The sequence below is a fragment of the Rhodococcus sp. IEGM 27 genome (assembly GCF_033142305.1).
In the GTDB taxonomy this organism is placed as follows: Bacteria; Actinomycetota; Actinomycetes; order Mycobacteriales; family Mycobacteriaceae; genus Rhodococcus_F; species Rhodococcus_F oxybenzonivorans.
Genome location: NZ_JAWLSG010000001.1, coordinates 1,200,877 through 1,316,219 on the forward strand (window position 1 = coordinate 1,200,877; position 115,343 = coordinate 1,316,219).

Annotated in this window: 97 protein-coding genes (2 of these 97 only partly in view); 39 read left to right on the plus strand and 58 right to left on the minus strand. The window is 65.8% G+C overall.

Annotation, left to right across the window (positions count from 1 at the left end):
* Positions 1–496 carry the final stretch of an amidase gene (locus tag R4P95_RS05670; protein WP_317743833.1) on the plus strand. It extends 782 nt beyond the left edge of the window, so only the last 496 of its 1,278 coding nucleotides appear in the window; its start codon lies off the left edge, out of view; it ends in the stop codon at positions 494–496.
* Positions 497–602: 106 nt separating this feature from the next.
* Here R4P95_RS05670 and katG read toward each other — a convergent pair whose 3' ends face one another.
* The 14 genes from katG to R4P95_RS05740 form a co-directional block, all read right to left on the minus strand.
* A complete protein-coding gene (katG, locus tag R4P95_RS05675) occupies positions 603–2,837 on the minus strand; it encodes a catalase/peroxidase HPI (RefSeq protein ID WP_317743954.1) in 2,235 nt (744 codons plus the stop codon).
* 71 nt (positions 2,838–2,908) lie between these two features.
* Positions 2,909–3,337: a Fur family transcriptional regulator gene (locus tag R4P95_RS05680; protein ID WP_317743834.1), complete on the minus strand. Its 429-nt coding sequence runs from the start codon at positions 3,335–3,337 to the stop codon at positions 2,909–2,911.
* A 159-nt stretch (positions 3,338–3,496) separates the two neighbouring features.
* Complete coding sequence (locus R4P95_RS05685; RefSeq protein WP_283254035.1) at positions 3,497–3,625, minus strand: hypothetical protein; 129 nt, start codon at positions 3,623–3,625, stop codon at positions 3,497–3,499.
* A 438-nt stretch (positions 3,626–4,063) separates the two neighbouring features.
* Entirely contained in the window at positions 4,064–5,812 is a 1,749-nt protein-coding gene (locus R4P95_RS05690; protein ID WP_317743835.1) for a sigma-54-dependent Fis family transcriptional regulator, read from the minus strand.
* A gap of 388 nt (positions 5,813–6,200) precedes the next feature.
* Positions 6,201–7,571 carry an FAD-binding oxidoreductase gene (locus R4P95_RS05695; RefSeq protein ID WP_317743836.1) on the minus strand — a complete coding sequence of 457 codons (1,371 nt, stop codon included), beginning with the start codon at positions 7,569–7,571 and terminating at the stop codon, positions 6,201–6,203.
* A gap of 81 nt (positions 7,572–7,652) precedes the next feature.
* Positions 7,653–7,979, minus strand: coding sequence for a putative quinol monooxygenase (locus R4P95_RS05700; protein WP_317743837.1), 327 nt, complete (start codon positions 7,977–7,979; stop codon positions 7,653–7,655).
* Positions 7,980–8,200: 221 nt separating this feature from the next.
* The gene (groL, locus tag R4P95_RS05705; RefSeq protein ID WP_317743838.1) at positions 8,201–9,850 is read right to left on the minus strand and encodes a chaperonin GroEL; all 1,650 of its coding nucleotides are present in this window, start codon (positions 9,848–9,850) and stop codon (positions 8,201–8,203) included.
* 46 nt (positions 9,851–9,896) lie between these two features.
* A complete protein-coding gene (locus R4P95_RS05710; RefSeq protein ID WP_317743839.1) occupies positions 9,897–10,922 on the minus strand; it encodes an NAD(P)-dependent alcohol dehydrogenase in 1,026 nt (341 codons plus the stop codon).
* The gene (locus R4P95_RS05715; protein ID WP_213573932.1) at positions 10,919–11,665 is read right to left on the minus strand and encodes an iron-sulfur cluster assembly protein; all 747 of its coding nucleotides are present in this window, start codon (positions 11,663–11,665) and stop codon (positions 10,919–10,921) included. Before R4P95_RS05715 ends, R4P95_RS05710 begins: the two co-directional genes overlap by 4 nt.
* Positions 11,662–12,708: an amidohydrolase family protein gene (locus tag R4P95_RS05720; RefSeq protein WP_213573934.1), complete on the minus strand. Its 1,047-nt coding sequence runs from the start codon at positions 12,706–12,708 to the stop codon at positions 11,662–11,664. The genes R4P95_RS05715 and R4P95_RS05720 overlap by 4 nt, the downstream gene beginning before the upstream one ends.
* 78 nt (positions 12,709–12,786) lie before the next feature.
* Positions 12,787–13,128 carry a propane 2-monooxygenase effector subunit MimD gene (gene mimD, locus R4P95_RS05725; RefSeq protein ID WP_213573936.1) on the minus strand — a complete coding sequence of 114 codons (342 nt, stop codon included), beginning with the start codon at positions 13,126–13,128 and terminating at the stop codon, positions 12,787–12,789.
* Positions 13,125–14,240, minus strand: coding sequence for an aromatic/alkene monooxygenase hydroxylase subunit beta (locus R4P95_RS05730; protein ID WP_317743840.1), 1,116 nt, complete (start codon positions 14,238–14,240; stop codon positions 13,125–13,127). Before R4P95_RS05730 ends, mimD begins: the two co-directional genes overlap by 4 nt.
* Positions 14,241–14,293: 53 nt before the next feature.
* The gene (locus tag R4P95_RS05735; protein WP_213573940.1) at positions 14,294–15,337 is read right to left on the minus strand and encodes an FAD-binding oxidoreductase; all 1,044 of its coding nucleotides are present in this window, start codon (positions 15,335–15,337) and stop codon (positions 14,294–14,296) included.
* Between the two features lie 85 nt (positions 15,338–15,422).
* On the minus strand, positions 15,423–17,057 hold the full coding sequence (locus R4P95_RS05740; protein ID WP_213573942.1) for a methane monooxygenase: 1,635 nt from the start codon (positions 17,055–17,057) through the stop codon (positions 15,423–15,425).
* A 1,152-nt stretch (positions 17,058–18,209) separates the two neighbouring features.
* Here R4P95_RS05740 and R4P95_RS05745 point away from each other — a divergent pair.
* The gene (locus tag R4P95_RS05745; RefSeq protein ID WP_317743841.1) at positions 18,210–18,731 is read left to right on the plus strand and encodes a hypothetical protein; all 522 of its coding nucleotides are present in this window, start codon (positions 18,210–18,212) and stop codon (positions 18,729–18,731) included.
* A gap of 448 nt (positions 18,732–19,179) precedes the next feature.
* Here the strand turns inward: R4P95_RS05745 and R4P95_RS05750 are convergent, their stop codons facing one another.
* From R4P95_RS05750 to R4P95_RS05765, 4 genes are all read right to left on the minus strand, one after another.
* Positions 19,180–19,773, minus strand: a complete 594-nt coding sequence (locus tag R4P95_RS05750; protein WP_317743842.1) for a DUF2867 domain-containing protein — start codon at positions 19,771–19,773, stop codon at positions 19,180–19,182.
* A gap of 43 nt (positions 19,774–19,816) precedes the next feature.
* The gene (locus tag R4P95_RS05755; protein ID WP_208963358.1) at positions 19,817–20,515 is read right to left on the minus strand and encodes a M23 family metallopeptidase; all 699 of its coding nucleotides are present in this window, start codon (positions 20,513–20,515) and stop codon (positions 19,817–19,819) included.
* Between the two features lie 363 nt (positions 20,516–20,878).
* Positions 20,879–23,299, minus strand: coding sequence for an excinuclease ABC subunit UvrA (locus R4P95_RS05760; RefSeq protein ID WP_317743843.1), 2,421 nt, complete (start codon positions 23,297–23,299; stop codon positions 20,879–20,881).
* A 79-nt stretch (positions 23,300–23,378) separates the two neighbouring features.
* A complete protein-coding gene (locus R4P95_RS05765; RefSeq protein ID WP_317743845.1) occupies positions 23,379–23,828 on the minus strand; it encodes a helix-turn-helix transcriptional regulator in 450 nt (149 codons plus the stop codon).
* A 198-nt stretch (positions 23,829–24,026) separates the two neighbouring features.
* Between R4P95_RS05765 and R4P95_RS05770 the strand changes: the two genes are divergently transcribed.
* The 5 genes from R4P95_RS05770 (at position 24,027) to treS (ending at position 30,095) form a co-directional block, all read left to right on the plus strand.
* On the plus strand, positions 24,027–25,313 hold the full coding sequence (locus R4P95_RS05770; protein ID WP_213573954.1) for a GTP cyclohydrolase II: 1,287 nt from the start codon (positions 24,027–24,029) through the stop codon (positions 25,311–25,313).
* Positions 25,310–26,575: a URC4/urg3 family protein gene (locus R4P95_RS05775; protein ID WP_317743846.1), complete on the plus strand. Its 1,266-nt coding sequence runs from the start codon at positions 25,310–25,312 to the stop codon at positions 26,573–26,575. The genes R4P95_RS05770 and R4P95_RS05775 overlap by 4 nt, the downstream gene beginning before the upstream one ends.
* Before the next feature lie 20 nt (positions 26,576–26,595).
* A complete protein-coding gene (gene upp / locus R4P95_RS05780) occupies positions 26,596–27,225 on the plus strand; it encodes a uracil phosphoribosyltransferase (RefSeq protein ID WP_213573957.1) in 630 nt (209 codons plus the stop codon).
* Positions 27,226–27,464: 239 nt separating this feature from the next.
* Positions 27,465–27,776, plus strand: coding sequence for a hypothetical protein (locus tag R4P95_RS05785; RefSeq protein ID WP_317743848.1), 312 nt, complete (start codon positions 27,465–27,467; stop codon positions 27,774–27,776).
* A gap of 114 nt (positions 27,777–27,890) precedes the next feature.
* Positions 27,891–30,095, plus strand: coding sequence for a maltose alpha-D-glucosyltransferase (gene treS, locus R4P95_RS05790; protein WP_213573959.1), 2,205 nt, complete (start codon positions 27,891–27,893; stop codon positions 30,093–30,095).
* A gap of 18 nt (positions 30,096–30,113) precedes the next feature.
* On the opposite strand, the gene R4P95_RS05795 is transcribed toward treS, so the two are convergent.
* The 15 genes from R4P95_RS05795 to R4P95_RS05860 form a co-directional block, all read right to left on the minus strand.
* On the minus strand, positions 30,114–30,374 hold the full coding sequence (locus R4P95_RS05795) for a HypC/HybG/HupF family hydrogenase formation chaperone (RefSeq protein WP_317743849.1): 261 nt from the start codon (positions 30,372–30,374) through the stop codon (positions 30,114–30,116).
* 3 nt (positions 30,375–30,377) lie between these two features.
* Complete coding sequence (locus tag R4P95_RS05800; protein WP_317743850.1) at positions 30,378–30,884, minus strand: hydrogenase maturation protease; 507 nt, start codon at positions 30,882–30,884, stop codon at positions 30,378–30,380.
* Between the two features lie 7 nt (positions 30,885–30,891).
* Positions 30,892–31,011, minus strand: coding sequence for a DUF6893 family small protein (locus tag R4P95_RS33530; RefSeq protein WP_397517656.1), 120 nt, complete (start codon positions 31,009–31,011; stop codon positions 30,892–30,894).
* A complete protein-coding gene (locus R4P95_RS05805; protein WP_317743851.1) occupies positions 31,008–32,387 on the minus strand; it encodes a hypothetical protein in 1,380 nt (459 codons plus the stop codon). The genes R4P95_RS33530 and R4P95_RS05805 overlap by 4 nt, the downstream gene beginning before the upstream one ends.
* Complete coding sequence (locus R4P95_RS05810) at positions 32,384–33,031, minus strand: DUF6084 family protein (protein ID WP_317743852.1); 648 nt, start codon at positions 33,029–33,031, stop codon at positions 32,384–32,386. The genes R4P95_RS05805 and R4P95_RS05810 overlap by 4 nt, the downstream gene beginning before the upstream one ends.
* Positions 33,028–33,669: a DUF5947 family protein gene (locus R4P95_RS05815; protein WP_317743853.1), complete on the minus strand. Its 642-nt coding sequence runs from the start codon at positions 33,667–33,669 to the stop codon at positions 33,028–33,030. The genes R4P95_RS05810 and R4P95_RS05815 overlap by 4 nt, the downstream gene beginning before the upstream one ends.
* Positions 33,669–34,586, minus strand: a complete 918-nt coding sequence (locus R4P95_RS05820; RefSeq protein WP_250772983.1) for a NifU family protein — start codon at positions 34,584–34,586, stop codon at positions 33,669–33,671. The genes R4P95_RS05815 and R4P95_RS05820 overlap by 1 nt, the downstream gene beginning before the upstream one ends.
* 10 nt (positions 34,587–34,596) lie before the next feature.
* Complete coding sequence (locus tag R4P95_RS05825; protein ID WP_317743854.1) at positions 34,597–36,390, minus strand: nickel-dependent hydrogenase large subunit; 1,794 nt, start codon at positions 36,388–36,390, stop codon at positions 34,597–34,599.
* Positions 36,391–36,419: 29 nt separating this feature from the next.
* Complete coding sequence (locus tag R4P95_RS05830; protein ID WP_109326709.1) at positions 36,420–37,475, minus strand: hydrogenase expression protein HypE; 1,056 nt, start codon at positions 37,473–37,475, stop codon at positions 36,420–36,422.
* 150 nt (positions 37,476–37,625) lie between these two features.
* Positions 37,626–38,381 (minus strand): hydrogenase nickel incorporation protein HypB, encoded by a 756-nt coding sequence (gene hypB, locus R4P95_RS05835; protein ID WP_317743855.1) that lies wholly within the window; start codon positions 38,379–38,381, stop codon positions 37,626–37,628.
* Between the two features lie 5 nt (positions 38,382–38,386).
* Complete coding sequence (gene hypA, locus R4P95_RS05840) at positions 38,387–38,716, minus strand: hydrogenase maturation nickel metallochaperone HypA (RefSeq protein ID WP_317743856.1); 330 nt, start codon at positions 38,714–38,716, stop codon at positions 38,387–38,389.
* A 91-nt stretch (positions 38,717–38,807) separates the two neighbouring features.
* A complete protein-coding gene (locus tag R4P95_RS05845; RefSeq protein WP_317743857.1) occupies positions 38,808–39,956 on the minus strand; it encodes an acetyl-CoA C-acetyltransferase in 1,149 nt (382 codons plus the stop codon).
* Positions 39,957–39,969: 13 nt separating this feature from the next.
* On the minus strand, positions 39,970–40,584 hold the full coding sequence (locus R4P95_RS05850) for a TetR/AcrR family transcriptional regulator (RefSeq protein WP_317743858.1): 615 nt from the start codon (positions 40,582–40,584) through the stop codon (positions 39,970–39,972).
* 99 nt (positions 40,585–40,683) lie between these two features.
* Positions 40,684–41,484, minus strand: a complete 801-nt coding sequence (locus R4P95_RS05855; RefSeq protein ID WP_317743859.1) for an SDR family oxidoreductase — start codon at positions 41,482–41,484, stop codon at positions 40,684–40,686.
* Positions 41,481–42,701 (minus strand): acyl-CoA dehydrogenase family protein, encoded by a 1,221-nt coding sequence (locus R4P95_RS05860; RefSeq protein WP_317743860.1) that lies wholly within the window; start codon positions 42,699–42,701, stop codon positions 41,481–41,483. The genes R4P95_RS05855 and R4P95_RS05860 overlap by 4 nt, the downstream gene beginning before the upstream one ends.
* Before the next feature lie 48 nt (positions 42,702–42,749).
* On the opposite strand from R4P95_RS05860, the gene fadD3 reads away from it, so the two are divergent.
* From fadD3 to R4P95_RS05885, 5 genes are read left to right on the plus strand one after another with little or no spacing between them, the layout of a single operon-like run.
* A complete protein-coding gene (fadD3, locus tag R4P95_RS05865) occupies positions 42,750–44,300 on the plus strand; it encodes a 3-[(3aS,4S,7aS)-7a-methyl-1,5-dioxo-octahydro-1H-inden-4-yl]propanoyl:CoA ligase (protein WP_317743861.1) in 1,551 nt (516 codons plus the stop codon).
* A complete protein-coding gene (locus R4P95_RS05870) occupies positions 44,297–45,169 on the plus strand; it encodes an enoyl-CoA hydratase (protein ID WP_317743862.1) in 873 nt (290 codons plus the stop codon). The genes fadD3 and R4P95_RS05870 overlap by 4 nt, the downstream gene beginning before the upstream one ends.
* Positions 45,170–46,330, plus strand: a complete 1,161-nt coding sequence (locus tag R4P95_RS05875; RefSeq protein ID WP_317743863.1) for an acyl-CoA dehydrogenase family protein — start codon at positions 45,170–45,172, stop codon at positions 46,328–46,330.
* Positions 46,327–47,295 (plus strand): acyl-CoA dehydrogenase family protein, encoded by a 969-nt coding sequence (locus tag R4P95_RS05880; RefSeq protein WP_317743865.1) that lies wholly within the window; start codon positions 46,327–46,329, stop codon positions 47,293–47,295. Before R4P95_RS05875 ends, R4P95_RS05880 begins: the two co-directional genes overlap by 4 nt.
* Positions 47,292–48,335 (plus strand): acyl-CoA dehydrogenase family protein, encoded by a 1,044-nt coding sequence (locus R4P95_RS05885; protein ID WP_317743866.1) that lies wholly within the window; start codon positions 47,292–47,294, stop codon positions 48,333–48,335. Before R4P95_RS05880 ends, R4P95_RS05885 begins: the two co-directional genes overlap by 4 nt.
* A gap of 24 nt (positions 48,336–48,359) precedes the next feature.
* Here R4P95_RS05885 and R4P95_RS05890 read toward each other — a convergent pair whose 3' ends face one another.
* Positions 48,360–48,938, minus strand: coding sequence for a cold-shock protein (locus tag R4P95_RS05890; protein ID WP_317743868.1), 579 nt, complete (start codon positions 48,936–48,938; stop codon positions 48,360–48,362).
* 87 nt (positions 48,939–49,025) lie between these two features.
* On the opposite strand from R4P95_RS05890, the gene R4P95_RS05895 reads away from it, so the two are divergent.
* Complete coding sequence (locus tag R4P95_RS05895) at positions 49,026–50,351, plus strand: HNH endonuclease signature motif containing protein (protein WP_317743869.1); 1,326 nt, start codon at positions 49,026–49,028, stop codon at positions 50,349–50,351.
* A 336-nt stretch (positions 50,352–50,687) separates the two neighbouring features.
* Here the strand turns inward: R4P95_RS05895 and R4P95_RS05900 are convergent, their stop codons facing one another.
* Entirely contained in the window at positions 50,688–51,512 is an 825-nt protein-coding gene (locus tag R4P95_RS05900) for an HAD-IIB family hydrolase (protein ID WP_317743870.1), read from the minus strand.
* Positions 51,513–51,578: 66 nt separating this feature from the next.
* Between R4P95_RS05900 and R4P95_RS05905 the strand changes: the two genes are divergently transcribed.
* Complete coding sequence (locus R4P95_RS05905; RefSeq protein WP_213573998.1) at positions 51,579–52,460, plus strand: aldo/keto reductase; 882 nt, start codon at positions 51,579–51,581, stop codon at positions 52,458–52,460.
* Between the two features lie 69 nt (positions 52,461–52,529).
* Here R4P95_RS05905 and R4P95_RS05910 read toward each other — a convergent pair whose 3' ends face one another.
* Positions 52,530–53,705, minus strand: a complete 1,176-nt coding sequence (locus R4P95_RS05910) for a cytochrome P450 (RefSeq protein ID WP_317743871.1) — start codon at positions 53,703–53,705, stop codon at positions 52,530–52,532.
* Between the two features lie 181 nt (positions 53,706–53,886).
* On the opposite strand from R4P95_RS05910, the gene R4P95_RS05915 reads away from it, so the two are divergent.
* The 3 genes from R4P95_RS05915 to R4P95_RS05925 all read left to right on the plus strand — a co-directional run bounded on the left by R4P95_RS05915 (position 53,887) and on the right by R4P95_RS05925 (position 56,418).
* Positions 53,887–54,702 (plus strand): SDR family oxidoreductase, encoded by an 816-nt coding sequence (locus tag R4P95_RS05915; protein ID WP_397517668.1) that lies wholly within the window; start codon positions 53,887–53,889, stop codon positions 54,700–54,702.
* Positions 54,699–55,427, plus strand: coding sequence for an acetoacetate decarboxylase family protein (locus tag R4P95_RS05920; protein ID WP_317743873.1), 729 nt, complete (start codon positions 54,699–54,701; stop codon positions 55,425–55,427). The genes R4P95_RS05915 and R4P95_RS05920 overlap by 4 nt, the downstream gene beginning before the upstream one ends.
* Before the next feature lie 148 nt (positions 55,428–55,575).
* Positions 55,576–56,418 (plus strand): amino acid-binding protein, encoded by an 843-nt coding sequence (locus tag R4P95_RS05925; protein WP_317743875.1) that lies wholly within the window; start codon positions 55,576–55,578, stop codon positions 56,416–56,418.
* Positions 56,419–56,431: 13 nt separating this feature from the next.
* Here R4P95_RS05925 and R4P95_RS05930 read toward each other — a convergent pair whose 3' ends face one another.
* Positions 56,432–57,625, minus strand: a complete 1,194-nt coding sequence (locus R4P95_RS05930; RefSeq protein ID WP_317743876.1) for an MFS transporter — start codon at positions 57,623–57,625, stop codon at positions 56,432–56,434.
* Between the two features lie 156 nt (positions 57,626–57,781).
* On the opposite strand from R4P95_RS05930, the gene R4P95_RS05935 reads away from it, so the two are divergent.
* Positions 57,782–58,225: a MarR family winged helix-turn-helix transcriptional regulator gene (locus R4P95_RS05935; RefSeq protein ID WP_109326680.1), complete on the plus strand. Its 444-nt coding sequence runs from the start codon at positions 57,782–57,784 to the stop codon at positions 58,223–58,225.
* A 42-nt stretch (positions 58,226–58,267) separates the two neighbouring features.
* Here the strand turns inward: R4P95_RS05935 and thpD are convergent, their stop codons facing one another.
* From thpD to R4P95_RS05955, 4 genes are read right to left on the minus strand one after another with little or no spacing between them, the layout of a single operon-like run.
* Positions 58,268–59,182 carry an ectoine hydroxylase gene (gene thpD, locus R4P95_RS05940; RefSeq protein ID WP_317743877.1) on the minus strand — a complete coding sequence of 305 codons (915 nt, stop codon included), beginning with the start codon at positions 59,180–59,182 and terminating at the stop codon, positions 58,268–58,270.
* 35 nt (positions 59,183–59,217) lie between these two features.
* Positions 59,218–59,895, minus strand: coding sequence for a GntR family transcriptional regulator (locus tag R4P95_RS05945; protein ID WP_317743878.1), 678 nt, complete (start codon positions 59,893–59,895; stop codon positions 59,218–59,220).
* On the minus strand, positions 59,882–60,622 hold the full coding sequence (locus R4P95_RS05950) for a maleate cis-trans isomerase (RefSeq protein ID WP_109326678.1): 741 nt from the start codon (positions 60,620–60,622) through the stop codon (positions 59,882–59,884). Before R4P95_RS05950 ends, R4P95_RS05945 begins: the two co-directional genes overlap by 14 nt.
* Positions 60,623–60,653: 31 nt before the next feature.
* Positions 60,654–61,394 (minus strand): Asp/Glu/hydantoin racemase, encoded by a 741-nt coding sequence (locus tag R4P95_RS05955; protein WP_159919109.1) that lies wholly within the window; start codon positions 61,392–61,394, stop codon positions 60,654–60,656.
* A gap of 83 nt (positions 61,395–61,477) precedes the next feature.
* Here R4P95_RS05955 and R4P95_RS05960 point away from each other — a divergent pair, with 83 nt between their 5' ends.
* Positions 61,478–62,452 (plus strand): D-2-hydroxyacid dehydrogenase, encoded by a 975-nt coding sequence (locus R4P95_RS05960; RefSeq protein ID WP_317743879.1) that lies wholly within the window; start codon positions 61,478–61,480, stop codon positions 62,450–62,452.
* A gap of 35 nt (positions 62,453–62,487) precedes the next feature.
* A complete protein-coding gene (locus tag R4P95_RS05965) occupies positions 62,488–63,858 on the plus strand; it encodes an amidase (RefSeq protein ID WP_317743880.1) in 1,371 nt (456 codons plus the stop codon).
* 88 nt (positions 63,859–63,946) lie between these two features.
* Here R4P95_RS05965 and R4P95_RS05970 read toward each other — a convergent pair whose 3' ends face one another.
* Both R4P95_RS05970 and R4P95_RS05975 read right to left on the minus strand, forming a co-directional pair.
* Positions 63,947–64,441 carry a DUF3830 family protein gene (locus tag R4P95_RS05970; RefSeq protein ID WP_109326674.1) on the minus strand — a complete coding sequence of 165 codons (495 nt, stop codon included), beginning with the start codon at positions 64,439–64,441 and terminating at the stop codon, positions 63,947–63,949.
* Positions 64,442–64,508: 67 nt separating this feature from the next.
* Entirely contained in the window at positions 64,509–65,750 is a 1,242-nt protein-coding gene (locus R4P95_RS05975; RefSeq protein ID WP_213574017.1) for an aspartate aminotransferase family protein, read from the minus strand.
* A gap of 117 nt (positions 65,751–65,867) precedes the next feature.
* On the opposite strand from R4P95_RS05975, the gene R4P95_RS05980 reads away from it, so the two are divergent.
* Positions 65,868–67,316, plus strand: coding sequence for an NAD-dependent succinate-semialdehyde dehydrogenase (locus R4P95_RS05980; RefSeq protein ID WP_317743881.1), 1,449 nt, complete (start codon positions 65,868–65,870; stop codon positions 67,314–67,316).
* Positions 67,317–67,340: 24 nt separating this feature from the next.
* On the opposite strand, the gene hsaB is transcribed toward R4P95_RS05980, so the two are convergent.
* Genes hsaB through hsaA form a run of 4 tightly spaced genes read right to left on the minus strand, consistent with a single transcriptional unit; the run spans position 67,341 to position 70,862 of the window.
* Entirely contained in the window at positions 67,341–67,928 is a 588-nt protein-coding gene (gene hsaB, locus R4P95_RS05985) for a 3-hydroxy-9,10-secoandrosta-1,3,5(10)-triene-9,17-dione monooxygenase reductase subunit (protein WP_317743882.1), read from the minus strand.
* The gene (hsaC, locus tag R4P95_RS05990; RefSeq protein ID WP_317743883.1) at positions 67,925–68,827 is read right to left on the minus strand and encodes an iron-dependent extradiol dioxygenase HsaC; all 903 of its coding nucleotides are present in this window, start codon (positions 68,825–68,827) and stop codon (positions 67,925–67,927) included. Before hsaC ends, hsaB begins: the two co-directional genes overlap by 4 nt.
* A complete protein-coding gene (hsaD, locus tag R4P95_RS05995; RefSeq protein WP_213574023.1) occupies positions 68,827–69,705 on the minus strand; it encodes a 4,5:9,10-diseco-3-hydroxy-5,9,17-trioxoandrosta-1(10),2-diene-4-oate hydrolase in 879 nt (292 codons plus the stop codon). The genes hsaC and hsaD overlap by 1 nt, the downstream gene beginning before the upstream one ends.
* Before the next feature lie 8 nt (positions 69,706–69,713).
* A complete protein-coding gene (gene hsaA, locus R4P95_RS06000; protein ID WP_201453588.1) occupies positions 69,714–70,862 on the minus strand; it encodes a 3-hydroxy-9,10-secoandrosta-1,3,5(10)-triene-9,17-dione monooxygenase oxygenase subunit in 1,149 nt (382 codons plus the stop codon).
* 216 nt (positions 70,863–71,078) lie between these two features.
* On the opposite strand from hsaA, the gene R4P95_RS06005 reads away from it, so the two are divergent.
* The 3 genes from R4P95_RS06005 to R4P95_RS06015 all read left to right on the plus strand — a co-directional run bounded on the left by R4P95_RS06005 (position 71,079) and on the right by R4P95_RS06015 (position 73,151).
* Positions 71,079–72,254 (plus strand): Rieske 2Fe-2S domain-containing protein, encoded by a 1,176-nt coding sequence (locus R4P95_RS06005; protein ID WP_317743885.1) that lies wholly within the window; start codon positions 71,079–71,081, stop codon positions 72,252–72,254.
* 2 nt (positions 72,255–72,256) lie between these two features.
* Complete coding sequence (locus tag R4P95_RS06010) at positions 72,257–72,604, plus strand: hypothetical protein (protein ID WP_159919100.1); 348 nt, start codon at positions 72,257–72,259, stop codon at positions 72,602–72,604.
* Positions 72,605–72,773: 169 nt separating this feature from the next.
* Positions 72,774–73,151, plus strand: coding sequence for a VOC family protein (locus R4P95_RS06015; protein WP_213574027.1), 378 nt, complete (start codon positions 72,774–72,776; stop codon positions 73,149–73,151).
* 60 nt (positions 73,152–73,211) lie between these two features.
* Here the strand turns inward: R4P95_RS06015 and dmpG are convergent, their stop codons facing one another.
* The 3 genes from dmpG to R4P95_RS06030 are packed head-to-tail and all read right to left on the minus strand — an operon-like array spanning position 73,212 to position 75,945.
* A complete protein-coding gene (gene dmpG / locus R4P95_RS06020; RefSeq protein WP_159926855.1) occupies positions 73,212–74,240 on the minus strand; it encodes a 4-hydroxy-2-oxovalerate aldolase in 1,029 nt (342 codons plus the stop codon).
* 5 nt (positions 74,241–74,245) lie between these two features.
* On the minus strand, positions 74,246–75,148 hold the full coding sequence (locus R4P95_RS06025) for an acetaldehyde dehydrogenase (acetylating) (protein ID WP_213574029.1): 903 nt from the start codon (positions 75,146–75,148) through the stop codon (positions 74,246–74,248).
* A gap of 11 nt (positions 75,149–75,159) precedes the next feature.
* Entirely contained in the window at positions 75,160–75,945 is a 786-nt protein-coding gene (locus R4P95_RS06030; RefSeq protein WP_213574031.1) for a 2-keto-4-pentenoate hydratase, read from the minus strand.
* A gap of 214 nt (positions 75,946–76,159) precedes the next feature.
* Here R4P95_RS06030 and R4P95_RS06035 point away from each other — a divergent pair, with 214 nt between their 5' ends.
* A complete protein-coding gene (locus tag R4P95_RS06035) occupies positions 76,160–77,026 on the plus strand; it encodes a MaoC/PaaZ C-terminal domain-containing protein (RefSeq protein WP_213574033.1) in 867 nt (288 codons plus the stop codon).
* 162 nt (positions 77,027–77,188) lie between these two features.
* Positions 77,189–77,713: a C40 family peptidase gene (locus R4P95_RS06040; RefSeq protein WP_109326649.1), complete on the plus strand. Its 525-nt coding sequence runs from the start codon at positions 77,189–77,191 to the stop codon at positions 77,711–77,713.
* On the opposite strand, the gene R4P95_RS06045 is transcribed toward R4P95_RS06040, so the two are convergent.
* Genes R4P95_RS06045 through R4P95_RS06065 form a run of 5 tightly spaced genes read right to left on the minus strand, consistent with a single transcriptional unit; the run spans position 77,692 to position 81,656 of the window.
* Entirely contained in the window at positions 77,692–78,015 is a 324-nt protein-coding gene (locus R4P95_RS06045; RefSeq protein ID WP_213574035.1) for a hypothetical protein, read from the minus strand. The two genes, R4P95_RS06040 and R4P95_RS06045, sit on opposite strands and share 22 nt — an antisense overlap.
* Complete coding sequence (locus R4P95_RS06050) at positions 78,012–79,244, minus strand: DUF58 domain-containing protein (protein ID WP_213574037.1); 1,233 nt, start codon at positions 79,242–79,244, stop codon at positions 78,012–78,014. Before R4P95_RS06050 ends, R4P95_RS06045 begins: the two co-directional genes overlap by 4 nt.
* The gene (locus R4P95_RS06055; protein WP_317743887.1) at positions 79,241–80,197 is read right to left on the minus strand and encodes a MoxR family ATPase; all 957 of its coding nucleotides are present in this window, start codon (positions 80,195–80,197) and stop codon (positions 79,241–79,243) included. Before R4P95_RS06055 ends, R4P95_RS06050 begins: the two co-directional genes overlap by 4 nt.
* A complete protein-coding gene (locus R4P95_RS06060; protein WP_109326645.1) occupies positions 80,194–80,676 on the minus strand; it encodes a hypothetical protein in 483 nt (160 codons plus the stop codon). The genes R4P95_RS06055 and R4P95_RS06060 overlap by 4 nt, the downstream gene beginning before the upstream one ends.
* Entirely contained in the window at positions 80,658–81,656 is a 999-nt protein-coding gene (locus tag R4P95_RS06065) for a DUF4129 domain-containing protein (protein WP_317743888.1), read from the minus strand. The genes R4P95_RS06060 and R4P95_RS06065 overlap by 19 nt, the downstream gene beginning before the upstream one ends.
* Positions 81,657–81,920: 264 nt before the next feature.
* Between R4P95_RS06065 and R4P95_RS06070 the strand changes: the two genes are divergently transcribed.
* The 7 genes from R4P95_RS06070 to puuE all read left to right on the plus strand — a co-directional run bounded on the left by R4P95_RS06070 (position 81,921) and on the right by puuE (position 88,796).
* On the plus strand, positions 81,921–82,304 hold the full coding sequence (locus R4P95_RS06070) for a phage holin family protein (RefSeq protein WP_213574044.1): 384 nt from the start codon (positions 81,921–81,923) through the stop codon (positions 82,302–82,304).
* Positions 82,305–82,343: 39 nt separating this feature from the next.
* Positions 82,344–82,628 (plus strand): DUF1490 family protein, encoded by a 285-nt coding sequence (locus R4P95_RS06075; RefSeq protein ID WP_159919087.1) that lies wholly within the window; start codon positions 82,344–82,346, stop codon positions 82,626–82,628.
* Between the two features lies 1 nt (position 82,629).
* On the plus strand, positions 82,630–84,831 hold the full coding sequence (locus tag R4P95_RS06080; RefSeq protein WP_317743889.1) for a cation-translocating P-type ATPase: 2,202 nt from the start codon (positions 82,630–82,632) through the stop codon (positions 84,829–84,831).
* A gap of 139 nt (positions 84,832–84,970) precedes the next feature.
* Positions 84,971–85,207 carry a hypothetical protein gene (locus R4P95_RS06085; RefSeq protein WP_317743890.1) on the plus strand — a complete coding sequence of 79 codons (237 nt, stop codon included), beginning with the start codon at positions 84,971–84,973 and terminating at the stop codon, positions 85,205–85,207.
* A 321-nt stretch (positions 85,208–85,528) separates the two neighbouring features.
* A complete protein-coding gene (locus R4P95_RS06090) occupies positions 85,529–86,776 on the plus strand; it encodes a DUF6986 family protein (RefSeq protein WP_317743891.1) in 1,248 nt (415 codons plus the stop codon).
* 83 nt (positions 86,777–86,859) lie between these two features.
* Positions 86,860–87,855: an allantoicase gene (alc, locus tag R4P95_RS06095; RefSeq protein WP_213574234.1), complete on the plus strand. Its 996-nt coding sequence runs from the start codon at positions 86,860–86,862 to the stop codon at positions 87,853–87,855.
* Positions 87,852–88,796, plus strand: coding sequence for an allantoinase PuuE (gene puuE / locus R4P95_RS06100; protein ID WP_317743892.1), 945 nt, complete (start codon positions 87,852–87,854; stop codon positions 88,794–88,796). Before alc ends, puuE begins: the two co-directional genes overlap by 4 nt.
* 41 nt (positions 88,797–88,837) lie before the next feature.
* Here the strand turns inward: puuE and R4P95_RS06105 are convergent, their stop codons facing one another.
* Positions 88,838–89,239 (minus strand): serine recombinase, encoded by a 402-nt coding sequence (locus R4P95_RS06105; RefSeq protein WP_317743893.1) that lies wholly within the window; start codon positions 89,237–89,239, stop codon positions 88,838–88,840.
* A 377-nt stretch (positions 89,240–89,616) separates the two neighbouring features.
* Positions 89,617–107,556 (minus strand): non-ribosomal peptide synthetase, encoded by a 17,940-nt coding sequence (locus tag R4P95_RS06110; protein ID WP_317743894.1) that lies wholly within the window; start codon positions 107,554–107,556, stop codon positions 89,617–89,619.
* A 225-nt stretch (positions 107,557–107,781) separates the two neighbouring features.
* Here R4P95_RS06110 and uraD point away from each other — a divergent pair, with 225 nt between their 5' ends.
* From uraD to R4P95_RS06140, 6 genes are all read left to right on the plus strand, one after another.
* Entirely contained in the window at positions 107,782–108,294 is a 513-nt protein-coding gene (gene uraD / locus R4P95_RS06115) for a 2-oxo-4-hydroxy-4-carboxy-5-ureidoimidazoline decarboxylase (protein ID WP_317743895.1), read from the plus strand.
* Positions 108,294–108,623, plus strand: coding sequence for a hydroxyisourate hydrolase (gene uraH, locus R4P95_RS06120; protein ID WP_159919078.1), 330 nt, complete (start codon positions 108,294–108,296; stop codon positions 108,621–108,623). The genes uraD and uraH overlap by 1 nt, the downstream gene beginning before the upstream one ends.
* A 2-nt stretch (positions 108,624–108,625) precedes the next feature.
* Positions 108,626–109,555: a factor-independent urate hydroxylase gene (pucL, locus tag R4P95_RS06125; RefSeq protein ID WP_213574244.1), complete on the plus strand. Its 930-nt coding sequence runs from the start codon at positions 108,626–108,628 to the stop codon at positions 109,553–109,555.
* Positions 109,556–109,624: 69 nt separating this feature from the next.
* Positions 109,625–110,434, plus strand: a complete 810-nt coding sequence (locus tag R4P95_RS06130; RefSeq protein WP_317743896.1) for an FAD binding domain-containing protein — start codon at positions 109,625–109,627, stop codon at positions 110,432–110,434.
* Positions 110,431–113,166: a molybdopterin-dependent oxidoreductase gene (locus tag R4P95_RS06135; RefSeq protein ID WP_317743898.1), complete on the plus strand. Its 2,736-nt coding sequence runs from the start codon at positions 110,431–110,433 to the stop codon at positions 113,164–113,166. The genes R4P95_RS06130 and R4P95_RS06135 overlap by 4 nt, the downstream gene beginning before the upstream one ends.
* A 121-nt stretch (positions 113,167–113,287) precedes the next feature.
* On the plus strand, positions 113,288–114,694 hold the full coding sequence (locus R4P95_RS06140) for a guanine deaminase (RefSeq protein WP_317743901.1): 1,407 nt from the start codon (positions 113,288–113,290) through the stop codon (positions 114,692–114,694).
* A 3-nt stretch (positions 114,695–114,697) separates the two neighbouring features.
* Here R4P95_RS06140 and R4P95_RS06145 read toward each other — a convergent pair whose 3' ends face one another.
* Positions 114,698–115,343, minus strand: partial view of an NAD(P)/FAD-dependent oxidoreductase gene (locus R4P95_RS06145; RefSeq protein ID WP_213574252.1) — the end only. Its footprint extends 653 nt past the window's final position; only the last 646 of its 1,299 coding nucleotides appear in the window; the start codon falls outside the window, past its right edge — the gene reads right to left on this strand; the stop codon is at positions 114,698–114,700.

Consider the following 115,343-nt stretch of genomic DNA (forward strand, 5'->3'; position numbering starts at 1 on the left):
GACCGCTGATTCCGCCGCGTCGGCGGGGATCCAATGCCGTGAGTTAGATTCCGCCGCAACGGTTGTGGCACTGACGGAACACCACCACACGGTGATGGCGTACGAAGCAGCCCGCGAACGCGCCGCCGAGGCCGCGCAGACCGACAAGATCAGCACACCCCTCGCCGAACTGTTCGCCGCGGGGGCGGCGACCGCAGAAGCCGACTACCGTGCCGCCCTCGCCGGAATCCGCGAGACCCGACAGCTGCTGCTCTCGGCGTTGGACGAGGACGAAACAATCCTCGGGCCCGCGGCTCTCGGCGCCGCGCCGCACGGCCACGACGCGACAGGGACGCCCATCATGAGCCGACCGTGGCAGGCCATGGGTCTGCCGGTGGTCACGATCCCTGGCAGGCGTGACAGTGCGGGCCTTCCCCTCGGATTGCAGTTGATCGGGCGTCCCGGTGCCGAACAACGACTCTTCGAGACAGCCGCCTGGCTCGAATCTGTGCTCTGACCGGGAAGCGTCAGTCGACAAAATCTGACAGTGGCACAACCGCGTGCCGGGTGTGGGCCACCCCGGAGCGGTGAGCTCGCGGGGTGGCACACCCGGGTGCCACGGGTCAGCGGAGGTCGAACCGATCGAGGTTCATCACCTTGTCCCATGCGGAGACGAAGTCGTGCACAAACTTCGTCTTCGCGTCGTCGGCGGCGTAGACCTCGGCCAGTGCGCGAAGTTCCGAGTTCGACCCGAACAGCAGGTCGACACGGCTGCCGGTCCACTTCACCTCACCGGTGGTGAGGTCCCGACCCTCGTAAATACCCGAGTTCGCAGACGTGGGCGCCCACACCGTTTCCAGATCGAGCAGGTTCACGAAGAAGTCGTTGGTCAACGACCCGGGGTGTGCGGTGAACACGCCCAGCGACGACTGGTTGTGGTTCGCGCCCAGCACCCGCAAGCCACCGATCAGCACCGTCAACTCGGGAGCGCTGAGGTTCAACAGATTCGCCTTGTCGATCAGCAAATACTCGGCGGGCAGCCGGTGTGCCGTCCCGAGGTAATTGCGGAACCCGTCCGCGCTCGGCTCGAGAGCGGCGAAGGATTCCACGTCGGTCTGATCCTGCGTTGCATCGGCCCGTCCCGGAATGAAGGGCACCTCGATGTCGTGTCCGGCGTTCTTGGCGGCCTGCTCTACAGCCACAGTTCCGCCCAGCACGACCAGATCGGCGAACGACACCCGGGTATTCCCCTTTTGGGCGGAGTTGAACGACTCCATGATGCCCTCGAGAGTGCGTACCACGTGCGCGAGCTCGTCGGGGTTGTTGACCTCCCAGCTCGCCTGCGGCTCGAGACGGATACGGCCACCGTTGGCGCCGCCGCGCATGTCGCTTCCGCGGAACGACGACGCTGCCGCCCACGCAGTCGAGATCAGCTGTGGGACAGTCAGTCCTGACGACAAGATCTGCCCCTCGAGAAGGGCGATGTCATCGGCGCCGATGAGGTCGTGGGTCACGGCGGGGATGGGGTCCTGCCACAGCAGCGTCTCCTGCGGGACCAGCGGTCCGAGGTAACGGGCGACCGGGCCCATGTCGCGGTGGGTCAGCTTGTACCAGGCCTTGGCAAATTCGTCCGCGAGCTCCTCGGGGTGGTCGAGCCAGCGACGGGTGATCTTCTCGTAAGCCGGGTCGATCCGCAGGGAGAGGTCGGTGGTCAGCATAGTGGGGGCGTGCCGCACCGAGGGGTCGAAGGCGTCGGGCACGGTGCCGGCACCGGCGCCGTCCTTTGCGACCCACTGGTTGGCTCCGGCGGGGCTTTTGCTCAGCTCCCATTCGTAGCCGTACAGGGTTTCCAGGAAGCTGTTGTCCCAGGTGGTCGGGGTGGGTGTCCACGTCACCTCGAGGCCACTGGTGATGGTGTCCTTGCCCTTACCGGTGCCGAAGGTACTTTTCCAGCCCAGGCCCTGCTCCTCGAGCGGTGCGGCCTCGGGTTCCGGGCCGACGTGGTCGGCGGGGCCGGCGCCGTGGGCCTTGCCGAAGGTGTGGCCACCGACGATCAGCGCGGCCGTTTCGACATCGTTCATCGCCATCCGGGCGAACGTCTCCCGGATGTCCGTTGCCGCGGCGAGCGGGTCCGGGTTGCCGTTCGGGCCTTCCGGGTTGACGTAGATCAAACCCATCTGAACTGCCCCGAGCGGCTTTTCGAGGTCTCGGTCACCGGTGTAGCGATCGTCGCCGAGCCAGGTCAGCTCAGGACCCCAATACACGTCCTCTTCCGGTTCCCACCGGTCCACCCGGCCTCCGCCGAATCCGAAGGTTGCGAAGCCCATCGACTCGAGTGCGACGTTGCCGGCGAAGACCATGAGGTCGGCCCACGACACCGTCTTGCCGTACTTCTTCTTCACCGGCCACAGGAGTCGGCGCGCCTTGTCGAGGTTCGCGTTGTCGGGCCAGCTGTTCAGGGGCGCGAACCGCTGCATCCCGGCGCCGGCGCCGCCGCGACCGTCTGTGATGCGGTAGGTGCCCGCCGCGTGCCATGCCATGCGGACGAAGAGGGGGCCGTAGTGCCCGAAGTCGGCGGGCCACAACTCGTGTGAGGTGGTCATGACCTCCTCGATGTCACGCTTCAGAGCGTCGAGGTCGACGGCCGCAAATTCCTTGGCGTAGTCGAAGTCCTCGTCCATGGGATTGCGCACGGCGGGGTTCTTCTGCAGGATCTTCAGGTTGAGCTGGTTCGGCCACCAGTCACGGTTTCCCCCACCTTCAGTGGGGTGCTTCAGCCGACCGTGGGCAACGGGGCAGCCGCCGCTCTGCGCGGGTTCCGTTTGGGCCTCGGCGATCGGAGGGTGTTCCTCTGCGATGGTCTGGATGTCAGTCACTGCTTTCCTTCCAAAAAGGGAGTAATCCGGGCTGTGTTGGGTGGATCGGGTTGTCAGCGGTGTGATGGGGAACAGTCGGGGCACGTGCCCCAGAAGATGACCTCCGCCTCGTCGACACGAAATCCGTTGTCGTGCGAAGCAGTCAGGCACGGAGCGTCACCGACGGCGCAGTCGACGTCAGCGATGGCCCCACAGGACCGGCAGACCACGTGGTGGTGATTGTCACCGACCCGAGACTCGTAGCGCGCCAGAGAGCCTGACGGTCGGATCCGCCGCACCAACCCTGCCGCGGTCATCGCGTGAAGCACGTCGTACACCGCTTGCTGAGATACTCGGGGCAGAACACCGCGCACCGCCGCGAGGATCCTCTCCGTGTCGGCGTGGGGATTCGCCTGCACCGCCTCCAATACCGCAAGCCGCGGCTGGGTCACACGCAGATCGGCGAGCCGCAACTGTCGTGCGAAATCCGTTGTCGAAGACACGGGCAGACTATGCCCCGGCTTTCTGTAACTGATCAAGATAATGAGTCATATTGAGACGCTTGTAGCTCCGAGGGCCCGGGAAGAAGCTAGCGCAATGCACAGCCGGGTTCACGCCGGCTTACGTGCTCGCTGTTTCGAGGTGGCGAGACTTGAGGTTCGTCATGACGTCACCTCCACCAGATCGAACTGTGCATGCAGTTGTGCCCAGGTGGTCTTGCGGCGGCCGTCGGGGCTGCGGTAGGTAGCGTCGCCGTCCGGCAACCAGGTCCGCATCAGGTCATCACGCACGGGAGGACGGTCGGTGGGGGCGGCCGTCGTGCACAGTGGAGCCACCAGCCAGACCCGGCCACTACCGGAGCGCTCTCGCCCAGTCGTTGTGTGCAGAGTATGCGGGTTTGTCGTCATCAGAATCGCCTTCTCGGTTGCCGCGCTAGATTTCGGGTTTCGTACCGAGTGCACTATCTCGGTATTCCCCATGGTCCGGCGGAACTGGTGTGACGGCCGTCTCATTTCCGGACACAGGAAGATTGCTCCCCCGAACTGGCGACGACCACAGAGGACGTTCGGCACCTGATTCGCCGCGATTCGCGCGGCTTCCCGGTCCGTATCGGGTTTGCGCACTGAGCAATCCGGACCCGAGGCGGGAAGCCACGACGCGGGTGTGTCCGCGATAGCCGAGTAGCTCCGCGTGGCCGCGGGGCGGCCAATTCATGCTTGGGAGACGACTTACAAGCCGATTCCGAACTCCTTGATTTTCCGGTAGATCGTCGCGCGTGAGATGCCGAGCGCAGTTGCCGCCGCCTTCTTGTTTCCGTGGTTTTCTTCGAGGCTGCGGACGATGGCGTCTCGTTCCAGGGCCTCTATCTGTGTGAGTGTGTGCCTGCTCAGCGCCCGGCACACCGGTGGCAACCGATCGACTCCGGCGATGCCGGAGCGTTGCCGCTGCACCACTTCCTGGAGGACCTGCCGGAGCTCGCTCACGTTTCCGGGCCAGCTGTATTTACACAGTTGACGCATTGCCGCAGGGTCGAGCGATAGCTCTGCCCCGTGGCCCAGCTGACGGAGTAGGAGCGGTACCAGGTCGTGGAGATCCTCGATGCGGTGGCGCAACGCGGGCACGGGCACGGTGTGGCTGAAATAGGGCAGGATCAGCGTGTCGAGATCGGTGTTGTGCGCTGCAGCGCCGATGGTTACACCGATCCAGCCGGCGTGCTCGCGTCCGGAGATGAGGTCGGCGACAGATCTCTGATGCTCCTCGTCGAGCAGATCGATGTCGCGGAGGATGATGCTGAAGCGGTCCTGTTCGAGTTCTTGCCGAAGCGCCTGCATGGCGCTACTGTCCCCCGACAGATCCGCCCCACCGAAGATTCGCGTTCGAACCGGAATATGGACCATAGCAGCCGCTTTGAGCGCTGCAGTGCGACCGCTTCCAGGCTCTCCGGAAACCGTGACCCACTGTTGTTCGCGAGCGCAGCGGGCGATCTGCTGGCAGCTACGGCGCCAGGAAGCGCTGCTGCCGGTGATACCGGGCAGGGATTCATGTTTCTCTGTTGCCGGGATCGCGGAGTTGGGGGTGTCGACGAGGTGTACGTAGAACAAAGCCATCTGCCGTCGCGATCCGAATCCAAAATCCTCGGTGGACGACAGACGCGCCGACAGTCCGCTGGGTAGGGCGACGATATGCCGATGTGTGGCAGGCATTCCTGTGAGGTCGACAGCGTGCTCGAGCAGCGCAGCTTGGTCTTGGGCATCCAGTGCCAGGCGCAGGCGACGGTTGAGGAGCACCAGATCGTCACCCAGAGCGAGAACCCCTGCTTGCGGTGCCCGCCGACCAGCCTTCAGGTAGGCGTTCAGGAGCGCTGTCTGCTCGGCACTGGCCTGTGCGAGGAGCCGCCCTTCGATCTGGGCGGTTGCGGATTTGGCCAGGGTGGCCAGCAGTGGTCCCCCGTCCTCGACCCAGCCGGTCAGGTCGAGCGCGCCGACGAGAGCTCCGGAAATCGGGTGGGTGATCGGGACACCGGCACAGGCAAGTTGCCCGAGACATTCGACGTAGTGTTCGGCGCCGGTAACCAGGGTTGGTTGCCGGGTCTCGAGGGCAGTGCCGATACCGTTGGTACCTGCGAATTCTTCCGAGTAGCTGAAACCTGGCGCCAGGCTGACAGCGTCGAGCGTGCGATTGAGCCGCTGGCTGGCGGCGATCCTTGTCAAGATCACTCCGTCGGCGGATGTCAGAATCACACTGACCGGCTCGTCCACCAGCCCGTCCGCGAGCTGTTTCAAGACCGGTCCGGCTGCCGTGACGAGGGGAGAGTCCAGGTCCGGCTCCCGGACATACGGGAGGTCGAGCTGATCAGGTACCACTTTCAGTGACTTCGACCGCTGCCAGGAAGAGTAGATGTCCTGCCGAATGGAGCTGTCGAGATGATGCTCGGAGAGAAAACGCTCACGTGCTACCCGTAGATCCTTAGCGGTCATGATTCCTACACGCCCCGTTCTTCCGCCGGTTACATGCATGAGCGTACGGCGTCTCAATGTGATACGAGTCTCAGTATGAGACACACGCCGAGCCACCCGGGGGTGGTGAGCACTGGCAGATTCAGCACGCTTCCGCCCGGTGGGGCGGGTTGTCCGACGGCTGGGTGTCCTGGGTGACGTACGGCGGGCGAACCCCGGTGAGCGCTTCCAGCGTGCACAGGAGGTCGGTCATGGTGAGCGTGCTCGACCCCGGGGGCCCCGCAGGTTCGTGGGCCGGACGGTGTTGTGGCCGCGGGAGGGGGTTCACTGGCTTCATCGTGGCCTTTCGTCGTCGGGGATGGGTACCGTTCGAGGCAGGACTCGGGATCGATATCTGCGGGGATGGCGGTCATATCGCGCGTCCCGGATTGAGAATCCCGGTAGGGTCGAACACCGCCTTGATCTGACCCATGAGCACTCGCTCGCGTGTGCCCACCATCGTCTCGAGGTAGTTGCGTTTGAGATCACCGACGCCGTGCTCCCCCGTGATCGATCCGCCCAGCGCCAAGCACCGGGTGACCATCTCGTCGAAGGCGCGGTAGGCACGGTCGGATGCGTCGGGGTCAGCCGCGTCGAACACGATCGTGGGATGGAGGTTTCCGTCCGCGGCGTGCCCGAAGGTGCCGACAAAAAGGTGGTGGCGGTCCGCGATACGGCTGATGGCATCGAGCATGTGCGGTAGCCGGGGCACCGGCACTGCCAGGTCGTCGAGCAGCGTACTGCCGCAGCGTTCGAGGGCGGTCAACGCGACACGCCGAGCCTGCATGAGCCCGTCGCTTTCGACCGGGTCGGTGGTCACGAAGAGTTCGGTCGCCGCACAACTACGGCATGCTTCGGCGATGCGATCGGTTTCCGCCTCCGCGGCCTCGCCGTCGCACTGGATGAGTAGCAGCGCACCGGCGCTCTCGTCGAGGCCCATCTGGGTCATGTCGTTGACCGCGGTGATCGTGTTGTGGTCCATGAGTTCGACCAGGCTCGGGTCGGCCACGTTCTGAATCGCCATCACCGCGTCGACGGCTTGGACGGGGTCGGCGAACGCCGCCACCACAGTGGATGCGTGCGCCGGTTTTCGGCGCAACCGCATGGACGCCTCGACGATGACGGCAAGAGTGCCCTCGGACCCGACCAGCAGTTGCGTGAGATTCAGGCCGGCGACGTTCTTGCGGGTGGCGGCACCAGTGTGGATGATCCGGCCGTCGGCGAGCACCGCTTTTATCCGGGCGACGTGATCACCGGTCACCCCGTACTTGGCGCAACAGGGCCCACCGGCGTTTGTCGCGAGGTTCCCACCAATCGTGGAGATGGCACGACTGCCCGGGTCGGGCACGTACCAGAGTCCTCGCTCTGCTGCTGCAGTAGCGAGGTCGCCGTTGATGACACCGGGTTCGACCGTCGCAGTACGGGACTGCCCGTCGATCTCGAGAATGCGGTTCATCTTCTCGGTACTCAAGACAATGCACCCCTCGAGCGCATTGGCACCGCCTGCCAGGCCGGTCCCCGCACCTCTCGTGACAACCGGAATCTTGTACCGGTAGGCAGTCTGCAGCGTCGTGACGACGTCGTCGACCGTCCTGGCACGAACCACTGCTATCGGTTGACCGGATGGCGAGAGCAGCGCCTGATCGCGGGTGTAGGCGATCATGGTGTCGCCGTCGGTCACCACAGCATCGCCGAGACCCGCAACCAGATCCGCTACGGGGCCGGTCGTCACCACGGTCATGCCTTGTCCTTCCGCACTGTTGTGTGTCCGTCACGGGTGCACCACGCCGGGGTTTGCCTGGCCGGTGTGGTGCGTGGCGCATTACGAAGCGAATTCGAGCTCGCCCATACGGGACCAGTCGTCGCCGGGAAGTTCGGTGTGGAGGATGCGCGGTGTCTCGCTCAGTGCCGGGCGCATCGCGTCCAATCCCTTCCGGAAGTGGTCCGCATTGACATGGTCGGAACCGGCCTGCCCGTCGGCGAATGCCTCGATCAGCACGAACTCGGCGGGATTGTCGGCGCTACGGTGCCATTCGAACCAGAGATTGCCCGGTTCCGATCGGGTCGCCTCGGTGAACTCCTTGGTGATGAGCAGCCAGTCGTTCTGGTGTTCGTCGAGGACCTTGAACTTCACGACAATAAAAATCACGACGCCTCCACTGATCTGTGTCGGAAAGCCTTTCACCGGGCGGAGCAAGGCTGACGGATATGACCTGCCATAGGGATCCTGAGGGGTGCGCCGGGGCGCGCGGGTTACCGGCGGTCAGGTGCGCACCCACCTGACCGCCGGTGATGACCCTCTCCTGTTCGGATCGGGTCAGTGGGTCACCGCCTCGCAGGACCAACGAGGCGGTGACCCACTGGTCTTTGTCAATAGATATTCGACGGGCGGACCATGCCTTCGGCGAGATCGCCGAAACCGGGTGCCATGATGGCACCGGGATTACCGATCACCTCCTCCACGACAGCGGTCTCGGTCGTGATCAGCAGTGCCGCGATCGAGGCGGCACTCTCGAGCGCGGCGCGGGTGACCTTGAACGGGTCGATCACCCCGTCGTCGAACATGTCCCCGTATTCACCGGTGAGCGCATTGAAACCGTGGCCGAGCGGTAGACCGGCGACCACCTCGACGACCTCGTCGCCTTCGAAACCGGCGTTGATCGCGATCCAGCGCAGCGGTTCCGGAAGAGCGCGGCGCACGACGTCAACCCCGATCGCCTCGTCGCCGGCCAGGTCGAGATCGGCCAATGCCCGATGCGACTGCGCCAGCGCGGTGCCACCGCCGGAGACGATCCCGGCCTCGAGCGCGGCGCGGGTGGCGGCCAGGGCGTCCTCGACGCGCAGCATCCGCTCCTTGAGCTCGACACTGGTCGCGCCGCCGACGCGGATGACGGCAACCCGCCCGGTGAGCCGGGCGATGCGCAGCTCGAGGCTTTCCTGATCCGCCTCGATCTTGGCGCGCTCGAGCTGCGCCTCGAGCTGCGCGATGCGGGCGTCGAGCAGACGCTGGTCCCCGTGGCCGCCGACGATCGTGGTCTCGTTCTCGGTCACGGTGATGCGGTCACACGAACCGAGATGCTCGACACTGATTTCGGACAGTTCGATGCCGGTGTCCTTGGCGATCACGTGCCCACCCAATGCCACCGCGAGATCTTCGAGCTCGGCGACGCGGCGATGACCGAACCCTGGAGCCCGAACGACCACCGACTGCATCGTCTTGTGCATGTTGCCGCCGACGAGTAGTTGCAGGGCCGGACCGTCGACGTCCTCGGCCAGTACGACCAGGGACCGGTCGGCTCGCTTGGCCACCTCGATGGCCGGCATGATGTCCTGGACCTGGCTGATCTTCTTGTTGGTCAGCAAAATCAGCGGATTGGTGTGCACCGCTTCCATCCGCTCCGGGTCGGTGACCATGTAGCCGGAGATGTAGCCGTGGTCGAACTCGATGCCGTCGACGATGTTGACCGACAGCCCGAGGGTGTCGCTTTCCTCGGTGGTGACGACCCCGGACTTGCCGACGTAATCGACCGCCGTCGAGATGGCGTGCCCGATCACTTCGTCGTCGCTGGCGGCGAGGGTCGCGATCCGGTGCAGATCGCTCTGCCCCACGATCTGGGAGGCCTGCTCACGGAGGGAGTCGACGACCACGGACACGGCCCGTTCGATGCCGCGCCGCACCCGCATGGGGTTGGCGCCGGCATCGACCGAGCGCAGACCTTCGCGGACCATGGCCTGGGCGAGCACGGTGGCGGTGGTGGTGCCGTCGCCGACCACACCGTTGGTCTTCATCGCCACCTCCTTGACCAACTGGGCACCCATGTTGGCGAAGGGCTCGCGGAGCTGGATCTCGCGGGCAATGGTCACGCCGTCGTTGGTGATCGTCGGTGGCCCGGTGAGCTTTTCGAGTACCGCGTTGCGCCCCTTGGGGCCGAGGGTCACCTTGACCGCGTCGGCGAGGGCGTTGACGCCCTGCTCGAGCCGCGCTCGGGCGTCCGTGTTGTACCGCAACTCTTTTGCCATGACTGATGGTCCTTTCGTACTTTTCTTGTGCGGAGTTTGCAGCGCGTCAGGGGACGAGAATCGCCCGGCCGCGGACCCGACCGGCATCGAGATCGTCGAGGGCTTGCTGGAAATCCTCGAGCCGGTACCGGGTGGTGTGCAAAGTGACCTTGCCCTGGGCGGCGAGGATCATGAGCTCCTGCAGGTCGTTGTAGGAGCCGACGAGATTTCCGATGAAGTTGATCTCGGTGGAGATCACGTCGATGGTCGGGACGTCGAGGTTCTCGCCGTATCCGACTACGTAGTAGTTCCCGGCGCGGCGCAGCATCGCAACCCCTTCGGCGGTGGCGCCGCCTTCACCGACGAAGTCGACGACGGCTTCGGCGCCGTGCCCGCCGGTCAGGTCGAGCACCTGCTGGATATGGGTGCCGTCGGCGACGATGCCGTGGTCGGCGCCGATCTTCACGGCGAGGTCGACGGCCGCGGGGTTACGGTCGAGCACGACCACGGTGACACCGGAAATCGCCTTCAGGACCTGGATGCCGATGTGGCCGAGTCCGCCGGCCCCGATCACCACGCACACGTCTCCGGGGCGAGTGGTCCTGGCGACCTTGGCGACGGCGTGGTACGCCGTCAGGCCCGCGTCGGCGAGGGCGGCGACGTCGGCGGGTTCGAGCGAGTCGTCGATCCGGACCACGCTGCGGGCGGTGGTGCGCAAATACTCGGCGTACCCGCCGTTGGTGTCGATGCCGGGGAACTTGCTGTTCTGGCAGTGGACGTCGTCACCGAAACGGCACGCCCGGCACAACCCGCACGTGATCAGCGGGTGCAGGATCACCTTGTCGCCGACCACCACGTTGGTGACGGCGTCACCCACCGCGTGGACCCAACCGGCGTTCTCGTGACCGATCGTGTACGGCAGTGCGACACCGGACTTCTCCTCCCACTGCCCCTCGAGAACATGCAGGTCGGTACGGCACACGCCCGCGCCGCCGATCCGCACGATGACATCGAACGGACCCTCGATCGTGGGTTCGGGAATGTCGGTAAGCTGCAGCTTGGTGTGGTATCCCACCACTTGCACGGCCTTCATCGCGGGCTCCTGGTTCTGAGATCGGTGATTCGCGGAGTGCTGCCGACGGATTCGCTGTCGGCGTAGCGGGTGGCGAGCAGGCCGCGGCAGAAGTGGGCGTTGCCTTCCATCGAAATGCGCACCGACTTGGCGAACCGCAGCCGCATCGGCACCGACTCCGCGGGGATGCGTTTGCCGGCGTCGTCGACGAACACCGGGCTGGCCGGGCAGATGCTCAACCCGAGGCCGATTCGGCGTCGCAGCAACGCGGCCTTCGCTTTTCCGGGGGCGAGGTCGCTGAGAACGAGTCGGTAAATCTCGTTCACACCCATGTCGGTGGTCTTCAGGTGCGCCTCCACACAGCGTTCCATCGCCGCGGCATGTGCCTTGGACCGGAACGTTCGGCGCAGTTCGTGCAGACTCTCTTCCGCCTCGGAGCCGAACGTTCCGACGTATCCGGCGTCGGCCGCGAGGCCGGTGTTGATCTTGTCGCTGTCGTGGTGGTCGTCAAGCATTACCCGCACCTCGCCGATATCCCCGATCAGGCGCAGGGCGTCGAGCGCGTCGGAAGCCATGAGGTAGGCGAAGTTCGGCGAGCAGAACGCGGTGGGCAGCCGCAGGTGAACGGTGGCCCCGTCGTCGTCGAGGGTGACCGACCGGACGAAACCGAGATCGGTGATCGGCTCGTCCAGTTCCGGGTCGGTGACCGTCGACAGGGCCATCAGAACGTCCTCTTCGGTGCAGACGACGGCAGCGGTGGTCATGACGGCACGGTTTCCCGCGCCCCGGCAGCGACCTCCACACCTTCCTGCCCGGCCGGCTCGGCCAGTTGCAGGTCCGCGGGAACGTCGATGTCGTACAGCGCTGCGGCGTTGAGGCCGAGGATCTTCTGCTTCTGCAGGGCAGTAATCGGGGCGTACTCGCCCTGCATGTCCTCGGGGATCTGGAAGTCGACGAACTTCTCGATCAGCCATTTCGGGGTCCACAGTGCGTAGTCGCTGCCGAACAGGATCTTGTCCTCGCCGATCCAGTAGAGCAATTCGCCGATGATCTGGGCGAAGTAGCGGGGCCGGGTGTGGATGAACGGCAGAGCCACTGCCAATCCGCCGTAGACGTTCGATTCCTGGGTGGCGATCCAGCAGAAGTCCTCGAGCCGCGGCAGACCCACATGCTCGACGACGAATCGCAGGTCCAAGTAGTCGGTGGCGACCTTGTCGACGTCGGAGACATCGAAGGCGTCGCGGTCGAGGGGACGGATCGTCGGGCCCTTGTGGACGTGAATATTCCTGATCCCCAGCTTGATGCACTCTTCGAGGTAGCGCCGCGACCACTTGTCGTCGAGCTTGTAGCCGCGGGAGTCGCCGTGCCATTCGGCGGTGTAGAGCTTGACGCCCTGCAGGTTCATCTCGGCCGCGTCCCTGCGGAGCTGCTCGAGGCCGGCCTCTTCGTAGCGGGGGTCGTAGGCGTGGTTGTAGGTGAGCTTGCCGGGGTGCTTGGCGACCAGGGCGCGCGCTTCGTCGGTCTGCCCGAACCCGGTGTGATAGAAGTCGCTGAGCAAGGTGGCCTGAAAGATCGCGTGGTCGACGTATCCGTCCACGAAGATGTCGCGCTCGAAACGTTCGCTGCCGTAGTACTTGTAGGTTTCGTAGTCCCACACGACCTCCTCGGGGCTGAGGTTCTTGTGGTAGTCGTAGAAGCACTCGATGAACTGCTCGCCGTGCACATTCTTCTGGTTCGACTCGCGGGCGTCCCAAATGTGCACATGCCCATCGACGATGAAGTACTTCTGACCGTCTTTCTGATACATCGCGTCCTCGCTTGGTCCTGGTTTTCGGGTGGGCTGGGGGTGTCCGGGGCCACCCTGCGTGGCCCCGGACAGCTGCGGTCAGTGCTCGGTGAGGTCGAATCCGATGTACTCGGCTGCGTCTTCGGGGCTGGCGAACAGCAGAGTCTTGTCGTCGAGGTGAACCATGCGCCCGTAATGGGTGGAGCTGATCTCCTCGAAAATGGAGCCGTCGAACTCCTCACCGAGAGCGTCGGTGAGTTCCTCGTAGTCGAAATTCAGCAGCTTCTGGCCGTCGACGCGGATCATCGACGGGTACTCGGTCAGCTCCACACCGTCCTTGGCGCCCATCACGTCCGCGACGACGCGGCCGATGGGGGTGTTCATCAAGGTGACGCCACACATGTTGGAGAACTCGGTGGTCGATCCGAATTGCATGGTCACTGGTCCAACTCCTTGGGGATGTCGAGCCCGAGGTCCTCGAGCAGGGAACGGAACTTCGCGGTGGCGGCGTCGAGGCTGGTGGCGAAGGTGACCGCCTTGTCGGCCGGCTGCGACCAGATCGGCTGCAGCGCCCGGGCGGCGTCCAGGCACCGGGGCACCCAGGTGGCCAGCCAGGTGCCGAACAGCTCCTTGTTCGCCTCCCCGACCTCGGGATCGCGGGTGAGCAACCGGAACAGGTTGCGGGTGTAGTTGAGGTCGCGGTCGTAATCGTGTTCCCCCGTGCCGACGATGGTGGGGGTGATGTAGTCACCATTCCCGGCGGCGATCTGCATGACCAGTTCGCTGCGGAACAGCGATCCCACCAGCTGCTCGAAGACGATGTTCGAGGCGAACAGCAGCTCACACCAATCGGGAACCGCGGTGAGCCGCTCGACGACCTCCCGGGTGGGCTGCCACTCAGGGGCGGACTGCCACACGTCCTTGTGGGCGGCGCCGTCGAAGTTCTCGGTGGCCTCGGACAGGTCCAGGTTGAACAGGGCCAGGTCCTGGGCGAAGCGCATCTTGTGGGCGGCGTTCACCGCGACGGCGGTGTTGATCATATTCGTCGGGCAGGACCGCTGGATGGAGGTGAACACGTGCAGCGCCAACCCGTTCTCGGCGTGCATCCACGCCCCCAGGTTGCGGGAGATGAACGTCAGCCACGGTGTGTTCCAGCCGTCGTAGACCCGGGCGCGTTTGGCGTTGGACAGGCACAATTCGACCTGGTGGACGACCTTGGAGTTGTTCCGGAAGATCGTCTGGTCCCACTCCTCGTTCGGGTCGAGGAAGGCGTGCCAGTTCGACGACTTCGCCGCCGTCCACTCCTTCGGATAGCCGCCGGGGCCGTTCCCGAACCCGTAGATCCAGCCCTGGGAGAGGTGACGGTCAGGGTCGGGCTGGACGTCGACCGTGACATCCTCGTACATCGTCGCCCGCTTCTTGGCCGGCGTGAAGTAGCTGTAGGTTCTGCTCTTCGAGCTCGGGAACTCCAGCGCACCGGCCTCGGAGTCGGTGAACTCGATCCTCGGAAAGCTGCGCTGCTTGCTCCCGGTGTTCTCGGTGGTTGCGGTCATCTCGTTTCTCAGTTCCTGTCTGTGAAAGAGGGCGGTGAAATTCCCTGCTGTCGCTACTCGAACGCGGGGCTGGTGAACTTGTCGTAGAAGATTTGGTCGTGAGGGGTGTTACTCACCTCGAGCAGTTCCAGAGCGGCATCGACCATCGGCGGCGGCCCGCACAGGTACACCTCTGCCCGGCCGAGTTCAGGTTCGGAGCGGCTGACGACATCGGTGACATTGCCGTCCTCGACGGTGATCGCACCCACCGGTGCAGGGTCCATCGATTCCGACAGGCAGGCCACGAACGTGAAATCCGTCAGGTTCTTACCGAGTTCGAGGATCTCGTCGAGATAGAACAGGTCCTGCGGGGTGCGGGCACCGTAGTAGAAATGCACCTGCCGGGTGTTGCTTGTCTCGTTCATGTGCCGCAGCAGCGACAGCAGCGGAGCCATCCCCGCGCCGCCGCCGATGAAGACCATCGGCAGAACATGGCCGTCCTTGATGGTGAACGACCCGTACGGGCCCGTCAGCGCGATCTCGTCACCCACCGAGATCCCGTCCTCGAGCAGGCCGGCGAACTTGCCGCCGGGATATTTTTTGATCAGGAACTCGACCTGCCCCGGCGTCGATTGGGTTGTCGCCATGGAGAAGGAGCGATGCTCGTCGGTGCCCGGGATGTGCAAATCCGAGTACTGACCGGGTTTGAATTCGTACGCGGCGGGTTCGATCGGCGCCAGCCGCAGCGACACGATGTCCTTGGTCATCGACTCGATTGCGGTCACCTGGGTGCGCACATCCTGGATGGGGACACCGCCGAGGAGTTCGTCCTCGTCGAAATTGAGCAGTTCGATGGTGCAGTCGCTGTATGCCGTGGAACGGCACAGCAGGACGTTGCCCTCGTCGACCTCGGCGTCGTTGCACGCAAACGTCGAGTAGTTCTCCATCTGGATGTCGCCGTCGAGGACGAAGGATTTGCAGGCCGAGCACCGGCCCTCACGGCAGCCGTGCATCAGATGGATGCCCTGCCGGAATGCTGCATCGAGGATGTACTCGTCCTCGCCGACTTCCATCTCGATGTTGACGGGCTCGAAGTTGATTACGTGCTTGTCGGCCACGGGGTCTCTCCTGGGCTTGTGAAAGTGAATTAGTGGAGCGGTGGGTGGCGCCGGAGTGGCCGCGGCGCCACCCACCGGGCCTGGATCAGGCCGGAACTGCGCCGCCGGCGCGGTACGCGGCGATGTGGGCGTTGCGTTCGGCGTCCGACATCTGGTTCAGCAGCACGTTCGGACTCTGGAAGGTGTTGCCCCGCACGTCATCGAGGGTCCACATCTTCTTCGGATCGTCCAGGTGCAGGTGCGGCTGACCGATGAGGGTCTTACCGTCGTCGCGGACATAACCCAGGTCCTGCACGATGTCGGCCAGATCCTTGCCGTGATGCAACGTCTCCCACTCGCGGAATCCGGTGAGACGTCCCATGTTCGGGGTTTCCCGGCCCTCGTACTCACCGCGGAAGGCGACTGCGTCGGTCCAGTAGCAGGTCTCCGAGCAGTAGGTCCGCCACTGGTTGTCCACCTTCTCGACCACCATGTCCTCGCGGATCAGGGCCGGAACCATGCACGTCCAGCACCGGTGCGGGTACTGGTACCCGACCTCCTCGAACGCAATCGGCTTGTTGCGGCCCGGGTAGGCGAGACGGTTGTACTCCTCCCACCACTTGCCGTACTTCGAGTACCAGCCCGGGTACTTGTGCTCGAACCACTCGAAGTCCTTGTCGGTCATCGTGTCGATCCGCCAGTAGTTCACCGGCCACCCGGTCGCGAAGAACCGGGCTACCTCGTGGACGTAACCCTTCTCGGTGATGCGCTTCCACGACTCCTCGACCAGGTCGTGCGGAATCGTCAGCCCGTACTTCTCGAGGGGGATGAGGTAGCTGCGGTAGTAATCGTCGTAGATCCACCGCCGCCACATCTCGGCGTAACTTTCCCGGTCCTTGCGGCGGTCCTTGGTGCCGTACTCGATGAAGGTGCCGATCGCGGCGTCGACGACACAGTGGTTGTTCCACCACGCGTACCGCAGGTCTCGTTCGAGCAGCGGCCGGTTGCGCTCGTCGGCGAGGGCCATCAGCAGGATCGAATAGCCGTTGGAGATGTGCCGGGACTCGTCGGACTGCACCGAGTGGAACACCGTCGGCAGCAGGTAGTCACCATTGGCGGCGGCCTCGTCGGGCATCGCGACGAACAGGGTGTTCGTGAACGCGGTCTCGGCGACCACGGTCAGGTAGATGTTCGCGGCGGTGATCGCGTCACCGGTGATGAAGCCTTCACCGAACTGTCGGCCGATGGTGCCGGCGTAGTTGTTCGAGAACGCCTTCTCGGTGATGTCGAACCCGGCCGGGTCGATGTAGTTGTTCATGTACAGCTTCTTGAGGTTCATCTGGATCGTCGAGTGACGAACCTCGTCGATCATCTGCACCGCGAGGCCGTTGTGAATTTCCGGGTTGGGCACGGCGTCAATAGCCATCGGCATCGCACGGGCCGCTGAGATCTCCGGGAACGGGATGATCGACAGGAACAGCTTCTGCCATTCGAGCCACCGCTGCTGCACCTGGCGGAACATGTTGCCGCGGATGGCACCGTCCATGGCGCCGTACACGCGGTTGTCCTTCTCTTCCTCCATCGGGAAGTAGGACCGCATGATCTGCTTGAGAGGGTCCTTCTTCGGAGCCTTCTCGAAGGTGTAGTCGGTGCCGAACCGGGTGGCCGGGGTCGCGAAGGTCGGATCCCATGACAGTTCGGTGATCTTCGCGTGGGCCTTTGTCAGGCTTTGCCTACTCAATGTGCGCCTCCTGTATCGGGTGCCGGCCTAGTGCCGGCGGTGGGGACGTTGTGCGATTGATTCAACCGCGTAATCCAGCTCACGAGCGTCTCAGTGTGAGACGGGCGTCACATAGAGATGGTGTGTCGGGCGTCCACACTCAGCTCTTCGACATGACGGGCCTGTGAGGGTTTGCGTTTCGGCGAAGGATGGCGGTCATCGGGGTGGCCCATCCCTTGAGCGTTCGTTTCACAGCAAGCAGTTGTCATCCCCCATCGCTACCCTCGGCGGATTAGCTGCCCACTCCCGCGTAGATCGCGGAACGCAAAACTCGGGGCTCGGAGGTGAGATATTTCGACGCACTTTCGCATTTTCCGCCGAGACTTACTCTGGTGCAGCGGGACTGGGGTGTCCATGCGGATGAACTTTCCTCGAGATCCACGCGCTCGGCCTCGTGATGTGAACGCACTGGAACCTCGGCGCCTCACATTGAGACGCCCCGGACCCTCCGTGTGCGGCAGGCTCGGGAACGCCTCCGACTAGCTCAGGGTGGAGAAAATATACTACCCATGACCAATCCTTAACTGATGCCATCATTCTCGACGATGCACCGGGAATATGCCGACTGTGGCGCCGCGGGCGATTCAGCCCGAGCGGTGGCCGCGGCCTGCGAATCATGCAGACCGGACATCGATGCAGATGCCCGGCGGTGTGCACTGGACGACCCCTGAACTGGGTACAGGGTTTCGGCGCGCCGTCCCGCGGGCGTGCCGTCCGCCATGCCGCGGAGATGGCGGGCGGCGAGCAAGCTTCGTAATGTAATCCTCTGCGGCCCAGACGAAACATCGCCAACCCGAGACATCGGCCCCACCAAATAGGACCGGTTCACCAATGACTTTCCTTCCGTTCCATGCTGCCCCCGCAATCATGCCGATCGCTTCTGCTGCGCCGGCACAGATGTACTAGACCGAACGGTGAATCACCGCCGATATGCTCGGCCTCGAGGACATGACCGCCGCGACATGCCGCGCGGTTTCTCCCCATGAACTCAGGAGTTCTGTCGGTCGCCGTCTATTCCGGTCGCGCGTTCAACGAACACAAGGCTGAGGATTGCTGGGACAGCGCTTTGCTTGACCTCTTGACTTGACCTGCTTGACCGAGGGCCATGGTGGCATGAGTACACCACTCAAGAAGGTCGTCGACGATCAGCTCAACGCCAGCGGGATGGCCTCCGAGCAGCTCGACGACGTCGACGCCAGGTACGTTGCCGCCGGCGTGAAGAACGTGCTCTCGAACCTCGAGGCACGTCGCGCATGGGAGAACCACATCGGCGCGATCTTGACCCACAAGCAGGCAGTCGACGCCACCGGCTGGACGAAGCAGGCCCTCAGCCAAGCAGTCAAGGAATCGCGCGTGCTACGTCTGACCGCCGCCGACGGGACGATCGGCTACTGGTCAGGCGGATTGACCGACACCGCACCCCACGTCCCGATCCGAGGAATCAAAGACGTCCTGAAGGCTTGGGCCTCCGCCGATGTCCAGGCCTGGACCATCGCTTCGTGGATGTCGAGCCCACAACCAGAACTCGACGACCGCACTCCTAGACGGGCACTCCTCGACGGCGACACAGCCGATGTCGTCAAGCTCGCACGGCAGGCATCCGCTAGTGTCATGGACATCCCCGGCAGCATTTGAGAAGACCGCTCGGAGACACCGGTTACGTCAGTTCGTTCCTGAACCCGGCGAAACCCACGGCGCTGGTGGACTCGTCGCCCTTTACCGCCGACTGCTATGTCCATCATTTCTCGTTCCGCGCATGGGGGCACCGCCGCGCCGACCACAGGCGAACAGGAGAAGCTCTGTCCGGCAGTGAAGGAGGCACGCGCCTCTCCTCCCGAGTGAACCGTCGCAGGCGGCGACCAACATCTACTACCTGTTGTGGGACTACCGGTTCCACGGCTTCGACGCGCGCCTCGGCGCGCCGCCGGAGTGCTATTGTTCGTCGGATCCAGTCTCATCGCGGGTGTCCCCGTGTGGCTCTCGAGAAGCTGACCATCCGCCGTGCGCATGCGCACTGAGCAAGGGCCGGTTGAGATGCAAGCGCGGTGCGGCTCGTCCGAAATGTAATTCCTCGGCGATTGGGTTAGTTGTTTCGGCGCTCAGTGCTTGCCCGCCAGGCCCGTCCGAACTCCCGCATCATCAGGGGGTAGACGATCAGATGCCGGAAAGGTTTGATCGCTGACATGTAGGCGGCCCCGAGCTTCCCGTTCCGTTTCACGAGAATGGCCATTTGGCCGCGGTAACCGCCCGCCTCATCGGGCACCCAGCCGACATGGAGAATTCCGTGCACGGTCCGATTGACAGCTTCGAGCGCCCACTCGTCGTCGAGTTGGTACAGCGAGGTGAACGGCAGCGTGTCGGAGCCGCCGCCACCCGAGCTCGCACGCAGGTCGTCCGGCAGCCGATCGACGAGAGTGGGAGCGGGCACACGTGAACCGGCGTCCTGATCGTCAATCCCGAACACCTTGCCGAGCTCGAACCGAATCGCGAACAACAGGCGCATCGGCCACGGCCCGCGCCTCATCGGGTCGAACGCTGTGATTACCTGCACCAGCCGGGGAAAGTCGTCCGGGCCACCGGGTGTCGGTAGAGCCCACACGTCCTCTAGCCGGAAGTCACGGGTGAATTCGTGGATTCGCCAGGGCCGAGATGTGTGCGCGCTCTTCGGCAGTCTCATCTACGCATCGTAGGGTGCGCGACAAGGTCCGTATATGCGTGTCTCAGCCGCCGTGTCCGGGAACGGACACTCCGCGCGAGCTGAACCAGCCGACGGGATCGATCTTGGCGCCGTTGGCCGTCCAGACCTCGTAGTGCAGGTGAGGTCCGGTCGACTGACCACGGTTGCCCATGGTGGCGATGTGATCGCCCGCGCGGACCTGCTGCCCGACCGATACGAGGGACCTGTCGATGTGGCCGTACACGCCGATGGTGCCGTCGTCCTGCTGCAGACGAACCCACTGCCCGAACCCTGACGCCGGACCCGACTCGATCACCGTGCCGTTGGTGACGGCCTTGATCGGGGTGCCGATGGAGTTGGCGATATCGATGCCGTTGTGGTTCGTGCCCCACCGCGGGCCGAAGCCCGACGTGAAAGTACCGTCGGTCGGGAAGACGACACCCGGTCGACGCGCGGCTTCCTCAGCGGCAGCTCGTTCGGCAGCCTCGCGGGCAAGCCGCTCGGCCTCGGCCCTCGCCCGCTCGATCCGTTCGACCTCACGCTGGGTTGCCTGCTGCAGCTCGTCGGTGAAGTCGGTGAGATCCGTACGCGGGAACTGCAAGACCTGGGGGGCCATCGAGAGCGACACGCCTGCCTCCGCCGCGGTAGGCGCGATGCCGACGGCCACATCGCCGGTGGTCGCGGACGCGATCGTGCTCCCGGCCACGAGCAGTGCACTGGCGGCAAGCGGGACTGCTATCAGTCGGCCGCGAACGGTCTTCAGGTGGCGGCGCCGTAGGGCGCGCGGTGCTGGGTCGATTTTCCGGTGTCGAGACAAACCAGATTCCTCTGTCGAGCTGGGTAACCGGTAACGAATTGATCACGGTTTCGTCACAGGCTACTACGCGTTCGACAGATTTCGGCGCGTCGATTTGACAAGCATGTCCTGGCCAACGCTGTTTTGTGGATTTTTGTCGGCACACCAGTCCCGCAGGTAGCAGCTGGCACCAGCTGTCACGCGAAAGCGGTGACCGACCTCACAGTTAGGTCACAGGATCGACGTCGGATACGGCTCCGACCGGCGGGAACGGAGACATCCCCGCCGTCGGTGTTCCGCATAACTCGGTCAGGCGCCGACGTAGGCCGCGAGGTGCTCGCCGGTGAGTGTGGAGCGGGCGGCGACCAGATCGGTCGGCGTGCCTTCGAAAACGATCGTGCCGCCGTCGTGACCGGCGCCGGGGCCGAGGTCGATGATCCAGTCGGCGTGCGCCATGACCGCTTGGTGGTGCTCGATGACGATGACCGACTTGCCGGAGTCGACCAGCCGGTCGAGCAGGCCGAGTAACTGCTCGACGTCCGCGAGGTGGAGGCCGGCGGTCGGCTCGTCGAGGACGTACACACCACCCTTCTCGGCCAGGTGGGTAGCCAACTTGAGTCGTTGCCGCTCGCCGCCCGACAGCGTCGTGAGCGGCTGGCCGAGCGCCAGGTACCCGAGCCCGACGTCGGCGAGCCGGACGAGGATTTTGTGGGCGGCCGGGTTCTTCGCCTCCCCGTCGCCGAAGAATTCCTCGGCCTCGGCCACGGACATCGCGAGCACTTCGCTGATGTCGCGGCCACCGAGGTGGTAGTCGAGCACCGCTGCCTGGAACCGCTTCCCCTCGCACTCCTCGCAGGTGGTGGCGACACCGGCCATCATCGCCAGGTCGGTGAAGATGACACCTGCGCCGTTGCAGGTGGGACAGGCGCCCTCGGAGTTGGCGCTGAACAATGCAGGCTTGACTCCGTTGGCCTTCGCGAAGGCCTTGCGGATCGGATCGAGCAGTCCGGTGTACGTCGCCGGGTTGCTGCGCCTCGAGCCCCGGATGGCGCCCTGGTCCACCGACACCACGCCGTCCCGCTTGGCCAGCGAGCCGTGGATCAGTGAGCTCTTCCCCGACCCGGCCACACCGGTCACCACGACCAGCACGCCGAGCGGTACGTCGACGTCGACGTTCTGCAGATTGTGGGCGTTCGCACCGCGAATTTCGAGCGAGTCGGTGGAGGTGCGCACCGATTCCTTCAGCACGGCCCGGTCGTCGAAATGACGGCCGGTGATGGTGTCGCTGGCTCGCAGGCCCTCGACGGTGCCCTCGAAGCAGACGTGCCCACCGGCGGTACCGGCGCCAGGGCCGAGGTCGACGATGTGATCGGCGATCACGATCGTCTCCGGCTTGTGCTCCACGACGAGCACCGTGTTGCCCTTGTCCCGCAGACGCAGCAGCAGGTCGTTCATTCGGGCGATGTCGTGCGGGTGCAGGCCTGTGGTGGGCTCGTCGAAGACGTAGGTGACGTCGGTCAGCGAGGACCCGAGGTGGCGAATCATCTTGGTGCGCTGCGCTTCACCGCCCGACAACGTGCCGGACGGCCGGTCGAGGCTCAGGTAGCCCAGCCCGATCTCGACGAACGAGTCGAGGGTTGCGCCCAACTTCTCCAACAGGGGCGCCATCGACGGTTCCTTCAAACCGCGCACCCACACCGCGAGGTCACTGATCTGCATCGCGCACGCGTCGGCGATGTTGATGCCCTTGATCTTCGACGATCGCGCGGCCGCACTGAGGCGGGTGCCGTCGCAGTCGGGGCAGGTGGTGAACGTGATCGCCCGCTCGACGAATGCGCGGATGTGTGGCTGCATCGCGTCGACGTCCTTGGACAGGAACGACTTCTGTATCTGCGGGATAAGCCCCGTGTACGTCAGGTTGATGCCCTCGACCTTGATTTTGGTCGGCTCCCGGTGGAGCAGGTCGTGCAGTTCCTTTTTGGTGTACTTGCGGATCGGCTTGTCGGGGTCGAAATACCCGCAGCCGCGGTAGATGCGGCCGTACCAGCCCTCCATGCTGTAGCCGGGGATCGTGAGCGCACCCTCGTTGAGTGACTTGCTGTCGTCGTAGAGAGCGGACAGGTCGAAGTCGGTGACCGAGCCCCTGCCCTCGCAGCGCGGACACATGCCGCCGGTGATGCTGAAACTGCGCCGTTCCTTCGTCTGCTGGCCGCCGCGCTCGATGGTGACCGCGCCCGCGCCCGAGATCGAGGCGACGTTGAACGAGTACGCCTGTGGCGAGCCGATGTGCGGCTTTCCGAGCCGGCTGAACAGGATTCGGAGCATCGCATTGGCGTCGGTGGCGGTGCCGACGGTGGAGCGGGGGTCGACGCCCATCCGCTGCTGGTCGACGATGATCGCGGTCGTCAGCCCGTCGAGTACGTCGACGTCGGGCCGGGCCAGCGTCGGCATGAAGCCCTGAACGAAGGCGCTGTAGGTCTCGTTGATCATCCGCTGCGACTCCGCGGCGATCGTACTGAACACCAGGGAACTCTTGCCGGAGCCGGACACACCGGTGAACACCGTCAGCCTGCGTTTCGGGATTTCGACGCTGATGTTCTGAAGGTTGTTCACCCGCGCACCCTGCACGCGGATCAAATCGTGGCTGTCGGCACGATGCTGCGCCGGCGACTCCGAGTTGTCCCCTCGCTGCGCTCGCCCCGCCCTGTCCGTCCTCGTCGCCGTGCTCATCGTGTCTCCCCTCGGTTCCGCGGGCCGCCCCTCGCGGTCTCCGTCAGCGTCGTGCGCGGGCATCTACTCGATGCCGCAGTCACGTTAGCTGTGGCTCGGGTGCCGACGCTTCTCGATTCCTGATCGGTCTGGTCACCTGTTTCACCACGCAGGACGGCATCCCCGCCGTCGCGTGCTCCGCCTCGCGGCGATAGATGCTCGGCGGAACACCGACCAGCTCGGCGAAGCGGGTGCTGAAGGTACCCAGCGAGGAACAGCCGACCGCGAAACACACCTCGGTGACACTGAGGTCGCCACGACGCAGCAGCGCCATCGCGCGTTCGATACGCCGCGTCATCAGATACGAATACGGCGCCTCGCCATAGGCCAGCCGGAACTGGCGGCTGAGGTGCCCCGCCGACATGTTCACGCCGCGGGCGAGCGCCTCGACGTCCAGCGGCTGCGCGTACTCCCTGTCGATTCGGTCGCGAACGCGGCGCAGACGTGCAAGGTCCTGCAGGTGCTGCGCTGAGGCGGGTCTGCTGGTCACCTGCTCGATCGTGCCACGCCGCACCGCAGTTGCCCAGTGTCCACCAAGTCGGAACGGCAGACCCGGCGGACGTGCACGCCACGCGATAGTCGCTGCAAATAGCTATGCTTGCGTCTCCGGTGGCCGGCAGCGTCCGGGCGCGGGAGATACGTTCCGGAGGCGTGCCTCGTCGCCGGGCCGTCGTTACGGAGGAACGCCATGTCCGCTGAAGTCGTCCCCACCACACCGTCGCCTGCCACGCCCGAAACCGCCAGCGGTCACATCCGATTGACGTCGCACAGTGGCGGCGTCGGGTCCCTGCCGATTCGATGGGGCGCTCCCACGGCTGCCGAGCGCGGACCGGTGGTCGGCACCACCACCAATCGCGCCCACCGCAACGTGGTCGGCACGCACAGCGGCTCCTACAGCATCTACCGGGCGCTGGCGGTCGCGGCCGGCGCGCTGTCGCGCCACCACAAGGCCGACCTCACGAACACCGCGCCTACCAACATCATCGGCCCGTACCCGCAGTGGAGCGAGCCCGGCAAAATCGTGAGTCTCGACCCGTGGGGCGCCATGGTGGCGGAGGTATTCGCGGCCGAGTTGGCCGCCGGCCACGACATCCGCCCCAGCATCGCCGTGACCAAGGCACACGTCATGCTGCCGGAGATCACGGATGCCATACAGAAAGGCCGCCTGCGCCCGGACGGCCGTTTCCTGATGTCCAACGGTGCTGCGCTGGTCAGCAAGGTGGCGATCGAACCTGTCTGGCACTTGCCGGGTGTGGCGGAGCGCTTCCACTGCAGCGAGTCGGATCTGCGCCGCGTGCTGTTCGAGGAGACCGGGGGCATGTATCCCGAACTCGTGACCCGCTCGGATCTCGAGGTGTTCCTGCCGCCGATCGGTGGGCAGACGGTGTACATCTTCGGCGACCCACGCGATCTGGCCGATCCTGCCGTGGAGTTGACGGCGCGCGTGCACGACGAATGCAACGGCTCCGACGTCTTCGGCTCCGACATCTGTACCTGCCGCCCGTACCTGACGCATGCGATCGAGGAATGCATCCAGGGTGCGCAACACGGCGGGGTCGGCTTGGTGTCCTATTCCCGCAAGGAGGGCCGCGCGCTGGGTGAGGTGACCAAGTTCCTGGTCTACAACGCCCGCAAGCGTCAGGTGGGCGGCGACACCGCGGACCAGTACTTCGCCCGCACCGAATGTGTCGCCGGCGTGCAGGACATGCGCTTCCAGGAGATGATGCCCGACGTGCTGCACTGGCTGGGGGTGCGCAAGATTCACCGCCTGGTTTCCATGAGCAACATGAAGTACGACGCCATCACGGGCTCGGGCATCGAGGTCGGGGAACGGGTGGACCTGCCCGACGAGCTGATCCCGGCCGACGCGCGGGTAGAAATCGACGCCAAGATGGCGGCCGGTTACTTCACGCCGGGCGTGGTGCCGAGCGCCGACGAACTGGCGAAGGTCAAGGGCCGGGAGCTGGACGAATGAGCATGCTCGGCGTCGGTCCCGACGTCGACACCGGGCGGGCCGAGGGCGCGGCCGCGGCGCTGCGCACCACGACGGCTGTGCGGGAACGCTCAGGGCAACTGCTGAGCCGCGCGCGCGAAGGCGGCTCGCGCTGGTTCAGCGTTCACGACGACGCCTTGCAGACTGCCGCGGCCGAGGTGGTCGACGTGACCCGTGCGCGCTATCCGGACCTCGCGATTCCCTACCACAGTCGCTGGCGGCATTTCGAGGCCGGCGGCGTCGACCGCAAGGCCGACCTCGATGCCCGGCTGGCCGGGCTGGACGTGCAGGCCCGCGCCCGCGCGATGATCGATCTGGCCGTGGTCAGCGTGCTGCTCGATGCCGGGGCGGGTCCCGACTGGCATTACGACGAGAAAGCCGGCGGGCAGCGGTTCGCCCGATCCGAGGGACTGGGTGTCGCCAGCTGGCACGCGTTCGTCGGCGGCCTGTTCTCGAGCGACGCCGAACACCCGCTGCAGGTCGATGCGGCCGCGCTACGGAGCCTGGACACCAACCGGCTGGCCGAGTTCTTCCAGGTCGGCCCGTCCAATCCCCTGGTAGGGCTCGAAGGCCGGGTGCTTCTGCTGCGCCGGCTGGGCGACGCACTCGCCGCACAACCCGCGGTGTTCGGCCCGCACGGGCGGCCGGGTGGCCTGTTCGACCAGCTGACAGAGCCGCACGGCTCGGCCACGTCGTCAGTGGCCGCCCACGACATCCTTTCCCACGTTCTGACGTCGCTGTCGGGCATCTGGCCGACAGACAACGCCATCGGCACACAGCCCCTGGGCGACTGCTGGCGCCACGAGGCGGTGGTCGGGCCGGGCCTGACCCGAGGCTGGATTCCGTTCCACAAGCTGTCGCAGTGGCTGACCTACTCGCTGCTGGAGCCCTTCGAGTGGGCAGGCGTGCGGGTCGTCGGGCTGGACGCCCTGACCGGCCTGCCCGAATACCGCAACGGCGGTCTCCTGCTGGACACCGGGGTACTACGCCTGCAGGACCCGACCTGGGCCGCACGCCGCTGGACGGCCGGTGACGAAGTGGTGGTCGAGTGGCGTGCGCTGACGGTCGCGCTCCTCGACGAACTGGCGCCGCTGGTGCGCGGACGGCTCGGCGTGGACGCCACACAGCTTCCGCTGGCCTGCGTCCTGGAGGGCGGCACCTGGGCCGCAGGCCGCGCCCTGTCTCAGCGGGCGAGAGGTGGGCTGCCACCGCTGTCCATCGTCAGCGACGGCACGGTCTTCTAGAGCGAAACGGGGACGGATACATGGGAACAGTGCACGTGATCGATCACCCTCTGGTACAGCACAAGCTCACGATGATGCGCCGTAAGGATGCCTCCACCAACAGCTTTCGTCGACTGGCCAACGAGATCTCCGCGTTGATGACCTACGAGGTCCTGCGCGACATTCCGATGCAGGACATCGACATCGAGACGCCGATGGAAGTCACCACCGGCAAGGTCATCGACGGCAAGAAGCTGGTGTTCGTCTCCATCCTCCGCGCAGGCACCGGAATTCTGGACGGGATGCTGACGATTGTGCCGGGCGCGCGCGTCGGCCATATCGGTCTGTACCGCGATCCCAAGACACTCGTCGCAGTGGAGTACTACTTCAAGATGCCCGGCGATCTGCACGAGCGCGACGTGGTGATCGTCGACCCGTTGCTGGCCACCGGCAACTCCGCCGTGGCGGCGGTCGAGCGGTTAAAGGAATGCAGCCCCAAGAGCATCAAGTTCGTCTGCCTGGTGACCTGTCCCGAAGGCATCGCCGTCCTGCAGAATGCCCATCCCGACGTCCCGATCTACACCGCCGCCGTCGACCGGCAGCTCGACGAGCACGGCTACATCCTGCCCGGCATCGGCGACGCGGGCGACCGGATCTTCGGCACCAAGTAACCGACTTTTGCCACCACTCGATGACGTGACCCGTTACGTCGAGGTGTGCCGATCGGCCGTGCAGCTTGCACAGACGAGTTCGAATCCAGCCTCAGCTTTCGTGCTGATGGGCGGATGATTCCGGGCGCGTTTCGGATGATGATTGTTCTATCGGAACCGGAACACAGAGCGGGGGAGCCCGGCATCGTCGGACCGGTCAGGGGAAGCCGGCCACAATTGGACCAGAGGTGAAGCTAGAGATGAACGGTTTTGTACTGCGCACGGTTATTGCGGCGGCGGCGACCACGGTCGCGCTCGGCACCGGCGTCGCATCGGCGGGACCTACCCTTCACGGAGACCCCGCCACTCCCGGCACCCAACTGAATGTCCGCTCGAACGATCAGCACAGTTACTCCTGCGGGACCATCGGGGTCACCGGCGGTGGAGTCGGAACGGCTCCCCCGAACAGCATCGGCCAGTCCAACAGTGTCTTCTTCGGCAGCGGCCCGGTCCAGGGAGGTTGCGTAGGTAGTGACGGATCGGTGCACTTCCCCTCCGGACACGCCCACTGATATCGAGGCAATACCGGGTCAGGGCTTCCGTCCTCATTCGTGACTCGGACCGCGAACGTCGATTGTGCGTCACTATCGACGGGTACCCGGTTACCGAGAAGCAGACGGAGGAACATGAACCCTGAGGTCCATCACGAGCCCAGTGAAGTCAGTTACGACGAGCAGTTCTATCCAGCACGACCACGACCTCTACGTCCGTCCGTCCGGCGTAGCCCACGGGTGGACACCCAGTCCGGTGACGCGCACCCGTCGAATCCCGCCTATGTGGATTGGCTCATCAAGCAGTCCATCCTCCATGACGCAACCCAGATCGCCGAGCAGCTGTCCGGCAAGGGGAGCATGTGGCAGAACCCGTACGCGGACCCGAACCCGCGCGCGGCTGTCGAGCGTGCGCCCGTCTGGTTCACCGCATACCCCATATCGATCATTACAGCCCCCGGCGCGAGTTTCCTGGCCTCACTCGGCGACGAGGCCCTGTGGCAGGCCTTTTCACAGATCGGCGTGACCGCAGTGCATACCGGGCCAGTCAAGCAGGCCGGCGGCATCAACGGCTGGCAGTCCACCCCGTCGGTGGACGGTCACTTCGACAGAATCAGTATGCAGATCGACGCCGCCTTCGGCACCGAGGAAGAGTTCCGTCGCCTCTGCGTCGTCGCCGCAGCATATGACGGCACCGTCATCGACGACATCGTCCCGGGCCACACCGGAAAGGGTGCGGATTTCCGTCTGGCGGAGATGGCGTATGCGGACTATCCGGGGATCTACCACATGATCGAGATCGAACCCCCGGACTGGCACCTACTCCCCCGCGTGCCGGAGGGCCGGGACTCGGTCAACATCGATGCCGAGACCGAGGCCCAGTTGGCACGTGCCGGCTACATCATCGGCCAACTCCAGCGCGTGATCTTCTACGAACTCGGTGTCAAGGAGACCAACTGGAGCGTCACCCCCGTCGTCACGGGAGTAGACGGCGTCGACCGGCGCTGGGTCTACCTGCACTATTTCAAGGCGGGTCAGCCGTCCATCAACTGGCTCGATCCATCCTTCGCGGGTATGCGCCTGGTCATCGGAGACGCCTGCCATTCACTTGCCGACCTCGGGGCAGGGGCCCTGCGACTCGACGCCAACGGCTTTCTCGGTGTCGAACGGCGAACGGAAGGACCGGGGTGGTCGGAAGGACATCCACTGTCGGAAGCGGCCAACCATCTGATCGCGAGCATCGTCCGCAAGATGGGCGGCTTCACCTTCCAGGAGTTGAACCTCACCATCGACGACATCAAGGAGATGGGCACCAGCGGTGCGGACCTGTCCTACGACTTCATCAACCGGCCCGCTTATCACCATGCCCTGGTCATGGGCAACACCGAATTTCTTCGCTTGACCATGAATCTGGCGCGCGATCACGGCGTCGATACCGCATCCCTCGTCCATGCTCTGCAGAACCACGACGAATTGACGTTCGAGCTGGTGCACTTCGCCACCCTCCACAAGGACGATGAATTCGTCTACGGCGGTGAGCCGATCAAGGGTTCCCACCTCGGTGACCGCATCCGTAAAGACTTGTGCGAACGTCTCACCGGGCGTTGGGCGCCGTACAATCGTACTTTCACGACCAACGGAATCGCTTGCACCACAGCCAGTGTCATCACGGCCACGCTCGGAATCCGGGACCTCGACCGGATGACGGCCGACGACGTCGCCATGGTCGAACGCGCGCATCTCCTCCTTGCGATGTACAACGCCCTTCAGCCCGGGGTGTTCGCGTTGTCCGGCTGGGATCTGTGCGGGCTCCTTCCGGTACCCGTCGACGACGTAGCCGACCTCGTCCGCGAGGGCGACACGAGATGGATCAACCGCGGCGCCCACGACCTCATGGGCGTCAACCCGGAGGCCACTCGATCGGAGTCCGGGATTCCGCGGGCCACCAGCCTCTACGGCACCCTGCCCGAGCAGTTACGGAACCCGGAGTCGTTCGCCTGCAAGCTGTCCCGGATCATCGAGGTTCGAAATCGCTTCGGAATTGCGACAGCCGTTCAGATCGATGTACCGACGGTTTCACACAAGGGACTGCTGGTCATGGTGCACCAACTCGCTGACATGAGCACCCAGGTGACGGTCTTGAATTTCACCTCCGAGGAAATCACCGCAACGGTCCAATCGCAGCATCTACCCGCCGGTGCGTCCGCGTACAACCTCTTCACCGATGAACTCGTCGGGACCGTCGACGAACTCCACAGCTTCCCGGTGACACTGCACGCGTACGAGGGAGTCCCGGTCATCCTGAAGGGCCCGCGCAGCGACGAGACACTGATCATGTGACCGAACCAGAGGACCTGTTCACATCTGGTCGTCGTCCGCCGTCCGCGATCGCCCCATCATCTCCAGTCCGGCCATCGCCCTCTCGGCACCGGCTTCGTCTACCTTCTCCATGGCGAACCCCATGTGGATCACGATCCAGTCGCCGGGTTCCAGATGCACGTCGTCGTCGAGCATGCCGATGTTGACACGCCGCTCCTCGCCGACCACATCGACGAGGGCCAACTGGTTGCCGTAACCCTCGAGCATGCGCACCACGCGGCCGGGAATACCGAGACACATGATTCAGCTCTCCTTCCCCTCCGCTTGCAGAGCGGCACCGGCGTCGAGCAGCTGCTGCACCACGTCCAGCACCGCCTCGACGGCCGGCTCCACTGCGGCCTGCACAGGTACCGACAGTCCGATGCCCTCCTCAGTGTTCTCCACCTGACACCCGAGCACCACGGTCCGCGGCAGGGTGCCGCCCAACGCCTGCAGGCTGGCGAAGACAGCACCGGGGTCCATGCTGTGCGCGTCGAGGGGGGCGTCCGGAATCGAGTCGGGCTGCACTTCGACGGCACTCAGTGCGCCGGGGGCACCTCGGTTCGGAACCGCGTCGACAAGGAGTAGCGCACCCCACCCATCGAGCAGTTCATAGGCCAAATGGGTTCCCCGGATGCCGAAATCGACAGCGCGGACACCCGCCGGCAGCCGCCTGGAAGCGACTGCGCGCAGCACTTCGGGGCCGAACCCGTCGTCTCCGAAAAAGATATTGCCCACCCCGGCAACAAGAACTCGCCTGTCCACCGTCATGGAGCACTCACATCTGCCGGATACGCATATACCGCTTGATGTCGGGTAGCGAGACGACCGCTGCCACCACTCCGGCAACCGCCAGGATCGCCAACGCCGCCGTGGTGACCTCTCCGAGAACCTTCATGACTGTTCATCCTTTCCGGTGTCCGTCGATATGGGCTCCACCTCATCGGGGGCGAAGTACAGATACCGTCCGTACCACTCATGCATGTCCGACGCCGGGTCGTCCTGCAGCACGACGCCGATGTGCGTCTCACCGTCCACGTCGGCGTGGACGGTGACGACCCGGGCGAGTTGCCCGGCGAAGAACAAATCCTGGGCGTCCGCGCGACGCGACGGGTGGAGCCGCACCACGCTGCCGTTGGCGACCCGCACGCCGTCGACGAGCACACCGTCGACGTCGGGCCGGACCGCGTTGTCTGCCTCCGGGTCCCACCACGGGACGTCGTCGGTCAGTTCCGGGACGAGTCCCATGTCCGGAAGGTGTGGATCCCGCAGGATGCCGTGCATCTGCGCGAGCGTCGACGGCGACATCTCGTCGCAGCGGTCGATGATCCGCGCCGCGAGCGGGTCGGTGGCCCGAGCCTGACGCTTCTCGTCCTCGGTGAGAGTCATGACGCGGAGAGTGAGGATTTCGTCGATCTCGGTGGCATCGAACAGGGCACCGTCGCTCTGCTCCGCAATCTCCGGGTGGTCGTACAAGATGATCGGCGACGCCAGCACGAGGTCGGTTTCCCCGGGCAGCCCGGCGAGGACGGGATAGCACCGGTGTTGTGTGCACGCGGACGCCAGGTGTTCGGCCTCGGCCGGTGGCTCGAGTAGCGACACGAAGTCCGTGCCCTCTGCCGCGAGGATCAGATGAGCACCGATCAACGACTGCCGGATGGCCCGGTCCCGGTCCATACCGGAGTCGCCGGCAGTGACGTTCTCCACCTCGAGCCAAAGCCTGGTGAACCCGTCACTGTTCTCGCAGTCCACCGTCACGACGGCGTCTGCAGGCCACCGGGTACGCACCACCCGACCGGCGAGAGACCCATCCGCTCTCCGCAGCTCCTCCACCTCGGAACCCCCGTCGATGTGGACGTCGAGACGTCGACCACCACCGCATTCGGCGAGACTCGGTGCACCTAAGTCGAACTCACGCTCCACCGCCTCGTCCCAGCTGAGCCAGCTGGTCCCGTCGACGGTCAATTCGTCGACGCCGGCGAATTCGGTGCCCGCCTCATCGGTTGCCCGCTCGACACACCGCACCTGCAGCTGCAGGAATCGGAGGGTGATGCCGACCGCCGCGTCGTCGCCCGCGCGCAGCAACGTCGAGCAGGACATCGTCGATTCCTCGCCGACACCTGCATCCGCTGCACCCGGTGGCCCCACGACACCGAACTGCCATCGTGACTGGTTCTTCGACGAACTCGCACGATACGGATAGAGCAAATAACCCTCGTAGAGCACCGCGTCGGCGACGGCGCGCACGCGCTGCAGGGACGCCGGGGAGATCATGCGATCACCTCCCCGGCTCCCTGCAGCAGATCCGAGACGGCAACATCCAACCCGATCAGGCCGTGCGACGATTTGTACCGCGCGAGTGCCGCCAGAGTGTCCTGGTCGAGGCGCAGCCAGCCCGTGTTCGGATAATGCGCCTGGACGAGGTCCCGCCAGACGGTCACCGGTAGTTCGTAGGTGGCCTCCCGGTCCCAGGGAATTCGCTCGACACCGAACCCGGCAACGCCCCGGGTGAAGACGGTGCCGCTGAACAGGAACATCAACGGGATCGGTGAATCTGCGGCTTCGAGGGCGTGCAGGTACTTCGACGCCGTCACCTCGAAGTCGTAGGTACACGGGAGCGGAAGGTCCACCACGGTCGACCCGGTGAAACCCTGGGCGACAGTGCTGGTCTCCATCCACTGGAAAGGCTTCAACGTTGCTGTCCACCGCGCGCGCGGACCGAACAGGTCGAGCAGCCCTTCGGCCTCCTGGTCGGTGTATCGACGGCGCTGCGGATCGAGCCGCACTTGACACCGGAGGGCCATGGCATGCACCACGGCACCCGTCGTCTCCGCCACCCGAAGGCGGGCAGTGAGATTGGGGACGACGGCATACGGTTCGGGAAACACCTCCACGACGTCGAACGACAGCTCCGTCACGACGGCTCCTTCGCGACTCGGCTCCGGGACCGTACCGTGTCGAAAAACGTATCGATGGCGCGGCGGGCATCCTGGCCGCCGTCGAATCCTCGCCACAGCCGGCGAAGCTCACCCACCAATTGGTAGCAGGCGTCGATCGGGACGAGAAAACACTCGGCCTCGCCGCCGTGCTCGGGGACTCGCAACAGCAACGCTTCGGTATCGTCCGACAGCTGGGTGAGCGCCGGGTTGGCGGCGAGCACGTCGTCCCAGGCGGCGAGTGGAAGTTCCGACTCGGTGGCGCCGGCCGGCCCGGGATAGAACGCGATCGTCCTGTCCAGGGCGGAGTTCCGGAACACGAACGCGAGCCCTACGGGAATCTCGAGTTCGTCCCAGCGCCCCGGTGCCAGCGAGAAGTTCGGGAACGACAGGTAGCGGTCGGGTACCGCGCGGAAACGCAGCTCCGCCGTATCGTCGGTGAACAGCAGATAACATCCGCGACACACGCACATCAGGTGTCTCTCCGACACGTTCACTACGTGCTGGTGGGCGTCGGCGATCGGGACGGCACACATGTCGCACCGTTCGCCTTCCACGGTCTGCGGACGTTGAGAGGCGATTCGCTGCAGAATCCTCAATCCTCTTCCGGACGCACCCATCACGCCACCTCCGCGGCCGGTACCGCCACGGAGATCACGCCGTCACGAACCAGAACCGGCAGTGGAGCCAGCGGTTCGGCCTCGGGATCACCGTCGAGCCGTTTCCCTGCGCCTCGGGGATCGAAATGCGCCCGGCACGTGGGACACCGGAGCACAGCGTCGCCGACCTTGCCGCCTGCTCGCCGCTGCAGGGTAGCCCCGGCCAGCGAGTTGGTGCACGCCGCGCAGCGGTCACGGAATGCGAACAGCTGCTCCCCGATCCGGCACACCAGCACCGGCAACCCCGCGAGCGAGAAACCGCCGACCTCCCCCGACGCGAGGTCCGCGATGTCGGGCGCCGATACCCACGTTCCGGTTCCCGACTCGTGAGCATGAACGTGCGAGAACAACGACTCCGTGGCGATCAACCCGGACCCAGCCTCCGGTTTCGCGCCGACCACTTCGATGTCGACCGTCTCGGGTGCGGCGGAATACACGGCGTCCTTGACAGCGAGTTCCAAGGTCACCGCCGAAGACGGGCAGCTCTGACAACTGCCCGTGAGACGAAGTTGCACCACTCCGTCTGTGACACCGAGCAATTCGACGTCACCGCCGTGTGAACCCAGATACGGACGCACACTGTCCAGCGCGGTGGCCACCCTCGTCTCGACGTCGTGGGGATGCAGCCCGTTGACCAACAGCAAACTGGCGACAAGTTCGTCGGCGGCGAGCCGGTCGACCAATGCGCCATCCTGCTCACCGACGATCTCGAGCATCCGCTCCAGGCCCGCGCCGTACAGTTCGACGACCTCCCGGACAAGTTGCTCGGCGCGCTCACGGGCAACCGCGCCGCCCGCCGAACTGGCGTCCAGGAGGGCGTCGATCCTTTCGCCGGCGGTCCGCCAGCGATCGGGGCCGTCTACTCCAGCCTCCTCCATGCCTGCCTCGTCACTCGCCGGTCACGGACTGGGTGGGCGAATGCAGCTTCTCCAGTGTCTTTCCCTCTCCCAGATACATGTGGACACCACAGGGCAGGCACGGATCGAAACTGCGGACGGTCCGCATGATGTCGATACCTTTGAAGTGGTCCCGGTCATTCTCCTCGAAGATGGGCGACTTCTGCACCGCATCCTCGTAGGGGCCCGGTGTTCCGTAACTGTCCCGAGGATTCGCGTTCCACGGTGTCGGGGGGTACGGATGGTAGTTCGCAATCTTACCGTCCCGAATTACCATGTGGTGCGACAGAACTCCGCGCACAGCCTCCGTGAAGCCACATCCGATTCCCTCGTCGGGGACGTCGAACTTCTCCCACGTCTTGGTGTGCCCGGCCCGGATCTCGGCCAGCGCCTTCTCGGCGAAATGCAGCGCACACGCCGCCGCGTACGCCTGGAAGTAGGTCCTCGCACGATTGCGTTCGAGGGTGTTACTGCCGTGCCGCGGAATGTTCCACTCCAGCTCGACCGGACCCTTCAGCGCCGTCTTCGGCAGGTTGATCTTCACGCTGTGGCCCGTCGACTGCACGTAACCGATATCCACCAACTGCGCGAGAGCCGTACTCCAGAGTCGGGCGAGCGGACCACCACCGGTGTCGAGGGCGAGATAGTCCTTGCCGTCGTACCAACGCGGCGACATCACCCAGCTGTACTTCTCGTCCATGTCCCGCTTCTGCGGATGCGGGTTGGTGTGCTGGTTCCAGGGATGCCGGCGATCGACCGTGTTACCCAGCGGGTCCTTCTCGACGAACATCTCCTGGTCGGTCCAGTCGTCGTAGTACGAGCTGCCCAGAAGGATGCGAATACCGAGGTTGATGTCCACGAGGGAGGTCGTCACCAGTTTGCCGTCCACCACGACACCCGGAGTGACGAACATGGACCGGCCCCAGTTCTCCATGTCCTTGTACTCGAAGTTGCACACAGCCGGATCCTGGAACGAGCCCCAGCAGCCGAGCAGAGTGCGACGGAGTCCGACGTTCTCATATCCCGGGATGGCCTCGTAGAAGAAGTCGAACAGATCGTCGTGCATGGGGACGACCTTCTTCATGAATTCGACGTAGCGCATCAGGCGGGACATGTAGTCGGTCATCAACTGGACGGTCGCCGACGTGCCCACACCTCCCGGATACAGCGTCGACGGGTGGACGTGCCGTCCTTCCATGAGGCAGAACATTTCCCGCGTCCAACGGCTGACCTGCAGCGCCTCGCGGTAGAACTCGCCGGTGAACGGGTTGAGCGATCGCATGATGTCGGCGATGGTCCGGTAACCGTGGTCGCCGGCGTGCGGCGCCGGAGTGTTCTCCGCCTGCGCGAGCACCCCGGGGTTCGTCTCCGAGACCATCTTCTCGCAGAAGTCCACACCGACCAGATTTTCCTGGAAGATGTTGTGGTCGAACATGTATTCCGCGGCTTCACCGAGATTGACGATCCATTCGCCGATATGCGGCGGCTGCACGCCGTACGCCATGTTCTGGCAATAACACGAACACGTGGCGTGGTTGTCACCGCAGATACCGCAGATGCGGCTCGTGATGAAGTGGGCGTCGCGCGGATCCTTTCCTTTCATGAAGATCGAGTAACCGCGGAAAATCGAGGACGTGCTGTGGCACTCCACGACTTCCTTCTGCTTGAAGTCGATCTTCGTGTAGATACCCAGGCTGCCGACGATGCGTGTGATCGGATCCCACGCCATCTCCACCAAGCCATCGGTTTCCGTCTTGTGCGAAGGATCCGGAATGATCGTTGTCATCGACGTACCTCTCAGAGGCCCGAGCTGGGCTACCAGGTGCGAGTGGCGCCTGTGGTCAGTTTCGTGCCGCGGCTACGCCACTGCGGCTCTTTGTCCAAGGTGTTCTTGGTGATTCTGCGCAGACTGCGGATCGCGGAGCCGTACAGACCGGATGCGGTCGTGGACAGCCTTCCGCCGGGCGGCTCGTCCATGAATGGCATGAACTTGTCCGGGAATCCCGGCATCGTGCAACCGATGCAGATTCCGCCCACATTCGGGCAACCGCCCACACCGTTGATCCATCCGCGCTTGGGGACGTTGCATTTGACGACGGGACCCCAGCAGCCGAGCTTGACGATGCACTTGGGTGAGCCGTACTCGGTGGCGAAGTCACCCTGCTCGTAGTACCCGGCCCGGTCACAGCCCTCATGGACCGTGCTCCCGAACAGCCACTGCGGACGCAGCGCGTCGTCGAGCGGAATCATCGGCGCCTGTTCGGTGGCCATGTACAGCAGATAGGTCAACGTCTCGGACAGATTGTCCGGCTGGATCGGGCAACCCGGTACACACACGATCGGAATGCCCGCCTTCGATTTCCAATCCCAGCCGAGGTAATCGGGGACGCCCATCGCTCCCGTCGGGTTGCCGGCCATCGCGTGGATACCGCCGTACGTCGCGCACGTACCGGCAGCCACGATCGCCGTCGCTTTGGGAGCCAGCTTGTCGAGCCACTCACTCGTCGTGACGGGCTGACCGGTCTCCGGGTTGTTGCCGAAACCGCACCAGTACCCCTCGTCGTGAAGTTGCTCATTGGGGATCGACCCCTCGACGACCAGTACAAAAGGTTCCAATTCGCCGCGGTCGGCCTTCCAGAACCACTCGATGAAGTCGTCGGCGCCACCCTCGGGCCCACATTCGAAGTCGATCAGCGGCCAGTGCACGGCCACCTTCGGCAGGCCCGGCAGAGCGCCGAGAGCGATTTCCTCGACACTGGGCTGAGTGGCAGCGGTCAAGGCCACCGAATCCCCGTCGCAGCTGAGCCCCGCGTTGATCCACAGCACGTGGATCAGGGTTTCCTCGGCTTTGATTGCTTCCTGTGTCGGCATAGCAGGTCGCTTTCCGGAACCGAACACGGCTCCTGTCGCCACCGGGGTCGACCGTCGGCCCACCTGTGTGACGCTATTCCCTATTTAGCTCCTTACGGCGTTCGCGTGTCAACGGCCCTCAGGCACATCGGGCCAGTTCAGCCATGACCGTTACTGCGCCGCGATCCAGTCGTACCACTGCTGCATGCCCTGCCCCGTGGTCGCGGACAGGGTGATCGCCTCGAGATGGGGGTTGACCGACCGGGCGTACTTCGTGCAGAGATCCACGTCGAAGTCGACGTACGGCAACAGGTCCGACTTGTTGACCAGCACCAGATTCGCCGCAGCGAACATGTGCGGATACTTCAGCGGCTTGTCGGTGCCCTCGGTCACGGAGATCACCACCACCCGGGACCGCTCCCCGAGGTCGAACAGCGCCGGGCACACCAGGTTTCCCACGTTCTCGATGAACAACAACGAGTTCGGGCCGGGATCGAGCGCCGTCAGCGCATCGCGCATCATCTCCGCGTCCAGGTGACACCCCGCCCCCGTGTTCACCTGCACGACAGCGCAACCCGTCGCCTCGATCCGGTTGGCGTCGAGCATCGTCTCCTGATCTCCCTCGATCACCGAGACCGGACGGTGTCCGCCGATGTCGGCGATGGTCCGCTCGAGCAAGGTGGTCTTCCCGGACCCGGGGGAACTCATCATGTTCAGCGCGAGCACGCCCCGTTCCGCCAGCCAGGCCCGGTTACGCTCCGCCGTCAGGTCGTTCTTGGCCAGCACCTTCTGCTCGAGGGTGACCGTCTGGTGCTCGTGCTCGTGGTCGTGCGGGTGCTCGTGGTCGTGGTCGTGCGGATGCTGATGGGTGTGGGGGCGGCTGACCCTGGTACCGGTGTCGTCGCCGCATCCGCAGGTGGCACACATACGCCTCAGCTCACTTCCATCGAGAGAATTCGTAATTCCCGGCCCGAGGTGACGTCGACATCGGCACTCCCACACGGACACAGCAACACCAGGTCGGTGAGCGAGAACGTGGTGCCGCACTCGCGGCACTGCGCGCTGCCCGGGGAGTGGTCGATGTCGAGTCGGGCACCATGCGCCACAGTCCCTTCCGTGACCAACTCGAAACAGAACTGCATCGAATCGGCGACCACCGCGGTCAGGGCGCCCACCTGAACCCGGACACTGTGAACGGTCCGTCCGGCGGCTTTCTCGCAGACGGCATCGACGACGCTCTGGGTGATTGCCAGTTCGTGCATCACGACCCCGCTTACGGACTCGTCACCTCTCCATCGAGCGTAGCGCTTCGCGCCCGTGAGTACTTCTTAACCATGGGAGGTTAATAAGTACTCACAGTCGTTCGATGATGGTGGCGTTGGCGGTGCCGCCGCCCTCGCAGATGGTCTGCAGACCGTACCGGCCGCCGGTGCGCTCGAGTTCGTTGAGCAGTGTTGCCATCAGTTTGGTGCCGGTCGCGCCCAGCGGATGTCCCAGGGCGATCGCGCCGCCGTTCACGTTGACCTTCGCCGGGTCGGCACCAATTTCCTTGATCCACGCGAGCACCACCGGGGCGAAGGCCTCGTTGATTTCGACGAGGTCGATGTCGTCAATACTCAGGCCGGTCTTCTCCAACGCGTAGCGCGTAGCCGGAATCGGCGCACTCAACATGAAGATCGGGTCCGCGCCGCGGGCACTGAGGTGGTGGATGCGCGCACGTGGGGTCAATCCGTATCGCTCGACGGCCTCAGCGGACGCGAGGAGCACCGCGCTCGCGCCGTCGGAGATCTGGCTCGCGACTGCGGCCGTCAACCGGCCACGCTCGGTGAGCGTCTTCAACGACGCCATCTTCTCGAGGCTCGTCTCACGCGGACCCTCGTCCGTCGTCACCTCCCCGAACGGGACGATCTCGCGGTCGAAGCGGCCCTCCGCAATCGCCGTCCGCGCGCGCTCGTGGCTCTGCAACGCCCAGCGCTCGAGTTCCTCCCGGCTGATGTCCCACTTGTCCGCAATCAACTCCGCGCCGCGGAACTGCGACACCTCCTGGTCGCCGTAGCGCTCCACCCACCCCGTCGACCCACCGAACGGGGTGTCGAATCCGTACTGCTGCCCCACCATCATCGCCGACGCGATCGGGATCTGGCTCATGTTCTGCACGCCGCCGGCGAGAATGAGGTCGGCGGTGCCGCTGAGGATCGCCTGTGCGCCGAAGTGCACGGCCTGCTGACTCGACCCGCACTGACGGTCGACGGTCACACCCGGAACCTCCTCCGGATATCCGGCCGCCAGCCACGCTGTCCGTGCGATGTTGCCCGCCTGGCCGCCGATCGCGTCAACGCACCCGAAGACGACGTCGTCGACGCCGGCAGGGTCGATGCCGGTGCGGTTGACGATCGCCTTGATGACGTGTGCACCCAGGTCTGCGGGGTGCACGCCGGACAGGCCACCGTTCTTCTTGCCGATCGGGGTCCGGACGGCGTCGACGATGTATGCCTCGGTCATGGAGAACTCCTAGTCAGATGGTTCTGGGGCTCGCGAGTCCGTCGAGGACGATCGAGAGGTACTGCTTGGCGACCGTGTCGACAGTCAGGGAGCCGCCGGGCCGGTACCAGCGCACGGCGACCCAGGCGGTGTCGCGCATGAAGCGGAAGGCGAGCTCGACGTCGATGTCGGGGCGGAAGCTGCCGTCCCGCACACCGGCCTCGAGCACACCGACCCACAGCTCGCGGAATTCGGTGTTCAGCTCCGCCAGATAGGCGAAGCGTTCGTTGGCGACGAGGTGCTTGACCTCGTCCTGGTAAATCGCCACCGCGGAATGCGACGTGTCGATCGCCTCGTACGAGGTGGTGACCAAGGCTTCGAGGGTCGCGCGGCTACTGCGCCCGGACGCCACGATCTCGCGGTACTTGCCGAACAGGTCGTCGAGGAAGCCTCGTAGTATTTCGTCGACCATCGACTCCTTGGAGTCGAAGTGGTGGTAGAGGCTGCCCGACAAGATGCCGGCTGCGTCGGCGATGTCACGGACGGTGGTGGCCCGCAGACCACGCTCCGCGAACAGCTGGGCCGCGATCTCGAGCAGCTCGGCCCGGCGTCCGGTCTTGGACGTCTCGTCGATTCGGGGTGCAGTCATCATTCCATCCTATCAACCAAGCGCTTGCTAGGGCCTTCGGCCCTGTGAGTGGTTAACGAGTCCAGGCACTCGTCAACCACTCACAGGCGGCGGAGCCGCCTACGCCCTCTGCGACGACACCGACACGACCTCACCGGTGAGATATGTGGTGTAGTCGCTGGCGAGCATCGCGATGGTCGCGGCGATCTCCCACACCTCGGCGGCGCGTCCGAACGCCTCCCCCGACGCCAGCCTGTCGAGAAGTTCCTCGTTGGTGACCTTGGCGAGGAAGGCATGACGGGCGATGGACGGCGCGACAGCGTTGATCCGCACCCCGTACTCGGCGGCCTCGATGGCGCTGCACCGGGTCAGGGCCATGACCCCTGCCTTCGCGGCCGCATAGTGCGCCTGCGAGTGCTGCGCCCGCCAGCCGAGGACGGAGGCGTTGTTGACGAGCACTCCGTTGTGTTCGACTCCCTTGAAATAGCGCAGCGCCGCGCGGGTGGCCCGGAATGTTCCGTTCAGAGTGATGTCGAGGACGCGGTCCCACTCCTCGTCCGTCATGTCGACGAGAGGCGTCTCACCGCCGAGCCCGGCGTTGTTGACGAGGACATCGATCCGACCCAGAGCGTCGGCGGCCCCGGAGATCAGCGCGTCCACCTGTTCCGTGCTCGACACGTCACAGGCCAGCGCCTTCACCGTGCGTTCGGGAAATTCGGCGGCAAGCTTCTCCTGTGTCTCGCCCAGCCGGCGTTCGTGCCAGTCGGACACCAGCACGTCGGCGCCCTCGAGGAGGGCGCGGCGGGCGGATGCGAACCCGATGCCGGTGCCGGCCGCGGCGGTCACGACGACCTTCTTGCCCTTCAGCAGGTCGTGTCCCGGCGTCTCGACGGGCGCGGTGGCGAGTGGAGCAGTAGTCACGGTCGTGCCTCTCGGGGAAGTCCGAGCACGCGCTCGGAGATGATGTTGCGCTGGATCTCGTTGGATCCGCCGTAGATCGTGTCGGCGCGGGTGAACAGGAACAGCCGCTGCCATTCGTCCAGTTCGAGATGTTCGGGGTCGGTGATGTCCGACGACGGTCCCGCGGGCGCCAGCAGCGATGCCGCACCCTGCACGTCCATCGCCAACTGGCCGAGGTCGCGATGCCAATTGGCCCACAACAACTTTGCGACCGACGCTTCGGGACCGGACGTGCCGGCGTCCACCGCGTCGAGGGTTCGCATCGCGTGCGCCCGCATGACCCGGAGCCCGACCCACGCCCGCGCAATCTTCTCCCGGATATTCGGATCGGAGGCTGCGCCGTTGGCACGCGCGAGGTCGACGATTCCCTGCAGTTCGCGGGCGAAGCCGATCTGCTGGCCGAGGGTGGAGACCCCGCGTTCGAAGGTGAGCAACCCCATCGCGACCCGCCAGCCGTCACCCGGTTCGCCCACCACGAGATCCGCGTCGGTCACGGCGTCGTCGAAGAACACCTCGTTGAACTCGGACGTGCCGGTGAGCTGCTGAATCGGGCGCACGGTGACGCCTGGCTGATCGAGGGGGACGAGGAGGAAGCTGAGTCCGTGGTGGCGCTTCGACCCCGGCTCGGTGCGGCACAGCACGAACGCCCACTGCGCCACGTGAGCGAGCGAGGTCCACACCTTCTGCCCGTTGATCACCCACCTGCCGCCCTCGAGCCGGGCCGTCGTCGCGACGTTGGCGAGGTCGGATCCGGCGCCCGGCTCCGAGTATCCCTGCGCCCACAGTTCGGTGACCGTCTTGATCCCGGGGAGGAAACGACGCTTCTGCTCCTCGGTGCCGAACGCGATCAGCGTCGGCCCGAGCAGTTCCTCGCCCACATGACTGACCCTGGCCGGGGCCCCCGACTTCGCGTACTCCTGGTGGAACGTCACCTGCTGGGCCAGGGTGGCCCCGCGGCCCCCGTACTCCGCAGGCCAGCCGAGGCAGGTCCACCCCGCGGCCGCGAGGTGGCGGTCCCAGGCGAGTCGTTCTTCGAAGAACTCGTGCTCGCTGCCGGGCCCACCCTTGCCCTCGAGGCGTGTGAAGTCGCCGGTCAGGTTCTCCGCCAGCCAGGTTCTCACGGTCTGGGCGAAGTCGTCGTCGGTGATCAGCCCGTCCGGGCTCTCGCTCTGGTCCACGTCTGTAAGATAACCTACCAAGCACTTGCTAGGTAGGTAGGGAGCGAAGTGACCGCACAACCGACAACCACTCCGGCCGCCGTGATCGCGGCCGCACACGACTTCGGCGAACGCGAAGCCGTGGCGGACGGCGACGTCCGTCTGACCTTCACACAGCTCCACGACCGTGTCCGCGATTTCGCCGCAGCGCTCTGCGCCCGCGGCGTACAGCCAGGTGAGCACGTCGCGATCTGGTCTCCCAATACGTTTCACTGGGTGATCGCGGCACTGGGGGTGCACTACGCGGGGGCGACGCTGGTCCCGATCAACACCCGCTACACCGCGACCGAGGCCCTCGACATCGTGGAGCGCACGAAGTCCGCCGCGCTGGTGGTCGCAGGCATGTTCCTCGGCACCGACCGGTACGCGACCCTGCGAGACGAGTCGAGCACCCTCGACCTGCCGACCGTGGTCCGCGTGCCCGTCGACGGAGGCGACCTCGAAAGACCCGGAGTCCTCGACTTCGACGACTTCCTCGCCCTCGCCACGGACGACACCCGGGCGGCGGCAGACAGGCGGGCCCGGGCCGTCGACGCCGAGGACATCGCGGATGTGATGTTCACGTCCGGGACCACGGGACGGAGCAAAGGTGTGCTGAGTGCACACCGGCAGGTGGTGGGCATCGCGCGGGCCTGGGCCGACTGTGCCGAGGTGACCGCCGACGACAACTACCTCGTCATCAACCCGTTCTTCCACACGTTCGGGTACAAGGCGGGCATGCTCGTCTGCCTCCTCACCGGGGCGACCGTCGTGCCGATGGCCGTGTTCGACGTGCCCAAGGTGATGGCAACCGTGCACGACGAACACATCACCGTGTTGCCCGGTGCCCCCACGATCTTCCAGTCGATCCTCGATCACCCCGACCGCTCCCGCTACGACCTGTCGAGTCTGCGCATCGCGGTGACGGGCGCGGCAGCGGTCCCGGTGGCGCTCGTCGAACGCATGCAATCCGAGTTGAGCTTCGAAGCAGTCCTCACGGCGTACGGCCAGACCGAGGCGGTGGTGATCACCATGTGCCGCACCGACGACGATCCCGTGACCGTCTCGACCACGTCCGGTCGGGCCATTCCCGGTATGGAGGTGCGGATCGGCGAGCGGGGCGAAATTCTCGTGCGCGGGGAGAACGTCATGCTCGGCTATCTCGACGACCCCGAGGCAACGGCCCGCACCATCGAGCCGGACGGCTGGTTGCACACCGGTGACGTCGGGGTTCTCGACGAACGCGGGTACCTGGACATCACCGACCGCCTGAAGGACATGTACATCTCGGGCGGCTTCAACGTGTACCCGGCCGAGGTGGAGAACGCTCTGGCGCGCCTGGACGGCGTGGCCGAATCCGCCGTCATCGGTGTACCGGACGAGCGCATGGGCGAGGTCGGCCGGGCGTACGTCGTGACGAAACCGGGCACCTCCCTGACCGAGGACGACGTGATCGCCTTCGGCAAGAAGCACCTCGCGGGATTCAAGGTCCCCCGCACCGTGCGATTCGTCGACTCCCTGCCCCGGAACCCGTCCGGGAAAGTAATGAAGAACATCTTGCGTGAGGAGAAATCATCATGACGGTCCCCGACGAGGGTGACGTCGTCACCTACGACGTGCGCGACGGTGTGGCATTCGTGACGCTCAACCGTCCCGATTACCGGAACGCCCAGAACTCGGTGATGACGTACGCACTCGATGCCGCGTTCGAGCGGGCAGTCGAGGACGACGAGGTGAAGGTGATCGTCCTCGCCGGCAACGGAAAACACTTCAGCGCCGGACACGACATCGGCACACCGGGTCGCGACCATCACGTCCACTACGACAACAAGGCCGTGATGTGGTGGGACCACGTCGACAAGCCTGGTGGCGACCAGCGGTTCGCCCGGGAGATGGAGGTCTATCTCGGGATGTGCCGCCGTTGGCGCGAGATCCCGAAACCGACCATCGCGATGGTGCAGGGGGCCTGCATCGCGGGAGGTCTGATGCTGGCGTGGGTGTGTGACTTGATCGTGGCGTCCGAAGACGCGTTCTTCTCCGATCCGGTCGTACGTATGGGCATTCCCGGTGTCGAGTACTTCGCCCATCCGTGGATGATGAATCCGCGGTTCGCGAAGGAAATCCTCTACACCGGTGACCGATTCCCCGCACAACGCGCCTACGAGGTCGGCATGATCAACCGCGTGGTTCCGCGAGAGGACCTCGAGAAGGAAACCCTCGCGATCGCCGGACGGATCGCTGCCATGCCGCGATTCGGGCTCGCGCTCACGAAGAAGGCCGTCAACCAGTGCGAGGACCAGATGGGCATGCGGAACGGCATGGACTCCGTCTTCGGATTGCACCATTTCGCGCACGCGCACAATGCCGAGATCGACACGGATCCGCTCGGCGGAATGAACGCCAAGTCGATGGCGGAAAGCGCACGTAACTCGGAGAACGGGGCCAAGTAAGTGGATCTGGAGTACGACGACACCACTCTCGCGTTCCGCGACGAGGTACGAGCGTTCCTGAAGGACAACGTGCCGTCGCGCCCCCTGCCGTCGATGGACACGGCCGAGGGATTCGAGGCTCATCGGCAGTGGGAACGCACGCTCGCCGACGCCCGCCTGTCTGTGGTGTCGTGGCCGGAAGAGCTCGGCGGCCGCGACGCCTCACTGCTGGAGTGGGTGGTCTTCGAGGAGGAGTACTACCGCTCCGGCGCGCCCGGGCGGGTCAGCCAGAACGGCATCTTCCTGTTGGCGCCCACGCTGTTCGAGCATGCCAACGCGGAGCAGCTGGCACGCATCATGCCGCGCATGGCCCGGGCCGACGACATCTGGGCCCAGGCCTGGTCGGAACCGGAGTCGGGCAGTGACCTCGCCTCACTGCGTTCCACCGCTCGCCGCGTCGACGGCGGCTGGGTGCTGAACGGGCAGAAGACGTGGAGTTCCCGAGCCACCTTCGCGGACTGGGGGTTCGGTCTGTTCCGGTCCGACCCCGACGCACAGCGGCACAAGGGCATCACCTACTGCATGTTCGACCTCCGCTCCCCGGGTGTCACCGTGCGCCCGATCGACCAGCTCGACGGCGAACCCGGTTTCGCCGAGATCTTCCTCGAGGACGTCTTCGTCCCCGACGACCCCGCCCACCCGGGCGAGTCGGGCGTGATCGGCGGCGTCAACGAGGGCTGGCGCGTCGCGATGAGCACCGCGTCCAACGAGCGCGGTCTGTCCCTGCGCAGCCCCGGCCGGTTCCTTGCCACCGTCGACCGGCTGATCGAGCTGTTCGAGTCGACGGGCCGCACCGACGACACAGCGTTGCGTAACCGCGTCGCGGACGCCTGGATCGGGGCCCGCGCCTATCAGCTCAACACCTTCGGCACGGTGACTCGTCTCGCCGAAGGCGGGCAACTGGGCGCCGAGTCGTCGATCAACAAGGTGTTCTGGTCGGAGTGGGACATCGCCACCCACGAGACCGCCCTCGAACTGCAGGGGGCCTCGGCCGAGCTCGCCGACAACTGGATGGACGGTTACCTGTTCTCCCTGTCGGGCCCGATCTACGCCGGCACCAACGAGATTCAGAAGAACGTGATCGCCGAGCGGCTGCTCGGCCTACCCAAGGCGGATAAATGAGATTCGCACTCGACTCCTCCCAGCAGGACTTCGCATCCAGTATCGATGCGCTGCTGTCGAAGTCAGATATGCCGGCGGTGATCCGGTCCTGGAACCGCGGTGACACAGAACCCGGCCGGAAGGTGTGGCAGCGTCTGGCCGAGACCGGGATCAACGGGTTGCTGATCGGTGAGGAGCACGACGGTCTGGGCGCAGACGCCGTCGATCTCGTCGTCGCCGTGGAGCAGCTGGGGCGCCACGCTGTGCCCGGCCCGGTGGCCGAGACCATCGCTGCGGCACCGCAATTACTTGCACAGGCCGCACCGGGGCGCCTGTCCGCCCTCGCCGAAGGCTCTCTGGCTACCGTGGTCTCTCCCCCACACGTGCCGTTCGCCGTCGATGCGGACACCGCGGATCTCGTGCTCCTCGTCGAGGACGCGTCACTTCACCTCGGTGATCCGGGAGTGGTGCAGGACTCTGTCGACCAGTCCCGCCGCCTCTTTCCCGTGACCGCCGGACAACGCCTGGGCGCGGTCGAGTTTGTGCCCGCCTTCGATCTGGGCGCGCTCGCAACCGCGGCGCAGCTGCAGGGACTCGGACACACTCTGCTCGAGATGACCACCGATTACGCCAAACAGCGCAAGCAGTTCGGCAAGGTGATCGGGCAGTTCCAGGCCATCAAACATCACCTCGCGGAAGTGGCCGTCGGGCTCGCGATGTCCCGGCCGTTGCTGCACGGCGCGGCGCTGTCGGTTCGGGACGGCTCCCTCGACGCCCCTCGCGACGTCTCCGCCGCCAAGGTGGCCTGCGGCGACGCCGCCTACCGGGCGGCGCGCGTGGCGCTGCAGGTGCACGGCGCCATCGGCTATACCCAGGAACACGATCTGTCGCTGTGGCTTACCAAAGTCCGGGCACTCGTCACCGCTTGGGGCACACCATCGTTCCACCGCGGTCGCGTGGTCGATTCCCTCGTGGGTGCGTCATGAGCTTCGACAACGACGAGCGGGCCGACCTCCGGGCCTCCCTACGCAACCTGCTGTCCAAGCATTCCGACTCAGCCGCCGTCCGCCGCGCTATCACTACCGAGCACGGCTACGACGAGGCCCTCTGGGCACGGCTGTGCGAGCAGATCGGCGTTGCGGCACTGGCCATCCCGGAGAAGTACGACGGCGTCGGCGCCTCCCTACTCGAAGTGCATGTGGTGCAGGAAGAACTGGGGCGGACGCTCACACCGTCACCGATGCTGGGCAGTGCCGTCCTCGCCGCGCAGACCCTACTGCTGTCGGGCGACGACGACGCCTGCGGCCGGCTACTCCCGGCTGTTGCCGCGGGTTCGGTGGCTGCATTGTGCTGGGCAGGTTCCGAAGGCTGGTTCCGTTTCGGGGTCACCGCGGCGGGCGAGACCCTCTCGGGTACGGCGCAGTACGTCCTCGGCGGCGACGTCGCCGACGTGCTGCTCGTCCTCACGGACGACGGCCTGTTCGAAGTTACGGCGACGGCGGACGGTGTGACCCGACGACGGGTACCCACGATGGATCCGACGCGGACGCTGGCCGAGGTGACCTTCGACGACGTGGCCGCACGCCGGCTGGTGTCGTCACCCGACCTCGTCGACAGCATCCGTACCGTCGCGTTGATCGCCCTGTCGGCGGAACAGGTCGGCGCGGCGTCCGCAGTGTTGGAACAGACGGTCGAATACACGAAGTCGCGCAAGCAGTTCGGGCGGGCCATCGGGTCGTTCCAGGCGCTCAAGCACCGCATGGCCGACATGTACGCGTTGGTCGAGACGGCCCGGTCGATGTCGTACGCCGCGGCGCTGTCGGGCACGCACGAGGACGCCGTCATCGCCAAGGTGTACTGCTCCGAGGCGCTGCAGTCGGTGGCAGCCGAGGCCATCCAACTCCACGGGGGCATCGCGATCACCTGGGAGCACGACGCCCAGCTCTACTTCAAACGCGCCCACGGCAGCGCCCAGCTCTTCGGGCAGCCTCGGGACTATCTGCGGCAGTTGAATTCTGAGGATTGACGACGAGGGAAGTAGCGAGCAGATCTATTCTGCTTTCCGAACGTCCAGAGCGCGGTGGTGGTAGCCGTCCTGCGGCCCGCCGACCACTCTCTCGGGCTCGAAGGTGACGTGCTGTCCTGGCGTCAGCGAACGGAAGCCTGGGCCCGCGACGTTGCTGAAATGCGTCCACGCGCCACCGGGGGTTGCGTCGGAATCGATCACACCCCAGCCCTCTTCGTCGTTCCAGGTGCGCACGATACCGGTGGTTCTCTCGGCATGTACGCGTGGCGGCACGGGAGGGAAGTCCGCTTCGGTCATCTCCCTCCCCGTGCCATCGGGAAAGGTGATCCACGCCCTGGTCGAGAACGGGCTGTCCGATCGCGGCGCGACGTACGGTTCGCAGCCCACGGGCCACGCGCGAATCGTGTAGAAGTCACACCCCAGCATGGGGCTGTCGAGTACGTCCCACTCGAACTCCACCTGCTGGCCCTCGCGAAGGGCGGGCAAGCCCTCGACCGCCACGCTTCGGAACAACGTCCAGCATCCACCCGGCGTCTCGTCGGAATCGATGATGCCCTGCATCCTCCCGATGTCCCAGCTACGCACGACCCCGGTAGTTGCCATGCCGCCATTGTCCGCTTGACGACGATGCGGTCGGGTGGGATTGACAAGCCATTGACTCGAACACGCGTTCGAAGTAGGATTTCGAACATGGGGATCGGGGAGGATATCCAGGGGGCGTTGCCGGGCGAGATTCTGGCGACTGCGGTCGGTGATGCGTGGCGTCTGGCCGAGGCCGAGTTGCTCGAATCGGTTGTTGCTGTGTCGGAAGAGATTCAGCGACTCGAGGCTTTGCGGGTCAGGCTCGTCGGTGCCGTCGACCACCGCTGCAAGGTTGATGTGCTGGGATTTCCGAACACCAAGATGTGGCTGGCCTCCAAAACGTTGCTCGAGGTCGGTGCGGCGGGACGAATCGTAATGTTGGGACGAGGTTTACGTTCCCAACCGGAAATCGCAGACGCATACTTCGACACCACGATGTCGGCGGAGCACGCCGCACTGATCATGAAATTCTGCGAGAGGCCGCCCAAAGGCATGCCACTCGAAGCGATGGGCGACTGCCGAAACGCGTTGCTGTACGCGGCGAGCGGTCCTACCGCCAACACCGACGCCGTGCGTGCCGTCATCGCTCGACTCGAACGCGCCTTCGAATCCGACGACCCGCCGCCCGCCGAAGACACCGAACTCAACGAATTCCACGCCTCCAGAACACTCAACGGACGCATCGCCGTCAAAGGCGACCTCGACGCCGTCACCGGCGAAATGCTGCTCTCCGCGCTCTCCGGACTCTCCACACCGCGACCCGCGCAGGACGGAACCACCGACAACCGCACCCCCGGACAGCGCAGGGCCGACGGATTCACCGAACTGCTGCGCCGGTACCTCAACTCCGCAATCGCCGGCGAAGAAGGCGGAGAACGACCCCACGTCTCCCTCCACATCAACGTCAAAGACCTCACCGACCACGCCAACCACGCCGGCGCCAGCGCAGAAGATCAGCGCAGCGCCTGCGCGACCGACGCGTCGCTGTTCGCTGTCGACGGGGTCGCGTGGACCGAGTGGATGGGACCGCTGAGCCTGCGAGCGGCTCGGCTCCTCAGCTGCGACTCGATCTACACGCCGATCGTCCTCGACGACAACGGCGCGCCACTCGACCTCGGCACCACCACCCGGACAGTGACCAAACGACAACGAAAAGCCCTGGTCGCGAGAGACCGAGGATGCGCATTCCCCGGATGCGGTGCACCACCCTCATGGTGCGAAGGCCACCACATCGTCCACTGGTCCAAAGGTGGACCCTCCGACATGGACAACCTCGTACTGCTCTGCGGGTTCCATCACCGACTCCTGCACCACAGCGACTGGGAAATCGAAATGGGAGCAGACCGGCACCCCGCCTTCATCCCACCCCGGCAAGTCGACTGGGAACGCACACCCATACCCGCGCACAACCAGGCCCGACCCCGAGCGGCCTGACCCCGAAGCGCCACACACACTTGCCGACTCTGCAACAGGACCACTCCTGTTGCAGAGCCGGCATGCCGTCGTGCCAAGCGCCAAGCGCCAAGGCCAGACGTCAGCGAACCGCGTTGTGGTTCTCTTCGATACAGCCGATTTACCAAGTGGAATCCGGTGCGGTTTCGACCAGGAGTCCAACCACGATCTACGGGTCGGCTACTCACGCTCACTCGAGTAGCCGACCTTGCGCAGATCGTCTTCTTCTCGGCTTCGAACTAGAAGGTGTTGACGTCGTAGAGCCCGAGGAAACAAACAGCCAGTCCGTCCATCGAAGACGGTGGACTCGTTAACCACTCACGGGCGCGAAGCGCCTACCAGCTCCTCCAGGTACGTGGCGACGGCGTCCTCGTCGTTGCTCGGCAGCACACGGTCGGCCAGCGCCTGGACTTCGGCTATGGCGTTCGACGGGCACAGTGCCGTCCCTGCCCAGGCCAGCATGGGCAGGTCGTTGATCGCATCACCCACGACGGCCACCTCGGACGCTCCGATTCCGTCGACGGCGCACAGTTCGGCGAGTGCACTGGCCTTTGACACACCCGATGCGGCCATTTCGACGTACGGCGCGCCGGAATGTGTCAGCTCGACACCGTCGACGCCGGCGGACAGCGCCGTCCGGTACAGGTCCGAACTCGACACCTCCGGGTGTCGGGCGACGATCTTCACCATCGGCTCGTCCAGGTCGGGCAGCAGCTCGGACAGCGACATGTCGTGGGGGTGCCGGTGGTGGTCGGCGAAGTCGCACAGCGCGGCGTACGCCGGCTCGGCGACGAAGCGGGTGGGTCCGACGTTCGCGAACACGACCCCCGGCAGCAGCGTCCGCACCCTGCTCATCGCGGCCGACGCGGAGGCCATCGCGATCGACGTCGTGGCCGTCACCACGGGGGTGCCGTCGGCGAGGTCGAGGACCACGGCGCCGTTGGCACAGATAGCCCGGCCACGAAACCCGCACGACTGCGCCAATTCGTGCACCGAGTGGCGGGCCCGGGCGGTTGCCCAGACGATCTCGATTCCGGACTGCTGCGCCTTCGCCATCGCGTGTGCGGTGCGGGACGAGATCACGCGGTCCGAGCGCAACAGGGTGCCGTCGAGGTCGGTCGCGAGGAGCCGGATTTGCGTCACCCCCGCATGATGCCAGGCCGGGCTTGTTGCGCGCCGGACACCATCACAGTCGATAGCCTGGACACCATGAGTCCTCGAGTACCGCACATCGTGCTGAATTCCGGAACCACCATCCCGCAGCTCGGCCTGGGAGTATGGCAGGCCACCAACGACGAGACCGAACACGCTGTCCGGTTCGCCATCGACGAGGCGGGCTACCGACACATCGACACTGCCGCCGCATACGGCAACGAGGAGGGGGTCGGGCGCGGAATCTCCGGCTCGGGCGTCGACCGGGAGGATATTTTCCTCACCACCAAGCTGTGGAATTCCGACCAGGGCTACGAGCCGGCGCTGAAGGCTTTCGACGCCAGCCTCGGCCGGCTCGGCCTCGACTACGTCGACCTCTACCTCATCCACTGGCCGCTCCAGGACGACGACCGCATCCTGCGCACCTGGGATGCGATGGAGAAGATCGCCGAATCGGGGAAGGCCAAGGCAATCGGGGTGTGCAACTTCGAGCCGCGACATCTGCAGCTGCTGGTCGATCGGGGTGGTGTCGTACCCGCCGTCGACCAGGTGGAGCTGCACCCCCATCTCGCGCAGCTGGACATCCGCAAGTACGGCGCCGAGCACGGCATCGCGGTGGAGTCGTGGAGCCCGCTGGGTGGCACCAGCAATTCCGGTTGGGGCAGCGACTCGAAGCCCAACACGCTCCTCACCGACCCGATCATCACCCGGATCGGCGACCGGCACAGCAAGACTGCGGCGCAAGTCCTGATCCGCTGGCATCTGCAGAACGGGCTGATTGTCATCCCGAAGTCGGTGCACGACGCACGCATCGCCGAGAACATCGACGTCTTCGATTTCGAGCTCACCGATCAGGACCTCAGCGAGATCGAGACGATGGACGACGGCACACGCGTCGGCGCCCACCCGGACGAGCTCAACATCGGCGCCCCGGAGTAGGCGGCTCCGCCGCCCGTGAGTGGTTAACGAGTCCAGAGACTCGCTAACCACTCACGGGCGCGAAGCGCCTCACCACTTCACCGGCATCTCCTCCAGCCCGGACACGAAGTTGGCGGGGCGGCGGCGCAGCGGGCCGTCGTCGACGAGCGTCATGTCCGGCAACCTCGACAGCAGCTGTTCGAACATGATCCTGGCCTCGAGGCGGGCCAACTGGTTGCCGAGGCAGAAGTGGGTGCCGAAACCGAAGGCGACGTGCGGGTTCGGTGACCGTGCGATGTCGAAGCGGTTAGGGTCGTCGAACACGGTGTCGTCGAAGTTTGCCGATTCGAACAGCAACATCATCTTCTCGCCGCGTCGCAACTGTGTGCCGAAGAAGTCGACGTCGCGGGTCACCGTGCGGCACATGTTCTTGATGGGCGAGGACCAGCGGAGCATTTCTTCGATGGCCGCCGGAATACCGTCCGGGTCGCGCACCAGACTCGCCTGCTGATCGGGGTGACGCATCAACTGTTCCATCCCGCCGCTCAGGACGTGCCGCGTGGTTTCGTCGCCGCCGATCAAAATGAGCAGGGTCTCTCCGACGATGTCCTCGTCGCTGAGGCGGTGTCCGTCGATTTCGCTGTGCACCAGGATGCTGGTGAGATCGTCCGTCGGATTCTTCCGGCGGTCGGCGATCGTGCGGTGCGTGAATTCGGTGAATGCCAGGTAGGCGTTCAGCTGGGCCTGCAGGCTATCTTCGGTGACGTTGCTGCCGAGTGCATTCATGAGATCGTCGGACCATTGCAGGAAGGTGTCGCGTTCTTCGGGGCGCACACCGAGCATGTCACCGACCACGGCCATGGGTAGCGGTGCCGCCAGATCACGGACGAAGTCCCCCTCACCCTTGTCGCACACCGCATCGATCAACTGGTCGCAGATGTCGCGAATCCGGTCGATCTTGGCTTCTACCTTCTTGCGGGTGAAGCCCGCGTTGACCAGGCGACGATGTTGCAGATGCTGTGGGTCGTCCATGTCGATCATTTGTGGCAGCGGACCAACTCCGGGCCTGATCCCGCCCGCGTTGGAGAACAACTCCGGATCACGCTCCGCGGTGAGCACCGCTTCGTAACTGGCCGCCCCGAGGATGCCATCTGCGCGGTACACCGGTTCGTGGGCGCGCATCCAGGCGTAAGCCTCGCGCGGATCTCCGAGTTCGCCCGAGTAGAACCGCCCGTCGATCAGATCGAATTCCGGCCTGTTCCCCATCGACGTGCTCCTCAGCATTGAATCCTGCGAACCGTGCCCCGATAATAGAACGTGTTCTTAATACGACACAGGGGTATAGCGGCAAGTTTTCGCTGATTGGCGCCTCAGAATTGACACGAGTTCTCACACAACCGGAGGTCAGCACGTGGGTAACAACGACGGCGACAGCGGACTCGCCAAGATGTCGGTGCTCGTCACCGGCGGCGGAAGCGGCATCGGGTTGGGCATCGCCACGGCGTTGGTGGCGGCAGGAGCGCACATCACGATTTGTGGGCGCAATGAGGAAAAGCTGTCCTCCGCGGCGGCCGGGATCGAGGCCGACAACCCGCCCGGGACCGTCGACACGGTCGTCGCCGACGTCACCGCCGAGGATGATGTCGTCCGCGCGGTCGCGAAGGCGAGCGAGCGCACCGGACAGCTGGACGGGGTCGTTGCCTGCGCCGGCGGAAACGAAACCGTGGGACCGGTGACGCAGCTCGACGTCGATGCGTGGCGACGGACGGTGGATCTGAACGTCACCGGCACGATGCTGACGATCAAGCATTCCGCACGTGCCCTCGTCGCCGCGGGTGGTGGATCCATCGTGACCATCTCCTCGATCGCCAGCAGCAACACGCACCGATGGTTCGGCGCCTACGGCCCGTCCAAGGCCGGCGTCGACCACCTCACCCGACTCGCCGCTGACGAACTGGGTGCGTCCCACGTGCGCGTCAACTGCATCCGGCCCGGACTGACCCGCACCGATCTCGTCGCGCTCATCACCGACGGCGGCCCGGTCCTCGACGACTACATGTCCAACACACCCATTGCCCGAGTCGGTGAAGTGACCGATATCGCCGCCCTCGCCAAGTTCCTCCTCGGACCCGAATCAACGTGGATCACCGGCCAGATCATCAACGTCGATGGTGGTCAGATGTTGCGGCGTGGACCCGATTTCCGCTCGATGTTCGAGCCCATGTTCGGTGCGGACGCACTGCGCGGAGTGGTCGCGCCGTGAACTCACATCAGGTGCTGGGCAAGCAAGTCGACATGCCGGTGGAGATTCGTCAGGCGTCGGCATTCACGGCGATGTACTCGGTGCCGACCGGGGCCGCGCAGTCGCTGATCGACTACACCGGTCTCGAGATACTGCAGTTCCGGCCCGGACGCGGCATTTGCGCGCTGGTGTTCGTCGACTATGTGGACGGAGATTTGGGCCCCTACAACGAATTCGGCGTGACCTTCCTGGTCCGCGACCACCGAACCGACAGCACCTCGGTCGCACAGGATGTGAAGGCTCTGGCCAAGGGCCGGGCAGGTGCCTTGATCCATCGGCTGCCCGTCGACGGCGAGTTCACCCTCGTCGCCGGTAGGGGAATTTGGGGTTTCCCCAAAGTGCTGGCCGATTTCGACGTCGATCACGTCAGCTCCGTCAAGCGGGCGTCGGTCAGCCAGGATGGCCGGCTGATCGCTCAGCTGAGCGTTGCCAAAGGCATATCGCTTCCCGGTTCCGGTGCCGGTGCCTCCCTTGCGGCGTACTCACACCTCGATGGGATCACCCGGTTCACCACTTGGGACATGAACCCGAGTGGTGTCCGGTCCCGGCCAGGTGGCGCGGAGCTCAAACTGGGCAGCCACCCGATTGCCGAAGAACTGCGGTCGCTCGGCCTCCCGAAACGGGCGTTGGTCACGTCGTCCATTCCCAACCTCCGAATGACCTTCGGCGACGCGCAACCCGTCTGACCGGGAACCCGTGCTCCAACTCACAACCAACGGAGTTCTGTATCGACAGCCACGTCGGCCCTGTGACCCAACGTATTTCACGCTCCTCTGTCACATCACTGACGTGCGGTGAAACGACGTCGCAACACGGTGCGCCGACAGTGTGTGTATGAACGATGCCGCGAGAGAACCCGGAGTTCATGTCAACGCGTGCGAGGCGTGCGGTCGGCTCCCGCACCCCCGCCGCGTCCGCCTGGCGCTTGCAAAGCTGTGCGCCGTCTTTCCCGTCGAACTAGTGCTCCATGCCTTGGTCATCCATGTCCACGTGTCCTACCTCGTCACCGTCGCAGTGCTCACCGTCAGCACGACGGTGTTGGTGATCTGGGTCGTCGAGCCGTCCGCGATGAGACTGTTCAGCGGGTGGTTGCACGGCCCGCCCGAGGGGAAGCACAGCCATTTCGCGACCGGACAGTCGCTCTGGCGCATCCGCGTCCGGGTGAGCGACCGCCCGGGACAGCTCGAATCGCTTGCCCACAACCTTGCGAAGCTCGACGCGAACATCCTCACCGTGCATGTCCATCACCTCGAAGGCGGGTCGCTCGACGAGTTGATTGTCGGCGCGTGCCGGGACACGTCACCGGACGCACTGTCGACTGCCGTCGAGTCCGCGGGCGGCCTCGGTGTCGGCGTCTGGCCCGCTTCGGCGCTCGCGTTGATCGACGGCCAGACCAAGGCGTTGACGTTGGCGGCGCGGGTGGCGGCCGATCCGTCCGAACTCCCCCTGTCTATCGCAGAACTTCTCGGCGCGCAGTATGTCGACACGTTCAGCGACCGGACCCGGTCGAACGAGGACCCCGCCAACACGGCGTTCCTCGAAATCCCGGCCCGTGACGGTGACATGCTCGTCTTCACACGGGCTGTCGACGAGCCGTTTACGCCAGCCGAGGTTGCCCGTGCGCAGCGCCTGAGTGAGCTTGCGCGACAGACGAATTCTGTTCCACCGCTCGGCTGACCGATGCGTGTCGTTATACCGACACCGTCGACACTGTCTCATCTTCCGACCGCACCGGACGCCGATCGAGCACGGTGGCAAGACCGAGAACAGCGAGGGCACCCACCGTGAGTGCGGCACCCATCCAGATCGGCGAGGTGAATCCGAGTCCCGCTGCGATGGTCATGCCACCGAGCCACGCGCCGAGTGCGTTCCCCACGTTGAAGGCCGCGATATTCGCGCCGGACGCCATAGTGGGAGCTTCCTTCGCATAGTTCATGATGCGCATCTGCAGTCCCGGCACGGTCGCAAATCCGAATGCACCCATCAGAAACAGTGCGGCGACGGTCATGGGCTTGTTGTGGGCGGTGAGAGCGAAAACGACGAGGACCACGGTGAGCACCGCAAGAATGGTGATCAGCGTGCGGGTCAGTGCCTTGTCCGCGGCACGCCCACCGAGGAAGTTGCCGACGAACAAGCCGCCACCGAAGAGGACGAGTAGCCACGGAACACTGGTGGAGGCGAATCCACCTACCTCGGTGAGAGTGAAGGCGATGTAGGTGAAGGCACCGAACATGCCACCGAACCCGAGGATCGTGACCGCGATCGAAAACCACACCTGGGGTGAGCGGAAGGCGCGCAGTTCGCCGCGAAGTCCGGCTGAGGCAGGATCGCTCGGACGATCCACCGCCGGCACCAGGGTCGCGATCCCGATCAGCGCGATCACACCGATGACGGTGATGGCCCAGAAGGTCGAACGCCATCCGAACTGCTGACCGAGAAAGGTACCGAAGGGGACTCCGAGAACGTTGGCAATGGTGAGTCCGGCGAACATCGTCGCAATAGCGCCCGCCTTCTTGCTCGCGGGCACCAGATCTGCCGCGAGCACGGAGCCGATGCCGAAGAACGCGCCGTGACACAGGGCGGCGAGAACCCGCCCCGCCATCATGACCTCGTAGGTCGGGGCCAGCGCCGACAGCAGATTTCCACCGATGAACAGCACCATCAGTAGTTGGAGGACACGCTTGCGGTCGAAGCGTGTGACGGCCGCGGTGATGACGATGGCTCCGACTGCCACCGACATGGCATAGCCGGAGATGAGGTAACCGGCCACCGATTCGCTGACCTGAAAGTCAGCCGACACTTCCGGCAGCAGTCCCATGATGACGAACTCGGTGAGTCCGATACCGAAACCGCCCATGGCGAGGGCGAGTAGGCCCAGTGGCATCGCAGCCACCCCTTTCGTACAGACTCGGAAAATACGAGCGAGCGCTCTAATCACGCGCCTGCAGTAGTTGCAGACGCGTGATAAATAGTTGCACACGCGCTCTATGTGCGCAAGCTGGTAATCTCGCTCTGGAGCCGCACAACAGGAGGTTGGTCAGTGGCAGTCGCCGATGATGCCGTCGAGATCCGGTCGCAAGGCTGGCGCACACTCGCCGCCCTGCACGGACTGCTCGAGTCGGAGCTCGAACGTGCACTGCAGCGCGACCACGACCTCTCCGTGGTCGAATACACGGTGCTCGACGCGCTGAACCGTCAGGACGGCTGGCATATGCGGATGGCGCAGCTCGCGCGGGCCGCGGCGCTCAGCAGCAGTGCCACCACCAGGTTGGTGAATCGATTGGAGAACCGGGGCCTACTCACCCGCATTCTGTGCGACGACGACCGTCGCGGTATCTATACCGAGCTCACACCTGCGGGCCGAGCCGCCTTGGACGCGGCGCGCCCCACACACGATGCCACGCTGGAAGCGGCGCTCGATCAGGCTGCCGAGGTTCCCGAGCTCGCCCACCTCGCCCGTGTCCTGCACGAGCTGCCCGGGTGAGCGGCGACGCGCGCACCGGCACGCGTCGCCGCCCACCCGAGGTCAGCCGAGCGGCGTGAAGTCGCGCGACGCGATGTAGTCGGGCCGGGGACGCGCAGCGGCGAACGGCTCGACGAGAGTGTTCTCGACGCTGTTGAACACGAGGAAGATGTTCGACCGCGGGAACGGCGTGATGTTGTTGCCCGACCCGTGCATCACGTTCGAGTCGAACCACAGCGCGGTGCCCGCAGCGCCGGTGAACTGTTCGATCCCGTACTCCGCGGCCATGTCGGTCACATCCTCCCGCCGAGGAACCCCGACTTCCTGCGAGACCAGCGAGGACGCGTAGTTGTTCTCAGGTGTGGCGCCTACACACTGGACGAAACTCTTGTGCGATCCGGGCATCACCATCAGCGAGCCGTTGAACGGGAAGTTCTCGGTGAGCGTGATCGAACAGCTGACCGTCCGGGGAATCGGGAGGCCGTCCTCGGCGTGCCAGGTCTCGAAGTCGGAATGCCAGTAGAAACCCGCGCCCTTGAAACCGGGCATCGAGTTGATCCGGCTCTGGTGGATGTAGACGTCGGAGCCGAGGAGTTGCCGCGCGCGATCGAGGATTCTGCCGTCGCGAACGAGTTCGGCGACCATCGCACTGCACCGGTGGACGTCGAAGACGGAACGGACCTCATCCGTGCCGCGTTCGGTGATGACCCGCCCGCTCTCGCGCATCTGCGGGTCATGGGACAGCCGGTCGAGCTCCTCACGGTAGACGGCGACCTCCTCCGCACCCAGCAGGTTCTCGACGATGGTGAAACCTCGGGCCTCGTGACGCTCGAGCGCGGCGGAGTCGAAGGGGCCGTCGGAGGGCGTTCCCCACACAGCAGGTTCACTGCGCGCGATCATGGACGGCTCGGTGCTGATCCGGGTCGGGTATTGGTCGCGGCTGTTCGTCTGTTCCTGGATCTCAGCTACCTGAGTCATATGCCCTCCTCGGCGCGTTCCTCTACTTCGGTGTTCTACGAGGACAAAGTCCTCTGATCGGCGCGCAGTCGCTGAACGGCATCGTCGAGATGCTCGGCCAGTAATTCCTGCACCTCTTCACGTGTACCCGTTCTGATCGCTTCTCGCAGCTCGTCGTGTTCTTGGGCCTGCTCCCGAATGTCCTCATAGGTGGTCTGCAGGGCGCCCAGACACATCCGCGTCTCGATCAGCAAGGTCCGGGCCGCACGAACCAGCCGGGGACTCGACGCACCTTCCACCAGAACCTGATGAAACAGCTGGTCGGCGTCCGATACGGCGGCTGCGTCACCCCGCTCGGCGGCGGCCTTCATCGCGATGACAGGTGCTTCGAGAGCGCGATAGACGTCCTCCCTCAGCCCGTCGTCGAAAATCATCTCGAGCGCACCTCGCTCGATCACCGATCGGCTCCGATAGACGTCGACGACGTCGTCGAGGGTCAGCTCCGTCACGAAGATGCCCCGGTGACGGATGCTGTGGAGGATTCCCTCGGACACCAGCCTCTGCATGGCCTCGCGTAGCGGCCCGCGCGACACCTGGAAGTGCGCGGCCAGATCCGCCTCCCCCAGCTGCGTGCCGGGCTCGAGTGCGCCCTTCATGATGGCGTCACGCAGTCGATCCGCGATGAACTCGGCAGTCGATTGACGACTGACGGGTTCCAAGTCAGTCAGAGCCATGACTGTGGCCTTTCTCGAACAAGGTTCCTAACGACGGATGCACCGCCGTGTGGCCCGCGAGGCGCAGGCCTTCCCAGATGGTCACCTGGTTTGCCGTGAGGACCGGCTTGCCGAGGCGCTGCTCGAGAGTACTCAGCGCGCCCAGCGTCCTCATCGCCGTATCGGGGATGAGGAGTGCTTCCGAATCCGGGTGATCGTTTCCGACCGCGAGCTCGACCACTTCCTCCGGGCTCAACAATCCGACTTCGGCGGCGGTATCGATGCCGGCGCTCGACATGGACAGCACCTCGACGCCGGCAGCGGCGAGGAAGTCGACGAACAACTTCGCAACGTCCTCCGGGTAGCTCGCGGCCACCGCGACGCGGGTGATCCCGAGGGCAGCCAGCGCGTGGACGAACGCGAAACTGGTGCTGGACGTCGGCACACCGGTGGCCGCGGCGAGGGCATCGGCCTGCTGCTTCGCGCCGTCGGGTCCGTAGACGAAGCTGCCCGAGGTGCACGCCCACACGACGGCGTCCGGCTTCTGCTCCGCAAGGAGGGCGGCGCCGCCGGCGAGCTTCTCGGGACTGCCGAGGTCCAGCAGTTCGGGCACGGCGTGCAGGTCGGTGCCGTAGATGTGCACGACCGGCAGGTCCACCCCGAGCATGTCCGCGGCGAACGGGTAGTCGTCCTCGGCCGCGTGGTCGGGGTAGATGAAACCCACGGTGGGGGCCTGGGAGCGGGTCATGCGTTCTCCTCTGTGGGGGTCTGGGGTCGGATCAGAAGACGTTGCGGAGCCACTTGCCGGGTCCGGACATCGGGAGCTTCATCCGGCCGAGGCATGCCCAGATCGTGAGCTGATTGGCGGTGAGGACGGGTTTACCGAGCTCCGCCTCGAGCGGGGCGATCACGTCGTAGGTGGGAAGATTGGTGCAGCTGACGAAGATGGCTTCCGATTTCGGGTCGTCGGCGGCGATGATGCGTTCGGCGATCGTCCGGTAGTTGACCTTCCAGATTCCGCCGCCGAGTCCGAGGTGATCGGACCGCACCACGTCGGTTCCCGCCTCGTGCAGAAAACTGTGCAGCCGTTCGGTCAGCGCCGCGTCGTAGGGGGTGATCACCGAGACCTTGCTCAGCTCCAGATGTTCGATCGCCTCGAGGAGGGCGCCCGACGTCGTGATCGCGTGCTGGGCGCCTGCCTCACAGATGGCGTCGCACAGCTTCCGTTCGTGCGCAATGCCCTTGATGAAACTGCCAGACGTGCAGAGGTAGGCGACGACTTCGGGTTCCACATGCATCACGTCACGGGTTGCCGTCATGAGATGCCGACGCTCGGACACCAGTTCTGCCATCTCCAGGCTTACCGGAACCGGTTCGTAAGGGGTGCGCGCGAGGTGCAGGCTCACCTCGAGCGGCGCCCATCGCCACAGCTCCCGTTCGAGCGCCAGGTCGAACGGGGCGATGATGCCGATTCCTCGCTGCGCAATTGGCCCTTCGAATTCGGGAATGTTCAGTTCCAATACCGGGCCTCACCTTCGCTTCGGCAACGCCTGAGCCTTTTCGGATTGTTGACAATCATACGAGCTACTCTTACGGTGTCAACGTGAGTCGAAAACCGATCGTCGCGGTGCTCCATGCGCAGGTCCTGCCGCGGAACGACCTCATGGCGCCGGTCGACTCGCGCGCCGAGGTTCGCTACACGGACGAGGCCGGGTTGGCTCGTGCGCTCGACGGTGCCGACGTCTTGTTCCTCTACGACTTCCTGAGCGGCGCCGTCCCGGCAGCATGGCACGCGGCCGACTCGCTGCAATGGCTCCACATCGCCGCCGCCGGGGTAGACCCGGTGATGTTTCCCGAGGCCCGCGACAGCGACGTCACCATCACCAATTCACGGGGCGTGTTCGACGGCGCCATCGCCGAGTACGTGCTGGCGCAGATCCTTTCGTTCGCCAAGGACCTTCCGGGATCCTTACGGTTGCAGCAGTCCCACACCTGGAAACACCGGGAGTCCGAACGGATCGCGGGGCGCACCGCGTTGATCGTCGGCACCGGTCCCATCGGACGTGCGGTGGCCCGACTGCTCCGTGCTGCCGGAATGACAGTCCGCGGATCGGGGCGCCGGGGGCACGAATCCGATCCCGACTTCGGCGTCGTTCTGCCGGCGGACGACCTGCCCGCACAGCTCGCCGACGCCGACTACGTCGTCGCAGTGGCGCCGCTCACCGAACAGACGCGGCACATGTTCTGCTCCGAGACTTTCGCGGCGATGAAGCCAGGGGCACGGTTCGTCAACGTCGGCCGCGGCGAGCTCGTCCGCACCGATGACCTGGTCGAGGCGCTGCGGTCGGGGACGATTGCCGGCGCCGCACTCGACGTGTTCGACTCCGAACCGTTGCCGGCGGACCACCCGTTGTGGGACATGCCGAATGTCTCGATCACGCCACACAATTCGGGTGATTTCGCCGGGTGGCGCGATGCGCTGGTTACCGTGTTCACCGACAACTTCGAACGATGGGTCGCGGGGCACCCCCTCGAGAACGTCGTAGACAAGCAGCTCGGGTACGTCCCGAGCCGCTGAAGCAGGGGCCGACCGTCCAGGATGAAGGAGTCTCCATGAATCCCACCGACATGACCGCCGTCGAACTGGTCACGGCCTACTCGTCCGGAGAGCTGTCGCCCGTAGAGGCAACGCAGGCGATTCTCGACGCCATCACCGAGCGTGACCGTGACATCAACTCGTACTGCCTCGTCGACGCGGAACGAGCTCTCGCCCAGGCGAAGAAGTCGGAGGAGCGCTGGAACACCGGCTACTCCAAGGGCCTGCTCGACGGCGTTCCGATCTCGATCAAGGACATCTTCCTCACCGACGGATGGCCGACGCTCCGCGGTTCCCAGGCGATCGACGAGGATCAGCCGTGGAATGTGGACAGTCCTGTCGCGGCCCGGCTCCGCGAAGACGGGATGGTCTTTCTCGGCAAGACCACCACTCCCGAGATCGCGTGGAAAGCTGTCACCGACAGCGCCCTGTGCGGTATCACCCGCAACCCCGCCGATCCGACCAAGACGGCCGGTGGCTCCTCCGGGGGCAGCGCGGCAGCAGTGGCAGCCGGTCTCGGCCCCTGCTCGGTGGGCACCGACGGCGGCGGGAGCGTGCGCATTCCGGCGTCGTTCTGCGGGGTCGTCGGCTTCAAACCCACGCACGGGCGGATTCCACTGTTCCCGGCGAGCCCGTTCGGCCCGCTGGCACACGCCGGTCCCCTCACCCGCACCGTGGAGGACGCCGCCCTCCTGATGGACATCATGTCGCTGCCCGACCCCCGCGATCCCACGTCACTCGCACCCTTCCCCACCACTTTTCGCGGTGAGATCGGCCGCGACGTCGTCGGACTCGGTGTCGCCTACTCGCCGACACTCGGCTACGTCACCGTCGATCCGGAAGTGCGGGCGATCGTCGATCGGGCGGTCCGGTATCTCGACTCGGCCGGTCTTCCGGTCACAGCAGCCGATCCGGGATTCACCGACCCCCTCGACGCTTTCGAACTCCTCTGGGCGGCCGGCGCGGCCGCCATGTTGAAGAACTTCCCCGAAGGCGCGCGCGACAAGGTCGATCCCGGGCTGGCACGGGTGTGGGAGCGCGGCGAGACGTTCAGCGCCGTCGACTATCTCGACGCACGGGCGGTTGCCGCGGACGTCGGCATCACGATGGGCAAGTTCCACTTAAACCACAACGTGTTGCTCACGCCCACCGTCCCCATTCCCGCATTCGAGGCCGGTTACGACGTTCCTCCGGGCAGCGACCTCACCAGTTGGCCCCAATGGACCCCGTTCTCCTACCCGTTCAACCTGACGCAGCAGCCGGCGATCAGCATCCCCGTGGGCAAGACCGCCGCGGGACTACCTGTCGGGCTGCAGATCGTCGGACCGCGGCATTCGGACGACCTGGTACTCGCAGTCGCGCGGTTCGCCGAGCACGTACTGGGCTGAATTCGATCCGCGGACCTTCGCAGCGCGCCGCACCTTCCTCAACCGGCGCGATGCGTACGGAAGGTCCGCGGATCGAGTTCCCGCGACCTCAGGCCCGGGCAAAGCTCATTGTTTCGCCCTCGACTCCGCGCATCCACAGGTCGTTACACGCCGCCGCCAATTCGGGGAGGCCGTCCTCGATGGCGGCGAATACGTTGCCCGGCACCCATCCGACGTCACCGTTGAGCAGTAGGTTGTTGCGGCCGTAGAAGATCGCCAGGTCGGTGGCACCCTGTTCGGCGTGTGCCTCCGAGCCGGGTTCGTACCCGTAGGCGGAGTTCCCGATCTCCCAGGGTTCGAAGTCGAAAAGGCACACGTCGCCAGGAATCGGTGTGACGGTCGGGTTCTCGCGGTGCGGCGCCGCGGTGATGCGCGGGATCAGGGTGTACACCTCGTTCCGGGCGTACTTGGCATGGTAGGCGTCCCCGCTCTGCGGAAGCGCGTTCCACACCGCGTCGCAGGTGCGCGGGGCGTCGTCGTCGAGAAGTCGGGCGCGGCACGTCACGCCGCGCTTGTCCAGAGTGATGGTGATGTAGCGAGCCACGTTTCCTCCTTCGTAGCCCCTGTGAGTACTTATTAACAGCGGGCGGTTGATAAGTACTCACAGGGGGTTACACCTCGTCGAGCACCTCGGACCAGATCGCGAGCGCGTCTTCGACCTGCTGCTCGGACACGATGAGCGGTGGGACCATGCGTACCACGTTCATGTGGGCGCCGCAGGTCAGCAGGAGCAGGCCCTTCCGAGCGGCCAATTGCTGGGCTGCGGTCGCCGTCGCACGGTCCGGTGTTCCGTCGGGCGCGGTGAATTCACTACCGACGAGCAGTCCCAGTCCCCGAACGTCCCCGACGCCCGCACCGGCGGTGCGGCGAGCACCCTCGAGGAGCTGCGCCCCTCGCTCCGCAGCGTTGGTGACAAGCCCCTCCTTCTCGATCACCTCGAGCGTCGCGATCGCGGCAGCGCAGGACACGGCGTTGCCGCCGTACGTTCCGCCCTGCGAACCCGGCCATCCCTTGGCCATGAGTTCGGCCGACGCCGCGATTCCCGACAACGGGAACCCGCTGGCGAGGCCCTTGGCGATGGTGATGATGTCGGGCCGGACGTCGAAATGCTGATGCCCGAAGAACTTGCCGGTGCGGCCGAATCCGGTCTGAATTTCGTCGATGACGAGGAGGATTCCGTACCGGTCGGCGCGCTCGCGCAGTCCGTGGAAGAACGTCGTGTTGCCGGGCACGTAGCCGCCCTCGCCGAGTACCGGCTCGACCACGAATGCCGCCGTCTCGTTCGGCGCGGTGAGCGTGGCGAAGATGTAGTCCAGTTCCTTCAGCGCGAAGGCCGTGGCTTCTTCCTCCGACCAGCCGTAGCGGTAGGCGTTGGGGAACGGGGCAACGTGCACACCGCCCATCAGTGGGCTGAACCCGGCCGAGAACCGGGTGCCCGAGGTGGTCATCGTCGCCGTCGCCACGGTGCGGCCGTGGAAGCCACCGTGAAAGACGATCACGTTCGGCCGGCCGGTCGACTGACGGGCGAGGCGCAGCGACGCTTCCACTGCCTCACTTCCCGAGTTCGCGAAGAACAGCGAGTCGAGGTTCTCGGGCAGCACCGCGCCGAGCCGCTCCGTGAGTTCGAGCAACGGCTGGTGCATGACCGTCGTGTACTGGCCGTGGATGAGCGAGCCGACCTGCCGGCGGGCAGCCTCGACGACGTGGGGGTGGCAGTGGCCGGTGCTGGTTACCCCGATTCCCGCGGTGAAGTCGAGGTAACGGCGGCCGTCCGTGCCGTAGAGGTAGCACCCTTCACCGTGATCGACCGTCACGGGTGTGGCTTGTGCGAGCAGCGGAGATAACCGAGTCACGAGAACCCTCCCACGCGTAGATGCCGCCGTCGTGCCGCAGCATTTGCATTGTCAGATTGTTGACAATCTGTATATCATGGGCGGCATCACTTCGGCAACGGAGAATGGGGAAGAAACATGCTCGAGGAAGCAGCAATTCGTTCGGTCCAGACCGGTCTCTTCATCGGCGGGAAATGGCGTGACAGCGCCCGCACCATGCCGGTCCACGACCCGTCGACCGGACAGATCCTGTGCACGGTCGCCGATGCCGACGCCGCGGAGGCCCGCGAGGCGCTCGACGCGGCGGTGGCGGCGCAGCCGTCGTGGGCCGCAACCACTCCCCGCGAACGCAGCACCATCCTCATGAACGCGCACCGCCTGCTGCTCGACAACACCGATCGGCTCGCCCTCGTCATGACCCTCGAGATGGGCAAGCCGCTGGCCGAGGCGCGCGGCGAAATCGCCTACGCCGCCGAGTTCTTCCGGTGGTTCGCCGAGGAAGCAGTCCGTATCGACGGCGGTTACATGACCGCACCCGGAGGTGGGTCGCGATTCGTGGTGACCCGGCAGCCCGTCGGACCGAGCCTGCTCATCACTCCGTGGAACTTCCCCATGGCGATGGGGACCCGCAAGATCGGGCCGGCCATTGCTGCCGGATGCACGTCGGTGATCAAGCCCGCCGCGCAGACTCCACTCTCCATCCTCGCCCTCGCCGACATCCTCACCGAAGCCGGACTGCCCGACGGTGTGGTCAACGTGGTGACCACCTCTCGACCGGACGAGGTGATCAGTCCCCTCATCCTCGACGGCCGCGCCCGCAAGCTGTCGTTCACGGGATCGACCGCGGTGGGCAAGCACCTCCTCGAACTGTGCGCGCGCACGGTGATGCGCACTTCGATGGAACTCGGCGGGAACGCGCCGTTCCTCGTCTTCGACGACGCGAATCTCGACGACGCCGTCGACGGAGCCATGGCGGCGAAGATGCGCAACATCGGCCAAGCCTGCACGGCCGCGAACCGAATTCTCGTGCACAGTTCGGTCGCCGAGGAGTTCACGCGCAAGCTCACACAGCGGATGGAGGCACTGCCCGTCGGGCGCGGTACCGAGGACGGCGTCGTGGTCGGACCGCTGATCGACGAGGCCGCTGTGGCGAAGGTGAGCGCTCTCGTCGCAGACGCGGTCGGGCGCGGCGCCTCCGTTCTGACCGGTGGCGAACCACTCGACCGCCCAGGCAACTTCTACCCGGCGACCGTGTTGACGGGCGTGCCGGACGACGCCGAGATGTGCCACAACGAAATCTTCGGGCCCGTGGCGGCGATCAGCACCTTCGACACCGAGGCGGAGGCGATCGAGCGGGCCAACGACACCCCGTACGGGCTGGTGGCCTACGTCTACACCGAGAACCTGAAACGCGGGTTGCGAGTAGGGGAAGCTCTCGAAACGGGGATGGTGGGCCTCAACCAGGGAGTCGTGTCCAACCCGGCGGCACCGTTCGGCGGGGTGAAGGAATCCGGGCTGGGCCGCGAGGGTGGGCTCACCGGCATCGACGAGTTCCTCGAAACCAAGTACATCGGAGTCGCGATGTGAGTGCGACTCCGGCCGGCAGGTGCCCTACAGCCAGGTGTCTTCCGACGACGTCGTGAGAAAAGCCTCGAGGTCGTCACGCCACGGCGCAGGCACGGTCTTGTCGGGTTCGATGCCCGTGTACTGCCCGCGGTAGAACAGCAGGGGTCGCTCCTCGCGGATCTCGCTGAGCGAAGACACGCGGCCGAACACCACCCAGTGATCGCCGCCGTCGTGCACGGTCTCGAGTGTGCAGTCGATGTGGGCGAGGGAACCGGTGAGAATGGGTGAGCCCAGCGGCGACTCCGTCCAGTCGATCCCGGCGAACTTGTCCGGGTCGCGGGACCCGAATCGCGCACACGTCGACTGCTGCTCCTCGGCGAGCACGTTCACACAGAAGACACCACTGCGTTCGATGGCCGCCCACGACCTCGACGTCTTGGTGGGACAGAACAACACGAGCGGAGGCTGGAGGGACAGCGCGGCGAAGGACTGGCACGCGAAACCTACCGGTGTGCCGTCATCGGTCGTGGTGATGATGGTGACGCCCGTACAGAACTGACCCAGCACCGTGCGGAACCGGCGCGGGTCGATCGCCTGCTCCGCGAGGTCCGCACTGTCCGCCCTCTCGCTCACGACTGCATCCCGACACCGAAGTCGTGACCCCACAGACTGACCGCCGTGCTCTCTCTCGCTACCCAGCTCTCGTCTTCGACCTGTCTTCCCTCGCAGCCGAACTCGATGTCGAAGCCGCCTGGGGTCTTCATGTAGAACGAGAGCATGAGGTCGTTGACGTGGCGGCCGAGGGTCGCCGACATCTTCACCTTCTTCCGCAGTGCGCGGTCGAGGCACAGCCCGACATCGTCGGAGTTCTCCACCTCGATCATGAGGTGCACGATCCCGCTGGGCGTGGGCATCGGCAGAAACGCGAGGCTGTGGTGGCGCGGATTGCAGCCGAAGAACCGCAGCCACGCCGGTTTCCCGTCGGCCGGCCGCCCGACCATCTGCGGCGGCAATCGCATGGAGTCGCGCAGACGGAACCCGAGGACGTCGCGATAGAAGCGCAGCGAAGCGTCGTCGTCGGTGGTGGAAAGGACGACGTGGCCGAGCCCCTGTTCGCCGGTGACGAATTTGTGCCCGTAGGGGCTGACCACGCGGCGGTGTTCAAGGGCCGCACCGTGGAATGCCTCCAGTGTGTTGCCCGACGGGTCCTCGAAGGTGATCAACTCGTCGACCCTGCGGTCCTGCATTTGCTCGGCCGTTCCCTCCTTGAAGGGCACGCCTGCCGTCGAGAGGTTGTTCCGGACCTGTTCGAGCTCTGCGGCATTCGCAGTTTCCCATCCCGACACCGACAGTCGGTCGTGGTCGCCGGGGAAGATGACGAGCCGAGCCGGGAAGTCGTCCATTCGTAGATACAGGGCATCGGTGTTGCTGCCTTTCCCCTCGACCATGCCCAGAACTTTGAGTCCGTACTCACGCCACGCGGCCATGTCGGTGGCTTCGATACGCATGTATGCCAGTGACCGAATACCCATCACTTGCCCCCGTCCAGGAGGAAATCGGCTGCCAATCGGTTGAATTCGTCGAACTTCTCGAGCTGCGCCCAGTGCCCGCACCCACCGAAGACGTGCAGTTGCGCGCGCGGGATCAGCTTGAGTGCCACCAGCGCCCCGTCGAGCGGATTGACCCGGTCCTCTCGTCCCCAGATCAACAGGACCCGCTGACGGAGCTTGTACGCGTCCCGCCACAGCATGCCCTGCTCGAAGTCCGCGGAGGAGAACGACTTCCCCATCGCCTTCGCCGCCGCGAGCGACTCCGGGGTACTCGCTGCGGCGAAGCGTTCCTCGACCAATTCGGGGGTGATCAATTTCTGGTCGAACACCATGATGCGCAGAAACGCCTCGAGGTTTTCCCGGGTGGGCTCGTAGCTGAACTTGCCGAGGTTTTTGACGCCCTCGGTCGGGTCGGGGGCGAACAGGTTGACGCTCAACCCACCCGGGCCCATCAGGACGAGACGTCCTGCGCGATCGGGATAGTCGAGAGCGAACCGCACTGCGGCACCGCCACCGAGGGAATTGCCGAGCAGGTGGACGCGTCCGCTGATGTCGAGGGTGTCGAGCAGATCGTTCAGCGCCGAGGCGCTGTGCACGAAGTACTGCGGGTGCTCGGTGGGCTTGTCAGACAACCCGTAACCCGGTTGATCGACCGCCAAGACGTGGAACTTCTCGGCAAGAACCGGAATGTTCCTCGCAAAGTTCGACCATGACGACGCGCCGGGCCCACCGCCGTGCAGCAGCACGATCGTGGGGCCGTTCCCGACGCCGGCCTCGTGATAGTGCAGTCTCAGGTCGGGCCGTACCTGCGCGAACTTCGACGTGGATTCGAACGTGAGGGCTTCCTCGGTCGTCGTCACGTGTTCTCCTAAACCATCGTGTCCGTGATCGGCAAACCGAATTCACCGGTGCCGTACATGACGTAGGCCCGCTCGGGATCATTCGCCGCGTGCACGCGTCCGGCATGAGCATCCCGCCAGAAGCGTTGCAACGGTGTGCCGTTGGCCAGCGCCGTGGCACCGGAACTCTCGAACAGCTTGTCGATCGACGAAATGGCCCGGCCCGTGGCGCGTACCTGGTCACGTCGCGCGCGGAGACGGAGCTCGAAAGGCACGTCGCGCCCCGCGAGAAGACACGCGTACTCGTCGGCCACATTGCCCGACAGCTGCCGCCAGGCGGCGTCGATGTCGCTGGACGCCTCGGCGATCCGGACCTTGGCGAACGGATCGTCCTTTGCCTTCTCACCGGCGAATGCTGCGCGGACACGCTTGCCCTGATGCTCGACGTGTGCGTCGTACGCGCCGTAGGCCATACCGACGATCGGAGCGGAAATCGTGGTCGGATGAATCGTCCCCCACGGCATTTTGTACACCGGGGCGGTGTTCTGCTCGAGCCCGGGAGCTGTCAGGTTGCTCATCGCCTTGAAACTCAGGAAGCGGTGGCGGGGAACGAACACGTCCTTCACCACCACCGTGTTGCTGCCGGTTCCCCTCAGTCCCACCACGTTCCACACGTCGTCGATGCGGTAGTCCTCGCGGGGAATGAGGAAGCTGCCGAAGTCGACCGGCCGCCCGTCCTTGATGACCGGACCACCGAGCACTGCCCAGCTGGCGTGATCACACCCGGACGACCATGCCCAGGCACCGTTCACCGTGTAACCACCGTCGACCACCTGGCCGGCGCCCATCGGGGCGTAGGAGGACGAGATGCGCACATCGGTGTCCTTGCCCCACACGTCTTCCTGCGCCTGCTGGGTGAAGAGGCCGAGATGCCAGTTGTGAACTCCGATGATCGACGAGACCCATCCGGTGGAGCCGCAGGCACTCGCGATCTTCCGCACCGCGGAGTAGAACAGCACCGGATCGGCCTGGAAGCCGCCCCACTGCTCCGGCTGAAGCAGTTTGAAGAAGCCGGACTCCTGGAGTGCCTTGATCGATTCGTCGGGGATGCGACGTAGATCCTCGGTTTCCTGCGCACGCTCGCGCAGTGTCGGCAGTAGCGCCTCGAGCCGCTGCATCACCTCGTGACTGTCATGGTCACCCACAGGACGCTCCTGTCTCGTCGATGGTTCACTCACTCTCTGAGACTAGAACACGTTCCCATTTCTGTCGAGACTCGGGCAAAGACGCAGTTCGACGGCTCAGCGCTCGAAGAAAGCCACTCGAAATCTGGCAAATCGTGGGGAACTTCTATAACGTGTTCTACTGACAGCATGAAGGGATGTGAGGGCACAATGGCGCAGATTCGCGAGATCGATGTAGGCACTGTCCAGACCCGCTTCGCGCGTGGTTGGCACTGCCTCGGCTTGACCAAGACATTCAAGGACGGCAATCCGCATTCGGTCCTGGCTTTCGGCACCAAGCTCGTAGTCTTCGCCGACAGCAAAGGCGAACTGAAAGTTCTGGACGCCTACTGCCGCCACATGGGCGGCGACCTCTCCCAGGGCTCGGTCAAGGGCGATTCCGTCGCGTGCCCGTTCCACGACTGGCGCTGGGGTGGCAACGGCAAGTGCACGAGCATTCCCTACGCACGCCGGGTGCCGCCGATAGCGCGCACGCGGTCGTGGACCACGCTGGAGCGGAACGGGCAGCTCTTCGTCTGGAACGACCCCGAGGGCAATCCGCCGCCAGACGAGGTGACCATCCCCCGGATCGACGGCGCATACAGCGACGAATGGACCGACTGGACCTGGAACTCGATGCTGATCGAAGGCGCCAACTGCCGCGAGATCATCGACAACGTGGTCGACATGGCGCACTTCTTCTACATCCACTACGCATTTCCGACGTACTTCAAGAACGTCTTCGAAGGCCACATCGCGACCCAGTACCTCAACACGAAGGGTCGCCCCGACGTGGGGATGGCGACGCAGTACGGCATGGAGTCGCTGCTGCGCTCCGAGGCCGCGTACTACGGGCCGTCCTACATGATCAATCCGCTGTGGAACAGCTACGGCGGGTACGAGGTCGAGAGCGTCCTCATCAACTGCCACTATCCGGTGACGAACAATTCGTTCATGCTCCAGTACGGCGTCACCGTCAGGAAGCCGACCGGCATCGACGACGACACCGCCGACAAGCTGGCGGCCAAGTTCACCGAGGGCATCGCCGAGGGCTTCCTACAGGACGTCGAAATCTGGAAGAACAAGACGAAGATCGACAACCCCCTGCTGTGCGAAGAGGACGGCCCGGTCTACCAGCTGCGACGGTGGTACGACCAGTTCTACGTCGATGTCGCCGACGTCACCGAGAAGATGACGCAGCGTTTCGAGTTCGAGGTCGACACCACCAAGGCTAACGAAGCCTGGCAGCACGAGGTGGAGGAGAACCTGGCCCGGCAGAAGGCCGAGCGAGAGGCCGCGGAACAGACCGTGAGCGCCGGCTCCGAGAACAAGGAAGCGCAGGTCTGATCATGAGTGCCTCGACCGAATGGGCCAAAGCTCCCGACTACGCCGGGCAACCCGCTCGGCTCGAGGCCATTCATGCGCAGACGATGGCCGACAAGGCCAACTACCTCGACGACGGAATGAACGAGGTCGAGTGCCGCACCTGCGGCACCTGCGTCCTGGTGCGCAAGAACAGTCTCAAACACACCAGCGTCCAATGGACGAGCGACCCGGCGAAGACGTGTCCGACGTTTCGCGACCGGGCCGCGGAGGGGCAGCCCACCGCCCTTCAGGACGGCTGCCCGCGGCTGTGGGACAGCATCAACCACGCGGTGATGGAGGGGTTCATCGACGTGCGCGATCACCTCGAGTAGCCGTCCGCTTCCCACCCTGCTCTCGCCCGATGTGACAGGGGTGCAGTTCGACTGCGCCCGACGGCACATCGGGCGAAGCTGTGTGGACCCCTTTCGCCTGCGAACCCGGCGACTTACGCTGAAACGTGCCGTCGGACACGGCGGTTTTCCGCCGAACCGGAGGCAACCCATGACAGGCCGAATCGTGCATTTCGAACTTCCATTCGACGACGGTGAGCGCGCCCGCGCGTTCTACCGTGACGCGTTCGACTGGGCAATCGCCGAGATCCCGGAGATGGACTACAGCATGGTCACCACGGGACCGGTGGGCGAGAGCGGAATGCCCACCGAGCCCGGGTTCATCAACGGCGGCATGATGCAGCGCGACGAGGTGAAATCCCCCGTCGTCGTCGTCGACGTCGAGAGCATCGACGCCGCACTGGAGAAGGTCGAATCCCTCGGCGGGAAGACGGTCACCGGCAGGACACCCGTCGGCACGATGGGGTTCGCCGCCTACTTCACCGATACCGAGGGCAACGTCGTCGGACTCTGGGAAACGGCCCACTGACCTGTGAGTACTTATTAACCTGCGGCGGTTAATAAGTACTCACAGGCGGCGTAGCCGCACTCACAGGCGCTCTTTTTGCAGCTCCAGCGCGATGTCGATGAGCTGATCTTCCTGCCCACCGACGAGCTTGCGCTTGCCTGCGCGGACGAGGAGTTCGGCGGACGAGACGCCGTACCGCTCGGCTTGCCGTTCGGCATGCTTGAGGAAGCTCGAGTACACGCCTGCGTACCCCATCATCAGCGCCTGGCGGTCGAGGAGACACTCGGCAGGCATCGCCGGCCGGACCACGTCCTCGGCGGCGTCGGCGATCGCGAAGAAGTCGATCCCGGTCTTGACGCCGATCTTGTCGCACACTCCCACGAACGCCTCGACGGGGGCGTTGCCGGCACCGGCGCCGAACCGTCTTGTGCTGCCGTCGATTTGCTTAGCTCCCGCGCGCACCGCGGCGATCGAGTTGGCCACTCCGAGACCGAGGTTCTCGTGGCCGTGGAACCCCACCTGCGCGTCCGACCCCAGTTCCTGCACCAGCGCTTCGACCCGGTCGGACACCTGCTCGAGGACGAGGGCACCGGCCGAGTCGACGACGTAGACGCACTGACATCCGGCGTCCGCCATGATCCGCGCCTGCTTGGCGAGCTTCTCCGGCGCAATGGAGTGGGCCATCATGAGGAAGCCGACGGTTTCGAGGCCGCGCTCGCGGGCCAGTCCGAAGTGCTGGATCGAGACGTCCGCCTCGGTGCAATGGGTCGCGATCCGGCAGATCGACGCGCCGTTGTCCTGGGCGACGATGATGTCGTCCTTGATCCCCAGACCAGGCAGCATCAGAAAGGCGATTTTCGCGTTCTTCGCCGTGTCGACGGCGATGGAGATGAGTTCCTGCTCGGGCACCTTGGAGAAGCCGTAGTTGAACGACGAACCGCCCAATCCGTCACCGTGAGTGACCTCGATGACGGGCACTCCCGCATTGTCGAGGGCACCGACGATCGCCCGCACCTCGTCACCGGTGAACTGATGACGCTTGTGGTGCGAGCCGTCCCGCAACGACGTGTCGGTGACGCGAATGTCCCAGCTGGGATCGAAATGGACCATCGTGCTCACGCCTCCACGCTCAGGAGCTTCTGGGCGATCTCTTCGCCCACCTTGGTTGCCGCTGCGGTCATGATGTCGAGGTTGCCCGCGTACGGGGGCAGGAAGTCGCCTGCGCCCTCGACCTCGACGAACGTGGTGACCGTGGCCTGTCCGCCGGACACGACGCTGGGGTCGTCGAATTGCGGTTCGTTGAGCAGCCGGTAACCGGGGACGTACTGCTGGATGTCCGCGACGACGCGGTGGATGGAATCGGTGATGGCGGCCCGGTCGGCATCCTCGGGGATCGCGCAGAAGATCGTGTCGCGCATGATCATCGGCGGGTCGGCCGGGTTCAGGATGATGATGGCCTTGCCGCGCTGCGCTCCGCCGATGGTCTCGATGCCACGGCTGGTGGTCTTGGTGAACTCGTCGATGTTGGCGCGGGTGCCGGGGCCGGCGGAAACCGACGCGACCGAGGCGACGATCTCGGCGTAGGGCACGGACACCACCCGGGACACCGCGTACACGATCGGGATGGTTGCCTGCCCCCCGCAGGTGATCATGTTGACGTTGGGGGCACCGAGGTGTTCACGCAGGTTGGCCGGCGGAACGACGGCGGGCCCGACCGCGGCCGGTGTCAGGTCGATCGCCCGGATGCCTGCTGCCTCGTATCGGGGCGCTGCCTCGCGGTGCACGTAGGCGGAGGTCGCCTCGAACACCAGGTCGGGCTTCTCCGGCTGGTTCAGCAACCAGTCGACGCCCTCGGCGGACGTCTCCAGACCCAGCTTGCGCGCGCGGGCGAGGCCCTCGCTGTCGGGATCGATGCCGATCATCCATCGCGGCTCGAGCCACTCGGATCGCTGCAATTTGTAGAGCAGATCGGTGCTGATGTTGCCCGACCCGACGATCGCCACACTTGCCTTGGTCATGAATACAACTCCTACTTGAACTGCAGAGAGACGGTTCCGAGTCCACTGAACTCGGCTCGAAAGTGATCGCCGGGACGAGCGTCGATGGCGCGGGTGCACGAACCGGGAAGCACGATGTCGCCGGCTTTCAACCGGACGCCGAAACTGTCGACCTTCCGCGCCAGCCAGGCGACGGCCGTCACCGGGTTGCCGAGCACCGCGTCGCTGCGGCCCTCGGCGATCAGCTCACCGTTGCGGGTCAGGACGGCGTCGATGGCCTTGATGTCGATGTCGGACGGGCGCACCCGGTCGGTGCCGAGCACGAACCCTGCGGAAGACGCATTGTCGGCGATGGTGTCGGCCAGGCCGATCTTCCAGTCCTTGATGCGGCTGTCGATCAACTCGATGGACGGCGCGTACGCCACTGTGGCATCGACTACGTCCTGCTCGGTGCAGTCCACTCCCGGAAGATCGGCGCCTAGGACGAAAGCCACCTCCACCTCGACCCTCGGGTAGCAGAACCGAGCCGTGTCGACGGGTTGGTCCTCGAACACCTCCATGTCGGCGAGCAGATGTCCGTAGTCGGGTTCGTCGACACCCATCATCTGCTGCATGGCGAGAGACGACAGACCTACCTTGTGCCCGACAACCTTCGCGCCGTGCTGTTTCCGACGGCGGATGTTGATCAACGCGATCTCGTAAGCGTCGACGACGTCGATGTCCGGATGGGCGGCAGTCAGGGGCCCGACGGGAACGCGACTGCGCTCTGCGGCGTCGAGCTGATCGGCCAACTCGGTGCGTAGTTGGTTCGAGAGCATGTTCTGTGTGCCTTCCCTGAAAACTGACGTGAGTGCGCACGCCCGGAACCTCGAGGCCACGTGTTCTCGTTCGGTGCGCTGTCGTCCCCGACACTTCCTGGCAGTGAGAATGGACCGACAACCCCATCATTCTATAACGTGTTCTACATGAGCAAGCACGAATCCGACACGGTGGTCGCAGCCATCCCCCTCACACAGAAGAGGGACGCCTCCCATGCCCATTGACCCGAATATCGCCATCGGCGCCGAACTGCCCACGCTCGAGTTCGCCTGGACCGCGTCCGACGTGCAGCACTACCATCTCGCCCTCGGTGCGGGTTCCCGTCCGCTGGATGAGAAAGAGTTGCGCTACCTCACGGACCGCACCCCTCAGGTGCTACCTACTTTCGCGACGGTCGCGGCCAATTTTCATGCCGTCGACGCTCCGCAGGTGTCCTTCCCCGGTGTCGACATCGATCTCGCGAAAGTGGTCCACGGCAGCCAAGAGGTGACCGTGCACCGGCCGCTTCCACCGGAGGGTAAGGCTCGCACGACAACCCGCATCGCGGAGGTGTGGGACAAGGGAAAGGCCGCGGTCATCGTCCAGGAGTCGGCCACCACCGACGTCGACGGTGTGCCCCTCTGGACCAGCCGCTCGTCCATCTTCGCCCGCGGCGAGGGTGGATTCGGCGGCGAGCGCGGGCCGTCGCAGTCCGTCGGGTTGCCGGACCGCCCGTCCGACGCCGACGTCGACATTCCTGTGCTGCCGCAACAGGCGTTGATGTATCGAATGTGTGGTGACCGCAATCCCTTGCATTCCGATCCGCAGTTCGCGGCCGCCGCCGGTTTTCCGGCGCCGATTCTTCATGGGCTGTGCACCTACGGGATGGTGTGCAAGGCGGTGGTCGACACGATGCTGGACTCCGACGCGTCGCTGGTCGCGGGCTTCCGAGCACGATTCGCAGGTGTGGTGTTTCCCGGCGAGACGTTGCACGCCCGCATCTGGAAAGAGGCCGGGCTCCTGCTGATCTCGGCCACCGTTCCCGAGCGTGATCACGCCCATGCCCTGGCCGACGTGGTGCTGACCATCACCGAGCGGTGACGGGCCGGGACCGTGCCAGCGCTTCGGCGCGGATATCAGCAAATGCCAAGCACACTCGCGCGACACTTTGTACGCTTCCCGTGACGCAACATGGGCGTATACCGCCGGGGGAACAGGTGGTACACGCCTTCCACGGAGCAGGAGCAAACGAAGGGGGACTCCGTGTCTCAGCGCAGGCATCTTCCCGTACGACGCGCAGTGGTAGCGGGAGCACTGACCTTCTGCGCGGCCGCCCTGACGGCGTTCCCCTCCCATGCGGCACCGGTCGCCGGCAGCGCCGACAGTGGAAGCACAGCGGGCAGTTCCAGCGGATCCGCGATTCTTCCCACGCCGATTCCGACGCCCACCGGTCTCGCCGCGCTGGCGGCAGCCGTCACCCAGACCGGTAAGCCCTACCTCTGGGGCGGAACGGGCCCGGATGCCTGGGACTGTTCGGGACTCGTGCAGTGGGCATTCCGGCAAGCGGGAGTCAGGCTTCCGCGCACCACATGGGAGCAGGCCGAGGTCGGCGCCCGGATTCCGTTGTGGGCTCTGGCCCCCGGCGACATCGTGGTTCTCAATCCGGATGCGTCGCACATCGGTATCTATGCCGGCTTCGGCCAGGTCTTCAACGCCTACGGACGCGGAGTGCCTGTGGGCCTTGCCCCGCTGTCACAGTTCCACATCTACAGCATCCGCCGATTCTGAGCGGTGCTGCGTTTCCGAACGTAGGGAGCCGCGGCGATGCAGAACAACACCACTACGGCAACCGGTCCGAGCAACGACCACCATCGCGGACCCACCGGGACCGTGGTGACGAGGTAAGCAGTAGCACCCGCCACTGCCGCACACGCCATCAGCGTCCGGAATCCGGGTGCCGGTCCCGCGAACGCGACGAGAAGCAGCGCGGTTGCCGCGATACCCGCCGTCGCGGCTGCCAGAACGGACGCATCGCCCAGGACGAGTGCGACCATCGCTCCCTGCACTGCCAGAACTGCGGCCCACTTCACCTGGCCACCCCCTGAGGGCGCTGGGCTCGATCCGCAAGAGTAAGGGCGAGATCTAATGCCGAGTCGTCTTCCCACGCGACCACGGGGACACCCAGAACGCTCATGTTCCGGTACATGTTCCGTCGTTCGAGCTTCCACATCCGGGCGGACATCTGATCGAGTTCGACCTCGAACGGCGGACCTCGCAGTACGTCGACGGCGACGACGACGTGGCCCCGGCGGCGCAGCTCGAGCAGCGACAGCGCGAAGTTGGTGTCGAGCATGGTGGAGAAGGCGATCACCACGGCAGTGGGTGGTAGCGCTGCCCGCGGAACAAGGGTGCCACCGGACGTGCCGCCGGCGTCCAGAACAGTGTCGAGGATGCGGTAGAACTGGCGACGCCCGATGTCGGCACCGAGCCATCGCAGGCGCGAGCCACTGACCACCACCCCGGCCCGATCTCCCCGTTGCAGTGCCGATTGCACCACCTGGGTGGCACCACGGACGGTGCGCTGCAGACTGTCCGCTGCGGGGCCGGGCGCCTGCGGCGTGGTGTCGAGCACTGCGACGACGTCGGCTGCGCGGTCCATGATGCGCTCCGTCACGTGCAGTCGCCCACGTCGGGCACTGACCCGCCAATTGATGCTTCGCAGTGGATCTCCCGGTGCATGCGGCCGGATGTCACCGAATTCGACGCCGGACCCGTACCGGCGGGTGCGGTGCGCTCCGATCCGGTCGGGAAGCGCGCGATGGGGCAGCGGGGTCGGCAGCGGCGGCGCCAGCGGAAATACCCGGAGTTCGGTCACGGGTACCTCGAGTGCTGCGCTGAGCAGACCTCCGCACGCCTGCGCGGTGATGTGCAGTGCAGGTTCGTAGCGACCCCACCGGTGGGCGGTGATCCGATACCCGTCGCCGACGTCGTCGACCGTGTAGCCGTCGGAGCACGCCGGCGACACGTCGAGCCGCGCGCCGCCGCCGACCGTCGTCACCTCGGCTGCGCACTGCACCGATTCCGATTCGAAGCACCGCAACGCGGGAGTGTCCGATCGGACGCGGATTCCGGTGGCCCGCGGCGGCAACCACACCACCGCGCCGAGAGCGCCGAGCATCGGTGCCGCGAAGGCGATCAGCTCCCACCAGCGGCCCACCACGGCGACCGTGAGCGCGACGGCCGCACAGGTCGCGAGGGTGCGGGCTGCGGGCGACGCCCGCCACGTCAGGTCGTGGCGAGTGAGAACGTGCTCGGTCATCGTGCCCTCGGCACGGGCAGCCGTCGGAGCAATTCGCTTAGGACATCCTCGCTGCGGACACGCCGCACCCACATTTCCGGTCGCAGACTGATCCGATGGGCGACCGCGGGGACTGCCAGCGCTTTTATGTCCTCCGGAATCACGAAATCGCGCCCCGCGAGGAGCGCCCGGGCCCGGGCCAACTGCACCAGGTCCAATTCGGCACGTGGGCTGGCCCCCACTTCTACCTGCGGGTGCTGCCGGGTGGCGTTCGCGAGAGCTACGACGTAGCCGAGGACGTCACGATGGACGCTGACCTCCTCGAGCGATTCGCGCATCGCCTGCAGATCCGCAGCGTCGACCACCTGCTGGACCACCACCGGAGCCGATCCCCGGTCGAGACGGCGTTGCAGCATCTCCTGCTCGTCCTTCTCGGTCAGGTACCCGAGCCGCAATCGCAGGGCGAAGCGATCGAGCTGGGCCTCGGGCAACGGATACGTGCCCTCGTATTCGATGGGATTGTCGGTGGCCAGCACGATGAACGGTCGCGGCAGGATCCGCGTCGTGCCGTCGACACTCACCTGCCCCTCTGCCATCGCCTCGAGCAGGGCAGCCTGGGTTTTCGGCGGGGTGCGGTTGATCTCGTCGGCCAGGAGAAGGTTGGTGAAGATGGGACCGGGACGGAACTCGAAGCGCCCTGACGGCATGTCGTAGATGGTGGCGCCGAGCAGGTCGGCAGGCAGCAGGTCCGGGGTGAACTGCACGCGGGTGAAGTCCAGCCCGAGTGCGGCCGCGAACGACCGGGCAACCAGAGTTTTTCCCAACCCCGGCAGATCCTCGATCAGTACGTGACCACCCGCGAGGACCGCGAGCAGTATCGACGTCAGTTCGTCGTGTTTCCCCACCACGGCCCGTTCGACTTCCGCCAGAACGGCCTGAGCGCGGGCGGTGGTCATCTGGGCGGGGAGGGTCATAGCAACTCCAGCCGTTGAAGTATCCGGTCGAGCACGTCGCGACCGGGGCCGGGTTCGGTCCGGTCGGAGCGGCGGACGTCGTCGGGGTCCACCCACTGCCACAGGTCACCGAAGAACACTCGCCCGGCGGCGGTAGTCGCGGCCGGGTCGACGCCCTTTCGCTGCCCGGTGGACTGTTGAAATTCGCGGGCAAGCAGTGGACGCAGATGGTGGTCCCAGTCTCCGCGGGTGCCGTCCGCCCAGCTGATCAGCGATTCCGTGCGCGTCAGCCAGCGGCTCATCGCCTCGGCCCGATCGGCTTCCGGACCCGCCACCACATCGTCGTCGTCCTCCTGCGACATCCGCCGCCGAACCTCGAAGAGCACGAGGGCGGTCACGGCCCCCGCCACCACGACCGCAACGTTGTCCCGGCCGGATACGACGAGTGGAATCTCCACGGCCAGTACTGCCGCGATCCCGATCACGGCAATGGCGAGCACGTGTTGCTCCCGAGGTCATTCGCACGGCGCTGCGCCCCGACATCGTCCAGCACGCGCCTGAGCAGGTCGACCGCCTCGGCGCGGTGACGTTCGCCCATCGGATGCCGGCTGAACCGGGCCTCGGCGAACAGACGAACCAACGGCGCTGCCGCCTCCGAGCGCAGCACACCGAGTTGCACTGCCCGGGCAAGCACTTCCGACGGCGTATCCGAATCTCGGGGTTCGGCGCCCGGCGCCCGCCGAAGGGCGTCTTCCATGGCGGCGTAGCTGGCGATGATGGCCTCCCGTGGCGGCATCTCCGTCGTGACGACCGCCGCGAGACCCTCCTCCGCCGCACGCACCAGCGACTCCGCCGCGGCCGAGGCGGTGTCGATATCGACCGGAGTCGGTACCTCACGGCCCACGACCACAGGGCGTCGGGCCGCCGCACCGAGTATGAGCAAGGTGACCAGCACGGGTCCGACTATGGCTGCGGCAGTCCATAGTTCGGCTCGATCGCTGCGGGCTTGCGCGCTGTCGGACGTGGGACGCAACTCCTCTGGCGGAGTGGCGTCGGACGGTGATTCGGAGTTGCCCCCGGACTCGGTGGCGGCCGGAACTTCCCGGGCCGGGGGCTCGTCGCCACCGGCGGAGCCGAGGAGATATGCGGCGATCACGAGGACACAGGCACCCGCCGTCCACGTGAGGATCTGTCTGCCCGACTTCGCAGAGAGTCCGCGCTCGACCGCATCGGCCGCCGACTCGTCGGGAGCCACCCGTGGGCGCCCACCTTGCAGAGCAGCCGCCAGCGCGATCGCCGCGATCACGACTGCGACGACAGCAATCACGATCAGTGCCCGAGTGGCACCCGGTCCCGGCTCGGGAGCGCTTCTCCCGGCATCCGAGTCGGGCACCACTCGGACGGCAAGCGTGACCGTCGCTACGGCCGCCAGCAGCGCGGCCGTGTAGATCGCTGCACCCGTCACACGGCGGTTCGACATGCCCCATCACTCCCGAAGTACCTCCCATCGTCGCACGTAGGCACCGGAACGGCAGGCATTCCTCCCGGATTCCGGCGGGGGCCGCGCGGCCGCTGGTCGGTTTCGCAGAGATCGTCAACTTGCCGCGAGACGTTCACGTGGGAGAGACAATGACGTATGTCAGAAACGGGCGGCCCTCGACCCCCGGCCGAACTGCTGATCCTTCACCGCGAGGACGTATTCCTGACCGTGATCCGTTGACCCTGCGACGCAAAGGATCGACTCATGATTCGATTTCTCCTCCGGGCCGTCGTCTTCCTCGGCTCGGCAGCGATCGGCCTTCTCGCGGCGGTGTGGCTGTTGCCCGAGGTATCGATCACCGCCGCAGGCTTCATCGGCACTGTGGTGCTTTTTGCGCTGGCGCAAAGCATCCTCGCGCCATTCATCACTAAATTGACCGAACGAAACGCTCCTGTGTTCCTCGGGGGAATCGGTTTGGTATCCACCTTCGTCTCGCTGGTGTTGGTCAACCTGTTCGGTGCCATGTCCATCACCGGGTGGCAGTCGTGGGTTTTCGCCACATTGATCGTGTGGCTCGTCACCGCTGTCGCCACCCTCGTCCTCCCGCTCATCTTCTTGCGCAACAGAGTCAAGGAACCGAAACACTAGTCTTCGTGCGATTTCGAGCTGTGAGTGCGACGATGGGTCATGGCCCTCCACATTCTGCTCGCCAAAGCTGCCTCAACCGTGGTCACCGGCGCTGTCGGTGTCGCCGCGTACAACGCGGCCCGCAAAGCGGTCGCGAAGGCGCCCTTCCACGAGACTGCGGTCACCGTGACCGCGTGGGGACTGCGTGGGACCCGGAAGGCGGAGGAGGGCGCGGAGTCGGCAAGGCTGAAGGTGGCCGACGTCATCGCCGAGGCCAAGGGCAGGATCGGCGAGGAAGTTCCCCCGCCGGCCGAGCCCGACACCGGTCACGGCCACACACACTGACATGTCCGCCGAGCCGGCCTCGCACATCTCGCACGATGTCGCAGTCCTGTCGGATGCGGCGGGCAGAATTCGCGTGCATCTGCCGTGGCTCCGCGCGAGTGTGGGACGGGCCGTCGCCCTGGAAGATTCGATAGAAAAGCTCGCCGGGGTGCGTGCCGTGCACGCCTATCCGCGGACCGCGTCGGTGGTGGTCTGGTATTCGCCGAAACGGCTCGATCGCACCGAGTTGCTCGACACCGTAGCCGCAGGCGAGGAGACCCCCTGGGCGCTGATCCCGGACCGCTCCCCTCGCTCGGCAGACGTCGGTAATGCCGACATCGTGCGGATGGCCATCGGCGGCGCCGCCCTGCTCGTGCTCGGAGTCCGCCGATACGGACTGCGCCGCGCACCGCTACTCGGCCCGACCAGCCGCGTGTTCGCCACCGGGGCGACCATCTTCACCGGTTACCCCTTCCTCAAAGGAGCACTCCGCACTCTGACCGGAAACCGCACGGCGGGCACTGACGCTCTGGTCTCCGCCGCGACGGTGGCCAGCCTGGTTCTCCGGGAGAACGTGGTGGCCCTGACGGTGCTGTGGTTGCTCAACATCGGGGAGTACCTCCAAGAACTCACCCTGCGCCGTACCCGGCGCGCCATCTCCGATCTCCTCAAGGGCACTCAGGACACCGCGTGGATTCGTCTGGCCGACCGCACCGAGGTTTCGGTGGACGTCGATTCGCTGCAGGTGGGGGACGAAGTCGTGGTCCACGATCACGTCGCGATTCCCGTGGATGGTGTCGTGGTGGAGGGTGAGGCGATCGTCGACCAGTCCGCGATCACCGGTGAAACGCTGCCGATCGCCACTTCGGCCGAACACGTCGTGCACGCGGGTTCGGTGGTGCTGCGCGGACGACTCGTCATCCGGGCCACCGCGGTGGGCAACGAAACCACGATCGGACGCATCATCTCGCAGGTCGAGCAGGCGCAGGAGCACCGCGCCCCGATCCAGACCGTCGGTGAAAATTTTTCCCGCCGTTTCGTGCCGGCATCTTTCGCCTTGTCCGCGCTGACCCTCGTCCTGACCCGCGATGTCCGCCGCGCCATGACGATGCTGTTGATCGCGTGCCCCTGCGCGGTCGGATTGTCGACTCCGACGGCGATCAGCGCCGCGATCGGCAACGGTGCCCGGCGCGGCATCCTGATCAAGGGCGGATCGCACCTCGAGCAGGCCGGATGCGTCGACGCGATGGTCTTCGACAAGACCGGCACTCTGACCATCGGTCGCCCCATCGTCACGAATGTGGTTGCCTTCGCCAAGGATTGGGAGCCGGAACGGGTCCTTGCCTATGCGGCGAGCTCGGAAATTCATTCCCGGCATCCACTCGCCGAGGCGGTGATCCGCTCGACCGAGGAACGGCACATCGTGATCCCACCGCACGAAGAGTGCGAGGTCCTCGTCGGCCTCGGTATGCGCACGTGGGCGGACGGGCGGACGCTACTCCTGGGCAGCGAAGGATTGCTGCGCGACGAGAACGTGCGCGTGTCGAAGCGCGCCGCCGACTGGGTACGCAAACTCCAGCAACGGGCCGAGACGCCGCTGCTGTTGGCGGTCGACGGCAAGCTGGTGGGGTTGATCAGTCTCCGTGACGAGGTGCGGCCCGAGGCGCTCGAGGTGTTGTCGCGGTTGCGGGCGGACGGTATCCGAAGAATCGTGATGCTCACCGGCGACCATCCGATGACGGCCGCGGCGGTGGCTTCGGAACTGGGCATCGACGAGTGGCAGGCCGAGGTGATGCCGGAAGACAAACTCGACGCGGTCCGCCGTTTGCAGGACGACGGGTACACCGTCGCGATGGTCGGTGACGGCACCAACGACGCGCCGGCGCTCGCCGCCGCGAACATCGGGATCGCCATGGGCCTGGCCGGTACCGACGTCGCCGTCGAAACCGCCGACGTGGCGCTCGCAAGCGACGACCTGCGCCGCCTCCTCGATGTCCGCGACCTCGGTGCCCACGCGGTCGCACTGGTCCAGCAGAACTACGCGATGTCCATCGCGGTCAATGCGATCGGCCTACTCGTCAGCGCCGGCGGCGCCTTGTCTCCCGTCCTCGCCGCCATTCTGCACAACGCCTCCTCCGTCGCCGTCGTCGCCAACAGCTCCCGCCTGATCACCTACGAGCTGCAACAACCCACCCGCCCTGGAGTCGGCAGCAGGTCCGCGTGAGATGTCCGGCAATGTTCTCATCTGCGACAAAATCGCTGCCACAGCCCCTTGCAGCACGCTGGGAGCGTTTGCTATAACGAATCTACAGCTTCTGCTGTAGGTAACCTGTCAGCAACGAGGGTTTCCGGAGGTCGACGCAATGCTGTGCAGCGAACGCCGATGGTGCGATATCGACTACGACCTGTCGATCGCCGACTCCGATCGACTTCTCGCTGAGGCGCTGACGCCACGCGCCGTGGTGTCGCTGGTACGAGTCGCGATCCGCGCCGAGCGCGGTCCCTCTGCAGGCCGAGTCCCCTCTACGCGAACGGAACTGGCAGCGCAGACTACGGGAGCGGAAGTTGACGCGACGCAGCGCTCCCCTCCGCGCGGATGATAACCCGCTCGACGAGAAGGGAACACGGAGTCGAAAGGATGGTGATGCCCTAGCGTGAACTCACTTTCCGAGGGCGTTGCTGCCCCGCCCGCAATTTCTTCGCAACCGGCCGGCGCGTGGAGCGGCCCGAAAGCCGCAAAAATCCGCCCTGCCACCACTGTGGCGACGACGAGAAGCGGGCCGGGCAGCAACTGACCCTCCTCTCCATATCCTTCACCGTCATCGAACCCCGGCCCGTTTCCCCTGGGCCGGGGTTCTTTCGGGGCAGGAGTTCGGGTCGGCCACTCCTCGCGATGCCGGCATTTCTGCCAAGATCGTGCTGTGAATCCCCAGTACCTCAGTCGGCTCCCGGACAGCGGGTTCGACCGCGTCGACGACCTCCTCGAGCCCGTCGACGCCTCTCTCGCACAGAACTTTCCGGGTGATCGTCCGGAGTCTCAGCCCATCCACACCGTCTATGTGAGTGCGGCGGATGCGCGGCCCGACACCCCACGGCGCTGGTCGGAACAGGCGGTGGCGCTGCTGGACCGCTACGCCGAGGCGCTCGAGTCCGTCGGAACCACCGGCGCTCTGCCCGATGTCCGTACGGTGTTGCAGAACCGTCCGGTCATGGACTTGCGCATCGACTTCGAGGACGGGTACGGATGGCGGGGCGATGACATCGAGGACGCCGCCGCGCTCGACGCGGGGCGCACACTGCGCCTGCTCTCGTCCGACCCCGACGGCCCGCGATCCCTCGGAATTCGCGCCAAAGGATTGGCGCCCCACGAACGCCGCCGCGGGATCCGCACTCTCGAGCTCGTCCTAGAAGGTGCGGGCGGCGTTCCGAACGGCTTCGTGTTCACCGTCCCGAAGCTGCGCGCCGCGGCGCAGGTCACCGCTGTCGTGGCACTGTGCGAGGAACTCGAGCGCGCCTACGGGTTGCCGGACGGATCACTGCACTTCGAATTGCAGATCGAGAGTCCCCAGGCGGTCATCGGCCCGGACGGCACCGTCACCGTCGCCAAGGCAATTCATCTCGCCGACGGGCGGTGCACCGGATTGCACTACGGCACTTACGACTACAGCGCGGCCTGTGGGATCGCCTCCCGCTTCCAATCGCTCGAGCATCCGGTCGCCGACCACGCGAAGTCCGTGATGCTGGTAGCAGCGGCCCAGACCGGAGTGTGGGTCTGCGACGGCTCCACCCAGGTCGTCCCGCAGGGGAGCGACGACGACGTCCGCGCCGCACTGTCCCGGCACTACCGGCTCGTCACCCGGTCGCTCGAGCGCGGTTACTACCAGGGCTGGGACATGCATCCCGGGCATCTGATCACCCGCTGGCTCGCCACCTTCGACTTCTACCGGGGTGCCTTGCCCGCCGCGGCCACCCGCCTGCAGGCCTACCTCGATCGGCAGGGCGGCGGCGTGGTGGACGAACCGGCCACGGCACAAGCCCTCGCCACCGTTGTTCTCCGCGGGCTCGCCTGCGGCGCGTTCGACGAGGACGTGGTACTGGCGCAAGCCCCCGGATGCACGGTCGACGTCCTCCACAACCTCGTCTCCCGCGCGGTAGTCCCGGGTACCTGAGCGGCCGGACCCGGTCGGCGACGCTCCGGCGGCATCACCGACGCCCTACACTTGCTCCACGCCCGATCAGGAGGTACTCCATCGTGACTCCGAACACTCCTGCCCCGCCCAGCTTTCGCAGTCTCCCGGACTTGGCCGTCCGCACGCTCGGCGGCGCGGTCGTGTGGGCGAACGACGAATTGTTCGCCGAGCGCGAGAATCTGATCCGCCCGACAGCGGCCGTGTACCAGTCGGCCACTTTCGGGCACAAGGGCCAGATCTACGACGGCTGGGAGACGCGCCGGCGCCGGATCGCGGGCACCGACGAGGCCATCGTGCGCCTCGGGGTTCCCGGTGTGATTCGTGGCGTGGTGGTCGACACCGCATGGTTCACGGGCAACTATCCACCGGAGATTTCCGTCGAAGCCGCGGCGATCGACGGGTACCCGTCGGCCGACGAACTGGTCGGCGCACAGTGGACCACCATCGTCGGCCGCAGTCCCGTTCAAGGGGACACCGAGAATCCCTTTCCGGTGGACTCGGAGCGGCGATGGACACACGTCAAACTGACCCTGTACCCGGACGGCGGCGTGGCCCGGTTGCGCGTGCACGGCGAAGGCCGTCCCGACCTTCGCTTCCTCGACGCCGGGCCGGTGGATCTCGCTGCCCTGGAGAACGGGGCGCGAGTGACGTCCTGCTCTAACATGTTCTACGGATCACCACAGAACATGCTGCTCCCCGGATCGGCCCGCGTCATGGGCGACGGCTGGGAAACCTCTCGGCGACGAGACGACAACAACGATTGGGTGGAGATCCTTCTCGCCGCTCAGGGCATCGTGTCGCTGGCCGAACTCGACACCTCGTACTTCCTCGGCAACGCTCCCGGTGAGGCGAGTATTCAGGGTCGCGACGGCGACGGGCACTGGGTCGAGCTCCTCCCCCGGACACGCCTGCAGCCGGATACCAGGCATCGGTTCGTCGTCGACAGCGATCAGCCGGTGACGCAGGCCCGGCTCGACATATTTCCGGACGGTGGCATGGCACGGCTGCGGCTGTGGGGTTCCCTGACCGAAGCCGGTCGGGCAGGGTTGCAGTCATGACCCACGGATTCGACTCCGAATATCCCCGTGACCTGGTCGGGTACGGGCCGAAGCCCCCCGACCCGCAGTGGCCGGGCGGCGCGAAGATCGCCGTCCAGTTCGTCCTCAACTACGAGGAGGGCGCCGAGAGCAACGTCCTCCATGGAGACGGGGCGTCGGAAACGTTCCTGTCCGAGATGGTGGGGGCACAGCCGTTCCCGAACAGGCACATGAGCATGGAGTCGATCTACGAGTACGGTTCCCGCGCCGGACTGTGGCGTGTGCTTCGGGTGTTCGAGCGGCGAGGACTGCCGCTGACGATTTTCGCGGTGGCCAAGGCCATGCAGCGAAACCCCGAAGCCGTCAGCGCCTTTCGTGAACTCGGCCACGAGATCGCCAGCCACGGTCTGTGGTGGAAGTCGTATCAGCTTTCCGACGAGGACGCCGAACGCAAGGACATGGCGGAGGCGGTCGACATCCTGCGCGATCTGACCGGTGAGGCGCCGCTGGGCTGGTACACCGGCCGCGACTCCCCTCGCACCCGGGAACTGGTGGTCGAACACGGCGGCTTCCTCTACGACTCGGACTCGTACGCCGATGACCTGCCGTACTGGGTGAAGGTGGATTCGCCAGGCAAGGGGCTGGTCGACCACCTGGTGGTGCCGTACACCCTCGACACCAACGACATGCGGTTCGCCTCGCCGGGAGGTTTTCCCAGCGGGGAGCAGTTCTTCGCTCATCTACGGGACGCCTTCGACGTGCTCTACGCGGAGGGCGCCGAGGGGGCGCCGAAGATGCTGTCCGTGGGCCTGCACTGCCGCATCGTCGGCCGGCCCGCGCGCACCGCCGCGCTGGAACGATTCCTCGACCACGTGCAGTCCCACGACCTGGTGTGGGTAGCCAGGCGGATCGAGATCGCCCGTCACTGGCGCGACACGCATCCGGTGGCTCCCGGACGGTGATTCGGTGTGGGTCCACACGGCGGCGGCGCGCGCGAGATCCGTTACCGATCGAACTCCGTCCCTGATGCGCTCGAGCTTGCCGTCGTTGCGGAGGTCTCTGCGAGCGGCACCGTCAGACGCCGGCGCAACTTCGCCTGCTGAGCGTCGTCCTTGTACCTGAGGGATTTGCCTGCCTTGGCCACCCGACGTCCGGCGACGGTCAGCATCGGTCGTGGAATCCCGATACCCATTACCGGCATGCCCGTCACATAATTCTCCTTGAAGAGGAACATCGAGGCGTCGGCCACTTCGTCGCTGGTGAGCTTCGAGGCCACCCAGCCGACCTCCGCCCCAATGGCATCCGCGTCCAGGATCGGACTCCGATATCCCTCCGTTGTCTTCGCGAGAAGCCAACGCAGAACAGCGTCACGAACCGCCCACTGACGATCGGTAGCTGCGTTCACATTTCGGTCCTCCAAGTAGATACGACTAGTGCTGCCATGCACCATAGCCGTGGCTGAGGAATAAGCAAGTCACGTGAAATTTACTGCGCGCCTTGCACCTCGGAGTCTCCGACGATCCGTCGTCACGACGAGCTGAACTGGACTTAATTCTTGCGTTGGGTATGGTCGAGGTCAGTTCGCGGTTGCCGATTCGGAAAGGACCGACAATGGCTGACAAGTCCACCGTCAGAAGTTCGAAACAGTCCGCACGTGCCCTCAAAGAGCGTCGGGCGGAGAAACGAGAGAAGGCGCTCGAGTCGACTCAGATCATCCGAAAGCGGAAGAAATGAAGAGCTTGTGACGTCAGCACCAGCCGTCGCATCCCCGCCCGGCGGGTCTTATCGGTCGATTTCCATTCTCGAAGCGTGATGCACGGCGTCGGCCAAGTGTGTGGCGAGCAGTGGGCCGATCACACTGACCGCGGAAGGTTCGGTCATCTGCCAATGAGTCGCATCCACAGAATGATTCGTGATCCGCCCGTTCACCCAGGGACGCCAGGTGCCGACCGCACGCCGCAGCGTCGGATCGTCGTGCGCCGCCGTGAAGAACAGCACGTCGCCGTCGAAAAGCCCGGGCCGGTAGTCGCGCATGAGGGTGGCGTCGTGGTGCGCGGCCGCGGTCAGGCGATGCAGGTGCTCGGGGCTCAGGGCCGACAGCACGTCCGCCGTGTCCTCCTCGCGAACCGCCGCCTCACCGCCGTCCTGCGACTGCTGCGTTTCCGCGAAACTGTCGAGCATGACGAGTGAACCCACCACCTGGCCGGTCTCCTGCAATCGCACCGCCATCGCATGGGCAATGACGCCACCGATCGACCAGCCGGCCAGATCATAGGGGCCTTCGGGCTGGATCCGCTGCACCTCGGCGAGATACCGGTCGGCAAGTTCCTCGATCGAGCCGGGCAGCACCTCTCCCACGACGGCCGGGGTCTGAATGCCGAAGACGGGGCGGTTTTCATCGATGTATTCTGCGAATCCCGTGTAACACCAGGACAGTCCGCTGATCGGATGAATCCAGAACACCGGTCTTCCCGGGCCATAATCCCGGATCGGGAAGACCACGTCGAGCGCGGGGTCCTCGGGGTCGGCGTCGGCCTTGTCCATGCGGGCTGCGATCGCGGCGGGTGTCGGCTCGGTCATCAGCCATTGCAGGGACACGGTCACGTCGCTGCCGGACCGTAGACGGCTCACCGCCCGCATCGCGGACAGCGATGTGCCACCGAGGTCGAAGAAGTTGTCCTCGGCGCCGACCCGGTCGACTCCCAGGACTTCGGCGAACACCGCCGCGACCGTGCTCTCGTGTCCCTCATTCGGCCGACGGTATTCGGCGGCAACGAAATCGGGTCGCGGCAGCGCATCGACGTCGAGCTTCCCGGTGGGGGTGAGCGGGACGGAATCGATGCACACCACCGCCGACGGCACCATGTGCGTGGGCAGGAACTCGGACACAAATGCGCGCACCCGAGCGGGGTCTGGCGCGGAGCCCGCGGCGGGGACCACGTAGGACACCAGCACGGTGTCCCCCGACGGGCCGCGGCGGCCGAGCGTGATCGCGTAGTCGACGTCTGGGTGTTCCAATACGGCGGCGTCGATTTCACCGAGTTCGATCCGGTAACCCCGGATCTTGACCTGGTGATCCGAGCGGCCGCTGTACTCGAGCTCGCCCGCTGCGGTCCAGCGGACGATGTCGCCGGTGCGGTACATGCGCTCGCCGGGTGCGCCGTAGGGGTTGGCGACGAACCGTTCGGCGGTCAGACCGTGCCGGGCATGGTACCCGCGCGCCAATGCCGGTCCCGCGACATACAGCTCACCCGAAACACCGGCCGGAACAGGGCGCAAACGGGTGTCGAGAACCATGACCTCGAATCCACGCACCGGATGCCCGATCGTGACAGGCGCACCAGCCACGAGGTCGCCGACGGTCGAGATATCGGTCGCCTCGGTCGGTCCGTAACCGTTGAGCATGATGCGTCCCGGCTGCCAACGGGCCACCAGTTCGGGGGTACACGCTTCACCGCCGACACCGAGGACGCGCAGTTCCTCCAGCCCCTCAGGGTCGATCGAGGACAGCATCGCCGGGGTGATGAGCGCATGCGTCACGTGCTCGTCCCGGACGAAGGCGGCCAATTCGTCCCCGCCGATCACGCTCGGTGGGGTGATCACCAGGGTCGCTGCGGCGGAGAGGGCGGACATCATTTCGCCCACCGCCATGTCGAAGCTGGGCGAGGTGTTGTGCAGGAACCGGGACGACTGCTCGACGCGGTAGTGCTCACTGCGTTCGGCGGCGAGGTTCGCAAGGCCGCCATGGGTGACGACGACACCCTTCGGCCGTCCTGTCGAACCGGATGTGTAAATCATGTACGCCGGGTTCTCGATACGCACAGGCCGCGCGCGTTCCGCGTCGGTCACCGGGGTGGCCGGGGTGGCGTCGAGCGCTTCTGTGATCTCGTCGAGAAGGAGCCAGGAGGTATTGTCCGACAATCCATCCCGATCCGCAGCGACGGTGATGCCGATGCGGGCGCCGGAGTCGAACAACATGTGGTCGATGCGCTCCATCGGGTAGGTGGGATCGACGGGGAGGTAGGCGGCACCCGTTTTAGCCACCGCCCATACCGACAGCACCGATTCCACCGACCGCGACAACGCCACAGCGACGAACGTTTCGGGTCCGACACCCTGCGCGAGCAGCAACCGGGCCAGACGGTTCGACCAGGCATCGGCCTCGCGGTACGTCCAGTCTCGACCCTTCCAGGAGAGCGCGACCCGTTCCGGGGCGGTACGTGCGGCGGCGTCGATGATCCCGGCGAGGGTGGTCGGCGCCGCGGCCGGTAGACCGCGCACAGGCGCGAGGGCCGCGTGCTCGTCGGGGTCGAGGATTTCGATCCGGCCGATCGGTGCGGCGGGGTCGGCCACCAGTGCGGAGAGAACCCTCAGCAGCCGTGTGCGGAGCGCGGTCACGTACGTCTCGTCGAACACATCGGTGCGATACCTGAGCGTGAACCGCAACCCGTCGTCGGCGAACACCGTGAGAGTGAGCGGGTAGTGGGTGGCTTCCTCGCCGGACACACCGAGGACGGTCAGTCCGTCGATCGAGGTCACCTCGGCCAGTGCTGCGGTGTCCACGGGATACGACTCGAACACCGTCAGCGTGTCGAACAGGGCGCCGCTGCCCGCGGTCCGCTGGACATCGCTCAGGCCGAGGTAGTGGTGATCGAGCAGAGTCGCCTGTTCCCGCTGCACTCGGATCAGGAGGCCGGCCGCCGATTCGTCCGGGTCGATGCGCACCCGCACGGGCAGGGTGTTGATGAACAGGCCGACCATCGACTCGACGCCTTCGAGTTCGGCGGGGCGGCCCGATACCGTCGCCCCGAACACCACGTCGTCGCGGCCGAGCATGCGGGACAGCAGAATTCCCCATGCGGCCTGGACGAGCGTGTTGAGCGTGACACCGAGTTCCGCCCCGAGTGCGGTAAGCCGGGTCGACAGTTCAGGTCCGGCGTCTGCGTCCACGGCGGTCACTGCGGTCGGTCCCGGCTGTCCGGAACCGTCGGAGGCGACGAGAGTCGGCTGCTCCATACCGGCGAGCGCCTCGGCCCACACGTCCCGGGAGGCGGCACGGTCGCGCGATGCCAGCCACGACAGGAACGTGCGGTACGACGGCACCCGCGGCAACACGGACGCGTCACCTCGGGTGGCGTACAGAACGAGGAGTTCCTTCAACAGCAACGGCATGGACCAGCCGTCGACGAGGATGTGGTGCAGGGTCACGGCCAGGACGTGGTGCCCGTCGCCGCCGTCGATCAGCGTGAACCGCAGGAGCGGCGGCTCAGCGAGGTCGAACCGGCGCTCGCGGTCGGCGGTGAGCGCCGCATCCCGCGCAGCGGCTCGAGCGGACTCGTCCACGGCCCCGAGATCGATGGTCCGCCAGGGGATCTCCACGCTGTCGAGGAGCACCTGCACGAGTTCGCCGGTGCTCGCGCCGACGAACGCTGTGCGCAGATTCGCGTGCCGGTCGAGCAGGGCGGAGATCGCTGCACGCATCCGGTCGGCGTCCACGACGCCACCGAGTTCGAGGACCGTCTGCGTCGTGTAGACGTCCACCGTGTCCTGCGCGAGCTGCGCATGGAAGGCGAGCCCGTGCTGCAGCGGCGACAGCGACCAGACATCGGACAGTGCCGGGTACTGCTCTTCCCACAGTTCGAGGTCCCGCTGCCCCACCGCGACGAGCGGCACGTCCGACGGCGTGAGCCCGCCCACCCTTCCGCTGTCCACATACGCCGCGACCGTGATGAGCGCACTGGTCCACAGGTCCGCAAGTTCCTGGACGTCGGCCGCCGACAGCAGTTCCCGGGGATACGACAAGGTGGCCGTCAACCTGGACTCGCCGTCCACACCGGTGACGATCGCGTTGATGTCGAGAACGGCGGCGGCGGGCATGTCGTCGTTGCCGACGCCCCCGAGATCGCCGATGTCGGTGGTGGGCGTCCAGCCCAGGTGTGCGAACTCCTCCGGAATGTCCGCGTCCGATACCCGGCCCAAGTAGTTGAAGCTGACCTGAGGGGTGGGGAGGTTGGCCAGCGGCGCGGCGGTCTCGGAGTTGAGATGGCGCAGCAGCCCGAAGCCCAGCCCTCGGGCAGGTAGTGCGAGCAGGTTTTCCTTGACGGCCTTGACGGCGCGGGACGTGTCGGCTGTCCCGGCCAGGGCGGCGTCGACGTCGATTCCGCCGAGGTCGATCCGAACCGGATACACGCTGGTGAACCATCCGACCGTACGGGAGAGGTCGGCGCCGGGCGCCGCCTCCTCCTCGCGTCCGTGGCCCTCCAGTTGCAGGAGAAGTGAAGACTCGTCGATTCCCCGGCGACGCCGCCAGGCGCTCACGGCCAGTGTGAACGCGGCGATCAGCCCGTCGCCGACGCCGCCCCGGAAGGCAGCGGGAACGGACGTCACCAGTGATCGCGTCACCGCCGCGTCGAGTTCGACGCGCACGTGGTCGACCGTGGCCAGGACGTCGATGGTGGGGTCGAACGGCCGGGACCCGAGCGTCGGGTCCGGACCGTCGAGGATTCTCTGCCAGGGCGGCAATTCCGCAACTCGCTCCGGGGTATGCGCGTCCTCGATCAGGGCGTGCGCCCACCGGCGCATCGACGTGCCGACCGGCGGGAGCGTCGCAGCCTCACCGGACGAGATCTGCGCCCACGCGGCGATCAGATCCGGAATCAGAATGCGCCAGGACACGCCGTCGACCACGAGGTGGTGGGCGGAGACGATCAGACGGCCGCTCCGTCCGGGTACGCCCACCGGATCGAGCCAGACGCACTGCAGCATGATTCCGGCCCGCGGGTTCAGGCGGTCCAGCGCCGAATCCAGTTCACGCCGAGCCGGTTCGGTCGGATCCGTCCGCGGATCCCAGTCGATCCGGTGCACGAGAGAGGCGACGTCGACGGCGCCTGCCGGTGCCACCTCGAGCGTGTCGTCGCCGACGAGGCGGGCACGCAGGATGTCGTGGTGCTCGATCACTGCCGACAGGGTCGCGATCAGACCCGCCCGGTCGATGCCCACCGGCAACTCCAGTGCGACCGACTGCGAGTAACGGTCGAGAGTGCCACCGCGTTCGGTGACCAGACGCATCACCGGAGTGAGCGGCATCCGGCCGACACCGCCGCCCGGAAGTTCCTCCAGCACGACTGGTTCGGTGTCGGTGGCGTGGGCCGCCACCTGCGCGAGAGCCGCAACGGTCTTGTGCTCGAACACCTCCCGGGGCGAGATGATCAACCCGTGTGCCTTCGCCCTCGACGCGAGCTGGATCGACGCGATGCTGTCGCCACCCAGACCGAAGAACGAATCGTCCACACCGACCGTCGGGACGCCCAGCAGCTCGGCGAACACGCCCGCCAGGACCTTCTCGTTGTCGGTGACCGGCGCCCGGAAACGTGCGGTCGCGGAGACGAAGACCGGTTCGGGCAGCGCTTCTCGGTCGAGCTTCCCATTCACCGTCACCGGCAGCGCCTCGATCACGACGTAGGCGTCCGGGATCATGGGCGCAGGCAGGACGTCCTCGAGGTGGCGCCGGATCGCGTCCGTGTCGAGTGTGTGACCGGGGGCAGGCACGAGGTAGGCCGCGAGACGCTGCCCCGACGGGGTGTCGTGGACGACGACGGCGGCCTGGCCCACCGTGTCGTGGCGGGTCGCCGCGGACTCGATCTCCCCCAGCTCGATCCGGTTGCCCCGAATCTTCACCTGACTGTCGCCGCGGCCGAAGTACTCGAGTCCGTGCGTTCCGGTCCAGCGGACGATGTCGCCGGTGCGGTACATGCGCTCGCCGGGTGCGCCGTAGGGGTTGGCGACGAACCGTTCGGCGGTGAGGCCGTGCCGGGCATGGTAGCCGCGGGCCAATGCCGGTCCCGCGACATACAGCTCACCCGAAACACCGGCGGGAACAGGGCGCAAGCGGGTGTCGAGAACCATGACCTCGAATCCACGCACCGGATGCCCGATCGTGACCGGTGCACCGGCGACGAGGTCGCCGACGGTCGAGATGTCGGTCGCCTCGGTCGGTCCGTAGCCGTTGAGCATGATGCGGCCCGGCTGCCAGCGGGCCACCAGTTCGGGAGTGCACGCCTCACCACCGACACCGAGGACCCGCAACTGCGGGTGTCCGGCCGGGTCCATCGTGGCCAGCACCGCCGGAGTGATCAGCGCATGGGTGACCTGCTGACGGTCCAGAAGCTCGGACAGTTCGTCGCCGCCCACGATCTCGGTCGGCGTGATCACCAAGGTAGCGGCGGCGCTCAGCGCCGACACCATCTCGCCGACGGCCATGTCGAAGCTGGGCGACGCCTTGTGCAGGAAGCGTGACGACTGCTCGATTCGGTAATGCTCGCGACGTTCGGCGGCGAGGTTCGCAAGGCCGCCGTGCGTGACCACGACACCCTTGGGCAGACCCGTCGAGCCCGACGTGTAGATCATGTATGCCGGGTTCTCGACGCGGACCGGGCGGATCCGGTCTGCGTCGGTGATCTGCTCGGCGCTCGTCGACTGGCGTCGGGCGGTGAGATCCTCGGTGTCGAGGGTCAGCCAGACGACGGTGTCCGGCAGCGCGGCCCGTTCACCGGACAGCGTGACACCGAGGGCGGCGCCCGAGTCGGTGAGGATGTGCGCGGTGCGATCCGCCGGGTATGTCGGGTCCACGGGCACGTATGCGGCACCGGTCTTGGCCACCGCCCACACGGCCAGCACCGATTCGAGCGACCGCGGGAGAGCAAGGGCCACGAAGGATTCCGGTCCCACCCCGTGCTCGAGCAGTAACCGGGCCACGCGCGTGGACCACTCGTCCGCCTCGCGATACGTGTACTCGCGACCGTTCCAGCTCAGCGCCGGCGCGTCCGGGTCGGTCCGGACAGCGACGTCGATCAGGCCGGCGAGTGTCGTCGGAGTCGCCGTCGGCGCACCCCCTACACACACCGCCGCCCACTCGCTCGGATCGAGGAGGTCGATGTCGCCGACGATCGCGCCCGAATCGGCCACCACTGCGTCGAGGACACGGACGAATCGCCGGGCGATGTCCTCGGCGGTCGCCCGGTCGAAGAGGTCGGTAGCGAATCGCAACGCACCCGACAATGCACTCGCCGAATCGCCTTCGGTCAGGACCAACGCCAGGTCGAACTGCGCGGTGTCCGCCTCGAACGGAACGGGTTCCACGGTCACGCCAGGCAATTCGAAGCGGGTGACACCGCGGTGCTCGAACGACAGCGCCACCTGGAACAGGGGTGTGTGGGCCTGGGTGCGGACGGGAGCGAGGACGTCGACGAGCCGCTCGAACGGAATGTCCGCATGCCCGAACGCGCCGAGGTCGGTGTCGCGCACCCGTGTCAGGAGTTCAGTGAAGCTTTCGTGCGCAGCGACGTGCGTACGCAGGACCAGGGTGTTGACGAACATTCCGACCAGGTCGTCGAGGTGCTGCTCGCCGCGACCGCTGACCGGGGTGCCGACTGCGATGTCGGACGTCGACGACAACCGCGACAGCACGACCGCCAGCGCCGCGTGCAGCACCATGAACACGGAGGCTCCGTGTTCGCGGGCCGTCTGCTCGAGCGCCAGGGCGGTGTCCACCGGAACGTCGAACCACACGGTGTCGCCGCGCTGCGACGGCACGGCCGGGCGGGGCCGATCGGTGGGCAGTTCCAGCACGTCCGGCAGCCCGGACAGCGTCTCGGTCCAGTACCGGATCTGCTGTGCGGCCAGTGATTCGGGATCGGACTCGGAGCCCAGTGCCGCGTGCTGCCAGATCGCGAAATCGGCGTACTGCATCGGAAGCGGTGACCAGTTCGGGGCGTGTCCCGCACTTCGGGCGGTATAGGCGACCATGACATCGCGAGCGAGCGGACCCATGGACACGGCGTCGCCGCTGATGTGGTGCACGACGATGACGAGGACATGCTCGTCGACGGCGGTGCGCAGAAGTCTCCCGCGAAGGGGAATTCCCGCGGTCACGTCGAAGCCGCCGTGCAGGACGCTGGTCACCTCCCCCACAAGTTCGTCGGGGGTCACGTCGACCGGGGTGAGATCGAGGTCGACCCGGTCCGCGGGCAGGATCACCTGCACGGGGCCGTCACCGTTGTCGGGAAAGACCGTGCGCAGCGACTCGTGCCGTTCCAGCACGTCGTGGACGGCGGTGTGGAGGGCCGCGACGTTCAATGTCCCCGTCAGCCGGATCGCGAGCGGAAGGTTGTACGCCGCCGACTCAGGATCGAAGCGATTGAGGAACCACATCCGGTTCTGCGCCGACGACAACGGGATTCGCTCGGGACGCGGAGCGGCCACGAGCGCCGTTCCGCCGCCCGACCCGGCGAGGACGGCAACGCGCGCTGCGAGTGCCTCGACGGTAGGAGCGTCGAACAGCTCCCGCACGGGCACTCTGCTGTCGAGTGCACGGCCGAGGCGGGCGGCGACCTGGGTAGCGATCAGAGAATTGCCGCCGAGGGCAAAGAAGTCGTCGTCGAGGCCGACCCGCTCGACACCCAGGACGTCGGCGAAGACCTCGGCGACGACGCTTTCGGTCGCAGTGGCCGGCGCCCGGAAAACGCGGGCCTCGAACGTGGGTGCGGGCAGGGCTTTCCGGTCGAGTTTGCCGGACGTGCCGAGGGGGAAGCTGTCGAGGACCAAAACGGTCTCGGGCAGCATGTAGGTGGGCAGCTTGTGTGCGATCGCGGTGCGCAATTCGTCGACGTCGACGTCCGAACCCGCGGTCGGGACGACATAGCCCACGAGATGATCGCCCGTGCCGGTCGAGGCGACCAGCACCGCCGCCTGCGACACCTGAGCATGGGCGAGCAGAGCGGTCTCGATCTCACCGAGCTCGATGCGCTGGCCACGGAACTTGACCTGAAAGTCGGTGCGCCCGATATAAACAAGTTCGCCAGTCGTCGTCCAACGGACGAGGTCACCGGTGCGGTACATCCGCTCCCCCGTACCGCAATACGGGTCGGCGACGAAGCGGTCGGCGGTGAGGTCGACACGGCCGTGATAACCACGCGCCAACTGCACACCGGCGAGATACAGCTCACCCGGAACGCCCACGGGCACCGGGTGCAACCTCGAGTCGAGGACGTAGACGCGGCTGTTCCACTCAGGTGTACCGATCGACACCGCACCCCCCTCAGGGATGTCGGTGACATCGGCGTAAGTGATCGACACCGCGGCCTCGGTCGGCCCATACAGATTGTGGACCCGCGCCGCCGAAATCTCGGTGACGTCGCGAACGGTCGCCGTGGGCAAAGCCTCACCGATCACGAACACGTTCTGCAAAGACACGATCTGCTGTGGGTCCACCGACCCCGCAAACACGGAGAGCATGGACGGGACGAAGTCGGTTGCTGTGACGCCATATTCGTCGATCAACCCGGCGAGATACTGCGGGTCACGGTGCCCATCCGGTGCCGCGACCACCAGCGTCGCGCCGGCAGCCAGCGGAAGGAAGTAACCCCACAGGGACACGTCGAATGTCGTCGCGGTCTTCTGCAAGTACACGTCCGACGCGTCAAATGCGTACTCGGAACGCATCCAGGCGATCTGGTTCACGATCGCCCGGTGCGTGACCGCGACGCCCTTGGGCTTTCCGGTCGAGCCGGACGTGAAGATCACATAGGCGACACCATCCGGGTACACCGTCGAATTCGTCAGCGGTGCCGACGAAACAGCGTCGACATCGAGGGTGTCGACAAGGATGACGGACCGCTCACTGGCAAAAGCGTCCCGAGACGTCGACAGGACACAGATCGGATCGGCCGCATCGAGGATGTACCCAATACGGTCGGCCGGATGGTCCGGATCCACGGGCACATAACCGCCGCCCGCGGTCAGAACCGCATACATGCCGACGACCAGGTCCACGGAACGGCGCATGGCCAACGCCACCAAAGATTCCGGACCCACACCCTCGGACATCAGAACCCGCGCCAACCGATTCACCCGACCCGCGAACTCCCGGTAACTCAGCGAATCACCCTCGAAGACGATCGCCGGCGCATCCGGAGTCCGGCGTACCTGGTCCGCGAAGGCGTCGAGTAGCAGGGTCTCGGGCAGCGGATGGGCCGTTCGGTTGCGAATGTCGACCAGCTCTGTGTATTCCGGCGCGTCGAGCACGGCCACGTCACCGACCGGTGTCGATGGGTCGGCGGCCAGGGCCCGCAGGATGCGGGTGAACTGTTCGGCGAACGTTGCGATGGTCGAGGGGTCGAACAGGTCGGTGGCGTAGGTGAAGGACGCGTGGATTCCGCCGTCAGCCTGTTCGGTGAGGGTCAGATGCAGATCGAACTCGGCGGTCTGCAGCTCCGCCGGGACGGTCGAGACTGCGAGTCCCGGCAGGTCGAACGTGGTGGGGGCCAGGTTCTGGAAGGACAGGGCGACCTGGAACAGAGGGTGCCGACCCTGCGAGCGAACCGGATCGAGAACTTCTACCAGCCGCTCGAACGGCACGTCGGCATGCGAGAACGCACCCAAATCGGCTTCGCGGGTGCGCTCGACCAACTCGTCGAACGTGGCCTCCGGCGCGACGTGCGTCCGCAGAACGAGGGTGTTGACGAACATGCCCACGAGGTCGTCGAGGGCCTGCTCGCCCCGGCCGGCAACGGGAGTTCCGACCACGATGTCGGCCGAGTTCGACAGCCGGCTCAGAAACACCGCGTAGGCGGCGTGCACGGTCATGAACAGGCTGGCGTCGCGGGCAGCCGCGAATTCACGTAGCAATTCGTGGGTGTGGGCGTCGACATCGAACGTCAGCTCGCTGCCGCGGTGTGACTGTCGGCGTGGACGCGGCCGATCGGTGGGCAGGGTGAGCTCGTCCGGCAGCTCGGCGAGAGTGCGCACCCAGTACTCGGTTTGGCGGGACACCAGCGAGGCGGGGTCGTCCTCGTTGCCGAGCAGTTCGCGGTGCCAGAGGCTGTAGTCGGCGTACTGGACCGGGAGTGGCGACCACGCAGGCTCGTCCTGCTGCGCACGTGCGGTGTACGCGAGCATCACGTCGCGGGCCAGCGGCGCGAGCGAGAAACCGTCGGCGGCGATGTGATGGACCACGACGACGAGAAGGTGCTCGTTCTCGGAGACCGCGAACAGGCCTGCGCGCAGGGGTAATTCCACGGTGAGGTCGAATCCCGTGGACGCGAACTCCACGGCCCGCTGCAGCGCATCGCTCTCGGTCACCTCGAGCACGGTGAGGTCCGGGAGTGCCGACTCGATGGTGACCAGGACCTGGTGTGGGCCGGTGGGTGAGTCGGGGTAGATCGTGCGCAGTGCCTCGTGCCGTTCGAGGACGTCGCTGATCGCTGCCTGCAGAGCGGAGACGTCGAGCGTCCCGGTCAGGCGGAGGGCGAGCGGCAGGTTGTCGACGGTGGAACCCGGGTCGAAACGGTTGAGGAACCACACCCGCGCCTGCGCCGGAGACAGCGGAATCCGGTCCGGTCTCGGACGTGCCTCCAGGACCGGGCGGTCGGACCGTCCGGCGGTGTCCACGGCGGCGGCCAGCGCCGCGACGGTGGGTGCGTCGAACAGCGACCGCACGGACAGGGACGTGCCGGTGGCCGCGCGCAGGCGGGCGATCACCTGGGTGGCGGACAGGGAGTTGCCGCCGATCTCGAAGAAGCTGTCGTCGGCTCCCACCCTGTCGACGTCGAGGATCTCCGTGAACACCCGCGCGACAAGCAGTTCGGTGGGGGTCGACGGCGCCCGGAACGCCGTCCGCGCCGCAAATGTCGGGGCGGGCAGCGCCGGGCGGTCGATCTTCCCGGCCGGGGTGAGCGGAATGGCGTCGAGGACTGTGACGGTTGCCGGCACGAGCGCGCGGGGCAGCAGTTCTGCCGCGGCCGACAGGATGTCGGAGACGTCGGGGCTGGTCCCAGGCGCGAGCACGACGTAACCAACGAGTTGATCGCCAAGCCGGGGGTGGTGATGGACGGACGCTGCCGCGGCCACCACGTCGCCGTGTCGGGACAGCGCGGCCTCGATCTCACCGAGTTCGAGGCGCAGACCCCGCAGTTTCACCTGCGAGTCGGCGCGGCCCACATAGGTGAGCTGCCCGTCGAATCGCAGCCGCACCAGGTCACCGGTCCGGTACATCCGGCTACCTTGGGGTCCAGAGGGATTGGCGACGAACCGTTCCGACGTCAGTCCGTGCCGCGCGTGATAGCCGCGGGCGAGGCCGGGGCCGGACAGGTACAACTCACCCGTGACACCGCGCGGTACGGGCCGCAGCCGGGAGTCGAGGACCAGCGCTTGCGTGCCGTCGAGTGGGCTGCCGATGGTGATGTCGGCGCCCGGGGTGAGCGGTTCACCGATGGTGACGACGATGGTCGTCTCGGTGGGACCGTAACTGTTGAAGAAACGCCGGCCCGGGGAGAACTGTTCGACCAGCTGCGGTGGGCACACCTCACCCCCGACGACGACGGTGCGCAGGTCACCGAGTGCGCTCGCATCGACGGTGCTCAATGCGGCTGGGGCAGTGAGCACGTGGGTGACCCGCTGGTCGCGGAGCAGGGCGGTGAGGTCTTCGCCGCCGACCACCGACGGCGGTGCGATCACCAGCGTGGCCCCGGCGCTGAACGCTTGAATCATCTCGAAGACGGAGGCGTCGAAGCTTGCGGACGACAACCGGAGCACGCGGGACCGCGACGTCGTGCCCAGTTCCGGGCGTGCCTCCGCCGTGAAGGCGCTCAATCCCGTATGAGTGACACTGACGCCCTTGGGCATTCCGGTGGAGCCGGACGTATAGATGAGATACGCCGGATGCTGCAGGCGCAGCGGCATAGTGCGGTCGCGATCGGTGACCGGTGCGGCCGACGTGACGTGTGAGGCGTCGTCGAGCAGCAGCCACTCGGTGCCGCCGGGGAGCCCCGCCGCGGTGGCGGTGTCGGTCAACCCGAGCGCCGCACCCGAGTCGGAGAGCATGTGCTCGATGCGGTCGCGCGGGTAGCTCGGATCGACGGGAACGAACGCAGCACCCGTCTTGGTCACCGCCCACACGGCGAGGGCGGCCTGGGAGGTCCGCGGAAGTGCCAGCGCCACCACCGTTTCCGGGCCCACGCCGTGCGTGATGAGTACGCGTGCCAACTGGTTCGATTTCGCGTCGAGGTCCGCGTAGGAGAGTTCCCCCTCCTCCGACACGAGTGCGATCCCGCCGCGCCCGGCACCGCTCGTGAAGATGTCCGGCAACGTGCGTGCGAACACGGCAGGCGGTTCGGGTGGCGCGGTCAGTGCGGCGTGTTCGTCTGCGGTCAGCAGGTCCAGATCGCCGACCGCGCATTTCGGATCGGTGATCCCCTGCCGCAGAATTCTCTCGAAGCGGACTGAGAAGGAGTCGACAGTCTCGCGGTCGAACAGATCGGTGGCGAAAATCCAGGACGCCGCCATTGCCGCACCGTCGGAGCGGAGGGTCAACTGCAGATCGAACTTCGCCGGCACCACACCGAGATCCAGTGCCGACACCGCCAGACCGGGAAGCGTGAGCTGGTTGACGCTCTGATCCTCGAGCGACAGCGCCACCTGGAAGATCGGCGAATACGCCTGGGAGCGTGCCGGTTGCAGTAGGTCGATCAACCGCTCGAACGGCAGGTCCGCGTTGCCGTACGCCGCAAGATCGGTCTCCCGGACGTGCCCGAGCACCTCCGCGAACGAGGACGCCGGGTCGACGTGGGTCCGCAACGCGAGCGTGCCGACGAACATCCCCACCAAGTCGTCGAGGGCCTGCTCGCCGCGGCCCGCGACCGGAGTGCCCACCACCACGTCTGTGGTTGCGGCGAGGCGCGCGAGCAGTGTGGCCAGGGCTGCGTGCACCACCATGAAGAGGGTGGCGCCGTGGCTGCGTCCGAACGCTGTGGCTTGTTCGACGAGTGCGCTGTCGAGGCGGAACGTCGAGGTCTCCCCGCGCAGTGACGCCACGGCCGGCCGTCGCCGGTCGGTGGGCAACTCGAGCAGTTCCGGGGCTCCGCGCAGTTGCTGACGCCAGTACGCAGCCTGGCGTGCGGCGACACTTCCCTCTTCGGACTCGGCACCGAGAAGCTGCCGCTGCCATACGCTGTAGTCGGCGTACTGGACGGCGAGCGGTGTCCAGTCCGGGGTTTGGTGGCCGACGCGGGCGGTGTACGCCAGCATCAGGTCGCGGGCGAGCGGCCCCATCGACGCGCCGTCCGCACTGATGTGGTGCACCACCACGACGAGAACGTGTTCGCCCGGTGACAGCTCGAACACGCTGCTGCGCAACGGGACCGATACCGTCACGTCGAAGCCGGTGGACAGCTCGGCGGTCAGCACTGCGAACAGCTGTTCTTCGTCGTCGACGCGGCGCGGTTCGAGGTCCAGCGCGAGGTCGTCGAGGGGGACGATCCGCTGATACGGGCCGTCGGCAGAGTCGGGATACACGGTCCGCAGCGCCTCGTGGCGCTCCAGGACGTCCCGCAGCGCCGCCCCGAGGGCAACGGTGTCGAGGTCGCCGGACAGCCGCAGTACGAACGGAATGTTGTAGGCCACCGACTCGGGGTCGTAGCGGTTGAGGATCCACATCCGGGACTGCGCCGCGGACAGGGGAATACGATCCGGTCGTTCGATGCCGCCGAGCGCCGGGCGGTCCCCGCGCTCGGCGGCGTCGACCACCGCGGCGAGAGCCGAGACGCCCGGTGCCTCGAAGATCACCCGCACGGCCAACGACGTGCCCGCCGACTCGTTGACCCGGCCGATCACCCGGGTGGCACTCAGCGAGTCGCCGCCCAGATCGAAGAAATCGTCCTCGGCTCCGACCATGCCGGCACCGAGCACACCGGCGTAGGCGGCCGCGACCAGAAGTTCGGTGTCAGTACGCGGGGCCACGTACTCGCGGACCGCGAAGACCGGTTCGGGCAGGGCTTCGCGATCAACCTTGCCCGCCGGGGTAAGCGGAACCTGGTCGAGCTCCATCACGGTGGACGGCACCATGTAGCTGGGCAGGAGGCGGGCGGCGTGCGCGGCGAGCGCGGCGTGATCGAAACGCGAATTCGGCCGAATTCGCACGTACGACACCAACACCGAGGTCCCGCCCTCACGTTCCCGCACGGCGGACACCGCGAAGTCCACCGACTCGTGCTCCGACAGCACCGCATCGATTTCACCGAGTTCGATGCGCAGTCCGTGCAGCTGTACCTGGAAGTCGCTGCGCCCCACATACTCGAGGACGGGTTCCTCGCCGCGGCTCCACCGCACGAGGTCGCCGGTGCGGTACAGGCGGTTACCGCCGCCCCCGGGGAACGGGTCGGCGACGAATCGCGATGCCGTCAGACCCGAACGGCCGTGATAGCCCTCGGCGAGCCCGGGGCCCCCGAGATACAGCTCCCCGGTCACCCCGCGCGGCACGGGCCGCAGCCAGCGGTCCAAGACGAGTGCACGTGCGCCCAGCATCGGGCCGCCGATCGTGATCGCGGCGGGGTCGGTCTGCGGACCCGTCATGGTGATCACGATCGTCGACTCGGTGGGGCCGTAGCTGTTGTAGAGGCGGCAGCGGCTGCCGAACCGCTCGACGAGATCCGGCGGGCACACGTCGCCACCGACGACCACGGCCTCGAGCGAGTCGAGGTCGGCGGCGTCCACGGTTCCCAATACCGCGGGTGCACTGATGATGTGGGTGACCCGCTGCGAACGAAGGAGAGCCGTGAGTTCGTCGCCGCCGTACACGCCCGGTGGCGCAATCACCATCGTCGCGCCCGCGCTGAACGCCTGCACCATCTCGAACACGGAGGCGTCGAAGCTCGACGAGGAGAAGCGCAGCACCCGCGAGTCGCGCGTCACGCCGAGCTCGGGCAGGGCCCACGCGGCGAACGCAGCCAGGCCGGTGTGCGTGACCACCACACCTTTCGGCGTGCCCGTAGAACCCGACGTGTAGATCATGTACGCCGGATGGTGAGGTGTCAGTGGTACCGGACGATCGGCGTCCGTCACCGGTCCGACTGACAGCTTCGCGCAGGCAGACATGAGCGCGGAGTCGTCGAGGGCGAGCCATTCGACGCCGGTTCCCTCGAGCAGGTCGCGGTGCGCGGTGGCCGTCAGACCGAGGGTCACGCCCGAATCGGACAACATATGGGCGATGCGCTCGGCCGGGTAGGCCGGGTCGACGGGGACGAACGCCGCCCCCGACTTCGCCACGGCCCACACCGCCACGACGGAGTCGACGGACCGGGTGAACGACACCGCCACGAAGTCACCGGGGCCCACTCCGCGGGTCAGCAGCAGACGTGCGAGCGCGGTGCTGCGCTCGTCGAGTTCGCGGTAGCCGGTCGTTGCTGCATCGAGAATCAGTGCCGTGCCGTCGGGGTTCGCCCGGACCCCGGCTTCGAACAGGTCGACCAGCAGCAACGGGTCGGGTGCCGCCGGGCCGGCGGCAGGCACGAGTTGTGCGTGCTCGTCCGCCGTCAGCACGTCCAGGTGTGCAACCGGGGTGTCCGGGTCCGCGTCGGCGAACCGGGCCAGCAGGTCGAGGAACCGCGCGTGGTGTCCGGCGAGTTCCTCGGCCCCGTACAGGGCGGGGTTCGCCTCGAAATCGATGCGCGACGAACTTCCCGCCACGCTCGGGTACAGGTTGACGGAGAGGTCCTCGACGGGTCCGGTCGACAGGACGTGAAACCGACCGGTGAGCTCGGCGAGGGTGATTTCGGAATGGAAGTTCATGATGTTGATCGCGGGACCGAAGAAGCCCCGCTGATCCTGGGCGGCGCCGGCGTCGCGGCGGATGTCCTCGCTGCGGTAGCGCTGGTGGCGCAACGCACCGGTGAGCTCGAGCTGGACGGCGGAGACCAGCGCGGCGACCGTCGTGTCCGGGATGATCGACACCCGCAGCGGCACCACATTGGACACCATGCCGCCCGATCGACGCAGCACGGCGTTGGTGCGGGCCGACACGGGCAGACTGAGAACGACGTCGTCCGAATCCGTCATCCGGGCGACGAAAGCTGCGGTCGCGGCCACGGCGACAGCCGCGAAGGCGGAGTTGAGACGCGAGGTCGCCCCGTCCACCGACCGGGCGACGTCGGCGGGCACCTGCCCGCCGTGCCAGCGGGACCGAGCCTGCGCCGGGGCAGTGCGGCCCGCGAGGCTGACCGGGACGGGGAGGTTCCGGGATCGCGTCGCCCAGTAGTCGCGGTCGGTGAGGTACCGGGAAGAACCGATGTACGCGTCCTCGGCGGCCGAAACCTCTCGGAGGTCACCCGCCACCGACGGCGGCGGCTCCACACCCCTGATCTCGGCCGTGTACAACTCGGCGGCGCGGCTCATGAACTTCATGGCGCCGTAGCCGTCGAGAGCGATGTGGTGGATGCGGCAGTACCAGAGATGGTGGTGGTCGCCGATCTGCAGGGTGGCCGCCCGGATCAGCCGGTCCGAGAGCAGATCCAGCGGTGCGGTGTAGTCGGCGCGCATCCACTCGACTGCGGCAGCGTGGGGGTCCGGCTCCGCCCGGAAATCGTGGTGTCCCACCCCATCGTCGAGAGTGAGGTCGACCGTCTGGAGCGGTTCGCCGTCGATCTCGACGATGCGGAGCATCCCGCTACCGATCTCGCGGGCAGCGACCTGACCTGCACGTCGAAAAGCATCGACATCCAGGGCGCCCTCGACGTCGATGTACTGCGCAATCGTGATCGGCACTTCGCCCATAAGGTGCTGCGCATACCAGATACCGCGCTGAGCGGCGGTGAGGGCGAAATAGTGCGAACCGTTCTCGTTGACACTGGTGTCAACGCGGGCGGACGGGCCAGCCGCGAACTCTGCCGGTTCCACGAATCGTTCTCTTATCTACTAGGAGCGGCGAGACGACTCTTGCTCCGGTGACCGACTACGTGCGCCCTGCGGTGGTTACACCCCGTGGGACAACTTACGTAGGGTTGCATAACCTACATAAGGTCGTCAAATCGCTCGGGTGTAACTGGATCGGTAAGTCGACGCGCCACCTGTGCGCCTTTGTGGTAGCCAGAGGTACCAGAAAGGCGCACGGGAGGAGCACCGATGATCGAACCGCCCGGCCTGAGCACAGTGAACGAGTGCAGCGACGAGCAGGCCGTCGCCTTGCTGACCGAGTGTTGTTCGTCGACGGCGTGGGCGCGCCGGGTGGCCGCCGCGCGGCCGTTCCGCACGGCCGAAGAGCTCTATACCCGCGCCGACGAGGTTCTCGCCGAACTCACCGAAGCCGAGATCGACGAGGCGTTGGCCGGGCATCCGCGCATCGGCGACCGCCCCGACAACGCGTCGTCGGCGCGTGAGCAGTCCGCAGTCGCTTCCGCCGACCGCGAGTTGCGGGCGAAACTTCGCGCGGGAAACGAGGAGTACGAGAGAAAGTTCGGACACGTCTACCTCGTGTGCGCGTCCGGACGTTCCGCGCAGGAACTGCTCGACGTGCTGCACCGACGCCTCGACAACGACAGCAGCACCGAGCGCAGGGTTCTACGGGCGGAACTCGCCGCGATCAACCGGCTGCGTCTCGTACGGTTGCTGAACCACTCCACCGAAGGAGGACGTTGATGACCAGAATCCTCAGCACGCACGTGCTGGACGCAACGACCGGTGAGCCGGCAGCCGGACTTCACGTGCGACTCGAATCCCTCGAGGGTGAACCGATCGCCTCCGCGATGACCGGCGTCGACGGCCGCATCCCCGAGATCGCACCCGAGGGCCTGATCGCGGAGACGTATTGCCTCGTGTTCGACACCGGTGACTATTTCGGTCGGCGCGGCCAGGACACCTTCTACCCGGTGGTGACCGTCACCTTCGAGTTGAGATATCCCCAGCGTGGCTACCACGTTCCGTTGTTGTTGTCCCCCTACGGCTATTCCACCTATCGCGGGAGCTGAACGTGAGTAATCCGAACAACGGCCCCCACCTCGGGGGCAAGATCGTCCTGGGTAAGAACCAGTATGGGAAGGCCGAGAACCGGATCGTCCGAATCTACCGCGACACCCCTCGGCACGAGATCCGGGACGTGAGCGTCTCCACCTGTCTCCGAGGTGACTTCTCAGCCGCTCACCTCGAGGGTGATCAGAGCACCGTGCTGCCCACGGATAGTCAGAAGCAGACCGCCTTCTCCTACGCGAAGGAGAAGGGACTCGATTCCATCGAGGAGTACGGACTGGCGTTGGCGCGGCATTTCGTGAACGACGTCCAACCTGTCGAGGGCGCGCGCATCGAGATCGAGGAGTACTCGTGGGCGCGGGCCGTGGTCGAGGGTGCCGAGCACGATCACACCTGGGTGCGGAAGGGCGAGGAGGTGCGTACCGCGGCCGTCACGGTCGACGCCGAAGGAACATGGGTGGTCGGGGGCCTGAAGGATCTGGTGATTCTCAAATCCACGGGTAGCGAGTTCTTCGGGTTCCTGAAGGACGAGTACACCGTCCTCGAAGAGACCCACGACCGGGTGATGGCCACGTCACTCGTCGTGCAATGGCGGTTTGTCACCACCGAGGTCGACTGGAACAGCGTGTACACCGACATCAAGGAACAGATTGTGTCCACATTCGCGACGGTGCATTCGTTGGCCCTGCAGCAGACACTCTACGAAATCGGCAAGGCAGTCCTCGAGCGCTGTCCCTTGCTCGCGGAGGTGCGTCTGTCTGCGCCCAACAAGCACCACTTCGCGCACGACCTCGGGCGCTTCGGTGTGGAGAACGACAACGAGGTGTTCCACGCCGCCGACCGCCCCTACGGCCTGATCCAGGCGACGGTCCAGCGTTCCGACGCTCCGGACCCCGGGCCGGCGTGGTCTGCCTACGCAGGTTGGCTGAGTTGACGCCGACCGGCCCCCCGAGGAATTGCTCGTCGACGGGCGCACGGTGGTCGAGCGTGGGAGGGTGACACCGTGGACCTCTCGTTCGTCACCGACATCGCCACACCGCGCACGCGCGCGGAACTTCCCGTGCCGGAACCGGGATCGGCGTACCTGGCCGGCGGAACCTGGTTGTACTCGGAACCGCAACCGGGCCTCACCCACCTGGTAGATCTCACTACCCTGGGCTGGCAATCAGTCACGGTGCAGCCCGACGAGCTCGAGGTGGCCGCCACGTGCACCATCGAAACGCTCTGCCACACCGCATATCCCGATCAATGGAACGGAACCAGTCTGTTCCGTCCGTGCGCCGAAGCACTCGTCGCGTCGTGGAAGATCTGGCACACCGCCACCGTCGGGGGAAATCTCGCGCTCGGACTGCCGGCAGGCGCCATGATCACCGCATGCTGCGCACTCGACGCCGAGGTGCTGCTCTGGGCGCCCGACGGGAGCGAACGGCGAATCCCGGTGCTCGACTTCGTTACCGGCGCCGGGTGCACCGTGCTGAATCCGGGCGAACTGATCCGCAGCATTCATTTCCCGGGATCGGCACTCCGGAGCCGCACGACGCTCCGCAAGATCGCCTATTCACCGCTCGGCCGGTCCGGCGCACTCCTGGCGGGACGACTCGGACCGGACGGATTCACGCTCGCCGTCACCGCGTCGACCCTGCGCCCGTTCGTACTGCGCTTCCCCGACGTTCCCGACTTTCACGCACTCGACACTGCACTGGCGGAACATATTCCACTCGAGTCGTACTTCACGGACGCACACGGTGTCGCCGACTGGCGGCGCCACGTCACCGCCGTCCTCGCGGAGGAGATCAGGGAGGAACTGGCATGAAGTTCACCGTCGACGGGCAGCCGGTGAACGCCGACCCGCGGCCCGGTCAGTGCCTGCGCACGCTGTTGCGGGACCACGAGATTTTCGCGGTCAAGAAGGGGTGCGACGCCGGTGATTGCGGCGCCTGCACGGTGTTGCTCGACGGTCACCCCGTGCATTCGTGCGTCATTCCGGCGCACCGTGCCGAGGGCCTCGAGGTGACGACGGCCGCAGGGCTGGGGAGCCCCGAGCGACTCCATCCCGTCCAGGAGCAGTTCGTCGCTGCGGCCGGCTTCCAGTGCGGTTTCTGCACTCCAGGAATGGTAGTTACTGCTTCTGCGCTCACCGCCGATCAACGGGACGACCTTCCCCGCGCCCTGAAGGGAAACCTCTGCCGCTGCACGGGTTACCGCGCGATCCGGGATGCAGTCGGCGGAATCTGCACCACCGAGGACGACTCGAACGGTCACTCCTCCGGCCGTTCGATTCCTGCCCCCGCCGCCACCCGGGTGGTATGCGGGGCCGAACCGTACACCCTCGATGTCAGGGTCCAGGGATTGCTCCACGTCCACGTCCTCGGCAGCCCGCACGCCCATGCGCGGATCACCCGCATCGACACCGCCGCGGCGGAGGGAGTGCCCGGCGTCCACGCGGTACTCACCCACCGAGACAGCCCGGACATCGCCTTCTCCACCGCACGTCACGAACTGCGCACCGACGACCCGGACGACACCTACGTCTTCGACACCGTGCTGCGGTTCGTCGGACAGCGTGTCGCGGCGGTGGTCGCCGACTCGGTCGACATTGCCCGCCGCGCAGCGGAATTGATCGACGTCGACTACGACATTCTGAAGCCTGTATTCGACCCGGACCTGGCACACCGAGCAGGCGCGCCCCTGCTCCACTCCGACAAGGGCGCCGAGTCGCGCATCGCGGATCCCACCCGCAACCTGGTGGCAGAGTTACACGGTGAGGTCGGCGACCTCGAGGCGGGACTCGCGGCGGCCAGGGCGTCGGGTGCGGTGGTCGAGGGGACGTGGCAGACGCAGCGCGTGCAACACGTCCATCTGGAGACGCATTCCGCGATCGGCTGGCTCGACGACGAGGGGCGCCTGACCCTCCGGAGCAGCACTCAGGTTCCCTTCCTCGTACGCGACGAACTGGCACGACTCTTCGCGCTGGACCGTTCCGGGGTCCGGGTGTTCACCGCCCGAATCGGCGGTGGATTCGGCGCCAAACAAGAAATGCTCGTCGAGGACCTCGTTGCACTTGCGGTTTTGCGCACCGGTAAGCCCGTGCAGTATGAATTCACCCGCTCGGACCAGTTCACCACCGCGCCGTGCCGCCATCCCATGCGGGTCGCGGTGCGGGCCGGGGCCGATGGAGAAGGAAGGCTGACTGCGCTCGCCGTGGACGTGCTGTCGGACGCCGGAGCCTACGGGAATCATTCCGCGGGGGTGATGTTCCACAGCTGCGGAGAGTCCGTCGCGCTGTACCGCTCCCCCAACAAGCGGGTCGATGCCCGAGCCGTCTACACCAACAACCTGCCGTCGGGCGCCTTCCGCGGATACGGGCTCGGACAGGTCATTTTCGGTATCGAGTCGGCGTTGGACGAGCTTGCCCGAAAGCTGGGCATCGACCCCTTCGACTTCCGCCGCCGCAACGTGATCGTTCCGGGGGACGACTTCGTCGAAGCCGAGGTGGCGCACGACGACCTCACCTACGGGAGTTACGGGCTCGACCAATGTCTCGACCTCGCCGAGGCAGCCCTGCGCCGGGGCAATGGAGTTACCCCACCCAGGGGCGCGCGATGGAAAGTCGGCGAGGGCATGGCGGCGTCCATGATCGCAACCATTCCGCCGCGTGGGCACTTCGCGGAAGCGTCCTGCACTCTCGTCGCGGGCGGCCACTACGAAGTGCGGGTAGGCACCGCCGAATTCGGCAACGGAACCACGACCGTGCACGCGCAGCTCGCGGCAACCGCGCTCGGCACCACCACCGATCGAATCATCATCCGCCAGTCCGACACCGACCTCACGGGGCACGACACGGGAGCGTTCGGGTCGGCCGGAAGTGTGGTTGCCGGAAAGGCAGTCGATCAGGCGTGCAACAGTCTGCGCGCACTTCTGTCCGAAACCGCGCGCCGCATCGCCGGAGTCGCCGAGGACGCGGAATGCTCGCTGACACCGGAGGGCGTCCGGATCGGCACCCAAGTGATCGAATGGGACAAGCTCGCAGCCGAGGGCGTTCTTCGAGCCGAGGGTCGGCACGACGGCACTCCCCGCTCAGTGGTCTTCAACGTGCATGCATTCCGGGTCGCCGTCGACATGGTCACCGGTGAGGTACGAATTCTGCAGTCGGTCCAGTCCGCCGACGCAGGGACCGTCCTCAATCCGCAGCAGTGCCGTGGGCAGGTCGAGGGAGGCGTAGCTCAGGCGATCGGCAGTGCGCTGTATGAAGAGATCCGCCTCGACGGCGCCGGAACGGTCCTGGGACCTCAGCTGAGGAACTATCACATCCCTCAACTGGCCGACATTCCCGAGACCGAGGTGTATTTCGCGGACACCTACGACCAATTAGGTCCACTGGGCGCCAAATCCATGAGCGAGTCGCCGTACAACCCGGTGGCCCCGGCCTTGGCCAACGCCATTGCCGACGCCACCGGCGTTCGCTTGCGACGGTTGCCGATGACTCCGGCACGGGTGTGGCGAGAGATGACCACGGCCCATGTCGGTCACATCGAGGCCCCGTAGCCCGTCCCGGTTGTGCACTTGCAACTGTTCGTACGGTTGGGTGCTCGGTCTGTTTCGCCACGATATGGGTCGGATCGGTGGCATTGTGAGTACTGGCCGCTACTGGACGGGAGTTCATCACATGGCAACGCACATCCACCTCGGGCACATCTTCCACATCGCCGGCGCACCGACAGTGACCGAAGCCGCGGCCGCTCTCGTATCGATTCCCGACGGCGCACTGGTCCTGGACGATTCCGGGCGAATCGCGTTCTGCGGCGACCGAACCGAGATTCCGTCGGAATATGAGTCCGGCACCGTGCACGACCACCGGCCGGGGTTCTTGTTGCCGGGGTTCGTCGACACCCACATCCATTTCCCGCAGACCTACGCCGGCGACTCCTACGGCGGCGGACAACTGCTGGAATGGCTGACCCTGTGCATGTTCCCGTCGGAAACGAAGTTCGCCGATCCGGAGTTCGCGCAGCAAGCGGCCGTCGAATTCACCCAACGTCGCATCTCGGCGGGCACTACGGCCGCGATGGTATTCGGGTCGGCGTTTCCGCATGCACAGGACGCCCTATTCACCGAGACGAAGAAGGCCGGTCTTCGTATCGTCAGCGGCCGCGGCATTCAGACTGTCGGTATCGGCACCGCCCAGCCACTGATGACATCCGAAGACGATGCGATCCGGTTGACCCGCGAAGAGATCGACAAGTGGCACGGCGCGGACACCGGTGATGTCGCCACCGCACTGTTGCATGTGGCTATCGTCCCGCGGTTCTCGTTGTCGGTGACGACCGAGACCCTGAAAAACCTCGGGGAACTGTACGACGAAGTACGGGACCGTGGGGTGTATGTGCACTCGCATCTCAACGAGAACAATCGCCCGGGAACCGGAGAGGTGGACTCGACCAAAGAGGTGTACGGGGTGAATTCATACCTGGACACCTACGACGGGAAGTTTTTGCCCGGCTCCCAGGTGGGCGGGAAGAGCCTGCTGGGCCGACGTACCATCCTCGCGCACTGCGTGCACTGTCAGGATGTCGAGCTCGAACGGATGGCCGAGACCGGTACGTCCGTCTCGCACTGTCCGGTCTCGCAGCTGTTCCTGGGATCCGGAACGATGCCGTGGAAGCGGACGGTCGCCTCGGGTGTCAACATTTCCGCGGGCACAGATTTCGGCGGCGGCGACGAATGGTTGATCCCGCGGGTGCTCGGCGATGCGTTCAAAGTGCACATCAACGAACCCGGGGACGACGGAGTATCGATGCATCCGGCCGAAATGCTGTTCATCGGTACCCTCGGCGGTGCCAGAGCCTTGGACATGGAGAACCGATTCGGTAACTTCGACGTCGGTAAGGAAGCCGACTTCGTCGTCGTCGATCCGTCCGGCACCCCGGCGCTCGACGGGCTACTGCGCCACGGCATCCGCGCCGCCGACCCCGCCCTGGCCCGCGATCAGACCCTGTTCGCGCTCTTGATGGGGATACGCGATACCTCCATCGCCGAGGTCTATGTCGCGGGCCGGCGGGCCGGGGCGTCCTGAGTTCTAGGCCGCTCGGTCCAGCTCGTTCGAGTCGGCAGGTTCGATCTCCTGCGCGTAGTGGAAGTGCGGGCGCCGATGACCGAGGAACGATCCACACCACGACATCACTGCCACGTAACGGTTCCGGAATCCGACCAGGTAGACGAGGTGGACGGCAAGCCACAGGAACCAGGCGAGTACACCGGTCAACTCGATCTTGCCGACGCGGGTGATCGCGCGGAACCGGTTGATGATCGCCATGCTGCCCTTGTCCCGATAGGTGAAGGGTGTTCCGCCGGCCCGCTTTCCGTTGATGATCGCCGCGACGTGACGGCCACCCTGCATCGCGAACGGCGACTGAGCCGGCAGGTTGTTCAGCGAAGCCATGTCGCCGATGGCATAGATGTCGTCGTAGCGGCCCACGGTGAGGTCCTCGTCGACCAGCAGTCGACCGCCGCGGCCGGTCTCACACCCGGTCCGTTCCGCGAGCACCGCCGCGAAGTCGTTGGCCTGAATGCCGGCCGACCAGATGATCGTCTCCGCCGTCAGTCGCTTCTCGAACCCGTTACCGGGCGACGACAGAGTGGCACCGTGCTCGTCGATATCGGTCACCATGGTGCCGAGGACCACCTCGACCCCTGCACGCTCGAGGGAGTCCTGCGTGTACTTG

Excerpts from the sequence above, each read along its gene's own strand:
- R4P95_RS05845 (WP_317743857.1), bottom strand. The coding sequence starts at position 39,956 with ATGACCGAGGCATACATCGTCGACGCCGTCCGGACCCCGATCGGCAAG.
- R4P95_RS06055 (WP_317743887.1), bottom strand. The coding sequence starts at position 80,197 with ATGACCCTCCCCGCCCAGATGACCACCGCCCGCGCTCAGGCCGTTCTG.
- R4P95_RS05870 (WP_317743862.1), top strand. The coding sequence starts at position 44,297 with ATGACGGTCCCCGACGAGGGTGACGTCGTCACCTACGACGTGCGCGAC.
- R4P95_RS05820 (WP_250772983.1), bottom strand. The coding sequence starts at position 34,586 with ATGGAGGAGGCTGGAGTAGACGGCCCCGATCGCTGGCGGACCGCCGGC.
- R4P95_RS06050 (WP_213574037.1), bottom strand. The coding sequence starts at position 79,244 with ATGACCGAGCACGTTCTCACTCGCCACGACCTGACGTGGCGGGCGTCG.
- R4P95_RS05785 (WP_317743848.1), top strand. The coding sequence starts at position 27,465 with ATGAACGGTTTTGTACTGCGCACGGTTATTGCGGCGGCGGCGACCACG.
- thpD (WP_317743877.1), bottom strand. The coding sequence starts at position 59,182 with ATGACTCAGGTAGCTGAGATCCAGGAACAGACGAACAGCCGCGACCAA.
- R4P95_RS06075 (WP_159919087.1), top strand. The coding sequence starts at position 82,344 with ATGGCCCTCCACATTCTGCTCGCCAAAGCTGCCTCAACCGTGGTCACC.
- R4P95_RS05720 (WP_213573934.1), bottom strand. The coding sequence starts at position 12,708 with ATGTATCAGAAAGACGGTCAGAAGTACTTCATCGTCGATGGGCATGTG.
- R4P95_RS05980 (WP_317743881.1), top strand. The coding sequence starts at position 65,868 with ATGCTCGAGGAAGCAGCAATTCGTTCGGTCCAGACCGGTCTCTTCATC.
- R4P95_RS05950 (WP_109326678.1), bottom strand. The coding sequence starts at position 60,622 with ATGACCCGCTCCCAGGCCCCCACCGTGGGTTTCATCTACCCCGACCAC.
- R4P95_RS06140 (WP_317743901.1), top strand. The coding sequence starts at position 113,288 with ATGGCAACGCACATCCACCTCGGGCACATCTTCCACATCGCCGGCGCA.
- uraD (WP_317743895.1), top strand. The coding sequence starts at position 107,782 with ATGATCGAACCGCCCGGCCTGAGCACAGTGAACGAGTGCAGCGACGAG.
- dmpG (WP_159926855.1), bottom strand. The coding sequence starts at position 74,240 with ATGGTCCATTTCGATCCCAGCTGGGACATTCGCGTCACCGACACGTCG.
- R4P95_RS05830 (WP_109326709.1), bottom strand. The coding sequence starts at position 37,475 with ATGCCGACACAGGAAGCAATCAAAGCCGAGGAAACCCTGATCCACGTG.
- R4P95_RS05930 (WP_317743876.1), bottom strand. The coding sequence starts at position 57,625 with ATGCCACTGGGCCTACTCGCCCTCGCCATGGGCGGTTTCGGTATCGGA.
- R4P95_RS06085 (WP_317743890.1), top strand. The coding sequence starts at position 84,971 with ATGCTGTGCAGCGAACGCCGATGGTGCGATATCGACTACGACCTGTCG.
- puuE (WP_317743892.1), top strand. The coding sequence starts at position 87,852 with ATGACCCACGGATTCGACTCCGAATATCCCCGTGACCTGGTCGGGTAC.
- R4P95_RS06070 (WP_213574044.1), top strand. The coding sequence starts at position 81,921 with ATGATTCGATTTCTCCTCCGGGCCGTCGTCTTCCTCGGCTCGGCAGCG.
- R4P95_RS05795 (WP_317743849.1), bottom strand. The coding sequence starts at position 30,374 with ATGTGTCTCGGTATTCCCGGCCGCGTGGTGCGCATGCTCGAGGGTTAC.
- R4P95_RS05905 (WP_213573998.1), top strand. The coding sequence starts at position 51,579 with ATGAGTCCTCGAGTACCGCACATCGTGCTGAATTCCGGAACCACCATC.
- R4P95_RS05880 (WP_317743865.1), top strand. The coding sequence starts at position 46,327 with ATGAGATTCGCACTCGACTCCTCCCAGCAGGACTTCGCATCCAGTATC.
- R4P95_RS05760 (WP_317743843.1), bottom strand. The coding sequence starts at position 23,299 with ATGAGCACGGCGACGAGGACGGACAGGGCGGGGCGAGCGCAGCGAGGG.
- hypA (WP_317743856.1), bottom strand. The coding sequence starts at position 38,716 with ATGCACGAACTGGCAATCACCCAGAGCGTCGTCGATGCCGTCTGCGAG.
- R4P95_RS05710 (WP_317743839.1), bottom strand. The coding sequence starts at position 10,922 with ATGAAGGCCGTGCAAGTGGTGGGATACCACACCAAGCTGCAGCTTACC.
- hsaA (WP_201453588.1), bottom strand. The coding sequence starts at position 70,862 with ATGCAGCGGCTCGAGGCGCTACTGCCGACACTGCGCGAGCGTGCGCAG.
- R4P95_RS05885 (WP_317743866.1), top strand. The coding sequence starts at position 47,292 with ATGAGCTTCGACAACGACGAGCGGGCCGACCTCCGGGCCTCCCTACGC.
- R4P95_RS05770 (WP_213573954.1), top strand. The coding sequence starts at position 24,027 with ATGTCCGCTGAAGTCGTCCCCACCACACCGTCGCCTGCCACGCCCGAA.
- R4P95_RS05745 (WP_317743841.1), top strand. The coding sequence starts at position 18,210 with ATGAGTACACCACTCAAGAAGGTCGTCGACGATCAGCTCAACGCCAGC.
- R4P95_RS05915 (WP_397517668.1), top strand. The coding sequence starts at position 53,887 with ATGTCGGTGCTCGTCACCGGCGGCGGAAGCGGCATCGGGTTGGGCATC.
- R4P95_RS06030 (WP_213574031.1), bottom strand. The coding sequence starts at position 75,945 with ATGCTCTCGAACCAACTACGCACCGAGTTGGCCGATCAGCTCGACGCC.
- upp (WP_213573957.1), top strand. The coding sequence starts at position 26,596 with ATGGGAACAGTGCACGTGATCGATCACCCTCTGGTACAGCACAAGCTC.
- R4P95_RS05965 (WP_317743880.1), top strand. The coding sequence starts at position 62,488 with ATGAATCCCACCGACATGACCGCCGTCGAACTGGTCACGGCCTACTCG.
- treS (WP_213573959.1), top strand. The coding sequence starts at position 27,891 with ATGAACCCTGAGGTCCATCACGAGCCCAGTGAAGTCAGTTACGACGAG.
- R4P95_RS05805 (WP_317743851.1), bottom strand. The coding sequence starts at position 32,387 with ATGATCTCCCCGGCGTCCCTGCAGCGCGTGCGCGCCGTCGCCGACGCG.
- R4P95_RS05800 (WP_317743850.1), bottom strand. The coding sequence starts at position 30,884 with ATGACGGTGGACAGGCGAGTTCTTGTTGCCGGGGTGGGCAATATCTTT.
- R4P95_RS05690 (WP_317743835.1), bottom strand. The coding sequence starts at position 5,812 with ATGACCGCTAAGGATCTACGGGTAGCACGTGAGCGTTTTCTCTCCGAG.
- R4P95_RS05695 (WP_317743836.1), bottom strand. The coding sequence starts at position 7,571 with ATGACCGTGGTGACGACCGGCCCCGTAGCGGATCTGGTTGCGGGTCTC.
- R4P95_RS05730 (WP_317743840.1), bottom strand. The coding sequence starts at position 14,240 with ATGACCGCAACCACCGAGAACACCGGGAGCAAGCAGCGCAGCTTTCCG.
- R4P95_RS06135 (WP_317743898.1), top strand. The coding sequence starts at position 110,431 with ATGAAGTTCACCGTCGACGGGCAGCCGGTGAACGCCGACCCGCGGCCC.
- R4P95_RS05850 (WP_317743858.1), bottom strand. The coding sequence starts at position 40,584 with ATGACTGCACCCCGAATCGACGAGACGTCCAAGACCGGACGCCGGGCC.
- R4P95_RS05895 (WP_317743869.1), top strand. The coding sequence starts at position 49,026 with ATGGGGATCGGGGAGGATATCCAGGGGGCGTTGCCGGGCGAGATTCTG.
- R4P95_RS06025 (WP_213574029.1), bottom strand. The coding sequence starts at position 75,148 with ATGACCAAGGCAAGTGTGGCGATCGTCGGGTCGGGCAACATCAGCACC.
- R4P95_RS05945 (WP_317743878.1), bottom strand. The coding sequence starts at position 59,895 with ATGGCTCTGACTGACTTGGAACCCGTCAGTCGTCAATCGACTGCCGAG.
- R4P95_RS06005 (WP_317743885.1), top strand. The coding sequence starts at position 71,079 with ATGGCGCAGATTCGCGAGATCGATGTAGGCACTGTCCAGACCCGCTTC.
- R4P95_RS05910 (WP_317743871.1), bottom strand. The coding sequence starts at position 53,705 with ATGGGGAACAGGCCGGAATTCGATCTGATCGACGGGCGGTTCTACTCG.
- uraH (WP_159919078.1), top strand. The coding sequence starts at position 108,294 with ATGACCAGAATCCTCAGCACGCACGTGCTGGACGCAACGACCGGTGAG.
- R4P95_RS33530 (WP_397517656.1), bottom strand. The coding sequence starts at position 31,011 with ATGAAGGTTCTCGGAGAGGTCACCACGGCGGCGTTGGCGATCCTGGCG.
- R4P95_RS06015 (WP_213574027.1), top strand. The coding sequence starts at position 72,774 with ATGACAGGCCGAATCGTGCATTTCGAACTTCCATTCGACGACGGTGAG.
- R4P95_RS06035 (WP_213574033.1), top strand. The coding sequence starts at position 76,160 with ATGCCCATTGACCCGAATATCGCCATCGGCGCCGAACTGCCCACGCTC.
- R4P95_RS06010 (WP_159919100.1), top strand. The coding sequence starts at position 72,257 with ATGAGTGCCTCGACCGAATGGGCCAAAGCTCCCGACTACGCCGGGCAA.
- R4P95_RS06080 (WP_317743889.1), top strand. The coding sequence starts at position 82,630 with ATGTCCGCCGAGCCGGCCTCGCACATCTCGCACGATGTCGCAGTCCTG.
- R4P95_RS05925 (WP_317743875.1), top strand. The coding sequence starts at position 55,576 with ATGAACGATGCCGCGAGAGAACCCGGAGTTCATGTCAACGCGTGCGAG.
- R4P95_RS05750 (WP_317743842.1), bottom strand. The coding sequence starts at position 19,773 with ATGAGACTGCCGAAGAGCGCGCACACATCTCGGCCCTGGCGAATCCAC.
- R4P95_RS05890 (WP_317743868.1), bottom strand. The coding sequence starts at position 48,938 with ATGGCAACTACCGGGGTCGTGCGTAGCTGGGACATCGGGAGGATGCAG.
- R4P95_RS05715 (WP_213573932.1), bottom strand. The coding sequence starts at position 11,665 with ATGACCACCGCTGCCGTCGTCTGCACCGAAGAGGACGTTCTGATGGCC.
- hsaC (WP_317743883.1), bottom strand. The coding sequence starts at position 68,827 with ATGGGTATTCGGTCACTGGCATACATGCGTATCGAAGCCACCGACATG.
- R4P95_RS05775 (WP_317743846.1), top strand. The coding sequence starts at position 25,310 with ATGAGCATGCTCGGCGTCGGTCCCGACGTCGACACCGGGCGGGCCGAG.
- groL (WP_317743838.1), bottom strand. The coding sequence starts at position 9,850 with ATGGCAAAAGAGTTGCGGTACAACACGGACGCCCGAGCGCGGCTCGAG.
- hypB (WP_317743855.1), bottom strand. The coding sequence starts at position 38,381 with ATGTGTGCCACCTGCGGATGCGGCGACGACACCGGTACCAGGGTCAGC.
- R4P95_RS06065 (WP_317743888.1), bottom strand. The coding sequence starts at position 81,656 with ATGTCGAACCGCCGTGTGACGGGTGCAGCGATCTACACGGCCGCGCTG.
- R4P95_RS05825 (WP_317743854.1), bottom strand. The coding sequence starts at position 36,390 with ATGACAACGATCATTCCGGATCCTTCGCACAAGACGGAAACCGATGGC.
- R4P95_RS05815 (WP_317743853.1), bottom strand. The coding sequence starts at position 33,669 with ATGGGTGCGTCCGGAAGAGGATTGAGGATTCTGCAGCGAATCGCCTCT.